Origin of the sequence: Bartonella sp. AA97HXZ (assembly GCF_042196985.1) — a bacterium.
Classification (GTDB): Bacteria; Pseudomonadota; Alphaproteobacteria; order Rhizobiales; family Rhizobiaceae; genus Bartonella.
In genome coordinates this window covers 173,015-288,357 of the sequence record NZ_JBHIRC010000001.1, presented here as the reverse complement: position 1 = coordinate 288,357, position 115,343 = coordinate 173,015, and the positions used below count along the sequence as shown (strand labels likewise).

Genomic DNA, 115,343 nt, shown 5'->3' with positions numbered 1-115,343 from the left:
TGAGGATTGAAAAGATTCATGACCTCGTGGTTCATGCTGTTCTCCTTCAAAGATTCTTAGAACCTGTTGTAATATCTCATTTATTTTATAACAAATCTTCTTTAAAATACATTTACTTTTAAAAACGACCTGTATAGCCTTAATAAGGTTATTGAGCCTCTTAAAGCAATAAGAGCGCAGCCTTTTTCTAGTGCGCTCCTTGAATTATTATTCTGCCGTATCAGACAATGCCCGCTGTGCAATAAGTTCACGCGCATCATCAAGCTCCACATTAAGAGCAAGTGAGCGCATTTCTTTTACCAACACATTAAAGCTTTCGGGTATACCTGCCTCAAATGTATCATCACCACGCACAATTGCCTCATAGACTTTTGTTCGACCAGCCACATCATCTGATTTTACTGTTAGCATCTCCTGCAAAGTGTATGCAGCACCATAAGCTTCAAGTGCCCAAACCTCCATTTCACCAAAACGCTGACCACCAAATTGTGCCTTACCTCCTAATGGCTGCTGCGTAACGAGTGAATAGGGACCAATAGAACGTGCATGAATCTTATCATCAACAAGGTGATGCAATTTCAACATGTAAATATATCCCACCGTTACTGGGCGATCAAAAGGCTCCCCAGTACGACCATCATAAAGCGTAACCTGCCCTGAACTATCTAAGCCTGCGTCTTCCAGCATCATGTTAATATCAGACTCATGTGCTCCATCAAAAACAGGCGTTGCAATTGAAACCCCTTTCTTCATCTGCAATGCCAATTTGTAAAGGCTTTCATTATCATACTGACGAACTGGTTCATTATGATTATCATCAGGCATAAGATTTTCAATACGCTGACGCAACGGCAATATATCCCCAGTCTCTTGATATAACTCTAACAAAGCACCAATCTTCTTGCCCATCCCCGCACATGCCCAACCAAGATGCGTTTCAAGAATTTGTCCAACATTCATACGACTAGGCACACCAAGCGGATTCAAGACGATATCAGCATGGGTCCCATCTTCAAGAAATGGCATATCTTCTACGGGAAGAATACGTGAAACAACACCCTTATTCCCGTGACGCCCCGCCATCTTGTCACCTGGTTGGATTTTGCGCTTCACAGCCACAAAAACTTTCACCATTTTCATGACACCAGGAGGCATTTCATCACCTCTTTGGACCTTTTCAACCTTATCCATAAAGCGACGTTGTAATGCTTCTTTTGATTCATCATATTGCTTGCGCAAAGCTTCAATTTCATTTTGAAGCTTTTCATCCTCAACAGCAAATTGCCACCACTGGGATCGTGGATAATGCCCCATTACTGTACTATCAAGCTTTTTACTACCCGAAAAGCCTTTCGGACCTTCTACAGCAACTTTACCTGTCAACATATCGGTGAGGCGCGCATAAACATTGCGATCAAGAATAGACTGTTCATCATCACGGTCTTTTGCTAAACGCTCAATTTCTTCACGCTCAATTGCCATCGCACGTTCATCTTTTTCCACACCATGGCGATTAAAAACGCGAACTTCAACAACAGTACCAAAAGTCCCAGGAGGCATACGCATAGAAGTATCACGAACATCGGATGCCTTTTCCCCAAAAATTGCACGCAGAAGCTTTTCTTCCGGCGTCATGGGACTTTCACCTTTCGGGGTAATCTTTCCAACTAAAATATCACCGGGTTGAACTTCAGCACCAATATAAATAATGCCAGCTTCATCAAGATTTCTTAACGCTTCTTCCGCAACATTAGGAATGTCGCGCGTAATTTCCTCAGGTCCAAGTTTTGTATCGCGTGCCGCAACTTCAAATTCCTCAATATGAATTGAAGTAAACACATCATCAGCAACAATGCGCTCGGATAACAAAATAGAATCTTCATAATTGTATCCATTCCAAGGCATAAAGGCTACGAGAACATTCCGCCCAAGAGCCAAATCACCAAGATCCGTGGATGGACCATCTGCAATGATATCACCTTTCTCTACCCTATCACCGACATGTACAAGAGGACGCTGATTAATACAAGTGGACTGATTAGAACGCTGAAATTTCTGTAAGCGGTAAATATCAACGCCTGATTTTGAAGGATCTAAATCTTCTGTTGCACGGATAACAATACGGGTAGCATCGACTTGATCAACAACACCACTACGCTTTGCACTCACAGCAGCTCCTGAATCGCGCGCAACAATAGATTCCATTCCCGTCCCAACAAATGGCGCTTCAGCGCGTACAAGAGGAACTGCTTGACGCTGCATGTTCGATCCCATAAGCGCACGATTCGCATCATCATTTTCCAAAAAAGGAATAAGCGCTGCTGCAACTGAAACCAACTGTTTTGGTGAAACATCCATCAAATCAACATGATCACGCGGCGCCATTAAAACTTCACCAGCATGACGGCAAACAACAAACTCTTCTATAAAACGACCTTCGTTATCTAATGAAGAATTAGCCTGAGCGACATAATGCTTTGCTTCTTCCATCGCTGAAAGATAAATAACTTCTTTTGTGACTTTTCCATCAATAATTTTTCGATATGGGCTTTCAATAAAGCCATATTTGTTAACTCGCGCAAATGTTGCTAAGGAGTTAATCAGACCAATGTTGGGGCCTTCTGGTGTTTCAATCGGACAAATACGACCATAATGCGTAGGATGTACGTCACGAACTTCAAAACCCGCACGTTCACGTGTCAAACCACCTGGACCAAGAGCAGAAAGACGGCGCTTATGGGTAATTTCTGACAATGGATTGGTTTGATCCATAAACTGCGACAATTGTGAAGACCCAAAAAATTCACGGACTGCTGCTGCCGCAGGCTTTGCATTAATCAAATCCTGTGGCATAACTGTATCAATTTCAACCGATGACATACGCTCTTTTATCGCACGCTCCATACGAAGAAGACCAATGCGATATTGATTTTCCATCAACTCCCCGACGGAACGAACGCGACGGTTGCCAAGATTATCAATATCATCAATTTCACCACGTCCATCACGCAATTCAACCAACATCTTAACAACAGCAAGAATATCCTCTTGGCGTAAAATGCGAACTGTGTCTGGACAATCAAGATCCATACGTAAATTCATCTTAACACGCCCGACAGCTGAAAGATCATAACGCTCTGGATCAAAAAACAATGAATGGAACATTGCTTCTGCTGTATCGATTGTTGGAGGTTCACCTGGACGCATCACCCGGTAAATATCAAATAACGCATCCTGCCGACTTTCATTTTTATCCACCTTCAAAGTATTGCGGATGTAAGCGCCAATATTCATGTGATCAATATCAAGAATATTGACTTGATCAGCACTAACATCGAGCAGAACTTTTAATACTTTTTCGTCAATTTCATCACCAGCTTCAAGGTAGATTTCACCTGTTTCGTAATTGACGATATCTTCGGCTAGATAACAACCTAATAAATCATCTTCACTAACTTTAACCGCTTTAAGTCCTTTTTCTACCAAAGACTTCGCAGTACGAACTGTTAATTTTTTACCAGCCTCCGCAACGACTTCACCACTATCTGCATTTATAAGGTCAGAAATGAGCTTCATTCCTTTAAAGCGATCCACAGAATAAGGAACTCGCCATCCTTCTCCATCACGCTCATAAGTCACTTTATCATAAAACGTCGATAAAATATCCGACGCATCCATACCTAATGCCATCAAAAGACTAGTAACAGGAATCTTGCGCCGTCGATCAATACGCGCATAAATGATGTCCTTAGCATCAAACTCAATATCAAGCCAAGAACCACGATACGGAATAACACGAGCAGCAAAAAGAAACTTTCCTGATGAATGGGACTTTCCTTTATCATGGTCAAAAAAGACACCAGGAGAACGATGCATCTGAGAAACAATAACACGCTCCGTACCATTAACAATAAAGGTACCATTCGTCGTCATTAAAGGCATATCGCCCATATAAACGCCTTGCTCTTTAATGTCTTTGATATCTTTGGAGCCAGTATCCTCATCAACATCAAAAACAATCAAACGCAATATGACCTTTAATGGGGCAGCATAAGTTAAATCACGTTGACGGCACTCTTCAACATCAAATTTTGGTAAATCAAATTCATAACCTACAAACTCAAGCATAGCTGTACCGGAAAAATCTGAAATAGGAAAAACCGATTTAAAAACAGCTTGCAAACCTTCATCTGGTCGCCCACCTTTCGGTTCCTCAACCATGAGAAATTGATCGTATGAGGCTTTTTGAACCTCAATAAGATTCGGCATTTCTGCTACTTCAGGAATCTTACCAAAAAATTTCCGTACGCGCTTACGACCATTGAATTGAGACATCATTGCGTGAGTCTGAGCCATCGTCGCTCCTTGATCTTTACTCTTCAAGGTAGACCAACCTTGAAAGCCTTATACCATTAACCTGCATATGCAGACCAGTTCACTTGACACTCAATAATGAGCATCATTAACTTTCCCCACCAACATAAGCCATTTATCTCTTTGACTCTATGATGAAGGGATAAGTAATCCAAACTTATCCCATTCCTGTTACGAAACCATTGGGAAAAGTTTTTTACTCATTATTTTCCCTCTTTGTATTAAGAGAAAGAAAATCGGCGAACATAAATGCCCGCCGATAAAATTAAATTTACTTAAGTTCCACCTTAGCACCGGCAGCTTCAAGTTGAGATTTAATTTTTTCTGCTTCTTCTTTAGAAGCAGCCTCTTTAATAGGCTTAGGTGCACCTTCAACCAGATCTTTAGCTTCTTTAAGACCAAGTCCAGTAAGAGCACGAACTTCCTTAATAACATTAATTTTTTGTGCGCCACCTTCAACAAGAATAACATCAAATTCTGTTTTTTCTTCAGCAGCTGGAGCAGCAGCACCAGTAACAGCAGCGACAGCTACAGGAGCAGCAGCCGAAACTCCCCACTTTTCTTCAAGTAACTTAGAAAGCTCAGCGGCTTCCAAAAGGGTTAGATTAGAAAGGTCTTCTACGATCTTCTCTAGATCAGCCATTTTTAAATTCCTTCAATTAAAAGATTTGAACCATTATTAAATCTTATTCAAAAAAACAGAAAAGCATTAAAGCTCTTCCATAAACGTGAATACAAACAGCCTTAAGCCGCCTTATCCTCCTGAGCATATGCTCCAATGACACGTGCAACCTGACCAGCAGGGGCATTAACAACCTGTGCAATACGGGTCGCAGGGGTAGAAATCATACCCACAAGTTTTGCACGCAACTCGTTTAATGAAGGCAATGAAGCCAATGACTTCACAGCATCTACAGTTAAACTTGTTGCACCCATTGAACCGCCAAGTATGACAAATTTGTCATTGCTTTTCGCAAAATCAACAGCAACTTTCGGTGCTGTGATTGGATCTTCTGAATAAGCAATAAGTGTTTGTCCAGTAAACAAACCCACTATCGATTCAGATTCCGTGCCCTGAAGAGCGATTTTAGCAAGACGGTTTTTGGCGACCTTAACGGCACCGCCAGCTTCACCCATTTTCGAACGCAGATCATTCATCTGTGAAACTGTCAGACCGGAATAATGTGCAACAACAACAGAACCAGACTTCCGAAAAGCCTCGTTAAGCCATGTAACAAATTCGCGTTTTTCCGCTCTATTCACTGTCTCTCTCCATTTAACAGATTTGCTTAAAACAAACCTGTTGGTTACCTTTGATAACATAAAATACTTCATGTCACCGATGAGGATCCTGTCCCCTTTTTTACGCACAGCGTTCAAAGGCAACCTTGGCTCAAACCCTTTAAGTCTTTTAACTCTCAGTTTTTACCCCAGTCTCATGCAGGTTTTTTTGATTAAGATACTTAAAAGCATCACCTACAATCTCGGACAGGATATTCCGGAATTTCTCCCGGTACAACCTAAGCCCTATAAAGCTTAGATAGCGAGCTGATCAAAATCAGCATTTTAAATACAATTTTGATATTCCCATACCCCAAAACAAAATTATAAATCAGCTTATACTAGCTCTGAACGAACCGTTGCTGGATCAACTTTAACACCAATTCCCATAGTCGACGAAACAGCAACGCGCTTAATATACTCACCTTTTGCACCTTGCGGTTTGGCTTTAATAACTGCACTTGCAAAGGCTTTTATATTTTCTACGATTTTTTCAACACCAAAAGAAGCCTTACCAATACCAGCATGCACAATACCAGCTTTTTCCACACGAAACTCAACAGCACCACCTTTAGAAGCTTTGACAGCACCGGCGACATCAAGTGTTACAGTACCAACTTTCGGATTCGGCATCAAACTCCGTGGACCAAGAATCTTACCAAGACGACCAACAAGAGGCATCATGTCTGGCGTTGCAATACAACGATCAAAATCTATAGTCCCTCTATTAACGCTTTCAAATAAATCTTCGGCACCCACAATATCAGCTCCTGCCGCCTTAGCTTCCTCAGCCTTATCCCCACGAGCAAAAACGGCAACACGAATATTTCTCCCTGTTCCATTAGGCAAATGAGCAACGCCTCGAACCATTTGATCAGCATGACGAGGATCAACACCCAAGTTCATTGAAATTTCGATTGTTTCATCAAACTTAGCAACGGCACGCTCCTTAACCATTGAAACGGCATCTTTTAAAGCGTAAAGTTCATTAAAATCAATATCTTTTCGGATATTTTTTATTCTTTTTGCTACTTTTGCCATAATATTAGCCCACCACTTCCAAGCCCATCGAGCGAGCAGAACCTTCAACCATACGCATTGCTGCCTCAATGTCATTCGCATTAAGATCTTTCATCTTTGATTCCGCAATCGAACGAATTTTATCGCGAGAAATGCTTCCTACAGACACTTTACCAGGCTCTTTTGAGCCAGATTTCAGATTTGCTTCCTTCTTTAAAAAGAATGATACAGGAGGCGTCTTGAGAGAAAAGGTGAAAGACTTATCTTGGTAATACGTAATAACAACTGGAATCGGTGCCCCCTTTTCCATTTCTTGTGTCGCTGCATTAAACGCCTTACAAAATTCCATGATATTAATACCACGCTGCCCAAGAGCTGGACCAATTGGTGGAGATGGAGTAGCAGTTCCTGCAGGGACCTGCAACTTAAGCTGACCTATACTTTTTTTTGCCATAACAATCTGCCTTTAATTTCACTGGTATACTGACAATTCATCTTGCCCGTCACCCGCTTGCAGTCACGTGGTTCGGATCATTAAGCCGACAAAAGCTATAAATCACCTCCCACTCCTTCCTTAAAGTAATTAAAACTACTCTAAGTTTAATCAGAGTTTTTCAACCTGACCAAATTCCAAATCAACAGGCGTAGGACGCCCAAAAATAAGCACCTCAACCTTAAGACGAGAGCGCTCTTCTTCAACCTCTTGAACAATTCCATTAAACGAAACAAAAGGACCATCAGCAACGCGAACTTGCTCTCCAACCTCAAACAATACAGAGGACTTTGGAGACTCAACCCTTTCCTGAACTTGTTTGAGAATTTGCTCAACCTCTCGATCAGAAATAGGAACAGGACGCGCATCCGACCCTAAAAAACCTGTCACTTTAGGCGTATTCTTAATAAGATGATAAACTTCATCTGTTAACTCAGCACGAACAAGAACATAACCAGGAAAAAATTTTCGCTCAGTATCAACTTTGCGTCCACGACGTACCTCTACAACACGCTCTGTTGGAACAAAAATCTTTTCAAAAAGATGATCAAGTCCCTTTTGCTTTGCCTCCTTATCAATAGCTTCCGCTACTTTCTTTTCAAAATTTGAATATGCCTGAACAATATACCAACGAGCTGCCACAGTCACATTTCCTTACATTCTCAACTAAAAAGATATTTCAGAAGATCAATAACCCGCCAAACACCAAAATGCATAACCTGATCCACAATAAAAAAGAAAGCTGAAGCCAATGCAGTTACCAACAAAACCATAATAGTAGAAATAACCGTCTCACGACGTGTAGGCCATTTCACTTTAATTGTTTCTGCATAAACCTGCTTCAAAAAGGTAATCGGATTGGTTTTAGATGCCATCGTCACACTATACTCTCTCTAGTCCTATTGTGTTTTATAGAACAAAATAAACAGGAAAAAAATGCAAAAGCCAACTTTCAGACTTATGCAATTTCCTTACTTTCTATTCAATACCGTTTCACACACAAAAAAACAAGCCCCATATCAAAAAAAGCGAAAAAGGTAGCAAAATCCACTCCCTTATATGTAAAATCCCTCTTTGGCAGGGGCAGCAGGACTTGAACCCGCGACCTGCGGTTTTGGAGACCGCCGCTCTACCAACTGAGCTATACCCCTAACTCTCAAAACTAAAACACTTTTAACACCCCTTTAACAAGCATTATTTATTCAATGATCTTAGAGACGATACCGGCACCAACAGTACGACCACCTTCACGAATAGCAAAACGAAGTTTCTCTTCCATCGCTATCGGAACGATCAACGAAACATCCATCGCAACATTGTCACCTGGCATAACCATTTCCGTTCCTTCTGGAAGCGTAACAATACCTGTAACGTCCGTCGTACGGAAGTAAAACTGAGGACGATAATTTGTAAAAAATGGCGTATGACGTCCACCTTCATCTTTTGTCAAAATGTAAGCTTCTGCTTTAAAACGTGTATGAGGCGTAACGGATCCTGGCTTCGCCAATACTTGACCACGCTCAATCCCTTCACGATCAACACCACGTAGAAGAGCTCCTATATTATCACCCGCTTGACCTTGATCTAAAAGCTTGCGGAACATTTCAACACCTGTAACCGTCGTCTTAGATGTTGGACGAATACCGATAATCTCGATTTCCTCTCCAACTTTAATAACACCACGCTCAACACGACCCGTAACAACGGTTCCACGACCCGAAATCGAAAATACATCTTCTATCGGCATCAAAAATGGTTGATCAACAGGACGTTCAGGGGTTGGAATATAATTATCAACTTCACTCATTAAAAGACGAACAGCATCTTCACCAATGCTTTTATCCTTATCTTCAAGAGCTGCCAACGCAGAACCCTTAACAATTGGTATATCATCACCTGGGAAATCATACTTGGATAAAAGTTCCCGAACCTCAAGCTCTACAAGCTCCAAAAGTTCTGCATCATCAACCTGATCAACTTTATTAAGAAAAACAACAATTGCTGGAACACCAACCTGACGCGCAAGCAAAATATGCTCACGTGTCTGAGGCATTGGACCATCAGCTGCTGAAACAACCAAAATAGCACCATCCATCTGTGCTGCCCCTGTGATCATGTTTTTCACATAATCAGCATGTCCTGGACAATCAACGTGCGCATAGTGACGATTTTCCGTTTCATACTCAACGTGTGCTGTAGAAATAGTAATTCCACGTGCGCGCTCCTCTGGCGCAGCGTCAATTTGGTCATAGGCTTTAAATTCACCAAAATATTTCGTAATCGCTGCTGTCAACGAGGTCTTCCCATGATCAACGTGACCAATCGTACCAATATTAACATGCGGTTTTGTTCGTTCAAACTTGCTCTTCGCCATTGCTATTAATCTCTTGTTTTATTCCCTATTTTTGTTAGCACCTAGGGTCAGTCCTGCAAAAACGAGTCTGACCAGACTGTAAACAGCCCAATCACCACAACTCTTAGACGGAAAACCCCACCAAATCTATAAATGGAATATCCTCCATCATACCTATTTGCCCAATCACCAACAACCACTTGGAGCGGGTAGCGGGAATCGAACCCGCATATTCAGCTTGGAAGGCTGCTGCTCTACCATTGAGCTATACCCGCATGACCCACGTACTAACTCTCCTTCGATGAATGGTGGAGGGGGTTGGATTCGAACCAACGTAGCATACGCAACGGATTTACAGTCCGCCCCCTTTAACCACTCGGGCACCCCTCCATTACACCGATAAAGTCGCGCAATGAGACATCACGACAACCACCTTGAATACCCATTCAATTCAATCTGATTGCGAAGTGGTTATGACGATTACTATTGTATCTGTCAACAGAATAAATACAATTCTGTACAAATTTCCTGCTCATAATTTTAAATCATAGATTTTTTCTCTCTATTTTTCTTATTAACACGTTATAAAGAAGCTATGAAAGAAAAAACATCACAAAATTCTCATTATGCTCGTTTGCGTCGCCGATATCGCGATACAAAAGGCTCTCCTTCTCGATCTTTTACACACCCAAAGAAGAAAGCTGCTTCTTTACAGCAAGAGATCATCCATCTTTATGGCATTCATTCTGTTCAGGCTGCTTTAGAAAACCCAAAAAGAATTTTAAAATGTCTTTACGTTACACAAAATGCCTTAAAACGATTAAATATATCCGAATCAGATTATCCTTGCTCTGTTATATTATGCACCCCCAAATATCTTGATTCGCTTGTTGGAAGTGAGGCTGTTCATCAAGGTATTGTTTTGGAAACTCTCCCCCTCAAACCATGCAAACTGTCGGAACTAACCAATACTGATCTGGTCATTGTCATGGATCAAATTACCGATCCACATAATGTTGGCGCTATTATGCGCTCTGCAGTTGCATTGAAAGCTAAAGCACTTATTACAACTTGCCGTCACTCTCCCCACGAAAGCGGTGTTCTTGCGAAAGCGGCATCTGGAGCTCTGGAGATGATTCATTATATTACCGTACGAAACCTTGCTGAAGCTCTTCAAGAACTTCATCAAACAGGTTTTACAAGCTTTGGTCTCGATTCAGAAGGTGACCAACCTCTAGAAACAGCATTAACAGGGAATAAAATTGCTCTTGTTTTAGGAGCAGAAGGTAAAGGTTTACGTAAAAAAACACGCGAAACCGTTTGCGCTTTAACACGCCTTGACATGCCTGGAAATATTAAATCATTAAATGTTTCAAATGCAGCAACAATAGCTCTTTATGTGGCACATCAATATCTTAGATTCTAGTTTTTAATTTTTTGTGAAACATCAAAAAAACCAACCAACAAAAAACCCGCAAAAAACCCGCCAATATGAGCTTCCCATGCTATTGAGATGCCATTTTCTTCAAACAAAATAGAAGAAATACCTATGATCAAATCAGTCGTCAGCCATACACTCATATAAACAAGAACCCCCTTAGAACACAGAGCTTTTTTGACAGATAATAAAGGTCCTAAAAGTTTTTCGTTCTGCGCATTGACAGCTAGATTACCACTAGGAAAACCGTAACGTGCAATAGCACCCATCATTCCAGATACGGCACCTGACGCCCCAATAAGTGATATGGTACTTTCTTGATGAAATGTAAAATAAGTCAAAACAGAAATAACTGCCGTTAACACCCAAAAAATTAAAAAACGTAAAACACCAAAATGCCTTGCTAAAGGAGAGCCGAAAACCAAAAGCCAAACCATATTAAGAGCAACATGTTTAAAACTACTATGCATAAATGAATAACTCACCATGGTATAACAAAATGCTACAGGATCCCTCTTAAACAATGCTGGTATAAATGAAAAAAGCTCAAGACTTTCAACATAAACATGATGAGAAAAAAAATACTGAGAAATGCAATAAAGACAAAAACAAAATGCTATCAAAACAACTATAATAAATGGAACATTCAATAAGGGTTCTTTAGGTTGTTTTGGCAATCGGGAAACATCATTATGTTGGTGACTAGAAACTTTCATTGTATAAAATCTCGTATTTTTTAGAAAATGGGTTATTCTTTTATACAAAATAAATATACCATTCCCAGTGATGCAGAATCTTTTCAACGCCTCTTCGAAGCCCCTTTTTAAATTTTCAATAGCTCTATATGAAAACACGTGTATTTTATACAAAAGATTTTAAAAAGCATGGATATCAAGAATATGATTTACAAACTTAGTGGTATCCTACTTACTTAAATGTGAAGTTACCATGCAATATACAAGAACTTACGAATAGACAAACTCACTTATGAGGTGGTGTATAATAAAAATATATAAACATTATTTTCTTACTAGAAATATATTGATTATTGCATTTTTTAACCAAGCTATACTTCGATTGATAAACTTTAAAGAATCTTAAATCTCAATTTTTCCATTAATATGGCCTGCATTGCTTCTATGCTTTGAACGAAAAACGACATCTCTATGAGAAAAATACCAATACAGTGTTCTCTAGATATAATAATTAGTGTTTCATGATGAATTACTTACTTGATAATCTGTTTCCCTCATACATGCAAAAGCGTCAGTTCATCTCTTTAACAAATATAAACAAGCCTTTCATTTCAACCTTTAACAGATATAATTCAAGAACTGTCTCTTATGAAACACTGAAAAAATATGTTGATTCTAATGATGCATCTTTGAATTTAAACAGTTCATGACGGAATTTTTTATTCCTTTTTTAGACAGTCGTATTGACACATCCGACACTTGTAACGCGCAAGAGAATAATTTGGATTATTCAATATAAAAAAAATTAAATGAGGTAATCATAGGAATTTGCTATTAAGTTGTAAAATGATAAAGGACCATTATAAATCAATGTATTATAAATAGATAACACACTAATTATTGAAGAGAACGATCTTGAGAATTCTGCTTGCAATCCTTTAACCACACATCATAAATAGGATGCTCAACAGCGTTCAAACCAGGACTATCTGCAAACATCCATCCTGTAAAAATACGCCGTATTTTTTTATCTAATGTTACTTCATTGACTTCAACAAAACCAGTTGTACGCGTGGGTTCATCTTTAGAGCTCGTATAACACGCACGTGGTGTTACCTGTAATGCGCCGTACTGATAAATTTTACCAAGAGTAACTTCAAAACGTGTGGTCCGTCCCGTGATTTTGTCAAGACCTGCAAAAACAGCAATTCCATTGCTAATACGCTCAGCCCGCACCCCATTATTTAAGGATAAAAACACTAAAATTTCCATAAAAAAAATATAAAAAAAATGCCTCGCCCCTAACAATAAAAAAAATCTCATCATATCAAAATCAATCGCACCTTAAAAAATAATTCTTTTCATAACATAGAGTCAAATAAGACAAAAATACACACGCACATTAAAACATGTTATTTTTTAGGTGACCACGCATCATAATCTTCATGCACACAAGAACGCTCTCCATTGGAGGTGATAGCTCCCTTTGGTCGATAGCCCTCACTTGTTCCTGTCATATTTGCAACATGAGGCTTTTCCCATTCATAAGGATGATAATCCTCTTGTGTTGGTGGACACTCACAGCGATGATGAATCCAGCCATGCCAACCTGGTGGAATAGTAGAGGCCTCAGAATAGTCTTTATAGATAACCCAACGGTGCGGATAACCATCCTTATGAAGTCCTCCTTCATAATATATATTTCCAAATTGATCTTCCCCTATCCGCTTACCTTTGCGCCATGTGAAAAAACGCGTACCAATGGTATTGCCATTCCACCATGTGAAGATTTGCTTAAAAAAACGAACCATCTGCTATTCCATTCATTTAGTGCGCTCATGAAATTAATCGTTGGAATAAAATTATTAACGATTGAAATTATCGAAAAAGTTACTAGTAAATTCAACTACAATTCCAATTGATAGGTTAACGTGCTATCCTTTAATTTCAAGAAGATATCATATGTATGGCTTCTTCTCCACCCCATAAAATTTAATCTATGCCAAGTTTCATCTTAACCAATTCATTAACAGCTTGGGGATTTGCCTTACCACCTGTTACTTTCATTACCTGTCCAACAAACCAACCAGCTAAAGCAGGTTTGTGCTTTGCTTGCGCAACTTTATCAGAATTATTGGCAACGATCTCATCAACAGCTCTTTCAATAGCCTTTGTATCCGTTACCTGCTTCATATTTCGTTCTTCTACAATTTGGCGTGCATCTCCCCCCTCATTCCAAATAATCTCAAAAAGATCTTTGGCAATTTTTCCAGAAATAACTCCTTCTTTTATAAGATCAATAATGCTTCCCAATTGATTTGGCGATACTGGTGACTCTTCAATCTCACGATTATCTTTATTTAAAGCCCCTAAAAGGTCGTTAATCACCCAATTGGCAACTATTTTTCCATCACGCCCACGTGCTACTTCTTCAAAATAATCAGCAATAGCCTTTTCTGTCACAAGAATGGAAGCATCATACACTGTCAATCCCATTTCCTTAACAAAACGTGCTTTTATAGCGTCAGGCAATTCTGGTAAGTCCGCTGCCAAAGCATCCACAAATGCTTGATCAAATTCTAATGGTAAAAGATCAGGATCAGGAAAATAACGATAGTCATGCGCTTCTTCCTTTGAGCGCATAGAGCGCGTTTCACCTTTAGCGGCATCAAAAAGCCGAGTCTCTTGATCTATGACGCCTCCATCTTCTAAAATTGCGATCTGACGACGCGCTTCATATTCAATTGCTTGACCAATAAAGCGAATAGAATTAACGTTTTTAATTTCACAGCGCGTTCCAAAACCTTCACCAGGACGACGAACAGATACATTGACATCTGCACGCATAGAACCTTCATCCATATTGCCATCGCAAGTGCCCAAATAACGAACAATCGTACGCAATTTTGTCATATAGGCTTTAGCTTCATCTGATGAGCGCATATCAGGCTTGGAAACAATTTCCATAAGAGCAACACCAGAACGATTAAGATCTACAAAAGACATCGTTGGATGTTGATCGTGCATCGATTTTCCAGCATCCTGTTCAAGGTGCAACCTCTCAATTCCCACTTCAATATCCTCAAATTGGCCATTTGAATCTGGACCAACAGATATAATAATCTTTCCCTCTCCTACAATGGGATAGCGAAATTGAGAAATCTGATACCCCTGCGGTAAATCTGGATAAAAATAGTTTTTGCGATCAAAAACAGATTTTAAATTAATATGCGCCTTTAATCCTAACCCCGTTCGAACCGCTTGACGAACACATTCTTGATTAAGAACAGGCAACATACCTGGCATGGCTGCATCAATAAGTGATACATGATTGTTCGGCTCTGCACCAAATTTGGTTGATGCTCCTGAAAAAAGTTTCGAATTTGATATGATTTGCGCATGAACTTCCATGCCAATGATGACTTCCCAATCACCTGTAACTCCAGAAATAAAACGCTTAGAATCAGGAGTACGCGTATCAATGATGCTCATTGCCAATCCACTACCAATATTTTAAAATTCACTCATGGCTTATCTAAAACCATTCTCTCAGTGCAATCCTAGGATATAAATCTTACAACACAAGCCCGATTTTATCGGGCTTGTGTTGTTTGCATAAATATTAAGCTTTTTTAGGAGCCTTTTTCTTAGCGGGTTTTTTCTCTGTAGACGTTTCTTTCACTGCAGACTTTTTCTTTGCCGGCTTTTCTTCAGGGACATCTAATTCGTCATATTCTTTCATCAACTCTTCAACCGTCACTTCTTTATCTGTGACTTTTATCTGTGCTAATAAATGATCAATGACCTTTTCTTCAAAAATCGGAGCACGTAGATTTTCAACAGCTTCCGGAGTCTTACGGAAAAAATCCATAATCTCTTTCTCTTGTCCTGGATATTGGCGAACCTGATCAAAAACTGCTGCTTTTAGCTCATCCTCACTAACTTTAACACCAACCTTCATTCCAATTTCAGAAAGCACCAAACCAAGACGAACACGACGCTGCGCAAGGACACGATATTCCTCACGTGCCTTTTCTTCTGTAATACCTTCATCTTCAAAACTGCGCCCAGCCTTTTTCAAATCATCATTAACCTGAGCCCATATATTGTTAAACTCAACCTCTAAAAGTTCTTCAGGAATCTCAAAATTATAATCAGCATCTAAAGCATCAAGAATTTGACGCTTAACTTTTTGACGTGTCACTGAACCATATTGGCTTTCAATCTGCCCACGAACGACCTCACGTAAGCGATCTAGAGACTCTAAACCAACTTTTTGCGCTGCTTCATCATCAATTTTTAATTCATCTGGTTTAAAGACAGCTTTGACAGTAATGTCAAACTCTGCTTCCCGTCCCGCCAAATGTGCCGCACTGTAATTATCAGGAAATTTAACAAAAATCGTTTTTACATCCCCAGCTTTCACACCAACCAATTGCTCTTCAAAACCAGGAATAAATTGTTTTGACCCAAGAATCAGTTGTGCATCACTATCTGCCCCACCTTCAAATGGAACGCCTTCAAGCTTACCTTGATAATCTATGGTAATGCGATCACCTTCTTCAGAATTCCCCTCTTTTAGAGAATAATTACGCGTAGAAGAAAGGACGCGATTGACTTGATCATCAATATCCTGTTCAGGAATAATTGCAATTTCACGGATAACCGTAATATGTTCAAAATCTTTAATGTCAATTTTTGGTAAAACTTCATACTTTAAACTAAAAGTAAAATCAGCTTTGCCATCTAGAATTTTTTCATCTTCATCTATATCAATTTTTGGCTGCATCGCTGCACGTTCATTGCGGTCCGCTAAAATAGAACGGGGTGCATCACTGAGTATCTCATTGAGAATCTCCGCCATAAAGGATTTACCATACATTTTTCGCAAATGCCCACTAGGCACTTTACCGGGACGAAAACCATTAAGCTTGATTTTTCCCTTGGTATCATCCAATCGTTCATTCAACTTTTCTTCTAAATCTTTCGCTGGAACCACGATCTTAATTTCGCGCTTCAGTCCTTCATTAAGCGTCTCGGTAACCTGCATTAAACACCTTCATTTTTCTAAGGAGAGGGATCAACCCACTCTAATAATCATTACATTCTAACACTTCGAGTGTTACATTTACCATGAAGCGGAATTTCAGACACGTAGAAATCCGTAGCACTTAAGGGATTGCTTTGGTGCGGATGGAGGGACTCGAACCCCCACGGTCTCCCGCCAGAACCTAAATCTGGTGCGTCTACCAATTTCGCCACATCCGCTCAAACTTACAAGCTAATAACCTTACACAAGCGGCGTTTCTATACCATTAATTACAGAAAAAAAGCAAACAAATATATTAAAAAAAACAAAATCTATGCTTTTCATACATAACTGCTTACGCTAAAAGTCAATTATGTTAAAGACATTTGATATCCCAATTCATATCATCGGTGGCGGTCTTGCGGGGTGTGAAGCAAGCTGGCAAATCGCTCAGTCAGGAATTTCTGTTGTTTTGCATGAAATGCGACCTGAAAAAAAATCAGATGCCCATAAAACCGATAAATTGGCAGAACTGGTTTGTTCAAATTCGTTTCGTTGCGATGATTCATTAACAAATGCCGTAGGGCTTTTACATGCTGAAATGCGATTAGCAAAATCGTTAATTATGAAAGCTGCTGATACCAACAAAGTTCCCGCAGGTAGTGCTCTTGCTGTTGACCGTGATGGATTTTCAAAAACCGTTACGACAGCACTTGAAAACCACCCTCTTATAACAATCAAACGTGAAGAAGTTCAAGAAATTCCTAAAGCTTGGAAACATGTTGTCATTGCAACAGGCCCCCTTACATCGCCTGCACTTGCTCAAAAATTACAAGCAATAACCGGTATAAAAGCTCTTTCTTTTTTTGATGCAATTGCACCTATTATCCATACCGACAGTATTGATATCAACATTTGTTGGTATCAGTCTCGCTATGATAAAATTGGTCCTGAGGGAACAGGAAAAGACTATCTTAATTGTCCCCTCAACAAAGAACAATATGAAACATTCGTTGAAACGTTAAAAAATGCTGAAAAAACAGAGTTTCGTGACTTTGAAAAAACGCCCTATTTTGATGGATGCCTCCCCATTGAAATTATGGCTGAGCGCGGACTTGAAACGTTAAGACATGGTCCTATGAAACCTATGGGCTTAACTAATGCCCATAACCCTACAGTTAAACCCTATGCTGTCGTTCAATTACGCCAAGATAATAAACTTGGAACGCTTTATAATATGGTCGGCTTTCAGACAAAATTGAAATATGGTGAACAAATTCGCATTTTTAGAATGATTCCCGGTCTTGAAAAAGCAGAGTTTGCGCGTCTTGGTGGTCTTCACCGCAATACCTACCTCAACTCGCCAATTATTCTTGATCAAACCCTTCGTTTAAAACAAAAAAAACAACTACGCTTTGCAGGGCAAATTACCGGATGTGAAGGTTATGTAGAATCAGCGGCAATAGGGCTTCTTGCTGGACGTTTTGCTGCTGCCGAATATCATCATATTTCCCCTTGCCTACCCCCACAAACTACAGCATTCGGAGCCCTTTTGAATCATATTACGGGGGGACACATCATAGATGAAAAAGCAGAAACACAGTCTTTTCAGCCAATGAATATCAATTTCGGACTTTTTCCCCCTATTGCTTCTATTAAACATTCAGGGAAACGTTTACCAAGTAAAGAAAAAAAATTAGTAAAAAAACAAGCCATAACAGCGAGAGCTCTCAATGATTGTACTCAGTGGTTAGCAAATAAAGAATCAAAGAGCTCCTGTTTATAAAAAACACACGATTCGCCTCTCTCCTACTGAATAGATCTTTATAACTCTCGTGAAAAAATCATTCTAAAGCCTTTTAAAGACTGTCTCCCCCAATCAATAAATACTACCCTACGTTTCATCATTTATTCAATTATGTAGATGCTGTAAAATAACTTTTGGCTATAAAAAAACTTTACCACTATCAATAATTTAATATGATTTAATGACTAAAAACAAAATAATTATATAAATATATTATGAATAATCAAAATAAATAAATGGAAATACACAAGTAATACTGTACTATCTTTATTAATAGTTTTTATATTACGTAATGTATATTATTTTATAAGAGTAATTTTTCTGTTTTTTAACTTCCTCCCTCAAAATTTGTGATGTTCTCTTATTTTAACTCTTGTATGATGAAGGAAAAATACTCGCTTGCATATCACAAGTGAAATAAAGATATGGAAAAAATATTTGTAGGATAGAGCTGGAGCTATCTCTCCCCTCTCAAATGCCAAGAAAAATCCCAATATTAAAAACCAAATCTGAATATCAAAAGATTTTTTTATTTCAGGATCTTATAATAAATCAATAAAATTATCCTCTTGGTGCGTCACAAGAAAGGTTGGCGTATAAGAGTAAAAGAATAAAACTATCCCTTATGCACTCGTCTCAGATATCTGGGGCTAGTCGCAACATTATAGGAACTGAGAAAATAGATAGCACGGTGGCACCAACATGCACTTTTATTAAGCGTAAATGGTGATATATAATAACTTTTATGGACTTTACAGAGTTTTCCGCCTCATGTTATTTACGGATCTTGTTTTGAAATAAATACCGTAACACTTCAGCGTAATAAAAGTTAATAATTACATTTTATAAGCCATACCCGCGCTCAATTAAAACAGTGCAATATTTCATTGAAAATGACTAAAAACAATATATTTCCAGCAATACATGAAAATAAAAATATCGCAAGGATCTCAAAGTTTTATGTGAAAAACAAGCATAACACATGTGTTAAAAAAACCCGCTTATAAATAAATCGGGTTTTTTTAATGTAGCTTAAATTATTTTTTATTAACTGCTTCTTTAAGGCTTTTTCCTGCAGAAAATTTGGGTACAGAACGTGCTGGAATATCGATTTCAGCACCAGTTGAAGGATTACGCCCCTTTGTTGCAGCACGATGAGAAACTTCAAAAGTGCCAAAACCTGGAAGACGAACATCTCCCCCTGAAGCCAAAGCTTCTGTTACAGAAGCCATAAAAGCATCAACAACAGCACCAGCTTGCGCTTTCGAAACACCTGCCTTTTCAGCAACGGAGCTAACGAATTCACTTTTATTCATAAAATATTTCCTTTCCCTATATTACCTGAACATGACTTAATCATGTTATTGGTCAGTTTATTGAAAAGTACAGCAAACAGAAGTCTTATTTTTATCCAAAACATTGTTTTTTTAGCAATAATCACAGTTATTCACGGAATTTTTCACTTTTTCCAACAAAAAACAGAATAATAACCTCAACAACATCTTCTACCACCTAAAAAATGCCGTTATAAATGAGATAAGTGAATCAGTGCGCAATCTGTATTCCTTCACTATCACTGCTCTCTGACCGGATTGGCACAGCCCCTGTAGAGGGTTCTTTCCATTCAATAGTGTCTGGAAAACGAACCAAAGCGTGTTTCAAAACTTCACTCACATGATTTACCGGAATAATTTCCATATTATTTTTGACATCATCAGGAATATCAACCAAATCTTTTGCATTTTCTTCAGGAATAAGTACTTTTTTTATCCCTCCTCGAAGAGCTGCTAAGAGTTTTTCTTTTAATCCACCAATGGGTAAAACGCGTCCACGTAAAGTAATTTCACCAGTCATTGCAATATCTTTATGCACAGCTACTCCTGTAAGGACCGAAACAATTGCTGTCACCATTGCAATCCCAGCCGATGGGCCATCTTTTGGTGTCGCACCCTCTGGAACATGAACATGGATATCGCGTTTTTCAAAAAGTGGAGGTTCAATACCAAAATCAACAGCACGAGAACGTACATAAGATGCTGCCGCTGAAATGGACTCTTTCATAATATCACGTAAATTTCCAGTTACAGTCATCTTCCCTTTGCCGGGCATCATAACTCCTTCAATAGTCAATAACTCTCCACCGACTTCTGTCCACGCAAGACCTGTTACAACACCAACTTGATTTTCTCCTTCAATCTGATTGTAATGATAACGTTTAACACCCAAGAAATCATGAATATTACTTTCTGTAACTTTTACAGATTTTTGATGTGTTTTGAGAATTTTTGTAACGGATTTGCGGGAAATTTTCATGAGTTCACGTTCAAGGTTACGAACGCCTGCCTCACGTGTATAAAACTGAATAATTGACCTTAGTGCTCCATCAGAAATACTGAGTTCTTTTTTAGATAAACAGTGATCTTTTAGTGCCTTTGGTAAAAGATGCTGTTTAACAATTTCCATTTTCTCACATTCAGTATAACCAGCGATACGAATAATTTCCATACGATCCATTAACGGACCTGGAATATTAAGCGTATTGGCAGTTGTGATAAACATGACATCAGAAAGATCATATTCAACTTCCAAATAGTGATCAATGAATGTACCATTTTGTTCAGGATCAAGAACTTCTAATAAAGCGGATGAAGGATCACCACGAAAATCTTGGCCCATTTTATCAATTTCATCAAGCAAGAAAAGCGGATTAGATTTTTTTGCTTTTTTCATAGACTGGATAATTTTCCCAGGCATCGAGCCAATATATGTTCGGCGATGTCCACGAATTTCTGCTTCATCTCGGACACCTCCCAATGAGATACGAACATACTCACGTCCCGTTGCCTTTGCAATAGAGCGCGCTAATGATGTTTTCCCTACACCTGGAGGACCTAACAAACAAATAATGGGACCTTTTATCTTTGACGCGCGACTTTGTACGGCCAAATATTCAATAATTCGCTCCTTAACTTTTTCAAGACCAAAATGTTCATTATTCATGACCTTTTCAGCAAAATCTAAATTGTTTTTAATCTTAGATTTTTTACCCCAAGGCATTGCTAATAACCAATCAAGATAGTTACGTACAACTGTCGCTTCTGCAGACATAGGAGACATATTCCGTAATTTTCTCAATTCTGCTCCAGCTTTTTCCTGTGCTTCCTTGGATAGTTTTGTATTCTTGATACGTTCTTCTAATTCAGAGAGTTCATCTCGGCTATCATCACCTGCTCCTAACTCTTTTTGAATAGCCTTCATCTGCTCATTGAGATAATATTCTCGTTGGTTTTTTTCCATTTGCCGTTTAACATGCGAACGAATACGTTTTTCAACCTGCAAAACAGAAATTTCTCCTTCCATGAAGGACAAAACACGTTCAAGACGGGCCCGCACAGGTAAGAGCTCTAATATTTCCTGTTTTTCTGCCAGTTTAATCATCAAATGAGAAGCAATCGTATCGGCAAGCTTAGAAGGATTATCAAGCTGGCCAATCGCATTCACAACTTCAGGAGAGATTTTTTTATTAAGCTTTACATAGTTTTCAAAATAAGTAATCACTGACCTTGAAAGAGCTTCAATCTCAACATCACTCTCTCTAGGTTCTTCTGTAACAGTTGCAAAAGCCTGATGATAACCTTCACTTAAAGCAAATTGACTAATTTTTGCACGTGCAGTTCCTTCAACCAAAACCTTTACAGTACCATCAGGAAGCTTTAAAAGTTGAAGAATATTAGCAAATGTACCAATATGATAAATATCCTCTGATTTTGGATCGTCATCAGAAGCATTTTTTTGTGTCACCAATAGTATTTGCTTATCAACCGCCATCGTTTCTTCAAGAGCACGAATTGATTTTTCGCGGCCCACAAAAAGTGGAACAATCATATGGGGGAAGACAACAATATCACGAAGAGGTAAAACAGCATAAACCCCATCTCTTACTTCATCTGTCTTTTCATCAATATATTGCATAACTCTCCTTTCTGGAGCCTATGAGCTATCTACAACAATTAGCCCACCTTTAGAAAATCTCAGCTCTTCACTGTACATGAAGTGGTAATTACTCATACATAAATCAAGCATTATAATGATATTATTAGAAACACCTATCAAATACCGTTCACTACCACCTTTTATATTGTGCATCGCACAATGTCATGCTGATACATTTTCTTTATCTTCTGCACGTTCTGAGTAAATATAAAGAGGACGCGCTTTACCATCAACGACATCACTCGAAATAACCACTTTTTGAACGCCTTCAAGAGCCGGTAGCTCAAACATCGTCTCAAGAAGGATCTTCTCCATAATAGAACGTAAACCACGAGCACCAGTTTTACGTTCAATTGCTTTCTTTGCAATAACACGTAAAGCATCTTCATGAAATGCTAACTCAACATTCTCCATTTCAAAAAGACGCTGATATTGCTTTACTAACGCATTTTTAGGTTGGGATAAAATTTGCATGAGGGCGTTAACATCTAAATCCTCTAAGGTAGCGACTATAGGAAGCCGCCCAATAAATTCTGGTATTAAACCAAATTTAATAAGATCTTCAGGCTCTAAATCACGAAAAATTTCACCGACACAACGCTCATCCGGAGCCTTAACAGTCGCAGAAAAACCAATAGAAGTTTTTTCACCACGCCCTGAAATAATCCGTTCTAAACCTGCAAAAGCTCCCCCACAAATGAATAAGATGTTTGTGGTGTCAACCTGAAGAAACTCTTGTTGCGGATGCTTACGTCCACCTTGAGGAGGAACAGAAGCAATCGTTCCTTCCATAATTTTTAATAATGCTTGCTGAACTCCTTCCCCCGAAACATCTCTTGTAATAGAAGGATTGTCTGCTTTACGAGAAATCTTATCAACCTCATCAATATAAACAATACCACGCTGCGCACGTTCAACATTATAATCTGCTGCTTGAAGAAGCTTCAAAATAATATTTTCAACATCTTCTCCCACATAACCCGCTTCAGTCAAAGTGGTCGCATCCGCCATCGTAAAAGGCACATCAATAATACGTGCTAATGTTTGTGCAAGATAAGTTTTACCACAACCCGTTGGACCAACAAGAAGAATATTTGATTTAGCCAACTCAATATCATTGCTTTTAGACTGATGCGCCAACCGTTTATAATGATTATGAACAGCAACAGAAAGAACACGCTTTGCATGTTGCTGACCAATAACATAGTCATCAAGAACTGTTATAATTTCCTGTGGCGTAGGAACACCATCACGCACCTTAACCCCAGAAGACTTATTTTCTTCCCGAATAATATCCATGCAAAGCTCTACACATTCATCACAGATAAATACAGTAGGCCCCGCAATGAGCTTACGCACCTCATGCTGACTCTTGCCGCAGAACGAGCAATAGAGAGTATTTTTTGATTCGTTCCCGCTATTGCTAATTTTGCTCATTTTTCTTTCCTTTCACCACAATATATGAACACTTTGCCTTTTCAAAGGAAGCCTTTCATCATGAAAACTAAAAGACATATAGAAAACCATGCATGTCTCAATACTTTTAGGTGTTTCTCTTATTTTGCGATATTTTTTATAAAACTCTTTGATTTAAAGTAGCTGTTTTTTCTATAAAAATTCTTAATCTTTTTCTTCTTTTTCAGTTTCTGCACGGTATTGTATAACATCATCAACTAAGCCAAACGCTTTGGCTTCTTCTGCTGTCATAAAATGATCGCGATCGAGAGTTCTCTCTATAACCTCATAATCTTGACTCGTATGTTGAACATAAATTTCATTTAAACGCCGTTTCATCTTTATAATATCTTGCGCATGTCGCTCAATATCTGAAGCTTGACCTTGAAAACCACCAGATGGTTGATGCACCATAATACGTGCGTTTGGCAATGTAAAACGATGACCTTTTGCTCCAGCCGTTAATAATAAAGACCCCATAGATGCCGCTTGCCCCATGCAAAGCGTAGAAACAGGAGGGCGAATAAACTGCATAGTATCATAAATAGCCATACCAGATGTTACGACACCACCTGGAGAATTAATATAAAGACTAATTTCTTTTTTAGGATTTTCCGCTTCCAAAAAAAGCAATTGTGCACAAACAAGCATTGCCATACCATCTTCAACAGGTCCATTAATAAAAATAATCCGTTCCTTTAAAAGACGGGAAAAAATATCATAGGCCCGTTCACCACGATTTGTTTGTTCAATAACCATAGGAACAAGGCTTAATGCTGTTTTCATTGGATCACTCATATTTTTACTTTCCGTTCATATAACAACCGCTCTTTACACATTCAATGTTTTTGTCCATATGTTAACATTACTCTCTTGTGCAAGCTACAATCAAGAGATTGTATAAGATAGATTAAAATCTCAATAGTTAAAATAGCAATAATAACTCTACCTAAACAAATGATGAACATCCGGAATGCGAGATACCGCCCAATGGTAAAAACTTCCTTCCTGAGGTCTTTTCGTAGTCTTTGTCTTTCTGTGAATATGAAAACCTATCAAGCGTGAATCTGTAAGCGGCTTTACGCCAAAAGCTGGTTCAAAAATACGTTCAGTTTTTCGCCCAGTCCAATAATAAAAAGTTTCCTTTTCCTTTGCTTCATGAAAAAAACCATATCGTTTTGCTAATCGTGAAATACCATCATTGCCAAATATTGTAACGCCAAGATTTCCCGGTAAAATCGGCATTTTTTTCCTCTTTAACCAGAACGGTCTCCAAACACGACGCTTAAACCCAAGCCAATGAGGAATAATTTCTGCACCTGCCCAATAATCCTCAAATATTTTTATAATAGGGTTATTGGGCGGAAAATAAAGTGCAGAAACGCCTACTCTTGTATTATTTTCTCTTGCCAACCAAACCTTATCCGCATCTGGATGAAATTGTTTAACAAGGTAAACATCTGTATCTAACCAAACACCTTGTTGATATTTCATCAGCATAACACGAAAAAAATCCGAGAACTGAACAATTGTACACCCTAGTTTATCATCAGAAAAATCGGGATCAAGGCGATAAATTGCTGAGTGTGGTAAAATTGATTCGGCTTCATACAGCTCAACACCAGCAGGGAGATTATCTATTTTTTTATCATAACTAAAAAGCTTAACGCGCTGTCCAGTTTTAACCATTGAAGACAAACAAAGCCTATCTACCAATCTTAATTGTCCACTATACCAAAAAGTACAAATATCCATAGATAATACATCAAAAATATTCTAAACTTACGCGAAAGAGTTGTTCAACATCACGAACCCTATCAGCAAGAGCAAAAATCACTATTCTATCACCAGACAAAATACGCGTATCTGCCGAAAGCTGTATTATTGTCTTATTGCGATAAATTGCACCAATTCTCAAACCATCTGATAAATTGAGCTCTGATAATGACTTACCAACCAATGAAGATGTTTGCATCACTTCAGCTTCAATAATTTCTGCTCGGCCATTAAAAACTGAATGAACAGAACGAATACGCCCACGGCGCATTTGTTGCAAAATTCTCGATATTGTAACGCTATGGGGATTAAGATATGCATCCACACCAACAGCACGACTAAATTCTTGATAGGCAACATTATTAATCAATACCATATTGGCTTTGCAGCCCAATCTTTTAGCAATAATAGCGCTTAAGAGATTAACCTGATCTTGATTGGTCAATGTAATCATTAAATCGGACTGATCAATTCCCGCATCTTGAAGAATCACTGGATCTAACACGTTACCGTATAAAACTGTTGTTTTTTCAAGCTGATCAGCAATTGTGAGGGCTCTTTCTCTATGCGCTTCTATAATCTTCAATTTTAATTTATGAAAACGCTTTTCAATAGCCTGTGCAACATAAAGGCCAATGTGACCACCCCCTGCAATAATCATGCGGTGGGCATCTTGTTCTTTATGACCAAAAAGCCCAACAGCACGACGCATCTGTTCACGAGAAACAACAAGATAGGTTATATCACCAACGCGTAGTTGCGTTTCTGAATGTGCAACCAATAATTCCGCGCCACGTTTAATAGCAGTAACCGTCGTATGAAGATCTGGAAAAAGCTCTGTTAATTGACGCAAAGGTGTATTAATAACGGGACAATCTTCCATGCATTCCAAAGCTAGTGCCACAATATCATCATTACAAAAATAAAGAACATCTATTGCACCAGGTAAAGCAATACGGCGCAAAACCATTTCCCCAACTTCAACTTCTGGTGAAATAACCACATCAATGGGAATATTCTCTCTGGAAAAAAGCGTCTTATAACGTGGTTCTAAATAAGATTGTGAGCGAATACGAGCAATTTTTGTGGGCACATTAAATAATGAATGTGCTACTTGGCAAGCTACCATATTAACTTCATCAAACAAAGTGACAGCAATCAACATATCAGCTTTGTCTGCATCTGCAGCCAAAAGAACTTCAGGCCGTGAACCGTGACCAACAAAACCTCTCACATCCAATGTATCGCGAATCTTTTCAATTAATCTCGTTTCAATATCAATAACAGTAACATCGTGATTTTCAGCAGCAAGACGCTCTGCTATCCCATAACCAACCTGTCCTGCTCCACAAATAATAATACGCATCGCTTTAAGAAACTCCAAGCGCTTTAAGTTTACGGTGCAAAGCTGAACGCTCCATGCCTATAAATTCAGCAGTACGTGATATATTTCCACCCAAACGCCCAATCTGCGCCACTAAATATCTTTTTTCAAATAATTCTCGAGCTTCACGTAACGGCAAATCCATTATACTTTCATCTGAATCCATTTGAAGACGTGGCAAAGAATCACTTACTTCACTGGGAAGAAAGTCCGCTGTTATAGGACCATCACCATCCCGCACAAGAATAAGAAGACGCTCAATATTATTACGTAATTGCCGCACATTACCCGGCCAAGCGTGCGTTTGCAAAATAGCAATCACATCATCACTGATTGCACGCGGTTTAATCCCAACCTGCTGTGATATTGTTTTTACAAAATGATGTACAAGTTCTGGAATATCTTCACGACGCGCTGAAAGGGGCGGAACAACAATAGGAACAACGGAAAGACGGTGAAAAAGATCCTCCCTAAAGCGCCCATCAGAAATGAGGTTTTCAAGATTTTGCGCTGTCGAAGAAATGATACGGACATCCACCTTAACACGTTTTGTGCCGCCAATTCTCTCAAATGTTTGCCCCGTTAAAACCCGAAGAATCTTCCCTTGAGTCTCACGCGGCATATCAGCAATTTCATCAAGATATAAGATACCGCCATGAGCTTCCTCTAAGGCACCAATTTTACGCTCTCTTCCCTCCATTTCGCTGCCAAACAGCTCTATTTCCATTCTTTCCGGAGTAATCGTTGCAGCATTTATTGTAACAAATGGCCCATTCGAACGCGTTGAGAGCGCATGAATAGCTCGTGCAACAGTCTCTTTTCCTGCCCCTGAAGGACCTGTTATCATGATGCGACTATTGGTTGGTGCTACTTTTTCTATGATTTGACGCAAATTTTTTATAACTGTCGATTTTCCGAGCAACTCTAATGTCTCGTTCGAACGCTTTCGCAATTCTAAAAGCTCACGTTTTAAATTTGAATTTTCAAGTGTTCTCTCTGCAACCAATACAAGTCTATCAGCTTTAAAAGGTTTTTCAATGAAATCATATGCCCCTCGCTTTATAGCGGAAACAGCCGTCTCAATATTACCATGACCAGAGATCATAACGACCGGAAGAGCCGGATATTGTGTTTTAATTTCATCAAGCAGTGCTAAACCATCGAGACGACTACCCTGTAGCCAAATATCCAAAAAAATGAGCTTTGGAATACGCTCACTAATTTGAGCCAATGCTTCATCAGAGTTACAAGCAACACGCGTTTCATAACCTTCATCATCTAAAATACCAGCAACAAGCTCACGAATATCTGCTTCATCATCAACAATCAAGATATCTGATACCATACTATTCCCCTATCTTATGATTTATGGCTTGTATAATATTACCCTGCTTACCCCCATCCGCTGGAAATATCAAACGGATCATCGCACCACGACCTTCATAAAAACTCTCCGGTGCATCATGAAGCTCCATGAAACCACCGTGATCTTCAATAACTTTGCGCACAATAGCTAACCCCAGCCCTGTTCCTTTTTCCCGCGTTGTTATATAGGGTTCTAATAACTTTTGTCTTTGCTCTTTAGGAAGTCCTTTCCCGTTATCAACAACATCCACAACCACCCATTCTTCCTGACGATAAGAACGGATAAGAATATGACCGTGAATATTTTCCTCTCGCATAACTGAATCTATGGATTCGCTCGCGTTTTTGATAACATTGCAAAAAGCCTGTACAATGAGACGGTTATCAAATGCACCCATAAGTGGTAGAGTTCCTAAATCTTGCTCAAAATGAATATCATGTCGCGTCACCTCTATCAAGAAACATGCTTCGCGCAACAATTCTCGTATATCTAAAATATGCATTTTGGGTTTGGGCATACGTGCAAAAGAGGAAAACTCATCAACCATACGCCCAATATCTCCAACCTGCCGAATAATTGTGTCAATACACCGCTCAAAGACCTCTCTATCTTGTGTAATAGCTTTGTTATAACGTTTACGAATGCGTTCAGCGGATAACTGAATAGGTGTAAGAGGATTTTTAATTTCGTGTGCAATACGCCGCGCAATATCCGCCCACGCCGCTGTACGTTGCGCTGCAACAAGGTCTGTAATATCATCAATTGTTAGAACCCAAGATTGCCCTTGTCCATCATCCTCCTCCATCGTAACTTGGACATTACAGACACGCTCTTTTCCTGCAACGTTTAAAGTGACCTGCTCACGATGGTTTTTACGATCCAATGAACGCACAAACTGAAAAACCTGCCAAATTTCAGCGCTTAAAGATAAAAGACTTTTTCCAACAACGCGCTCTGAGCGAATATCAAACATCGCTTCAATAGACCGATTGATAATGGTGATATCACCATTATCATCTATACCTGCTACTCCCGCTGTTACACCCGATAACACAGCTTCAGAAAAACGCCGTCTTTCATCAATTTGATCACGCACTGCAATCAATTCATTACGCCGACTTTTCAATTCACTGACCATGTAATTAAAAGTTTTGGATAATTGCCCAATATCTCCATCTTTTGCTCGTACTGGCACGAAAATTTCCATATTTCCAGAAGCAACATCATCGGCAGCACTAATGAGAAGACGAATAGGACGTACTAAGCGATCAGCAACAGCAATAGCAGCCCAAATGGCTGATAAGAATAAACTAAAAAAAAGACACAAATAAAGCATACCAAATGCAATCTGTGTCAGCAGGCGATTCTCATTTAAATCACGATAACGATCTGTATTAACTTCTGTCAAACGCAAAGCAGATAAAACACCTTTATCAACGTCACGCACCAAATATAAAAATGTGTTTGGAATATTGGTAAATTTTAAAATAATACCAAAATAATCATGAACGCCTGGTTGAAAAGAAAAAGGTCTCGCACTGGTTGCACGTTCAATAAGATGAGAAGGAGGAATTGGCAGTTTATCTTCATCACCAAGAGCACTCGATACAAAAATAGCTCCACTAGAACTTAACAAAAATGCACCACGCAAATTGCGTCCTAGAGCATGACGCGTCAATTGCATCCTATATTCAGCTGGATTACGTTCTAAGAGTTTTTTGTTATCAAGTGCAAATGCCATCGCGTAGGATAAATTTTTTAAATTTTGGAGCATTTCATCTGCATAAGCATTTGCTAAATCAATAGAAGAGCCCACAATTTGCCGCGTTGTTGTATCAAACCATCGATCAAGTCCCAAATTTAGTGCTGGACCCGATACAAGAGCTACAGCAACAGCTGGCATTGTCGCAACAAGTGCAAACAATGAAATAAGGCGCACATGAAGACGCGATCCTGCACGCCTTGAACGCCAAGCACGAATGATCGGTATCATCTCATAAAAAACGATGACAATAAGCCCTAAAACCCAAAAACTATTAATTCCTATAAGAATAAGGGTTACTGTTCTACTGGGAACAACAGGAGTTAATCCAATAAGAATAATAAATGAAACAGAAGCCGTAAGTAAAGCCAATACAATAATTGTAATCCCTAAAAAAATATATACCTTACTTAAACGATACAACTCATCGTTATAAGTATTTTTATCTATGTCTTGAAGATTCGTCACAGATGTTATATTCGTCATGAGCTTACATACCCTTATCCCATTATTCTCATATAACCTTTTGTAGCAAAAATTGACAATACTAATACTACATTTAAAATAGGAAAATATAGTCAACGAGAAAAAACTTCTACATTTTGCAAAATATCTTTAAAATAGACTGTGTTCGACGATACTTTACGAAGGAAATGAGATGCGATTAACAAAACAAACAAATTATGCTCTTCGAATGCTCATGTATTGTGCAGATAATCAGGGAACTCTCAGTCGTGTTCCAGAAATCGCTAAAGCATATGCCGTTTCAGAGCTTTTTTTATTTAAAATCCTTCAGCTGCTTGTTCAAGCAGGTTTTATACAAACAGTGCGTGGACGCAATGGTGGAGTTAGATTGGCTAAACCCGCAGCAGAGATTTCAGTCGCTGATGTTGTGAAAGTAACAGAAGACAACTTTTCCCTCGCAGAATGTTTCGATACTGCAGAACCAACTTGCCCCTTGTTTGATTTTTGTGGTTTAAATACCGCACTTCAAAAAGCATTAAATGCTTTTTTTGAGGTGTTATCCGTGATATCCCTTGCTGATCTACAACAACCATCCTTTCAAAATCATTTTAAAATTAATGACAAAAAAGCAAACTAAGATTATAATACAAGGAGATTAAGTATTTCTATTGCAGCAATAATATTAGCCGCTGGACGGGGTGAAAGAGCAGGATCTCCCCATAAAATTCCAAAACAATATCGGCTTCTAGGACAAAAGCCAATTATTTATCATACCGTGCATTGTTTTTTGCAGCATCCAGCTATCACAACAATTATTCTTGTTATTCATCCAGAAGATCGTCAAATCTGTGAACAAGCTATTGACGATTTTAAAGAGCGCCTTATTATCGTTGAAGGAGGCAATACACGTCAAATCTCTACCTTATATGGACTTCAGGCACTCAAAAAATTTGCCCCCCAATATGTGCATATTCATGATGGTGCACGCCCTTTTATCGAAAACAAGCTTCTTAATAACATTCACAACACTATCACGCCTCAAGAAGGTGTTCTTCCTGTTCTGCCCATCTCTGATACCCTTAAACGTATAAATAATCAGCATGTTTTAGAAACAATTCCCCGTACCCATCTTTATAGTGCACAAACTCCACAGTGTTTTCCCTTTGAACATATCTTAGCGGCCCATAAACAAGCAAAACAAGCTTGCAAACAAGAATTCACTGACGATTCTGCAATTGCCGAATGGTTTGGAATTCCTATGCGTACCATTCCTGGGGATCCTAACAACATAAAAATTACATGGCATGAAGATTTTAATACTGCACATTTATATCTCCAAAAGAAAATGCAAATATTTCCTGATATTCGTACCGGCAATGGTTATGATGTTCACTCTTTTGAGGATGGTGATTTTCTTATATTATGTGGTATAAAAATCCCTTTTCATAAAAAATTAAATGGACACTCCGATGCGGATGTTGCTCTTCATGCATTAACAGATGCCCTTCTTGCAACTCAAGGTGCTGGAGATATCGGTACACATTTTCCTCCCTCTGATCCTCAATGGAAAAATGTATCATCAGAAATTTTTCTCCGTCATGCTCTTGATATTATAAAACAAGCAGGTGGTCGTATCGCCAATGTTGATATCACAATTATCGCTGAAAATCCTAAAATTAGTCCATATCGTCATGCCATGACAGAAAATCTTATAACAATACTTGCAATAACACCTGATCGAATCTCTATCAAAGCAACAACAAATGAAAGGCTTGGATTTATTGGTCGTGGTGAGGGAATTGCTGCTCTTGCAACAGTGAGCGTCCTTTATTCAGGAGAAATTCCCCAATGACATATCTTTGTGAAAAACACGCACATGAAGTCCTTAATACCTTTCGCCAAAAAGGTTTGCTGTTAACAACTGTAGAGTCTTGTACAGGGGGACTCATTGCTGCATGCCTCACAAATATTGCTGGATCGTCAGATGTTCTCGATTGTGGATTTGTTGTTTATTCAAATGAATCTAAAATACGCCTTGTTGGCGTTTGTGCTGAACTTATAAGAACCTATGGTGCCGTTTCAAAAGAAGTTGCTCTTGCAATGGCTGAGGGTGGATTAAAACATTCACAAGCTGACATTGCAGTTTCTGTAACAGGAATTGCTGGTCCAGGAGGTGCAAGTCTTGATAAACCTGTAGGACTTGTGCATTGCGCAGTTGCTTACAAAAACCACTCTCCCCTGCACAAAGAAATGCACTTTGCTCATCTTAATCGCAATGCTATCCGCCACGCAACTGTTGAAAATGCTTTTAAAATGATTCTGGAATTGCTTCACTGAATTCCCCATACTAATTTCAAAATTCTTTATTCCCCATCGTGTCTATAATCGTCAACATCTTGAAAAAATTTTATTGTATCACAACTTGAAAATGAAAGATCTGAATAGCGTAAAGTTATCTCACTTCAGTCCTGTGTAGGTTGAATTAATCAAATTTATTCACTTGCACGCCACAAGAGAAAAAACTGTATAAATAAAATGATTAAAGAAAGAGACACTTGTACTTCTCTCAAGTGCTAAGAGCTGGCACAACATCTTGAGAGATAGCAAATAAATGATACAGGAGGAATTCTTCATAAGTGTACAGATGTAGATTTTATATACTTTTACGAGAATCTATACTATTTATTATGAGCACTATTATGAAATGGGTATGACGCAAGCAGGTTCTATTTGGGCGTTTTGTTTAATGAGTGTGCATCCATTAAAAAAGAGAGAAACAAAAGCATGAAGCTGTGCATCATCTTCATCATTTAAAATGATATTCCTTCAATATACTTTTGAAAGCTGAATTAAAAACAAATAGTAAAGATGGAAACCGGTTTTCACCTTCACGCTGTTTAAGCAATAGGTATTGTTAAAAAATAACAGAATAGACTATGTTACCGTAGAGCCATAAATCTGATGCGCACGCTTCTCAAAAGCCTCGGTAAATTTACGAAACGCAATATCAAACATTGAGCCCATCACTAATCCAAGCGTTTTACTTTTAAACTCATAATCAATAAAAAACTCTACATTACATGCATTGGTATTTTCAATATCATGAAAGGCCCAACGATTTTCAAGATATTTGAATGGACCATCAATATATTTAACTTCTATAAGACTTTTTTCCGGCTGAAGAAATACTTGAGTCGTAAAAGTTTCACGAATAATCTTATAGCCAACGGTCATATCCGCAAGAAGCAATATTTTTTTTCCATATTCTTTTCGAGAACGTATTATTAAAGACTCACACATTGGTAAAAATTCAGGATAACGCTCAATATCTGAAACCAGATCAAACATTTCACTGGCACTATGGGTGATCTGCCGATGTATTGTAAAAATCGGCATAATTATCTCTGTAAGGAAAATTTTTCATCACGCGCTTTTTGCAAAATGGCAAAATCATCTCCAGCATGATGAGATGAACGCGTTAGAGGATTGGAGGCCATATGTAAAAATCCTTTTACTTTACCAATCTTGGCAAAAGACTCAAATTCTTCAGGAGGCACAAAACGAACAACTGGATGATGTTTTCGTGTAGGCTGCAAATATTGTCCAATTGTCATAAAGTCAACATCAGCAGCGCGCAAATCATCCATCAATTGCAAAACTTCATTTCGCTCCTCCCCGAGGCCAACCATAATTCCCGATTTTGTAAAAATTGTTGGATCAAGTTCTTTAACACGTTGTAACAAACGAATTGAATGAAAATAACGTGCCCCTGGACGGACCTTCAAATATTTAGAAGGAACTGTTTCTAAGTTATGATTAAAAACATCAGGCTTAGCAGCAACAACAACTTCTAAAGCGCCATCCTTATGACGAAAATCAGGTGTAAGAACTTCAATTGTTGTTTTAGGAGTTTTTTGACGAATCGCATAAATAACTTTTGCAAAATGCTCAGCACCACCATCAGCAAGATCATCACGATCAACAGATGTAATGACAACATGTTTTAATTCCATCCTTGCAACAGCATCAGCGACACGTTCTGGCTCATTATCATCAACGGCAAGTGGAATACCTGTTGCAACGTTACAAAAAGCACAAGCACGCGTACATATTTCACCTAAAATCATAAAGCTAGCATGCCTCTGGCTCCAACATTCGCCAATATTAGGACAACCAGCTTCTTCACATACAGTCACTAGCTTATGCGTACGTACAATACCATGTGTTTCCTTATAAATTGGTGATGTTGGCGCTTTTACACGAATCCAATCTGGCTTTTTTTGAACGCTTGTATCAGGACGATGTGCCTTTTCAGGATGACGCAATCGTCTATTTGCAACTCTATCAACAACCGTAACCATTTAAGCCTTTGCCTTATAAATACGAAGTAACAATCAAAAATATAAAACTTTTCATACAATCCAGTCATCAAGCGTTTAAAACTTGACCATAAGCATCTAATACACTTTCTTTCATCATTTCCGATAAGGTCGGATGTGGAAAGACAGTATGCATTAATTCTTCTTCTGTTGTTTCAAGATTCATAGCAATAACAAAACCCTGTATCAATTCTGTTACCTCAGCCCCTACCATATGGGCCCCGAGAAGCTGTCCTGTTTTTTTATCAAAAATCGTTTTTACTAACCCCTGATCTTCACCCAAAGCAATCGCCTTACCATTCGCAGCAAAAGAATAACGACCAATACGTATATCATAACCTGCTTCTTTTGCTGCCGCTTCTGAAAGCCCTACAGAGGCAACCTGTGGTGTACAATATGTACACCCTGGAATTTTTCTTTTATCAAGTGGATGAGCTCTTTTCAAACCTGCAAGATGCTCAATACATATCACACCTTCTTCTTCTGCTTTATGGGCCAACATAGGAGGGCCTGCTACATCACCAATAGCATAAATACCTTCCACCCCCGTCCAACTCCATTCATCAGTTACAATGCAGCCGCGATCGGTTTTTATTCCCAAAGCTTCTAAACCAAGATTCTCAATATTACCTTGCACCCCAACAGCGGAAATCAACCGGTCAACAGTCATTGACTCTATTTTACCTTGAACATCAATATGTACACTTACAGAATCGGAAGATTTTTCAACCTTTGTTACTTTTGCTTGACGAAGAATACGTAAACCTTTTTTCTCTAACTGTTTACGAGCAAACGTTGAAATTTCAATATCTTCAGCAGGCATGATATGGGGCATCATTTCAACAACAGTTACTGTCGCCCCCATATCATGATAAAAAGAAGCAAATTCAATGCCAATAGCCCCAGACCCTATAACCAAAAGCGATTTTGGCATTGCTGGCGGTATCATAGCTTCAAAATAAGTCCAAATGAGTTTTCCATCTGGCTCAATACCAGGAAGGACACGAGGACGTGCGCCCGTTGCAATAATGATATGCTTTGCTTGATAAGTTCCCTCCCCTAACGTCCCTTTAGGGACTGGATTTTGCGGTTGCATAATCGGTTTGGAGGATGAAGAAACCATAATTTCCGCAGGAAGGCTTCCCTTTGCTTCTTTAGTAAGCTTTGCTTCACCCCAGATAATATCAATTTTGTTTTTTTTCATTAAAAAACCAACACCAGCATTTAAACGTGCTGAAACACCCCGTGAACGTGCCACAACATCTTTGATGTTTGCCTCAATTGAACCATTAATTTTTAATCCATAATTTGTCGCATGTTCAGCAAAATGTTTCATTTCCGCTGAACGTAGAAGGGCCTTTGTTGGAATACATCCCCAATTTAAACAGATCCCTCCCAAATGTTCACGTTCAACAATCGCAGTCTTAAAGCCACATTGTGCTGCACGAATTGCGGTTACATATCCGCCTGGACCTGATCCAATCACAATTACATCATAAAGATTTGCCACAGTAATTCCTCCATGGATATATAAAAAACGGATATGCATTTTTTGAACTTAAGACTGTAAAACAACATGAGAGAATTATCTTATGTCTTTGCTTTAAGCTTCACGTAAATGCTTTACCCAAACCAGAAATAGCAATAACATTGCTCTTTAAACTCTTTAAATTTGTTTCTATTCTCCTAACACGCTTTCTCACAATTTACGTGAAGAACTGTTAAACAGTTCAAACCAACATTGCTAATGGATTTTCAATCATCTTCTTAAAAGTCCGCGCGAGCTCTGCTGCTAAAGCACCATCGACAGCACGATGATCCGCAGAAAGCGTAACTGACATAACTGTCGCAACAACTAATGCACCATTTTTAACAACGGCGCGTTGCTCCCCTGCACCAATCGCAAAAATCGTCGCATGCGGTGGATTAAGAATAGCCGAAAAACTTTTTATACCATACATCCCCATATTTGATACAGCTGTTGTTCCACCCTGATATTCTTCCATTTTTAACTTGCCCTCGCGCGCACGCTTTGCAAAATCCTTCATCTCTTTGGAAATAAGTGATAACGGCTTTTTCTCTGCATGGCGAATAATTGGTGTAATTAATCCATTGGGAATAGAAACAGCAACCCCAACATCACAATGTTTATGATGAAGCATCCCGCCTTCAAGCCAAGAAACATTCGCATCAGGAACCGCTTTCAAAGAAAGTGCGACAGCTTTGATCACCATATCATTAACAGAAAGCTTATAAGTAGGCTGAGTTTCTTCCTGCCCCTTAACCATTGGAGCAGCAGCATTTAGTTGTGTACGCAGTGCTAATAGCGCATCAAGTTCACAATCTACCGTTACATAGAAATGTGGGACTCTCTGTTTTGATTCCACCAAACGTGTCGCGATTGTTTTACGCATATTATTATGGGGAGCGAAGCTATATTCATCCTCTTTGAAGAGTTTCAATATCTGTTTGTCCGAAGCACCTGTAGCTATTAGCTCCCCTATCGATGATGAATAAGACACTTTAGACATATCGCTGCTCACAGCTTTTTCTACATCGCGCTTAATAATACGCCCATGCGGACCACTTCCAGAAATAAGGGATAAATCAAGACCTGCCTGAGATGCTAATCGCCGCGCTAAGGGAGAGGCAAAAAGACGAGCTTCCTTTTTATCTTGCTGTATTAATTGCCCAGTTGATGATTCGTGAGACATTTTTATTCCCTTTGAGTCCGTCTGTTTCAGAGAATCTGTCTGTTTGATGCCCTCTGGTTTTTGTCTTGTAGAAGAAGAGATTTCTTCTGCAACTTTTGCAGCTTCAGCTAAATCTTCACCTTCTTCTGCTAAAACAACAATTAAAGCATTTACTTTAACGCCTTGTGTTCCAGCAGGAACAACAATTTTAGCAACCCTACCTTCATCAACGGCTTCGACTTCCATTGTCGCTTTATCCGTCTCAATTTCAGCAATAACATCACCAGAGGAAACCTTATCTCCCTCCTTAATATTCCATTTTGTTAAATTTCCCTCTTCCATCGTAGGGGAAAGCGCTGGCATTGTAATTTTAATGGGCATTATGCTTTCCTCCGTTATGCTCTGTATGTCACAGCCTTAACGGCCTCAATAATTTCAGCAGTATTAGGCAAAGCCAACTTCTCAAGATTAGCGGCATAAGGCATCGGAACATCTTTACCAGAAATCGTAGCAATTGGTGCATCAAGATAGTCAAAAGCCTGCTGCATAACACGCGTTGCTATTTCAGTTCCCACAGATGACTGAGGAAATCCCTCTTCAATTGTTACCAAACGACCTGTTTTTTTAACTGACGAAAGAATTGTTGGAAGATCCATCGGGCGAATGGTTCGTAAATCAATCAATTCAACATCAATACCAAGTTTTTCAATTTCTGGTAACGCTTGAACAGCATAATGCATCCCAATTCCACATGCAACAATCGTCACATCTTGTCCAGACTTATGAATACGTGCCTTACCAATAGGCAAAAGAAAATCATCCAGTTGAGGAACATCAAATTGATGCCCATACAAAATCTCATTTTCAAGGAAAATAACAGGATTATCATCACGAATAGCAGATTTCAGCAAACCTTTTGCATCTGCAGCACTATAAGGCATGACAACTTTCAAACCTGGTACATGACTATACCATGCAGCATAACATTGAGAATGTTGAGCACCAACACGGGCAGCCGCGCCATTGGGACCTCGGAAAACCATAGGAGCGGTCATTTGTCCACCAGACATATAACGTGTTTTGGCTGCTGAGTTAATAATTTGGTCCATCGCCTGCATCGCAAAATTAAAGGTCATAAACTCGACAATAGGACGTAACCCACCAAAAGCAGCCCCGACAGCCAGCCCAGCAAAGCCGTGTTCTGTAATTGGGGTATCAATAACTCGGCGTTCTCCGAATTCTTCCAACAAACCTTGACTAACCTTATAGGCACCTTGATATTGCGCGACTTCTTCCCCCATAAGAAAAACTGTTTCATCACGCCGCATTTCTTCAGCCAAAGCCTGATTAAGCGCTTCACGAACTGTCATTGTAACCATTTGTGTTCCCGCTGGAATATCAAAATTAAGAGATGTATCAAAAGTAGGAGCAGCCTGCGGAACTGACAAAGGCAGAGAAAGAGCAGATTCCTTAGTTTTTTGTGCTGTATCAGTAGGTTGCGAAATATCCTCAGCACGCTCACCTTCTTCTAACAAAATTGCAATAACAGTGTTAACCCTTACGCCTTCTGAACCTTCAGGCACAAAAATTTTACCAAGAGTACCTTCATCAACGGCCTCTACTTCCATTGTAGCCTTATCCGTTTCAATTTCAGCAATAACATCGCCAGAGCTAACCTTATCACCTTCTTTCTTGAGCCATTTAGACAGTTTACCTTCTTCCATAGTTGGTGAAAGCGTCGGCATCAAAATATCAATAGACATACTTGCTTCCCTCGCATCAAACTAAAATATCAGTATAGAGCTCAGAAGCATCTGGCTCTTGATCACTTTGTGCAAAATCTACCGCATCAGCAACAATTGCACGGACCTCTTTCTCAATAGATTTTAAATCGTCTTCGCTCGCCCAATTTTTTTTAAGAATCCGACTTTTTACTTGATCAATCGGATCGTGCTCCTCTTTTATTTTTTGGACTTCTTCCTTTGAACGATATTTTGCTGGATCAGACATGGAATGACCACGATAGCGATAGGTCTGCATATCAAGAATGATCGGTCCTTTACCTGAGCGTGCCCAAGAAATTGCTTCATCAGCAGCTCCTTTTACTGATCGAACATCCATACCGTCAACAACAATACCTGGAATTTCAAAAGAAAGACCACGTCGTGAAAAATCAGTTTCTGCAGATGCACGTGAAACTGACGTTCCCATAGCATACTGATTGTTTTCAATAATATAAACAACGGGAAGCTTCCAAAGTGAAGCCATATTAAAACTCTCGTAAACCTGCCCCTGATTTGCAGCACCATCACCAAAATAAACCAATGTCACATTATCTTTACCAAGGTACTGATTCGAAAATGCCAAACCTGAACCAATGGGAACCTGCGCACCAACAATACCATGTCCCCCATAAAAGTTCTTTTCTTTAGAGAACATATGCATCGAGCCACCTTTCCCTTTGGAAAAGCCACCTTGACGTCCCGTTAATTCTGCCATAACACCACGCGGACTCATCCCAACCGCTAACATATGACCATGATCACGGTAAGACGTAATAACCTGATCACCTTCTTTTGCCGCTTTCAATGTTCCTATAACAACGGCTTCCTGACCAATATAAAGGTGACAAAATCCCCCAATAAGCCCCATACCATAAAGTTGTCCTGCTTTTTCTTCAAAACGGCGAATTAAAAGCATTTCACGATAAGCATCAAGTTCTTCTTCTTTTGTAAAATCTGCTATTGGTGCTTTCTTTGTGGTGCTTGATAATGCAGTGCGCGCCACCGACGCAGAATTTTTTTTAAGTCGTTCTGCCATATTAAACTCCCTTTTATGATTATTTAGGAATAACCTTTACGAACAAAAGTTACAAGCCTTATCAATCCGGCTTAAACAATATCATTGCTGATTGTTGTTTAAATTAAGCGATTTTTCATTTACCTTTAGTATCAATTTCAAGGTATTAAGATTGTCAGTTCATTTGGCTTAGAAAAGTTCAAATTCTTTCGGACATACTCATCCAACATATCTTTTTCTATATGCCCGTTGCGTAAAAGAGAAATACGCTTTTCCATGAATATCCGCTCAGCTTCTATTTTATGAAGCTCCTTTTCTAATTCGCTAATATGCTGATTAACTTCACTGCGTGAATACAATCCATACTCACCATGATAAATGTGATAACTGAAATAGCTTAAGACTCCCACCGTCATAAGAGGTAGTACAAAGCGTACTTTGATTGATCGACGTTTCTGCTTTGTCCACATAAAATAGCACAGTCTTTACAGCAAAATTTCTTGATATTTTGCCCAACTATGCATGATTTTGATTAATACCTCATTACCAAATCTACACCAAAATAATTTGTTATTTCAATTTATCCCCCCCCTTAATACGATCAAAGTAAGTTGAATGCCTCACTTTTTATATTATAAATATTGGATATCCTCTAATTTGTAGCTTTTTTCCTAAAATTTCCTGTTAAAATAAGAATAAAATCAATCAATACCCAAGGTATAATTATAAAAATAATCCCTATAAGCCCTATCCCCATAAATAGTAGACCTATTGTACTTAGTATAGTTATAAGAAGCATTACAATGCCTGTTATAATTTTACCAACCATAAAACGATGAATCCCCAATGCACCAAAACACAAGCAAACGATCGCTAACAACATTTTTGATTGTTGTGGCTGCCCTGCTGACAAGATAGGGAAAACAGACTTAATAGTATCCCCTTCACAGACAAAATCAACCATATCACCAACCTTTGGTGGCTTTTTTCCTGACCAATTCCTACTCAAGAACTGATAACGCTTACCATCACCACCTGAAACGAAATAATTTCCTTGATCCTGACTAATAATTTTACCTTTCATCTTCACCACCTATAAAATTGTTATGCATAAAGAAGCTTTTCTTCTAATATGATAATATGTTGGATAAACCTCACTGCATGAATACGATCTGTACTCACAGTGATATACGACATTTAAAAAAGCCTAAAATCCCCCAACAACTTAAAATTCCCGCATTTATAAGTGGCAATACAAAGCACGCTGTTCGATTTGTACTTTTGTTTTTTATATGAAATAGTACATTCTTTTTCAATATTTTTATTTAAATACCCATAATTTTATTTAATATTTAACATTAAAGACATAGAATAAAATAACTTACATTATTAAATTAATATATTGATAAATATAAATAAAATTATTTATTTATATTAAAATTTTGTCGAGTTGCTATAACTTGGTAATTTTATTGCCATCTGCATCTCTAAAATATCCAGATAAAATAACTATAAAATCAATAAATGACCACAGTATATTGATAAGAATTCCTATACCTGTTACATTTATGAGAAGCATTACGATACCCGTTCCAATTTTACCAGCCATAAAGCGGTGAATACCCAACCATCCCAAAAAAAAACAAATAACTGCCAGACCTAATCTTGATTGCTCTGATTCTTTTTGACTCAAGAGAGGGAGAACAGATTTAACAACATTATCTTCATATACAAAATCAACAATATCCCCTATACTCGGTGGTTTTTTTCCTAACCAATTCCAATCCTCAAATTGATAACGCTTATCATCACCTCCCGAAACGAGATAAACTCCTTGATCTTGACCAATAATTTTACCCTTCATCCTTGCCCACCTATAAAGCTGCTCCTTATGTGTTATTCATAAAGAGATTATTTCTTTTTATAATATGTTGATTAACCTCACGACGTAAATAAAATTTGTAGCAGCCGTGATAAACATGAAATTAAAATAGTTTTGTCCCCCCAATGATCTAACGCTTTCTGCTGCTATAAGCAGCAATACAAAACAACCTTAGTTGATTTACGTCGTTGTTTTACCCACATAAAATAGCACAGTCTTTTTCAATACTTTTATTCAGCTGTGCATATTTCTCTTAATATCTCACATTAAAGAAATAGAATACAATAATCCTGCATTATGCAACTTAATATATTGATCGAAATAAAAAGTAAACTTTACTATTTTTTTTATTATAAGATTTTCACAAATCTGTAATCTGATTCCCATCTTTATCAGTAAATTTTCCAGCAACAATGAGTATAAAATCAACAATTGCCCAAATACCGGTAATTATCAATCCAAACAATGATAAAGATAAAACGAGCATTAAAGTACCCGTCCGAACTCTCCCAACCATAAAGCGATGAACACCAAAGATACCTGCAACCCAACAAAGCAGTGCGAACATTATCTTTGTGTTCTCTGTACCTGATCTCAACAATGGAAAAACAGAACTGACAACACCCCCTTCATAGACAAAATCAACCGCATCACCAATCCTTGGTGGTTTCTTTCCCAACCAATCCCAAGTCGCAAACTGATAACGCTTACCGTCATCACCCGAAACGAGATACATTCCTTGATCTTGAGTAATAATCACACCTCTCATCTTAATCCCTATAAATTTAAATACCTATAAAATTACTATGCATATGCCTTTGATAAGAAATCTCAATTTCATAATCTAAATGATCTTATATTTTCATATTTTTTGCTCACAACTATACACGATATAAATCACCAGCATAATGCGCTTGGGCTCCTAGCATTTCTTCAATACGAATAAGTTGATTGTATTTTGCTAATCTATCCGAACGTGCAAGAGAACCTGTTTTAATTTGTCCACAATTCGTTGCAACAGCAAGATCTGCAATGAAAGAATCCTCTGTCTCGCCTGAACGATGAGATATAATGGCACGATAACCTGCTTTATGTGCTACTTCTACAGCATCGAGTGTTTCACTCAATGTACCAATTTGATTAACTTTTATGAGAATAGAATTGCCTACCCCCATTTTGATACCATCACGCAAACGTGCTGAATTCGTTACAAACAAATCATCGCCAACAAGCTGACATTTTTCTCCAATTGTGTCAGTAAGTAGCTTCCAACCTTCCCAATCATCCTCTGCCATTCCATCTTCAATTGTAATAATAGGATAATTTTTCACAAGATGCGCTAAATAATCTACCTGCTCTTGGATGTCTCGGCATTTCCCCTCACCTTTATAAAAATACGAACCATTTTTATAAAATTCGGTTGAAGCACAGTCTAAACCAATGGCAATTTGTTCACCTGGTTTATAACCACATATCATGATAGATTCCATAATAAAATCAATTGCTTGATCAGCACTTTTAAATTGAGGAGCAAAACCACCTTCATCACCAACATTGGTATTATAACCCGCATCTTTTAAACGCTTTTTCAATGCATGGAAAATCTCAGCGCCATAACGGATAGCTTCTCTTACAGTAGGAGCTCCTATAGGGATAATCATAAACTCTTGAAAATCAATCAAATTATCAGCATGAACGCCACCATTAATAATATTCATCATGGGGGTTGGAAGAATATGCGCTTGTGTACCACCAATATAACGATACAAAGGTAAATTTAATGAATCCGCAGCTGCTTTTGCAACAGCTAATGAAACACCAAGAAGTGCATTGGCACCAAGACGGGCTTTGTTTGGCGTTCCATCCAAAGCAATCATTGCTTGATCAATAGCAATTTGATTTGTTGCATCCCGCCCACCAAGTTCTTCAAGAATTTCGCCATTAACTGCAGCAACCGCTTTTTCAACACCTTTCCCTTGATAGCGCAAACCACCATCACGAAGCTCTATAGCCTCGTGTGCTCCTGTTGAAGCTCCCGAAGGAACCAGAGCGCGACCAAAAGCTCCATTCTCCAAATGAACATCAACTTCTACCGTTGGATTACCACGGCTATCAAGAACTTCACGCCCAATGATATCGACAATTATAGTCATATGTGTTTCCTTATCCAATAAAAGTCTCGATTCATTTATAATGCCCTATTAATGAAATATTTTTTCTCTTCTCAGCTCAACTTTTTTGACAGATAATCAAATTCCATTAAAGTCTCAAGCAATCTTTGTAAATCATCAACTTTAACCATATTAGGTCCATCAGAAGGTGCATTATCTGGATCTTGATGTGTTTCTAAAAAAATACCAGCTACCCCAACAGAGACAGCTGCACGCGCTAAAATTTCAACAAATTGACGCTGCCCACCAGATGAAGCCCCCTGCCCCCCAGGTTCTTGAACAGAATGCGTTGCATCAAAAATAACAGGAGCACCAAATGAACGTAAAATAGGCAACGAACGCATATCAGAAATAAGTCGGTTGTAACCAAATGACGTGCCTCGCTCACAAAGCATAACATTCGGATTACCACTGCAAACAACCTTTTTTAAAACATTCTCCATGTCCCACGGCGCTAAAAACTGACCTTTTTTAATGTTAATAACACATTCTGTTTTGGCGGCTGCTACCAAAAGATCTGTTTGACGACATAAAAAAGCCGGTATTTGTAAAATATCAACTGTAGAAGAAACAATTGTACATTGCTCTTCTGTATGCACATCAGTTAATATGGGACAATTAAACTCTTTTTTTAAATCAGAAAAAATGGACATTGCTTTTTCAAGACCAATACCACGTGCCGCCCCCAAAGAGGTTCTGTTGGCTTTATCGTAACTTGATTTATAAACAAACCCGATACCAAGCTGATCGGTAATTGTTTTAATACGACCAGCCATTTCAAAAGCATGATCACGACTTTCCATCTGACACGGCCCTGCAATTAATGAAAGAGGCATTTCATTTGAAAAAATCATATTTCCAACTTTCACACGGGCATTTGGTTTAGTCATTTTATCCCTCAAAAGCAAAGTAACCCAATTTATGCATTAAACTAATCGACTTTGTTCTACAGCAGCTTCAATAAAAGAAGAAAAAAGCGGATGTGGATCAAAAGGACGGGATTTTAATTCTGGATGATATTGAACACCAATAAACCATGGATGATCTACATATTCTATCGTTTCTGGTAAAATACCATCAGGAGACATCCCAGAAAAAATCAAACCACACTGTTCTAACTTATCCTTATAATCAATATTGACCTCATAACGATGACGATGTCGCTCGACAATCTTGGTCACCCCATAAATTTGAGCAATATGACTCTCTTCTTTTAATTCAGCAGCAAAAGCACCAAGGCGCATCGAACCGCCGAGATCACCATTTCTTGTACGTTTTTCAAGGACGTCTCCTTTAAGCCATTCTGTCATTAAACCTACAATTGGATTGTCTGTTTCGCAAAACTCACTCGATGAAGCATTCTCAATCTGTGCAATATTGCGCGCAGCTTCTATACAAGCTAATTGCATCCCAAAACAAATCCCTAAAAATGGAACTTTACGCTCTCGCGCAAATTGAATTGCTCGAATCTTCCCTTCTGCCCCTCGTGCCCCAAAAGCACCTGGAACCAAAATTCCATGGGCTTTTTGTAAAGCTGAAACAGAATCTTCTTTTTCAAAAAGCTCCGAATCAATCCACTCAATATTAACCTTCACTCTATTCGCTAAACCACCATGCGCAATCGCTTCAATAAGAGATTTATAAGCATCCTTTAAGCCCGTATATTTTCCCACAACAGCAATCGTAACTTCTCCTTCAGGATGGTGAATACGATGCGTAATATCTTCCCAACGATCCATCTTGGGGGAAGGTGCCGAATCGATTCCAAAAGCGCAAAGAACTTCAGAGTCCAAACCCTCCTTATGGTATGCCATAGGAACATCATAAATTGTTGGCATATCTAATGCCTGAATGACTGCATTGGAGCGAACATTGCAAAAAAGTGATAATTTGCACCGTTCTGTTTCTGGAATAGATCGATCTGCACGTACAAGCAAAATATCAGGAGAAATACCAACTGCTTGCAATTCTTTGACAGAATGTTGTGTTGGTTTCGTTTTTAATTCACCTGCTGAAGGAATATAAGGCATTAATGTGAGATGGACATAAACGACATTTTGTCTCGGTAGCTCATTGCGAAGCTGACGAATCGCTTCTAGAAAAGGCATTGCTTCAATATCACCAACCGTTCCACCTATCTCACACAAAACAAAATCAAATTCTTCATTTCCCATCGTAATGAATCTCTTAATTTCATCCGTAACATGAGGAATAACTTGGACTGTTGCCCCCAAATAATCACCACGCCGCTCTCGTTCAATGATATTGCGATAAATACGCCCTGTTGTAATATTATCTTGGCTATTTGCAGAACGCCCAGTAAAACGCTCATAATGACCAAGATCAAGATCCGTTTCTGCACCATCATCAGTTACAAATACTTCACCATGTTGATAAGGTGACATCGTACCTGGATCAACATTTAAATAAGGATCAAGTTTGCGAAGACGTACGCGATAGCCACGAGCCTGTAATAACGCTGCTAACGCCGCCGCTGCGATGCCTTTTCCAAGGGAAGAAACCACACCACCAGTAATAAAAACATAACGTGCCATGGGCTTATGGTGATAAGCAATTTATAATGATTTTTCCAGCAAAAAATGCAAAAAGAAACAATTTTCCTTCTAAAATAAAAAAGGCGAAAAAATCACCTTTTTTAAAAAGTCTATGTTTTCTTAAAAAACTATTTTGTACTGTTATCGGGAACTGTATTTTCAAGAACCTGAGGAACTGGACTTTCTACTTCAGGATTTGTGGACTGTTTCTGTTCCTGCGAAGAATTCGAAGTGCCTCCTAGCTGTTCAAGAATAGAAGGGGAAGACTCACCATCTGATGATGGGACTGATTCTGAGTCTTTATTGGTAGAATTCTGCTCTGAATTAACCGGTATACGCTTTAAAATATCAGAACTAGAATTTGATATATTACTCACTACGGTAAGTCCAATAGATACAACAAAAAAACAACAGGCTAAAATAGCAGTCAAACGTGTTAAAGGGTTTCGAGATCCACGAGTTTTCATCAACCCTGAGCTATTACTCACACCTAACCCACCACCTTCTGAAGGTTGAATTAATATAATACCAACCAAAGTAATCACAATCAAAAAATGAATAACTATAAGTACTGTTTGCATAAACCCTGCTCTTTAAATAACTCTTTAATAGCTATTTACACATAAATAACGCACAATCCAAGGGGAAACTCAAATTTCTCTGCTATAGTTTACGACAAACATCGCAAATAGTTAAAAAATCAATCGCTTTTAAGCTTGCTCCACCTATCAAAGCACCATTAACATGAGCAATGCTTAAAAGCTCAAATGCATTGGATGGTTTTACGGATCCACCATAAAGCAAACGTATCTTATTGCCTTCATCACCAAAACGAGAGCGCACCCTATCACGAATGAAATGATGTACTTTTGCAATATCTTCTGGAGTCGCTGTATTGCCGGTGCCTATCGCCCAAACTGGTTCATAAGCGATAATGGTATTCTCTGCTGTTGCATCATCTGGGAGAGATTCTTCAAGCTGCTGCGTGAGAATATCCAGTACTTTATTATTATTACGCTCCTCCAATGTTTCACCAATACATACAAGAGCCACAAGACCTGCTCGCCACGCAGCTTGCACTTTGGCACAGACAATCGCATCATTTTCCTGGTACACTGTACGACGTTCTGAATGCCCAATAATAACATGACTTGCTCCCGCTTCTTTAAGCATAAAAGCTGAAATATCTCCAGTATAAGGACCATGATCATCAAAGTGACAATTTTGTCCTCCCAAAAGGAGATTTTCACCATTCAGCGTATTAGAAGCACGCGATAAAAGCGTTGCTGGAACACAAATAAGCGCCTCAAAAAGATGACCTAGATCAGAGCTAACGCCTGTAGCAATAGCACGCAACTCTCCAAGCGATTCACTCGTTCCATTCATTTTCCAATTTCCAGCAAGAAAAGGCCGAATATTTGGAGACATATTTTCACCTCAAGAGCTTTTACAATACATTGTTTATCTGTAGTTACCAAATTATAAAATGAAAGCAAGTCTTTAAAGCTTGCATCTTTCATCTCTTTATTGCAAATTCCATTACAGCTTTGATAATAACTCATATTAAAAATGGACTTGAACAATGCTTGACATCATAAGAAATGCTACAAATTCTTGGATTTTTAGAATTTTCCTTGCTATTTTACTCTTATGCTTCATTCTTTTATGGGGGGTACCGCAGTTACACAAAAAAAGTGAAAGAGATCTTATTACTTCTGGAAAGTCCACAGTAACTGTCGATGATTATCGTCTTGCACTCGCCGATCAAAGCGCACGTTTAGCATATGCTGCTCATCTTGGACGAATGTTTACAACAAATGAAATGCAGCAATACCAAATTCCTGCTTTTGTATTTAATCAATTACAACAAAATGTACTGCTTGATGAACAAGCACGTAAAATGAAAATAAGTCTTTCAAAAGATACAATAGCTCATACGATTGGTTCTGATAAGATGTTCCAGGTAAATGGCACTTTTGATAAAAACTTGTTTTATAACTATCTTCAGCATTTACGTATTAGTGAAAGTGCTTTTCTTAATTATTACACCAAACAAGAAAAGCGTAATCAGCTTATTGCTGCTTTACTTTCTGATATGAAGGCACCAAATCTCTTTTATAAAGCACTTGCTCTTTATCAAGGAGAAATGCGTATTGCTGATTATCTCGTTATTGATCTAAAAGAAAAGAAAACAATTGCTGATCCTGATTACGAAACATTACAAAAATGGTTTGAAACACATCAAAGTCAATTTCGTGCTCCAGAATACCGTACTGTCTCTTTGCTATCTATGGAACTTAATGATTTTGTAAAACCTAAAGATATCTCAACAGATGAGGCGAAAGCCTATTATACACAAAATGCTTCACGTTTTGTAACGCCTGAAAAGCGTACATTCGAAGAACTGCGATTCCCCTCACGCGAAGAAGCCGATAATGCAGCAAAAAAAATAGCTGACGGATTGAGTTTTGATGAACTGGTAAAAGCTGAAAAAAAGACTCTTAATGACATAAAAAAAGGTCCTCTCGCAGAAAATGAACTTCCTAATCATCTGACATCTGAAATTTTTGAACTTCAACAAGGCCAAGTCAGTCCTGTGATGAATGACTTACAGGGACCTGTTCTCATTCGCGTTACGCATATTGAACCTTCAAGCTCTCTTCCTTTTGAAAGTGTAGAAGAAAATATTCGCCAAACACTTGCCAAAAATCGTGCTACTGATGATATCCGTAACAATTATGCTGCCATTGAAAATGCTCGTTTTGAGGGAGCTTCTCTCAAAGAGTTAGCTGACCAATACAAGTTATCTTTGCGCACAATTACTATTGATAAAACGGGAAAAACGCTTGAAGGTGCAATACTCACGGATTTACCTCAAAAAGATATTTTACTGAATGCCATCTATCAATCAAACGAAGGAGTCGATCTTGATCCTCTCTCTTTTCAAAATGGTGGATATCTCTGGTACAAGGTCGATAAAATTATTCCTGCCCGCGATAAGACACTTGAAGAGGCTAAGCTAGATGTTCTTTCTCAATGGAAAAATGAGGAAATCCAACGTCTTCTTGATGAAAAAGCCCAAAATGCTCTCAAACAGCTCACGGAAGGAAAAAGTCTTGTTGCTCTTGCTCATACCCTTGGTGTTACAAAACAAACAACACCCGCCCTCCGGCGTCAAGACTCATCTGAAATCCTTGGCGTTGAAGGGATTAAAGCATTATTTGCTGCTCCCAAAGGTCATTATGGCATCATAAAAGGTCCGGTTGCAACAAACCGTATCATTTATCAAATAAAGACTGTAACCATGCCTAAAGATATCACGTCTCATACTCTTTCAACTGAGGTCCGCGCCAATATAGATATGATGATAAGAGAAGATCTCAAGCTAGAAATGCTACAAGTTGCCAATAAAGAACATCCTTTGGAAATTAATAGCACAAATTATAATCAGATCTTTAACGCTCTCCAATAAAAAGATTGTGCATAATTTTAAGAACTTATTGATAAAGTTTTCATCAGCTCTTCGTCTATAGTTGAAGAGGTAAGACGGATTTCTTGTCTGCATATCTTAGGATCAGCGTTTGTATAATGATTCATTTTCTCGCAAAACAGTGCATGTATGGATTTGCGAGAAAATAGTCAATGGAATGTAGAATCGTTTTTGCAATGCATTAAAAAACATTATCCATCCAAAGGTCGTAAAGGTTGCCGCCCATTAAGCTATAAATATCATCCCTATCGTCATTCATTCATAGCTCATTATATTGCTACTCTTAATATTCATTCATAGGGAGCGTATTGCTTCTTCCTTAAATGATTTCATTTACACATCCAACTTATAATAGATAAAAAAACTATTTTTAAAATTCATTATAAAAATGGAGAAATCTTTTTCTATTCAAGACTCTCATTCAATATGAGAAAAAACGTATTATCATTATAAATCAATATATTCATCAATCATAACAATCATCAATTATGATGTTATAATTTCTCAAAAATAAGAGTTTTTTATAGACTTATAGACTGCTAAGATAACTTCTCTCATAAAATAGAAATTTCATTTCATTTGCAAATGAGATACAATCAATACATTCAGAGTACTTAAAAGTTCTTCTTCAAACAAACCAATGTATTAAGATTTATCTCATGTTTTTCTTTCTCTGCATCTCACCCATCCAATACACTGAATAAAACATATTACTGATGAAGAAATACAGCGTATTTTCAAGATCATAAAATTTCTTATTCTTTTGCGTTCATAACAACCAAAACATCAACATTTTTTATAACAAAAAAATGGTTTGGAATCACAATAGCTCCTTTTATCTTCATATGAAAAAATCAGTCTACATGTTACGCATTCCAACGTAGTAATATTTTTTTACAATATCTTTGGAAAATTGCCGCTTATTGCTGCCCTTGTTATCAACCAATAGCGATACATCAATGGCAAAGTTGCACTCTCTTGAAAAATTGCTGCCCCCAGCTGTATAGCTTTTTGAAGAGAAGCTGGTACAATGACCAATGGAAGAAAAGCTGGCTTAAGAACTCTAGGTAAAGTACAAGAATACTCGTAAAATTGGGTATAATGATCGCGCGATAATGCTACCATAGCTTCAACAATACAACCCTTTTGTTGATCGCTGAGACGATGAGATTCCAAATCTTCCCTATTCACTCCTACAGCCTTTAATATATCAGTGGGTAAATAATATTGATATCGTGATTGCATGAATGATAAAAGACGCAATACACCGCTTAATCCTTGAGAAATCCCTCCATGTTCATAGATATCTGTAAACTCTTGTGCAGTTTCAGGATCTAATATCTGACAAGAAAGCTGTAAAATTATGCCTGCTGTCTCACCACAATAATGCTCTAGATCATGAAGTGTTTCTATTGGATTGTGATAAAGATCTAAAATTTGCGCATCACAATAACGTAAAAAAGCTGTCTTAGGTAAATTAAAAAGAGTGATTGCTTTTAATAAATCATTCAAAATCGGATTGTTTCCACTCGTTTGCATTTCACCATGAGCAATAGCATCATACCACCAACGTAACCGTATTTCTCCTATGAGTGGGTCATGTACACTTTCGCGGATACGAGAAACTTCAGCATTAAATACATAAAGAGCAGCCAATGCTTGGCGCTTTTTTTTAGGTGCAAATAAAACCGATATATAGCGATCACGATCTATGGTACGTAAAATATCAAGACAATAAGGAAGAGAGCCTATCATTCTATGAACCTATTAACGTCCCTTTTTTAGCAATTAAATTAATACCCTCTTTTTATTCATATTAAAAAATGAAGGATAAGCAAATACAGTTCAGAAAATAAGATTTTTAAATGTGTCTCTTAACTGTATTATGAATTAAAATTTCTTTTCTAATCCCTTTTCGTTTTAGAAAGAAAAAAATTAAATAAATAATTTTTCTGATAAAACTTATCTTATCGGACTTCAAGTTTTCATTTGCAATAAAAAAGCTAAAAACCAATCGTAACATGCATAGTAAAACTTGAACAACAAGCAACGCAAAACACTTTTTCAGTGGATAGATGACAATGTTATTTTATAAAAAATGCACTGATCACAAAAACTTCATCAATCATTGACCTCCTCCCCATCCTAAAAGACAAAGGTTCTTACCAACACCAATTTGTAAAAAATCCAATTGCTCTCGGTGCGTTTCTGTTACTATAAACGCATTGATTTATAATGATAATTTTGTGTTTTGTATATTAAATTAGAATCCCAAATATCGTAGATATGCTTTCATTTCAAACCAATTCCATGTTACATCAATAAAAATTATTCCCTTGCACGTCATAAGCGGAACTGGCTTGTAGGTAAAAACTGTATAAGAAAGAATTAAAATGCCTCTTATGAACTGTCTTAAGTCCCAAGAGGTGCTCACTCATGTGATTCATTAGGAACTATGAGCAAACTTTGTCCTGAATACTTGCTGCTGTATTTAAAAAACACTTAATGTGTTAAGTTATGTATATTCTATACCCTTATATCACCGCCTTAAACGACAGTATTTTACAGCGCAGAAAATAATCACACAAGTCTTTCATGCTAGACCAGAGCCTTTGTTTTATTAAACAATACTCTATTCTACCGCAAATAATAACGCCGCAACAGCGCGATCTTCAGCCAATAAAACATTAAATGTACGCACCGCTGCTCCCGTACTCATTGTATCTGATGAAATACGTTTTTCCCATAAAAGCACCCGTAACTCTTCAGGTAATCGTAATAATTCAATTCCAGTACCTATTAATAAAACTTCGATTTCAGAAGCTTCTTCTAAAATACGAGATATATCCCTTTGAGTGGGAACAGGCCCTGCCATCTCAATGCCATAAATACCTGATGGTACACAAATAATAGAACCTCTATGAGACATATCAGCAAAACGAAACCCACCATTTCCATAAGCATCAATAGGTGCGCGACTTGGAAAATGTGCTTCACGAATTTGAATTGCATCGAACATGAATATGCACCTTTTATTTTTGAATAATCCAATTGTCTTTGCTTCTTCTCATCATAAAAATTAAAGTAAGGCTAATATAAACATTGATATGTTAAACATAGCCTAGTATTGAAGTGAAAATTTTTATATAATGCCCTAATCTTCTCATACAACAAATATATGAAAATTTGCGAATAAACCGCGGTAAAATGCTATACCTGCTTAAATAAATCTATCTTTTAAAAAGTTTCCTCAGCTTATTTACTCACAAATTGCTTTTTATAAAAACAATGATCTTGTTTAAAAAACAGAAAAAAATTGCGTAACATTCTATAAATAAAACAACTATTTTAATAATCTAAAGAAAACAAAAACTCCATTTTCTGTAGCCACTATAAAAGCCCCTTTTCCAATGAAATTGTCTTGATCTTGCCAAGCTTTTTACAAAAATTCTTAAAAAATGTAATAAACTGCCATTACACCTTAAGATGCATTTTCCTTTGATACAGCTTTTTTCTCTTCAGAGATACTCATATCTTCTTTCGTTGTCGTTTTAGATTTAGACTTTTGTGGTGTTTTTGCTTTAGCATTAAGTTTTGATTTTTTTTCTGCAATCGGCTCACCTTTAACGCGCACATCAGCTAATGTTGAGCGAATAACACGAATATTTATACTCTCACCAATTTCAACCTCTAATTCACCACTCTCGTCGTGAACCTTCGTAACCTTGCCGATAATACCACCACCCGTTATAACTGTATCACCACGACGTACTGCATTAAGCATTTCTTGGCGTTTTTTCATTTGGGCACGCTGTGGACGAATGATAAAAAAATACATAATTGCAAAAATTAAAATGAATGGGACAGCGCTAGCAAATGAAATTCCACCGGAAACATCGCCTGCAACTTGAGCATAAGCGTTCGTCATAAACATTTTTATCTCCTATAGTTAAACCTCAGGTATTTCCCACTCTATTAAAATGAAATTCCGATACAGAAAAAATTCCTAAAGAATTTATCATAAAAAGCAATAACTACATAATCTAATCACAGCTTTACAAAAATACAATAAATCCTTAAGAGGCAGAATACCAAAATACAATGAGAAAAATCTTAAAAAATAGATTCACTTTCCCCTATTGTATATCCTACAATATAAATCTTTTCACTAACTCAATAAATTATACAAGATAATTTTTCTAATGAACAAACTTAATTTATATAGATAATTTATCGTTTTTGATATCAAATGACAGATCTAAATACAATAAAACGCTCTCATTTCAAACCTTCTGAATTAATCAAAACGATTTTCTTGCACGTCACACATATGAAATGAGCCTGTAGATAAAAACTTTTTAAGAAAGGCGTGGAAAATATCCTTTTTCATGCTTCTCTTAAATGCAAGAGCAATTGGAACACTCAAAGCTGACAAATAGTATGATACTATTGTCTTACACTTTCATAAATACAAAGATGGTAATATCTAACGACCCCAACGAACTACTTTCCTGAAACCAATGATTTTTTGCTGCAATGTTATTGATTTAAGAAAATCAATTGTTTTTCATGAATTTTCTATAAACTGTAAGACTATTCAAATGTAAAAGTCATCAATAAATTAGTTTTCTAAATATTTAAGGGGATCAACAGGTAATGAATTCTTACGCATCTCAAAATAGACACGTGGCGTTTTAACATTTCCTGAAACACCAGATTTAGCAATCTCATCACCGCGTCTTATCCTTTGTCCTTTGTTAACAACAAGCTTACTATTACATCCATAAATAGTGATAATATCATTTTCATGTCGAATCATCACAACATTACCAAGCTCTTTTAGTCCATCTCCCGCATAAATAACCACACCATTTTCTGCCGCCTTTACCGAAGACCCTTCAGGCACTGCAATATCTATTCCTCGATTCAGTACTGTTCCCTTTTTTTGACCGAACTGGCTTAATAAACGCCCTCGTACTGGCCAACGCATCTTAGAAATTCCTGTGGCTTGCGGAGTCGTCATATTATCTGTATTCGTAACAGTACTTGACAAACCAGTCTCATGTTTCAATTGCGTCATCTGTTTAGAAAAATTTTTCTCAGAACTTGATTTGTTCATCTTTGCAGAGGGTGGCGTTGTTACAGGAGCTTTATATATAGGAGAGGACTTCTTGTTTTTTATAGAGGACATCACTTGAGATTGGGATGCAGATTCTGTTGTTGACACTGCCCAATCGTTATTATTGTGTGCATTTGAAGCTGCTAATGTACGCCTGCTTGGAACAACCAGTACCTGACCAATATAAATGGAATTGCTGTTTATACCATTTGCTAATTTTAATGCCTCAACACTAACCCCTACTTGTCGTGCAATATTGAGCAGTGTATCTCCACTCTGGACAATATAAGAATTCCGCCGAAAAATAGGAGATTTATCCATTTGTGAACGAGAAAGTGTTCCAAGATTACGTGGAGGGGAGCCCATAACGCGACCATCAGAAGAAGTTATCCTATCTTGATGTGGAAAATTATAGGGGGAATTATCATCTCCCCACGAATCATCGCTTGATTCCACAGGTGGCAATTCAGTGCTTTGTATCATACCACTACCGTATGATAGCATTCGCGGGTCTGTATACATAGTGCTTGATATATTTGATTGAGATGATACCGTACGATGAGAGAACGTATTGGAAAAACGCTGTGTACCAGAACTACAACCAGCAACAATAGTTACCACCGCTAACAAAGTTATTCTCTGAAAATTATGCTGGAAAATATTATCCAAAGCTTTTAGACACATCGTTTTGCTCACTCATCAATAATCAACTCACTCCATTAAAGCTTTTTTAAATTACCGAAGAGTTAAAATGAGATGTTTTATTCATAAATATCTTTATATAAGATCAAAATGAACTTAACGTAGACAATTTGCAGAAACTTCTTAGCTTGTAAAAATTAAAGTATCTCCGCAATGCCTTTAATAAAAGGTTGGTAACGCACTTGGAACAGTTCTAAACACTCAAATCGACTACCAATTTTTGTATAGCGCGTCACCGTTTGTACCCCTTCGTCAGGTCCTATCGCCTGAATGAGAATTCCATTTTCAGCTAAAAGTTCTAAAAATTCCTTTGGTTCATCAAAACGTGATGGCCAAATAAGAATGCGATCAAATGATCCTAAGCCTGTCACGCTATGACTTCCATCAATCTGCCGTATAACAATATTTTCAATTCCTAAAGTTTGAAATTTTTGGCGTGCTAAATCAACAAGCGTTTTATAACGATCAATCGTTGTCACACGGTCACTCAGACATGCCATAAGAGCAGTACAAAAACCAGATCCTGTACCAATTTCTAAGACACGATGCCTTTTTTTCAACGATAATGCCGAAAGAATTAAGAGTTGTTCTTCCAAACGTTCCATATATTCACCACACTCAAGGGGAATAACTTTATTATCATAAGCACTATTGAACCAAGGAGCAGCAACAAACTGTTGACGCGGAATTTTCTCTAATGCCGAAAAAAATCGCACGTCATCAATGCCTTTGCTACGCATTTTCAGTACAAGAGCGGCTAACTCCTCACGAAATTGTAAAATACCCTTTTGCCCCATAGTATCATTCAATCTCCAATGGAGGTACACTTTTATCATACTGACAAACTGCTTCTTTTAAAATGGCAAAAACTTGCGTCTGTGTATCATCACCTCTTGGCAATAAACGCATATTGTCTCTCCTTTCGTAAAATTAAGCAGTAATACAGCGCATGCCTCCCATATAAGGTTGTAAAACATCTGGAATAATAATTGATCCATCAGCCTGTTGATAATTTTCAAGTACAGCAATAAGACAACGTCCAACAGCCGTACCAGAACCATTAAGGCTATGAACAAAATGCAATTTTTTATCGCCGTCTTTACGATAGCGCGCATTCATACGACGACCTTGAAAATCTCCACAAACTGAACAGCTAGAAATTTCACGATAACATTCTTGACCAGGAAGCCAAACCTCGATGTCATAGGTTTTACGCGCTGCAAACCCCATATCACCCGTAGAAAGAACCACTGTGCGAAAAGGCAAACCAAGCCGTTTTAATATATCTTCTGCACATTCCGTCATACGTTCCAATTCAATTAAAGACTGCTCTTCACTGGTAATCGAGACCATTTCAACTTTCCAAAATTGATGCTGACGCAACATACCGCGCGTATCACGACCGGCTGCTCCCGCCTCTGAACGAAAACAGGGAGATAAAGAAGAAAATCGCAGTGGTAAATCTGATATTTCAAAAATTTCATCGTTGACCAAATTGGTTAATGGTACTTCTGCTGTGGAAATAAGCCATCGACCATCTGTTGTACGAAAAAGGTCTTCAGCAAATTTCGGTAATTGTGCTGCTCCGTAAACAATCTCATCACGAACAAGAAGAGGTACTGAGACTTCTGTGTAACCATTCTCATTGACATGCACATCAAGCATAAATTGGCCTAATGCTCGTTCTAGCCGTGCTAACGCCCCTGAAAGTACTGTAAAACGTGTTCCAGACAAACGACTAGCTCGTTCAAAATTCATCTGTTTGAGATCTTGACCAAGATCAAAATGTTCCTTTGGTGTAAAATTAAATATTGGAGGTGTACCAAAATGTCGAATGACGACATTATCACTTTCATCTTTACCTTCTGGAACATCATCTAATGGAATATTTGGAAGTGCTGAAAGAATTTTCTCAAGACTCTCCGTCAGCTGTTTTTCTTCCACTGTTGCAGAGGAAAGAAAAGCTTTAATCTCTTCAACTTCAGCTCTAAGACGTTCAGCCATTTGCTGATCCGATACCGCTAAAGCCTGTCCTATTTCCTTTGAAACAGCATTGCGACGTTCCTGCGCCAATTGCACCTTAGCAATATGCGACCGACGTGCAAGATCAAGTTGTATTAACCTTTCAGCTTGTGGCTCAAGACCTCTACTTACGAGTGCTTTATCTAATTTCTCAGGATTGTCACGAATCCACTTAATATCAAGCATAAAAATTCCTCATTTATATTGTTTTTATTCATTCCTTATCGCATAAGATTATACACTTTTCTTAAGCGGATTTTCTTCTCTTTTCTATACTGTAAGCAATTAAAATTGAAATCTCGTAAAGTGCTATTGTTGGTAAAGCCACTGCAAACATCGTAAAAAAATCCGACGGCGTTATGATTGCCGCAATGATAAAAGAGAGCAAAATAGCCCATTTTCGTTTAGACACCAAATCATGAGACGTTAAAAATCCAATTTTTGTTAAAAGACTGATGACAAGAGGTAATTGAAAAATCAAACCAAAAATTAGGATAAATGATGTCATAAAGCCCAAATAATCAGAAATACGCACTATAAACTCTATTTTTAAATGAACATCTGGAAGAAATTGTTGAGAAAGGCTAAACCATAGTATTATTGGCGCTAATAGACCATAAACAAACGCTCCCCCAATACAAAATAAAATAGGCCCCCCAATGAGAAATGGTAAAAAAGCCATCCGCTCATTTTTATAAAGCCCTGGTGCAATAAAACTATAAAACTGAAAAGCCGTATAGGGAAAAGATAAAATAATTCCCCCAAAAGCAGAAAGCTTCATCTTCGTTAAAAAAGTTTCCCATACTTGCGTTGATTGCAAACGAATACCCTCAGGGTTACCCCCTGCTATTTTCATTGCCCACTGATATGGCCATAGTAAAAAATTTAAGATATAATCTTTAACAAGAAAACACATCACAAAAGCGATCATAAATGCAACCAAGGCAGAAATAATTCGCTGACGAAGTTCAATTAAATGTTCTAAAAGTGGAGCCATATTAGCATCAACTTCATTTTTTTTTACATTCATGACACATCTTCTTTTTCTTTATCTTTAGGAGAAACAAAAATGTTTTCAGAATGATGAGAAGCTATAGAAACTGTCATATCTTTCTTGATTACCTTTTGATCACATTCCAAAATTTCTTTATCTTTTTTTGATTTATGATGTGTTTCCTTAACATCCCAATTATCGTGGATATCCTCTAATATATTTTGAGTGGGATCAAAAGTTTCTGCCAACTTCTTGCTTGAATTGCTAATATCCGAACATACTTTTTGCAAATCATCGCGCTCGATTTGTTTTATTACATCATCAAACTGATGACGAAATTCATTTGCTGTTGAATACACATACGCTCTTATCTTTGCTACTGTCTTTAATATTTTAGGTAAATCTTTTGGTCCAACGACAATGATGAGAACAAGTAAGATTACGATAAACTCTGGTCCGTCAATCCCAAACATCTCTTAATTCGACTTTCTCATCAAAAAATATTGCACAATGATGATTGCGTTTTTGTTACTGTTTTTTAGCAACAGATGTTTTGCTTTTTTTAGAAACAGAAGAAACCTTTCTGCGCGCTGTTGCATGTTTTACCGATAACGGTTGAGATTGTTGAGATTCTACATCAATCATTTGGGAAGTAGGAGCCATTTCAACTTTATCCTCAATGCCGTCATCTTCTTCTTTCATATTTTTTTTGAAGGCTTTAATTCCTTTAGCAACATCGCCCATTAATTCAGAAATTTTACCGCGACCGAAAAGCACAAAGATAATCAATAAAATTATAATTAAATGCGTTGGTGAAAAAATATTACCCATTATTCTCTCTAACTTTATGCTTTTAAATTTGATTTCATTTATCCATGCTTCCTCTGAAGAATGTATCAAATATAATATCTTACTTATATATTTTCTTCTTAACTTAAAAGCAATTACACGCTTTTATTGCAAAAAGAACTTTTTATCCTCTCATCCTTTTTTAGCGTATTATAACACAAACCATTCAAAAATGATAAACCACTTCATACAAAGTTCAAAACACTTAAAAACTTTTCTAAAATAACTTCATCTGATCTCTTAGGTTACTCATCTTCCTGTAAATACTATAGCCAATGTCTTTCCTTTTAAACAATGCTTTACATATCATTACAAACATTTCCGCCAAATTATCCTTTACTGATAAAAATCATAACATGCTGTAAAACATTTTACGTATTCAATTAAAAAAATCAGAAAGAAAAATCTCTAAAAAACTTTCTTAACACATCATCAGTCTCTTCAAAAACGATCATCTTACGCACAACATTTATTCTTTGCGTTGGGGTGGAAATTTTATTATCCATTATTCCATATACAATACGAAATATGAGCCATCATAGCATTCAATTAAATATCTGGCGTGTAAATAAAACTATTAGCGGAAAGAGTAAAAATGTACTTTATGAACCAACTCAAGTGCCAAGAGGTATGGCAATACTGCTAAAAAATAAAAAAGGTACCAGCTTGTGCCTTTATTCAGTAAAATACCTCCATATAACCAGCTCTCTAAACCACTGTATGCTCTAACTATTACATGTCTCCGGATTCTGGGCATGCGTTCTCATAATATCATGTGTTTAACCTATCTCAGTATTGAAAACAGAATGGGCATGAATAGAAAATTACATTCAATCAAAAGCATGGTATCGAAGCATAATCCATATAAAAAGAATTTCTTATCCTAGCCTTTTTTATAAGATTACCTCATAAAGTCGCTCGATAATACAGTGTTAGAGATAGATAAACCTATTTACTTTAGTTTAAAATTCCTCATTTTGATTGAGATAGCTTGCAGAGCACATATCAATTTTCAAAAGTTTTATTTTAGCATCATACACAATAACCTAGCTATTTAGCGTGTATAATGTAAAGCTTTGGCTCCGCTTAAAGCAATGAAATTCATTCACACTTTTACAAAAATCTATCACTATAACACCAGCACTTTATTGCTCTATCCATAATTTTACGCTTGCTAAAAAACTTATAAATGTAACAATGTTTTTATCAACCATTTGAAATTCTTTAATCTTTAAACAAGCAAATTGATGAATGAATTTGAAAGATACCCTTCAATTTTTCAACAAACTTCACTAATATTCTCGTTAATTGAGTTTTTTTATAGTTTTCCTGAAAGAGTCCGCGGTCATAAAAAAATTCTCTTACAACATAAATATCTCTATTGAAATGTTTGGTCTCTTCTTGTCTATCTTTCATATAAAAAAATTAAAATTTTAACGATTAATCTCATAATATAAAAATAGCCTTGTGAATAAATGCTCTAATGACATTAATATTTTTTCTGTAGTGTATAATTTGGGAGTGAGGGTATTGTTTGATTTCTACAAGAGTATTTTTATGGATATCAATTCTATTATTCTATGCTAATAATCCGGTACAGTTATACATATGATAGAGTTTACTCCATGAATTATCGGCATATTTATCATGCTGGCAATTTTGCTGATGTTTTTAAACACATTATTGTCACTCGCATTGTAGAATATCTCAAACGCAAAGAAAAAGCTTTTCGCGTTATAGATACGCATGCTGGAATCGGTATTTATGACCTTTCTTCTTTAGAAGCACATAAAACAGGAGAGTGGCGCGAAGGTGTCCAACGACTTTTTTCAACTCCTATCCCAGAAGATTTAAGAACACTCCTTTGTCCATGGTGTGATATCATTGATGCCCTCAATAAAGGGGAAAAAGAAATTGTATTTTATCCTGGATCTCCTGTTCTTATTCGTCAATTATTACGGAAACAAGATCGCCTCACCGCAATAGAATTGCACAATGAAGATTATCATATTTTAGCAAAAAACTTTGCAGGAGATTATCAAACAAAAGTTCTGCATTTAGATGGTTGGCTTTCCTTAAATGCTCATGTACCACCAAAAGAAAAACGTGGTTTTATCCTTGTTGACCCTCCCTTTGAAAAAGCTGGAGAGTTTTCCCGCCTTATTGATGGATTAACGAAAGCCTATCGTCGCTTTTCTGGAGGAATCTACGCTTTATGGTATCCTGTTAAATATGACAAAGAAATTGAAAGTTTTCTTCAAGCGCTTTATCAAACCGGAATTCCTAAGATTCTACAGCTTGAAATGCGTATCCGAAAAAATTCAAGTCCACCGACAATGAATGGAAGTGGTATGATTATTATTAACCCTCCCTACCTTTTGGAAGAAGAAATGAAAAAACTCAGCCCCTTTCTTATCAACCGTCTTGGACAAGATGAAAATGCCAAAATAACGCATAAGTGGCTTCAAAAAGAACATCTATTATTTTAGATCTTTCTCTAATATTTTTCCTAAATCAAATATCATGTTGTAAAATACAAAGGCATTAAATGATAAAGTTCTTTGATTCTTTGGATAATATCAACATATTATAATGGTAAGCTAATAACGATCAGCGTGAATTATTTTTTTTAGAAAGCCTATCCTCTTAATCATCATGGATTTCTTATTTCAATCATTTTAATGGATAAATTGGGCAAATTCATAAAGCTGTCTTAGAATAACAACTCTCATATTTTTTATGAAAGATCGGCTCTCTAAAATCATACTCTTATGTTATAAGATATTATTTATAGAAAAAAATATAAAGACATAAATAATCATTATTTAACAAAAAAGAATATTTCATATATTAAACAAACAACATATTCGTAATAAACGGAATGGTCCTGAAAAATAATACAAATTGTCCGCAAAATGAACGGGAAAATCTTTCTTTTCTCTCTAATATTACATGGCATAATGCTAATCAAAGCAATGAGAAAAATCAATTCCAAGGTATCAAGTTCATACAAGAGTTTGTTAGACACCTTCCGCATAAGCCAGGGGTTTACCGGATGATTGGTGAAAATGGTGATATTCTTTATGTTGGCAAAGCCCGTAATCTCAAAAAACGTGTTTCAAGCTATACACGTGAACAAGGACACAATAATCGTATTACCCGCATGATTCGTGCAACATATCATATGGAATTTATTGTCACCCATACAGAAACAGAAGCACTCCTTTTAGAAGCCAATCTCATCAAAAGATTGCATCCACATTTTAATGTACTCCTACGTGATGATAAAAGTTTTCCTTATATTATGATTACAGATGATCATCAAGTGCCTGCACTTTACAAACATCGTGGTGCTCGAACACGAAAAGCTCACTATTTTGGTCCTTTTGCTTCTGCTGGTGCAGTGACACAAACAGTTCATATTTTACAACGCGCCTTTTTATTACGAACCTGTACTGATTCAGTTTTTGAAAACCGTACACGCCCCTGTTTGCTTTATCAAATTAAGCGATGTTCTGCACCTTGTACTCATGAAATTAGTGACAGTGATTATAAAGAACTGGTGAAAGGAGCAAAAGCGTTCCTTTCGGGAAAAGATCAATCTATTAAAAACGATATGGTTCAAGCTATGCATAAAGCCGCAGAAAATCTTGATTTTGAACAAGCAGCTTCCTATCGTGACCGCTTATCAGCCCTTTCTCACATACAAAGCCATCAAAGTATTAATCCTCAAACGATAAAAGAAGCGGATGTATTTGCAATTGCGCAAAAAGAAGGAATGACCTGTATTCAAGTGTTCTTTTTTCGCATGGGGCAAAATTGGGGAAACCGTGCCTATTTTCCTAAAGCAGATCCCTCTTTTTCCCGCACTGAAATTTTAGCGAGTTTTCTTGCCCAATTTTACGATGATAAACCACTTCCTAAAAGCATCCTTTTATCTGAAGAAATTGAAGAAAAGACACTTCTTACAGAGGCATTTAGTCTTAAAGCAAATCACAAAGTGTCCCTCTCTTTACCTAAACAAGGTGAACGAAAAACTCTTGTTAATCGTGCCTATCTCAATGCTCATGAAGCACTTGAACATAAGCTTTCTGAAACAGCCACCCATACAAAATTGCTTCAAGGTCTTGCTAAAACATTCCAACTACCTTTTCCTCCACGCCGGATAGAAGTCTATGACAATTCTCATATCATGGGAACAAATGCTGTAGGAGCTATGATTGTTGCTGGTCAAATGGGATTTATTAAAAATCAATATCGAAAATTCAACATTCGCTCAACAGATATCACGCCTGGCGATGATTTTGGCATGATGAAAGAAGTGATTAAACGAAGATTTTCACGCCTTATCAAAGAGTATGATCTGCCAAATAGAAGTCATGACATAAAAGATGATGATCTTTTTCCCATTTGGCCTGACCTTATCTTAATCGATGGTGGTGAAGGACAAATCAACAGCGTACATGCAATACTTGCTGAATTACAATTAAATGATCTCTTCACAGTTGTTGGAATCGCCAAAGGTGTTGACCGTCATGCGGGACGTGAACGATTTTTTATAAAAGGTATTCCCCCCTTTACACTTCCTCCACGTGATCCTATCCTCTATTTTTTGCAACGTCTGCGTGATGAAGCACACCGTTTTGCGATTGGAACTCATAGGATAAAACGAAAAAAAGCAACATTCAAAAACCCACTTGATGAAATCGAAAATATCGGTCCAACAAGAAAGCGTGCGTTACTTCATCATTTTGGAAGTGCCAAAGCTGTTGCTAGTGCCTCATTTGAAGATTTAAAAAAAGTTACGGGAATCTCTATGACAATTGCACAAAAAATTCATAACCATTTTCATGAAAAATAGGCTTGTTTCATAACCTTCACCTTGTTACGTTTAGGAAATATATTCTCTTTCACAAGAATTAAAAATGGCTCCATGAAAAATCATACTTTTTCTTTTCCAAATATTTTAACTTATGCACGAATTGTTGCAGTCCCAATGGTTGTTGCATGCTTTTTTTTAGAAGGGCGACTACAATCAAGTGATATCACTCGCTGGATTGCTGTTTCTATTTTTATCGTTGCATCCATTACTGACTTTCTTGACGGTTACCTTGCTCGTATTTGGGAACAAACATCCAATATTGGTCGCATGTTAGATCCAATCGCCGATAAACTTCTCGTCTCTGCTTGTTTGCTCTTGCTTGCCGCAGACAGTACCATCGCTGGGTGGACACTATGGGCAGCTATTATCATTCTTTGCAGAGAAATTCTTGTATCAGGATTACGTGAATATTTGGCGGAGTTAAAAGTTAGTGTTCCTGTCTCTCGTCTTGCAAAATGGAAAACTTTTGTACAGATGATCGCTATTGTATTTCTTTTAGCTGGACCAGCCGGTAATAAAATTTTCCCTTACACAGTAGAGTTTGGCATTACTATGCTGTGGATTTCTGCCCTCCTTACATTGTGGACAGGGTGGGATTATTTTCGTGCAGGTTTAAAACACGTTATCCTATGAATAGTATGGAATTTTATAATGATGATTTATCTTTTTGTACTTAAATAAGAGATGAGAATAGCATAAGATTGATTTATTTTAAATCTATTAATGATAGATCAATAAAATGCTTTTTTGCACATTACAAGTAAGGGTAGCGTGTAAATAAAAACTCTTCAGAAAAGAGTAAATAGCCTTTATATTTTCGTAAAAGCAGCTGCAATATTAAAAGCTAAAAAAACGATTAATGCTCCATATGCTTTCAAAAAAATCTATAATCTCATAAGCAAAAAACCGAAATATAGTGTTTCGGATTTTTGCTTCTTATATACGCTTTATTATTATAAACGCTTTATTAACCAACAATTTCTACCTCAGGAAACCAAAAGGCGATTTCTGTTTTTGCCGTTTCAGCACTATCGGATCCATGGACAGAATTTTCGCCAATCGATAAAGCATGAACCTTACGAATTGTCCCTTCTTCTGCATCACTAGGATTCGTAGCCCCCATTACTTCACGGTTTTTAGCTATTGCATTTTCACCTTCCAAAACTTGTACAACGGTTGGACCAGAAGACATGAATTCAACCAATTCACTAAAAAAAGGACGTTCTTTATGAACAGCATAAAATTTTTCAGCCTCACGTTTGCTCATCCAGACACGTTTAGACGCAATAACACGTAGCTCCGCATCCTCAAGCATTTTAGTAATTGCGCCAGTCAAATTACGACGGGTTGCGTCTGGTTTAATCATCGAAAAAGTACGCTCTAAAGCCATTTAACCACCTTTATTTCATTTATAATATTCTCTAGCCATTTCTATAGCGAGCAAGGAGCCCTTTGCCAAGTGACTCTGCAAAAATCTACACAAATTCTCAAAAACATAGAATAAATTATAAAGAAGACTTTAATAAAAACACCTGCAATTGCTCATCCCATCATAAAGATGCGCTACCGCTCCTTAGCAAATGTTGAACTTCTTTTATATTCCTCAACGCTTTCCATCAAAATTATCATTGAGATCAATTAAAAAATAACCATATCGTTAGAAACTATAGCGTACACCTAAAACACCCTGAAAGGACTGTTTTGTTTTACGCCCTTTAATATAATGTGCCTCACCATATAACTTTAACTTCTCACTCACTAAACTGCTTAAACCTATTCCTAATTTACCTGCATTCCCCGATAAGTCAGTGGTAAATGGATGGCGTTGATTAATTAACGTTTGATTGTCATCTTTATTCTCACGCAACCATGCTGCTGTAATATACGCAAGCGATGAGGAATCCATGTGTGAACCAAATTCATACCCTAAAGATAAGCCAACCTCACTGCGTAATGAAGTGAATGGACGCATGTCACCTGTCATATCATTCGATAACTTGATTTCTTTACCCTCAACTTGTAACCATGTAAATTGTCCATAAGGCTGTAACCAACTGTTCTTTGACGTCTTAAGTCGATAACCAGCTTCAAAGGAAGTTCCCAATGCCCTTTGAGTATATGTTCCTTCAATCTCTAAACCATTCGTTGAAACGGCTTTTAGAGTATTTTGATAATGATTGTATTTTAAAATACCATCGAGATACCATCCACTATGATCAAAATAAGTGACATAAGCACCAATACCATAAGTATTGATTCCACTGTTACCCCCCCGTGCATGCGCAACACGGGCGCGATCATAACTGCCAAAACCACCTATATAAAACTCTCCATTTTCCCACTCGCTTAAACCATTGATCCCCAAAACGATACCGGTCTGATCCAGTTTAAAATCTATATGCTCTGTAGCAACACTCTCTTTAGATTTAATCGCATAGGTCCATAAAGCCGTATTCTTTTTACTTTTATCTAGAATTCCTCTTCCCACACGTACGGTTTGCATTTCATTGTGAAAAACCATCGCTGGCGCCACAGACATAGACAATACCGCATCTGTAGAGGGAGTGGTCAAAAAGTGAGAAACTGAAAGTTTCTCACTCAATTGTGGAAAAGGTTGTTCTTTATGAACTGGACGTAAAATCATTTGATCGGCTAAAAATTGAGAAGAGGTTGAAACAGCAGTTTGTTGTTTTTCATCAGAAAAAGGATGAGGACCTGATGGAGGTAACGCTACAAGAGTCTGATTTTCTTGAGAGGGAGATACAGAAACACTAGAGACATTCTGTGCCCCTCTTAAATGACGTGGAGGTCGTGGTTTAGATGGCTGTTTTTTAGTAAGTGAACGAGGACCGGTATTTTTTCCTTCAGAAGAAGCCCCTTGATCAAACTGTGTACCCGTATCAGCAGACAATGCAAGAGGAAACTTCGCTTTCTTATTCACACACTCTACTTCAGAATTAGAACCTTCCGTATCTCCAAAAGCTCTACTTAAATACCAAATTGTAGCACTACCACTAGAATCAGCACATCTTCCTCTCTTCACTAAGCGATACTGATAGGTTCCACCATCAACAGCTGTAATGTCCTTGCCCAAAAGATCTGCCAGAGTAAAATTAGCTCCGCCATTGTGGCTTCTATCGGTAATTAACGGAAGCTCAGTAACCAAACTATTCCTTTGTGAGAGAGGACCTGTAATTTCACGTCCAGAATCTGCAATATTTATTTTGTGATTCCCTGAGCCCTCACCAATCAACAAATAATCACTCGCATCCCACGTAGCGCTAATATTGAATCGAAAATGTAAATCCCCTGAAAGTCTCTCAACATAAAGTGAAATATGACGTGGATCATACGGAATAGAAGAAAAAATAACAGTCCCACTCTGCCCCCCTAAATCTTTAATTTTAATCTGTGGTTTTTCTCCTATCTTCCGTTCACCAACCTCAAATATTATCTCATCCACGCTCTCTTCTATAGGAATTTTTTTCTTAGTTATATGATTTGTCCTATCGCCAGCGAATAAATAAAGTTCTCCGCCACCATTGATCCTTACTTCTCCAACGACTTCTTGTACACCAACATGGAACCACGATTTAGCAAAATCCGTAATTGTTAAAGTATCTACAAATCCCATAGGATATACAACTTGAATAGCTTGATCCTTCAAAGTAGTTTTCACAGACTCCCCTAGTGCTAAGACATGCTGTCTCCCATTCCCAGAAACTTCTGTAAACATTGCTCTCCCCCCTTCCTTTCTTTGCCTCGCATAAATATTTTGTTCTCCATCATTTCCCACTTTCGCATACCAAGCACCTCCCCCATCATACACATTCTGCTGTCCCACTGCTCCACCTCCACCCGTAACTGTGGAATTATATGCACTACTTCGTCTAACCACGCGTGTAAAATCAATATTTGGCTCTTCATGAATAAACTGCTGACCTCCCCAAATTTTGGCGCTCATTGCAATTCCTGCTCGTGTAACTATTTGCATCCCTCCTTTTTTAATAGTGGACCCCACGGAAGTTTTTCCATTCTCAACAAGCTCTACATCACCATATTCAATCGTAATATTATTTTTGAAAAAACTAGCAATCAGTTCTAAATTTCTTTCTTCCTCTTCTCTATTTCCCACATCTGTTGCTCTTGTTAGCACTCTATTCCTACTCTCAACTACACTTGCAGATTGCAAAAGACAACTACTGATCATCAATACTGAAAAACTTAATTTGTATTTATACCGCATTATCCACACTCCACTCTCAATTATTTAGAAAAATACCCCGCGGCTACATAGGTCGCTCGCTTTAGATTGTATCATAATGTGTTTTATTTATGTCTAAATACAATTTTTTAGTGTATTTTTTTGATTTAAACAACTTTAAGTTGTTTATCTATAAGCCACTAAAAAACTCTAACTTAAGGCAGAAAAATTGAATAAAATTCAAAATGTTCACTTAAGTTAAAGGAATAATTTGCATATCTGGAATTATAGATGAAAAAAATGCTCGTGCCCTTTAATGGAGCCCCTCTTCACGTAAAACAAAACGCTACTGGGTTGTACATTCACACACTTGTTTTAAAGAGACATCTCTCAATGCACTCAAGCCCATTTCGCGACGTCATCCATGAATGATATACCGGTAAAGCCATTGAACTCCCAATCTTTACGCTTATGAAGAAGCGAGCCGATATCATCATACACTTTTCCAGCCCTAAAATGTTGCAACGCTACACCCTTTGGTACTTGAGGCAGTTTAATAAGAGGTATTTTTAGTTCTTTCTTGTACAATTTTTATCCACGCAGGCTTGCCTGCTTGTGACGTGCAAGAAAATGGTTTTGATTGATTCAACATAAACAGATTTGGAATCAGAGAATTCTATGATTTTCGCGACTCTCATTCAACATGCATAGAAATGAATTATTATTATAAATTCAGTATGTTACCTTTAAAAGAGAGAGTATAAAGACATTCCTACTGTTTGAGAAAGTCCTTACACTCTCGAGAAGACATAGCCGAACGTTATCTGTTTAAGTTTGCAAAACAATTACATTTGTAAAGTTAATCAGCCATGCACACATATTTAGAAACTATAGCGTAATCCTAAAATACCTTGAAGAGCATTCTTAATCTTATGTCCTTTTAGATAATGTGCTTCCGCATAAAGTGTTAGTTTATCATTGACCGAACCGTTTAAACCAATTCCCAATTTACCCGCACTGCCTGATAAATCTGTAATAAATTTATACTGGTTATTAATTGTCGTATAATTATTATTTATATTCTCACGCAACCAAGCTGCCATAATGTAAGCTGTTAATGAAGTTTCTGAACTCACAAAAAATTCATGTCCTGCAGTCAATCCAACTTCACTGCGGAATGAAGTTAATGGGCTTAGATCACCTATCATTCCATGGGAAAGTTTTATTCTTTTACCTTCAACCTGCAAACCTGTTAGCTTGATATAAGGCTGCATCCAAGTATTCTGTGCCGGTTCAAAATAACAACCAATCTCAAATGATCCACCTATCGCCCACTGATTGTAATGACTTTGAATGGCTAAGCCATTCGTTGATATGGCTTTCAAATTATCTCGGTAATAATTATATTTCAAAACACCATCCATATACCATCCACGATGATCAAAATAAGTTGCGTAAGTTCCAATGCTATAAGAGCTCAGATCACTATCACCACCTCGTGCATGAGAAATACGTACTTGATCATAACTCCCGAAACCACCAACATACAACTCTCCATGCCTTAATTCACTCAACTGATCAGCACCAAAGACTAAACCTGTCTGCCCAAGCTTAAAGTGTGTATGGCCTGTCGCAACACGTTCTCTGCTCTTAATCCCATAAGTCCATAGTTCGATATCCTTCTTATTTCTGTCCCAAATTTTTCTACCATTCCGTATAATTTGCAACTCATTATTAAAAATAAGCCCAGGAACTACGGACAACGTTAACACTGCATCTGTAGAGGGGGTTGTTGATGTTTCTCCAGGAAAAAAAGGATTTGTCGGATCTGGTATAGAAGGTTCTGGTCCACTGAGGCGGTCTGCCGATAAAAACCAAACTTTTCCATTTTCATCCTTTCTTTCTTTCAAATCATACATATAAGTTCCACCATCAATGGCGTTAATTTTTTCACCCTTAAGATCTGTCAGCGTAAAATGCGCTCCACCACTTTGATCCGTAATTAAATCACGCTTATTTGAAAAAGGATCCGTGATTTCAACTCCAGAATCAGCAACACTTATTGTATGTTTCCCAGCGCCTTTCTCAACCAAGAGATAATCACCACGGTTATGGGCAATCGTAGTATTGAACGCGAAATGTAAATTTCCTGAAAGATTATTCACATGAAGCTGAGAATAATATGGATCAGAACCTGTAAACGAAAAAATAACACTTCCTTCACCACTTAATTTTTGTATCAAAGAACTTTTTCCATCAAACTCATCAGTAATAGAGTATAGTTTTGTATCTTTTCCATTTAAAATAATATCTTCTACTGTGGTGCGTTGTTGATCATTCCCAGCATAAAGATGGATCTGCCCAGAATGGTTTACCTGTGTCTTGCCTTCTAATGTTGCTCCAGCATGCACCCATGATTTTGTTTGATCATTCATTGTTAGATTTTTTACAGATCCATCAGTATATATTTCCTGAATAGCACTCTCATTTAAAGTGACTTCAATAGCCTGACCGCCTTTTAAGATACGTTGTTTACCACCACCAAAAACTTCTGTGTGAAATGCAAAACCACCATTTTTTGCACTTTGAGACTTTTGTCCAACTTCTTGGACACCCCCTTGCATAACTTTTGTATTCCAAACTTTTCCGCCATCATATACTTTTTGTTGGCCTAGTGTTTCATCTTGACCATAAATGATAGTATGAGAAGCACTACTGCCTTTAATCTCTCCTCCAATATCCCCCTCCCCGAAAACAAGCTGCTCACCGCCATAAATTTTAGTCCCCTCTACTTTCCCTCCATTTCCAACACTTTGGTGCCCGCCTTCTTTAACAACAGCATTTTTCGAAAAACCTTGTTTTCCCTTTAAAGCCTGAACATTTTCAATTCCACCATGTTCAATTTTACTATTCTCACTGAGTCCTCCTGCATACACATAAAGCTCTGCACCATTCCTTACAGTGTTATTAATGGATCGCCCTGGACTATCAATCTCACCATCATTTGAAATGTATGCTTTACCTTCATTATCAAGGATATAATTTTCTAACATTGCCCCATCTTTAATGGAAATAAGTTCAGGCTTTTTAAGAAATGCAGTATTTTGTTCTTGTGCATTATATCCAGCATTGTCACGATGACTGCTGTCAAGCTCCTGTTGACTCGCAAACACTCTAGCACCCTTATCCATGATAAAATCTCTAGGCTTTTTTAAAAAGTCTAATTCATTGCGCGTTCTTACCATAACATCATTAGAGGCTCCAAGTATGCATCTTGCTGATTTCATATCCTCATTGTATTGATCTTGAAATACTTTATCATTTTCATAACTTGAAGATTGACAAAAAAGTGCTGTTCTCTCCTCATTTGCAGCAGCAGCTTGCACAAAACAGCTGCTCAACATGAGTATCCAAAAATTTCGTTTCCATTTATATTGTAGAGCCATATCCTCCCCCCTTCACGCCTGCATAGACACTGAATGTAATTAGCTCTACAAAACATATTTTCAACCTTAGATTGCAACAATCCTTCTTAAAAATCCTCCTTATCTCATAAAAAACCGTTCTTTACAGTTTTTTAAATACTTTTTTGATCAAGAATATAAGGGCGTTTTTATAGTGCTTCTTTAGCATTTTCTCGGAGTTTTCTTATCAAAGATAAAAAGTAATGCATAATCAAGTATATAAGGGTATACAGTTTATCATGAACAACGAAGCTGCGTGCTCTGAAAAATTGTTCTCTGATGCTGCATTAAAAACTTTAAAAAACTAATCATACATTTAAAGATAACTAAAAAATAACCATATCGTTAGAAACTATAGCGTACACCTAAAACACCCTGAAGGGACTGTTTTGTTTTACGCCCTTTAATATAATGTGCCTCACCATATAACTTTAACTTCTCACTCACTAAACTGCTTAAACCTATTCCTAATTTACCTGCATTCCCCGATAAGTCAGTGGTAAATGGATGGCGTTGATTAATTAACGTTTGATTGTCATCTTTATTCTCACGCAACCATGCTGCTGTAATATACGCAAGCGATGAGGAATCCATGTGTGAACCAAATTCATACCCTAAAGATAAGCCAACCTCACTGCGTAATGAAGTGAATGGACGCATGTCACCTGTCATATCATTCGATAACTTGATTTCTTTACCCTCAACTTGTAACCATGTAAATTGTCCATAAGGCTGTAACCAACTGTTCTTTGACGTCTTAAGTCGATAACCAGCTTCAAAGGAAGTTCCCAATGCCCTTTGAGTATATGTTCCTTCAATCTCTAAACCATTCGTTGAAACGGCTTTTAGAGTATTTTGATAATGATTGTATTTTAAAATACCATCGAGATACCATCCACTATGATCAAAATAAGTGACATAAGCACCAATACCATAAGTATTGATTCCACTGTTACCCCCCCGTGCATGCGCAACACGGGCGCGATCATAACTGCCAAAACCACCTATATAAAACTCTCCATTTTCCCACTCGCTTAAACCATTGATCCCCAAAACGATACCGGTCTGATCCAGTTTAAAATCTATATGCTCTGTAGCAACACTCTCTTTAGATTTAATCGCATAGGTCCATAAAGCCGTATTCTTTTTACTTTTATCTAGAATTCCTCTTCCCACACGTACGGTTTGCATTTCATTGTGAAAAACCATCGCTGGCGCCACAGACATAGACAATACCGCATCTGTAGAGGGAGTGGTCAAAAAGTGAGAAACTGAAAGTTTCTCACTCAATTGTGGAAAAGGTTGTTCTTTATGAACTGGACGTAAAATCATTTGATCGGCTAAAAATTGAGAAGAGGTTGAAACAGCAGTTTGTTGTTTTTCATCAGAAAGAGGATGAAGACTTCCTGAACCTAAGACTTCAATAACGTGACTTCCAAGAGAGGAAACAGTTGGAGATACAAAAGCTGGAGATCTTTGATTCAAGTTTTGGCGGTTTTTTCTTCGACGTGGCAATTTAATAACACGCGCTTGTGGTGCTGCAATAGTTGAAAGAGAAGAAACTGATTGATTTTGATTTAAATGCCGCATAGATCTGCTTCTACTACGTGGTAAACTGTTGAGAAATGAAACATTATCAATAAATACTGCAGATAAATACCAAACTTTTTCACCCCCATCCTCATCAATTCTCTGTTTTAAACCATACGTATAGGTTCCGCCATCAATAGTTTTAACATTTGCACCAGAAAAGCTTCTCAGGGTAAAATGTGCGCCACCACTTTGATCAAAAATTAAATCAAGTCCTGCTGAAGAAGGATCAACAATTTCAATACCAGAATCTACGACACTTATTGTATGAAAACCACTCCCATTCTCAATAAAGAGGTAATCACCTTTTTCTTCTGCAAGGCTAACATTAAAGTTAAAATGTAGACTCCCTGCTAGATTATCAATGTAAAGCTGAGAGTAATATAAATCATCTTCAAAAGAGGTAAAAATGACTTTTCCTACACCGCTTAACTGCTGAATGCGTGTACTTTTGTCGTCAAACCCACGAGCAACGGAGTATAATTGAGCGTCTTCTCCATTTAATTCAATGTTTTCTACTATAGTTTGTTGACCATCGTCTCCAGCATCAAGATGGAGCCCACCAAAATCCTGAACTTTTATTTCTCCTCCTAATATTGCACCAGGAGAAATCCATGAATTAGCATTACCTTCAATCGTTAGATTCTTTACAATTCCACCTGCATAGACTTCTTGAACACCACCAGTGCGTAAAATGACTGTATTTGCTTCACCTCCTGCTAAAACACGCTGCACACCCTCTGAAAAGATTTCAGCATTTACAGCTAAACCGCCGGCTTTTTCTGCAAAGTTATCATCATTAGGAAACCACTTAGCAAGAGTTTGTACTCCTCCACTCATCACTTTTGTTTCCACAGCCATCCCATCATCATATACATTCTGCTGTCCCGGCGTATCACCTTGACCATAAAGTGTCGTGTTATAAGCACTGCTCCCCACAATTCCACCATTTACATAACCATTTCCGAAAACAAGCTGCTCCCCACCATAAATTTCAGCTCTCAATGCAGAGCCTCCCCCCTCCACTTTTTGTTTTCCACCCTCGTAAATAATCGTAGATTCTGAGACCCCCTGTTCCCCTACAATCTCAGTACCACCATTTTCAATGGTTGTATTTTTACTGAAACCACCAGCTTCAACATAAAGTCTTCCTGATCCCTGAATTGTATTATTAATAGACTTCTTAAGAACACCTTGCTCTCCATCATCAGAGACATAAACTACGTTACCATCACCGAGCAAAGAGCTTTGTAGAATTCCTCCTCCTTCCCCAATGCTGTAATGAATTACATCAGAGATACTAAAATCTTTTGCCGATGTCATATTTTCTTCTTTTTCAGGAAGGTTATCTATAGGCGACTCCACATGAGGTGAAGGAATTACAGGAGCAGAAGTTATTTGTGATATAGCCAAAGACCAAGTCTTTCCCCCATTATCATCTTTTGTCTTTAAGCCATACATGTAGGCTCCACCATCAATCGTACTCGTCTCTTCACCAGAAAAATCTGTCAGAGTAAAATGCGCATTTCCGCTTTGAACATGAATTAAATCAAGCTCCAAAACTAAATTCTGATCTTGTAGAGGAGAATTGGTAATTTCAACACCAGAATCGATAACACTTATGGTGTGATTACCTGATCCTTGTTTTATCAGAAGATAATCACCGCGCTGTTCTGCAAAATTAGTATGCAACCTAAAATGTAAACTCCCTGAAAGATCATTGATCTCAAGTTTAGAGTAATGTGGATTAAACACGGTAGAAGTAAAAATAACACGACCATTCCCACTCAGATTCTCAATCAAAGAACTTTCACCATCTATATTAGAGGCAATCGCGTACAATTTTGTATCTCTGCCATTTAAGACAATTTTTTCTACTTCAGTACGAGATTGCTCTGCACCGGCATAAAGATAAATCCGTCCAGAATCATGAATCATAGTGCTTCCTTCTAATGTTGAACCAAAATGTAACCACGATTGTGCTTGATCCTTAACGGTTAAATCTTTTACATAACCTCCTAAATCTATTGCCTGAAAAGCAGTCCCTTCTAAAAGAACGCCAATCGCGATTCCTCCCGCTAAAACATGTTGCTGTCCACCAGAAAAGACCTTCGTATCAAAGGCAAAACTGCTATACTCGTCTAGATCCTCTTCTCCATAAAGATTTTGTATCCCTCCTTCCATGATCTGTGTGTTAAAAACCTCTCCATCATCATACACATTCTGATATCCTCGCACTCCATTCTCACCAGAAACGATAGTGTCATAGGCGCTGCTCCTCACCATCGCACCTTTAATATCAGACTTTCCTGAAACAAATTGCTCACCTCCGTAAATTTTAGCCCCTTCAGCTTTTCCCCCCTCTTTAACCTTTTGTTGCCCACCTTTATGAACAATAGTATCCTGTGAAAGACCCTGTGTTTTAATAAGCTCAGTGCCACCTCTTTGAATTGTCGTATACAAGCTAAAACCACCGCTATAAACGGAAAGCTTTCCACCATCTTTAACTGTAATACTAATTGAAGTTTCTCCATTGCTATCAACTTCCTTGCTACTCGTGTCAAAGCTAGGATCTGCAATAGAAACAGTTGTTCCTTGATCAATTGTGAGTTCTGTAAGTAAATCACTTGATGAACCAGTATATGGTTTCAATACACTATCAAAAACTTGAGAAGTTGTCTCATCAATGGTGTGGTTTGCATCTAAGTACCAAATTTTACCAGTACCCTTATTGTTTCTATGTTGCAAACTGTACCGATAGGTTCCGGCATCAACAGTTCCGATTTTTTCACCAAAAGTGTTTGTCAGAGTAAAATGGGCATTTCCGCTGCGATCAGTAATTAATTTAAGCTTTTTGTAAGAAGAATTTGTAATTTCACGCCCAGAATCAGCCACACTTATTGTGTGAGAACCAGAGCCCCTTTTTTTAATCACAAGATAATCACTAAGCTGCTTGGCAAAATTGATATTAAAATCGAAATGTAAAGAACCTGAAAGATCATCAATATTAAGCTGAGAATAATGCTTATCAGCCCCAGAAGATGTAAAAATAACTCTGCCATTTCCTTTTAAATTCTTAACATTAATCTCAGGTTTTTTGCCGTTATCTTCAGACGCAATAATGTATAGTTTGGTATCTTCTCCATTTAAATTAAGATTTTCTACTTCCGTAACAGCTTCACCATTTCCAGCATAGAGATAGAGGTTGCCAAAATCATTAACATTTGTATTTTCACCTAATATCGCACCAGCAAAACCCCGTGACCTTGCTTGATGATTAATAGTTAGATTATCCGCATATCCAGAATCATATATATTCTGAATAGCTCTATCGTATAAAGTAACTTCACTCGCATTCCCTCCTGCAAAGATATTCTGCATACCATTTTTAAAAAGTTCAGTACTCAGTGCAAAAGCCCCCTCATTAATTGTAAAATCTTCATCTTCTATATCGGCTGTATCAGCATCTTCTGATAAACCGTTATGAAAATTCTCTTTACCATCAAGATTCTGGATACCTCCTTTCATAACCTTTGTGTCAACAGCCATCCCCCCACTATAAACACTTTGTATTCCTGGCATTCCATCTGCAGCATGAATTTCAGTGCCATAAGCACTACTTTCCTTATCTTTTCGCGACAAACTAGATCCAAGGCTTCCCTTACCAAAAATAATCTGCTCGCCACCATGGATTTGAGCCCCTTCTGCATTTGCACCACTCTCAACAATTTGTTTACCACCTTTTTTAACAGTAGCATATTCTGAAATGCTCAAGTTTTGGACAAACTCAATCCCACCATGCTCAATTGTCGTATCCCTGCTAACACTTGCTGCATCAATGTAGAGTTTTCCCCCTTCTCTAACCGTATTATTAATGGAATAAGCTGCATCTTTATAGTTAAAGCTATTTATTTCAGAACCTTCAGAGTCACGGTTAGTAATATAGATCGCAGCACCATCGCTTATTATTGAATTTGTGAGTACTTCAAAGAATAGGTTTTCTAATCTCTTCCTTTCCTCTTCTGAAAGATCACTTCCTTCTGCTGTCTGTTTATTCTCTATCTTTTTTGATCCCCCCTTTTTTTCTTTTAGTCCCCTCACTTCTGATAACAACTTTCTTGTCTCTTCTAGGTGTTCACTGATACTTACTGGTGTTAATAACTTTTCTCTTGGTGTAGCTACTCCATATGCACTCGCAATCTTGACAAAAAAACCACTGACCATTAACGCACAAAAATTTAATTTCAATTTGCGTTGCATTATTTACACTCCATAATTTTAAATTTAAATTCTCCCATTTAGAAAAAAGTGCATAGACCAAAACAACACAACGTAATTGCTCAACCTCATGTCTTTTAAGATAGCAAAGCATTCGATGGATTAAGCTTTGACAGATCAAATATACACCATGTGTTTTAAAATGCATGCACAACTAAAAGATTTAATTTTTTAGATACACTTTAAAAGTGTTATAATTGCATCCATGAAAAATATTTTTAATATTTTGAGACACTAAACACTGATCTACGAATAAGATTGATCCCTTAATAGATAAAAATGGCATTAAACTTTAAAGGACACAGCAATGTGAATGAGAGCTGCGTTTATAGCCATCTATTGCCATCTTCTACAGCATTTAAAGCAGTGTCTTTATCTTATTCAATTTGGATAATATATAGAGCACTTATTCATACTCATCAGCCCATAATCATTGTTCTAATATATAACGAAGTGTCATAATATTGACTCGACACTGATTTGAAATTTCTATAGTTATAGTCAGTTAACTCGTCATTTGATTTGTCATATACTGAAAGGGACATTCTATTCATGTCTATAAACTCAGAAATGAAAGCTACAAGCAACAGAAACTCCCCTCGTCGGATTTTATTTGCAAGCCTTATTGGCCCAACAATTGAATTCTTTGATTTTTATGTCTTTGGCACTGCCGCAGCTCTTATATTTCCTCATGTGTTTTTTCCAACACAAAATGATCAAATTGCCATTTTACAATCTTTCCTAATATTTGGAGCAGCCTTTTTTGCCCGCCCTTTTGGATCAGTTGTTTTTGGACATTTTGGAGATAAAATTGGAAGAAAAGCAACACTTATCGCTTCTCTTCTCACAATGGGTCTTTCAACAGTCATTATTGGTTTTCTTCCTACTTATGAAATAGCTGGGTGGTTTGCCCCTTTCCTCTTAACCTTGTGCCGTATTGGACAGGGAATTGGATTAGGAGGAGAATGGGGAGGAGCTGTTTTGCTCGCTACAGAAAATGCCCCTCCAGAAAAGCGCGGCTGGTATGCAATGTTCCCCCAATTAGGCGTTTCAATAGGTTTGTTTTTATCTATTGCTGTTTATTTGGGTCTGCTGCATTTCCTTGATCGTGAAGAACTTTTAGCCTGGGGATGGCGTATTCCTTTTATTGCTTCAGTTGTTTTTATGATTATAGGATTATGGGTCCGTCTTTCAATCAATGAAACTGTTCAATTCAAAAAAACTCTTGAAAGTAAAAAACATGTCAAAGTTCCTATCATAGATGTCTTTTTAAAATGTCCACGAATCCTATTTCTTGGAATATTTTCTGGTATGGCAACTTTTGTTTTGTTTTACTTGGTTACTACATATTTGCTAAGCTATTCAACAAACCATTTGCAATTGCCATTTCATCAAGCTCTTCAAATCGAAATTGTCGGTGCTATTTTTTGTGGGATTTTTACTGTCATCACGGGAAGACTCGCTGACCGTATTAGACGTAGAACTTTGATGATTTGGATTACAATCATCACAGGTATTTATTCTTTCGCAATTCCTTATTTCTTAAATTCTGGAGTTATAGGAGTCCTTGCAATGTCTGTTATCGGTTTGTCTCTCATGGGAATGATATACAGTCCTCTTGGTGCTGTTTTGGCTTCACCATACCCAACAGCAATTCGATATACCGGTTCTTCTATTACTTTCAATTTATCTGCTATTATAGGAGCATCTCTCGCGCCTTATATTGCAGAATATCTGGTGCAACATTTCGATACATCTTATATCGGTTATTATTTGCTTCTTGCTTCTTTTATTTCACTGATTTGCTTCGTCGGATTTACAGATGATGAAATATCCAACTAAAATATAATAATGAAGAATAAAATAAGGACTGGCGGCAAAAATGCTGCCAGTTTCGTTTTTAAAGACAGGGGTTGAGGTATTTTCCACCACAATATTCCTGCAAACAAAGCACTCAAAAAGAAAAATAAAAAATCTGCAATATTGCTTATATAAGAAACAGCAAACATTTCTGATAAGATATGCGTTGTCCCCAACCATGAAACGCAAAAGAAGGCCAACATCACAGCCCATAAAACAAGCAAAATTCGATCAATAATTATCATTATGGCGTTTCGTTTTTTTAATTATAGTCCATATATTTAACATGCCTAAAAGAAAAATCACAATAAAAACCCAACGCCCTCCCCCTGAGCCTTCCGTAATAAAAAGTGCAGGATTTACTATTCCCAGTAATCCTATAAAAATCAGAACAATAGATACAAGACGCATTAAACCTGTTTTTCCCAGCGACGATCTTCAGTCTGTTGCCAATACGTTAAATTATGATTTTCCATTTTATATTTTTTCCACTGTGCACGAACGAGATTCAACTGCTCTTCACTTCTACCATCAAATATCACGACAAGCCGTTGATAAGCATCAATATCCGAACAAACAGCTCCCTCTATGAGAAAACGAATCTTTGAATCATTCGGATTTTCTTGTCCTGTCGTAAGAAATACAGGCTGAACGTTTGGATATTGATCACACTCCGTTCCATGTCCAATAAATGATTCATCAGTATAAACCCATAAATGTATATCTATAGAATCGCGTTGTTCTTTACTCACACACTGTATTGTTACTTTACCAAAACGAGCCAATGCACGCTCCACAAGCGTCGGCAAAATATCCTTCAGCGTTGACTGCGTCAAATGATAGAATAAAATATCCAATCTCTTAAGCCTTCATCATTCTTTATAAAAAAGCTAACATCTTTTTAAAAAAACTTCTATATCCCTAATACAAAGGAAACGGTTCAAGATATAAACCCTCTTTTTTGATTGAGATGCATTATCTTTTTGCACGTGTCTTTAAAAGACAAAAATTTTTATCTTCAACGTTAATAAAAAAGTTTTTTAAGTTATTTTCTAGATTCTTCTAGATTCTTTGTAGACTATAGTTGAAAATAAAATATAATGTACGGAAAATTTAAAGAGGACCTCATAGGCAATTTTATATTATTTATTTGGTAAAAATATCCAATTCATGAAAGGATATTTTTTCAAACTTTATTACATTTTAACCGAAAGCAGTAAGAATATTTGCTATCGAATTAAAAACTGAGGATTTTCCCCAATTTATGCGTATTATTGAGTTCTACATCCTGAAACGTGTCCTTGTTTTGTTTAGTTCTGTCATGATTGCAGCAGTGGGCGTTAGTTGGACTATACAAATTCTTGCACGGATAAACTTTCTCACAACAAGTAAACAAACACTCCTCACAGTCTTACAATTTTCACTCTCATTGGTTCCTTCTGTTATTTTTGTTGTCATTCCGTTTGCATTAGTCATCGCAATTACAACCATCCTCTCAGCAATGCATCAAGACTCAGAACTTGCTGTCATCAATGCCTCTGGTTTTCCTAAAAGTACTGTTTGGAAACCTATCCTTCTTCTTGCTATTGTTGCATCCTGTATCTCCTTTTCTATAGCTAATTTTGTTGTTCCTCAAGCGCGTCTTCATATGCGACAAATGCTAGCAAGCGCTCATTTTGATCTTATTAATCTATTCATTAGTGAAGGGAGCTTCCAAAAACTCGCCAATAACCTTTACATAGAAATTGGCGAACGAAATCCAAATGGAACACTTGAACGCCTTTTCATTGCCGACCAGCGTGATCCTAAGACTGATCTTTTTTATTATGCAACAGACGCATCCATTGTGAGCAATAAAAACGGCAGTTTTCTGGTTCTCAATAACGGTGAAATAGAAAGAGTCAATCATCAAAATAACAGTGTTTCAATCGTGCAATTTAGCTCATATACTTTTAGCCTAGGAGAGTTTATCCCCAGTGATAAAACACCTACTCTTTATCCAAAAGATCGGTCTCTTTCTTATTTACAAAACCCTGACCCAAAAGATCCCTACTATCAACGAAAACCACTCCAATATAAAGCTGAATTTCACCGCAGATTAACACAATGGCTCTACCCTATTGTTTTTTCACTTATTGCATTAGCAGCGGCAGGGGATGTACGCTCCCATCGACAAGCTCGTCATTCCGCAAATCTCTCGGCAATTGCCCTTTCTTTTCTGGTGTATTGGATAGGATATTTTTTCGCAGAAAAGGCAAAAAGCGATCTTGCATACGTTCCTCTCCTTTATATTATACCTATAGGAACAAGTGCATTTGTCTTTTTTATGCTTTTAACGAATCATAAAATTGGGCTTCCCACAAAAGTTAATGAGATACTTCAAATCGCTTTTCAAAAAATAATGAACAAATTTGAACATCGAAAATCTCAAGATTCCTCGGATGAAATATCATGATTGGGTGGATACTTGGACGATATTTTTTTATACGGTATCTTAAAATAACTTGTTATTTCTGGGGAAGCATTTTTGTTCTTGCTCTTTTAATCGATTTCACAGAGAATTCTGGTAGGCTATCTTCCCTTCCGCATTATACAGCAAAAGATGCATTTTTCCTCTCTGCTTTACGCATCCCTTTTATCATGCAACAACTTATCCCTTTCATTGCACTCTTTTCTGCAATGGCAACGCTTATCTCGCTCAACAAAAAACTTGAACTTGTAGTAACTCGTTCAATCGGTGTTTCTGCATGGCAATTTCTTATGCCAGCTTGTTTTGGAGCTTTTCTTTTGGGATTATTTTCAATTCTTCTCATTAATCCACTTGCTGCATGGGGATTTTCTCAAGCAGAAAAAAAGATGACTGAATGGCGCAATCACAATGTACTAACACCTCTTCACAATACAAGTATCCACTGGTTAACACAACGTACAAATTTAGGCAGAACAACCATTGGTGCCAAATCTATCACCGATCAAGGACTTTCTCTTCTCGATGCAACCTTTGTACAATACAATGACAATGCAACCGTTAAAAATTGGATTAACGCCCCAAAAGCAACCTTGACTAATGGATTTTGGCTATTAACAAATGGAACAATCTATAAAATAGGGCATCCTCCTGAAAAATTTACCGTGTTGCAAATAAAAACCAATCTAAAACCTGAATTTTTAACGGAACGTTTAGTGAATCCCGCAACTATTCCATTTTACCAATTGCCAAAAAAAATTATGATTGCACGTTCATTTGGCTATTCTGCTCATAATTTTGATATGTATTTCCAATCTTTGATTGCATTACCGGCATTGCTTGTGGCAATGACCCTCATTGCAGCAACTGTATCTTTAAATTTTACACGTTTTGGGCAATCTAGAATGTTGATTCTTGGTGGCGTAATAGCTGGGTTTATGCTTTATGTTATTTCCGTACTTGTTCAAGCTTTCGGTAATGCTGGATATATTCCACCAATTATTGCAGCTTGGACACCCGTTGTTATTGCGTTATTCTTAGGAATCTCTTTTTTACTTCATAAAGAGGATGGCTAAGTGAAAGCATTAACACTTAAAAAAACTATTTTAACAAAATTAAGTGCTCTCGCTTTTAAAAGTGTTGTGGGGGTTATTTTAGGAAGTGCTTTGTCTTATTGTGCGCACGCTCAAAGCCTTCAATCTCCTTCTCAAAGTCGCATTCAAAATCTGGAACCTCCTCTTTTGCTCTCTGCGGATGAACTCATCTACAATCGTGATGAAAACACTGTTTCTGCACACGGTAATGTCCAAATCAAATATGATGGCAATAAAGTTGTCGCTCAAAAAATTATTTACAATCAAAAAACAGGACGGCTTATAGCACAAGGGAACGTTGAAATTACTCAAAAGGATGGTAATAAAATTTATTCCAACCAAATTGATATGACCAAAGATCTTGGCGAGGGTTTTGTAAACGCCCTACGTATTGATACAGCCAACAATGTTCACTTTTCAGCCCAAAATGCTACACGCAAACACAATCACATAACAGTCTTTGAAAATGCAACCTATACAGCCTGTGAACCTTGCTCTTATAAACCAGATAGAGACGTCCTATGGAAAATTAAAGCAAGAAAGATCATATGGAATAATAGCGTCAAAAAAATTCGGTTTGAAAATAGCAGTTTTGAAGTTTTTGGTGTACCGATTATAAAATTTCCAAATTTTGAGATCTATGATCCAACTGTCAGGCGTGCTAGCGGTCTGCTTACTCCTCATTTTTTTTATACTGATTATCTCGGTATGGGGATAAAGAATTCTTATTTCTGGAATCTCGCCCCCCATTATGATTTTACCCTTTCTTCTACGGTTTATACCCAACAAGGGCTTTTAACCGAAGGGGAATGGCGTCAGCGTTTAAAAACGGGCCGTTATAACATTCGCTTTGCTCATATATATCAAATGAAACCGCATAGATTTGATAATGATACGATTGATTCCCAACATAAAAACCGTTATATGCTGGCGACAAAGGGGGATTTTCGTATTAATTCACACTGGACTTATGGATGGGATATTCTTGCACAATCAGATCGGCATTTTAGTCGTGCCTATAAACTTGAAAACTATAACAATCCTACACAACTTTCTCAGATCTATCTGAATGGTCTTGCAGGAAAAAATTATTTTGATATGCGTTTTTATCATTTTAAAGTTCAAGATTCAATATTGAATGATCCTCATTATGAACGTCACTCTCGGCAAGCGTGGGTCTTACCACGCATCGATTATTTTTTCACACCAGATGAACCCATTTATAATGGAGAGCTTACCTTCCATAGTAATATGCAATCAGTTTATCGTCGCCATGCTGACTTCAGTTCACCCGACCAGAACGGAAACCCTCTCAACACAGTAAAACTTTCTGGTATGGCTGGAAATAGTTTGCGTTTAACAAACGAGCTTCAGTGGAAAAAGCGCTTCAACACGCACAACGGACTCATCTTAACCCCTCTTCTCTCTCTACGAGCTGATATCATTACAACCAATGCAAGCGAAAATCACACAGATTCTATAGAAAACAATGCCTTATCCGCAATTCATGGTTCAGCAATTCGTGGCATGGCAACAGCAGGATTGGAACTACGCTATCCCTTCCTCATTACAGCTGATCATTCTACACATATTATAGAACCAACTGCACAAATTTTTATACGCAATAATGAACAATATATTGGACAAATTCCTAATGAAGATGCTCAAAGCTTTGTCTTTGATGCAACCACTCTCTTTCAACGAGACAAATTTTCTGGTTATGATCGTGTAGAAGGTGGTACAAGAGCCAATATAGGTATACGATATTCTGGAAGCCTTAATGATAATTGGTCTCTTTATGGTCTCATTGGACAATCCTTCCATCTAGCAGGAAAGAATTCTTTTGCAGACAAGGACTTTATCAATGTCGGTACTCATTCTAGCTTAGAGGCAAAACGTTCAGACTATGTTGCAATGTTTGGTACAACCCATAAAAGTGGTTTTTCCTTAGAAACGCGTGGACGCTTTGACAAAAAAACAGGAAAAATCCGCCGTAGTGAAATCGAAGCATCACAAAAATGGCAAAATTTTTGGGCGGCTCTACAATATGCCTATATCGCAAAGCAACCAGACTATGAATATTCTCAAGAGCGCCAAGAAATTTCTTTTCAAACAGGACTTAAATTAGCAGATTATTGGTCCATTAATAGCAACGCCGGTTATGATTTAGTATCTGGTACATTTATAAAGCGAGGAATTAGCTTGAGTTATATGGATGAATGTTTCGGGTTAACATTCGGTTATCAACAGGTAACGAATCCAGGCAGGAAAGCACCCTTGCAAAACTTTAATTTCTCTCTTTCATTGCGTACGATTGCAGATATCGGAAAAAAGATAGATTAATTTATAAAGGGAATGTATCAGTCATTTAACTTATCATTGTTTTTATGAAAGAAAGCGTGTATTTTAAGTTGTTGATGAGAATTAATAAACAATGCGAAAGCCTATTTACATGAATAAATTGAAAAAGCGTTTTCTTGCTTTATTTTATATTGCATCTTTGAGCGTAAGTAGCCTGCTAATAAATGGATTTTTGATTCCGACAGTCTTTGCGCAGACTTCTATTGTTGTTACAGTTAATGGCAACCCGATCACAAATTATGATATACAAAGACGCCTTGCTTTTCTCAGGCTACAACAAAAGCAAGGCAATTTGGTGGCACAGGCTAAAAAAGAGCTTATTGATGAAAAGCTAAAAAATATTGAAATAAAACGTCGTAATATTGAAGTAAGCAATGATGAAGTTGATAGAGCTTTTGAGAATTTTGCGACACAAAATAATATGACGATTGATCAGCTCAACCAGATTCTGATCCAAACTGAGATCACAGTGCAACACTTTAAAGATTACATCCGTGGACAAATAGGATGGGGGCGTCTTGTTAGCGCACGCTATCAAGCTGAAACAGGTATGATTAGCGAACAAGAAGCTGTACGCAGAATATTAAAAAATGGTGGTGTAAAACCTTCAACCAACGAATATACATTACAGCGAATTGTTTTTGTCATTCCTGCACATCGTCGTTCAGAGATCTTTGAAAGACGTCAAAGAGAAGCAAGTAATTTTCGCGCACATTTCCGTGGATGTGCCAATGCTCACAATCAAGCAAGAGGTATTTTAGACGTTACTATCCGCCACTTAGGAAAGTTTCTGGAGCCACAACTTCCTAATGCATGGGAACAAGCTATTCTTGAAACGCCTGCTGGAAAAATGACAAAATTACAAGAAACATCTGATGGAATCGAAGCAATTGCTGTCTGCAAAATAAAAAGAGTTTCTGATGATTATGTCGCTCGACTGATATTTTCTCTTCAAGATAGTAAAAAAAGAAGCCCGCAAAAACTTGAAGAATTAAGCGACAAATATTTAGGAGAACTGCGCCGAGTGGCACGCATTCAAAATTCATAATGGCTGCTCTTATTGTTAGCGGTGGTGATCCTGCCGGAATTGGTCCTGAAATAGTACTAAAAGCGTGGAATTTGCGTGTTACGCGCCAAATTCCACCTTTTGTACTTCTTGCTGATCCAGATGTTATTCGTTCGCGCGCTCGTTTTTTACAGATTGATGTTGAGGTGCAATCTGTTTTAATCAATAATCCTGCAAAAAATTTTCAAAAAGCTCTTCCTATCATACCGTTAAAAAACAAACAAAGTGATCAATTAGGTATACCTTCATCGAAAAATACAGCTGGAATTATTGAAGCAATTAAACGCTGTGTTCAATTGATTCAAAATGGCCATGCATGTGCACTTATCACTTGTCCTATTGCAAAAAAGAGTCTTTATGATGCCGGTTTTCGATTTCCAGGTCATACAGAATTTTTAGCCGATTTAGCCCATAAAGCTTTTCATAAATGTTATCATCCAGTTATGATGTTAGCAGGACCTCGATTAAAAACAGTACCAATAACTGTTCATATTCCATTTAAAAATGTTCCTTCACAGCTTACCCGTGATTTAATTATTCAAACGGTACTTATTACTGAATATGACTTAAAAACAAGGTTTAAAATAACGTCACCCCGACTAGCTGTTGCTGGTCTTAATCCTCATGCTGGAGAAGGAGGTGCAATGGGAAAAGAAGATATTGAAATTATCACTCCTGCTATTGAATATCTTAAAAAGAAAGGACTCAATATTGCAGGCCCGCTGCCTGCCGACACAATGTTCCATGAATGCGCAAGAAAAGCATATGACGTTGCCATTTGTATGTATCATGATCAAGCCCTTATCCCTGTTAAGACATTAGACTTTGATAGCACTGTTAATGTCACGTTAGGTCTACCTTTTATTCGCACGTCTCCAGATCACGGAACTGCTTTTGACATTGCTGATAAAGGAATAGCCTCTCCCGAAAGCTTTATTGCTGCTCTTAAACTTGCAAATCAACTTGCAAAAAATAGTTTAAACCCATGCCAATAGATAATCTCCCTCCTCTGCGTGAGGTCATTAATATATATGGATTACAAGCGCATAAATCTTTGGGGCAGAATTTTCTTTTTGATCTTAATTTAACATCTAAAATTGCTCATCAAGCAGGCAATATAGAAGGAAAACCTGTTCTAGAAATTGGTCCTGGTCCTGGAGGTCTCACACGTGCCTTGCTAGCAAAGGGTGCCATTGTAACAGCAATAGAACGCGATGAGCGCTGCATACCGGCTCTCTTAGAAATAGAAAAACACTATCCTAAAAAATTAAAAGTTATTTGTAATGATGCACTGAAGCAAGACTTCTCAAAACTCTTTGAAACAAGCCCTGTAAAACCGCGCATTATTGCAAATCTTCCCTATAATATTGGGACACAACTCTTATTAAATTGGCTTTTAACTGAACCATGGCCTCCTTTTTATGAATCAATGACATTGATGTTTCAACGTGAAGTTGCCAAACGGATTACAGCTAAACCTCAATCTACTCATTATGGACGTCTTAGTGTCCTAACTGGCTGGCGTACCACTGCTAAAATTGCTTTTGATGTCCCCCCTCAAGCCTTCATACCAATACCTAAAGTAACGTCTTCTGTTGTTCATATTATTCCGCGAACACAACCTCTTGCCTGCTCTGCACAAAAACTAAGCCTCGTCACAAAAACCGCCTTTGGACAAAGACGAAAAATGCTTCGTCAAAATCTCAAAATACTTGGAGGTGAAGAGCTATTAGAAAAAGCTGGAATTGATGGAACGCGCCGTGCTGAAACGCTCTCGATTTCTGAATTTGTAACTTTAGCGCATCTAGTGCTCTAAAAAATGCACTTTGTGTTATAAAACCTTTTTTAATCACAACATTTATCGATTTTTTCAGCAATAAGCCCATCAACAAAAGAGCCAAGATAAGAACAACGCTCACGTTTTACGGTTTCAGCTAAATAAATTGATTTAATAAAAGATAAAGACTGATCTAAATCTTCGTTAATCACAACATAATCATAAGAAAGCCAATGCTTTAACTCCGTTCGTGCATTTTCCAATCGCAAATTGATGATATCTTGACTATCTTCTGCTCGACGATGTAAACGCGAAACAAGCTCTTTCATTGATGGTGGAAGAATAAAAACAGATACAGTGTCTCCTAGCATCTTTTTTTGCAGCTGCTCGGTACCTTGATAATCGATATCAAATAACATATCTTGGCCAGCATTCAATGCGTTTTCAACAGTTTCACGTAAAGTGCCATAATAATTTCCGTGAACTTCTGCCCACTCAATAAATTCATCCCTATCACGCTTATATTCAAACTCTTCCTTTGAAATAAAGTAATAATGCAGCCCATCTACTTCACTAGGACGCCTTTTCCTTGTAGTCATACTTACGGAAAGCTCTAATTGTCCCTCTTTTAGAAGTAATCGAGAAATTGTTGATTTACCAGCACCTGAAGGCGAAGAGAGAATAAATAAAAAACCGCGGCGTTGATTTATTTTTATAGCACTCAATTTACTTTCAAAGACTGTCATTACATCACTCTACTTTGTTCATAAATGTTTCTCCAAAATTTGAATTATACATTATCTCAACCTCTCCCTTAATCAATGTGTTTTCTTAGCAATTCTCAATGTTATTTTGCTCTTTTTTGAGATAAGGTATTAGCAGTATATTCACTTTTTTCTTAAATATTTTTATCCATACGCCAACCCACTTGTGACAGACAAGAAAATGATTTTTTATCATTCTCATAAAAAATTTAAATAGAAAAATTTTACTATATTTGGGATTCTCATTTACGATGCAAAAAGATGTGTTATCACTATAAATTCAATGTTTTGCCTTTAATTCTCGCCACTTGCGAACATTCATATTATGTTCCTCTAAAGTTCGAGAAAAAACATGCCCTCCTGAACCATCAGCAACAAAATAAAGTGCATCACTGCTTGGTGGATGTGCCACCGCTTTTAAAGAATCTCGACCTGGATTTGCAATAGCCGTTGGGGGCAAACCATTAATTTTATAAGTATTATATGGTGTTTCCTTCTCAAGATCTGAACGATAAATTGCACGACCAGATGGTTTTCCTTTTCCTCCGAAGAGACCATAAATTACTGTTGGATCCGATTGAAGACGCATATGCTTTGTAAGGCGGTTATAAAATACCGCAGCAACCATTGGTCTTTCTGCTGCAATTCCCGTTTCTTTCTCAACAATTGAGGCTAATATAACAAATTCATTAATTGATTTAATGGGTAAATCAGGTGAACGCGTAGCCCATATAGCATGAATTAATTTTGTCTGTCCTTCACGCAACCTGTTTACAATCTCTTTACGCGTTGTTCCCCGAATAAAACGAACAGTATCCGTCATTAAATAACCTTCTGGAGGCAAAATTTTTGGAAGGTCTCCAATCAAAATTTCATTCGCAGCTAATCGATCGAAAACTTGCTGAACCGTTAAACCTTCAGGTACTGTAAATGTATACTCTATAGATTTTCCTTTCACAAGAATATCCATAATATCCTGCATCGAAGCATGAGCTGGAATTAAATATTCACCAGCCTTCAGATGCGTTGTTTTTTGGTGATAACCAACCCCATAAACAAAAATATCTGATGATCGAATGAAACCACGTTTTTCTAGCAATGAAGCAATTTCACGAATTCCGGTACCAGGATGGATAAGAACAATTTGTTCTTCCTCAATTTTTCCCTTTTCTTCAAAAATACTTTTTCCAATATAAAGAGGAATACTTATGGCAAAAAGAATAATCACAATCAGCATAAGAAAAAAATGACCGAGAATGACCAACGGATTACGGACGATAGATGATTTCTTTCGTTTTTTATGTATTAACATGTCATAACTATCTGCTAAATGATTCGAAGAGGAATCACTTACGTCCTTTAATGATTTCCATTTTTCACATCGGACATAACCCCTCAATAGCGATTAAGGATAATATTATAATTTCTCATTCACCTTATAATAAAGTAGAAAACTCAAAAGCAAAAATTAAATAAAAATACTTATTATCCCCTAAAACGTCGCATCACCAACGATGCATTTGTCCCACCAAATCCAAAAGAATTAGAAAGAATCGTATCAATCTTTCGTTCACGCGGTTTGTGTGGTACAAGATCGATTTTTGTTTCAATCGATGGATTGTCAAGATTAAGTGTCGCTGGGGCTATATTATCCCGTATAGCTAAAATAGAAAAAATAGCCTCAGCAGCACCGGCAGCACCAAGTAAATGCCCGATAGATGATTTCGTTGATGACATAGAAACGTGTGGTGCATAACTCCCTAAAACACGCTCAACAGCTGCTAGCTCTATGGAATCAGCCATCGTAGATGTACCATGAGCATTAATATAATCAAGTTCACTCACATTCACTTGTGCACGCTTAAGAGCAGCTATCATACTACGCTGAGCCCCTTCACCACTTTCTGAAGGCGCTGTAATGTGGTAAGCGTCACCAGATAAACCATAGCCAATAACCTCAGCATAAATACGCGCTCCTCGTTTTTTGGCATGTTCCAGCTCTTCTAAAACAACAACAGCTGCTCCTTCCCCCATCACAAAACCATCACGATCAATATCATAAGGACGTGACGCCCGTTCAGGATCATCATTGCGACAAGTAGAAAGAGCTCTACAAGCTGCAAAACCTGCAAGAGATATCCGATTTATCGGAGATTCAGTCCCCCCTGCCACCATGACATCTGCATCACCAAACATAATCAAACGTGCCGCATCACCAATTGCATGCGCCCCTGTTGAACAAGCCGTTACAACAGAATGATTAGGCCCCCGTAAACCATATTGAATAGACACATAACCAGAAGCAAGATTAATCAAACGACCTGGAATAAAAAAAGGAGAAACACGACGTGGGCCCTTATCACGAAGCGTATAACCAGCTTCAACAATACCCTCAACTCCCCCAATTCCCGAACCAATTAACACGCCTGTACAAATCTGATCTTCATCACTCTTAGGAAACCATTCGGCATCTGCAAGCGCTTGGTTAGCAGCAGCCATTGCATAAACAATAAATGCATCAACTTTACGTTGCTCTTTAGGTTCCATATACAAATCAGCATTATAAGTCCCCTCTGTTCCATCCCCTAAGGGGATACGCGCAGCAATCTGGCATGGCAAATCTGACACATCAAACTCTGTGATACGTCGGACACCACTTCTTCCTTCAAGAAGTCGTTTCCAACTATATTCAATATTACCAGCTAATGGAGATACCAATCCTAAACCAGTAACAACAACACGTCTCATAACTTCTAACCTTGAACTAAACTTCACCTCTCAAAGCTCTCTTTTCAAAAGAGCTCCGAAGAATATAGGCAAAAGCAATTCATGCCTTTGCCCTTTAGTAATCACGCAGAAGCTTTATCAATGAACTTGACTGCATCGCCAACTGTGAAAATCGTTTCAGCAGCTTCATCTGGAATTTCTACCCCAAACTCTTCTTCAAAAGCCATAACGAGTTCAACCGTATCAAGGCTATCAGCCCCTAGATCATCGATAAAGCTTGCATTTTCTACAACTTTATCAGCATTAACCCCAAGATGTTCCACGATAATTTTCTTAACGCGCTCTACTGTATCACTCATGTTGAAATCCTCGAATTTATATTTTCCTATAATTTGGTTAACTATATCGGTTCATCTAATCAAGCAATAGATGCATTACTTTAAAAGATTTTAGTAATGATTTAAAACATCCTGTGGATATCCCCTACAAAATGAACCAATCTGACATTCCGACATCAATTGATCAACGACCATATTAAAGAAATAGATGCATCTATCCATTTCAATCGTTACTATCTAAAATAATACAACTCATAAATCAATGTGGAATAAAATAAATACTCAAATCATTGCCATTCCACCATTGATATGGAGTGTTTGACCTGTCATATAGGCTGCTTCATCGCTTGCTAAATAAACAGCAGCAGCGGCTATTTCTTGCCCACTTCCCATACGCTTCACCGGAATCGCAGCCATAATGGCTTCTTTTTGCTTTTCATTAAGCTTGTCTGTCATTGCGGATTTAATAAATCCTGGAGCAATACAATTGACCGTGATGTTTCGCGAAGCAATTTCTTGTGCCAATGCTTTAGAAAAACCTATCAAGCCTGCTTTTGCAGCACAATAATTCGTTTGTCCAGGGTTTCCCACAACACCAACAACAGATGTAATGTTAATAATCCTTCCATAACGGCGGCGCATCATAGAATGTATTAATTCACGCGTCAAAAGAGAAGCAGCTGTTAGGTTAACTTCTAAAACATCATCCCAGTCTTTATCTTGCATACGCACAAAAAGACCATCCCTAGTGATTCCCGCATTGTTAACCAAAATATCGACGCCATCCATTTCTCTTTCTGCAACTTCAGCCAATTGTTTAATCGATTGGCGTTCAGAAAGATTAGCGGGAAATACAAAAACATTCTGCCCTAATTCTGCCGCCACTTCTCTAAGCTTTTCTTCGCGTGTTCCATGAAGTCCAACAATGGCTCCTTGTGCATGAAAGCAGCGTGCAATTGCCTCACCAATTCCTCCCGAAGCCCCCGTTACAAGAGCTTTACGTCCTGTTAATCTAAACATTTTTTAACTCCTTATAGATTAAACGCCGAGCATACCTAGCGCTGATTCTATTTCATCAACTGTTCCAATGGTTACCCCCTTTATATCTTTGTTAATACGACGCGTTAAACCTGTTAATACTTTTCCAGAACCAACTTCAAAAAGCGTATCAACTCCATTAGCAGCGATCCATTCTATTGTTTCACGCCATCGCACCCTCCCAGTCACTTGTTGGACAAGAAGAGTAGTAATACGCTCTGGATTGCTCTCAGGTGCAACAGAAACATTGGCAATCAAAGGAACAATAGGGGACATTTTGTTAACAGTCAAAAGTGCTTTCTTCATGGCATCAGCAGCAGGTTGCATTAAAGATGAATGAAAAGGTGCAGAAACAGGAAGAAGAAGTGCACGTTTTGCACCTTTTTTTGATGCAATCTCTACCGCTGCCTCAACTGCTTTTGCTTTACCGGAAATAACAATTTGCCCACCACCATTATCATTAGCAATCTGACATAGTCCTTCTCCAGAAACAGTTTCACAAATTTCTTCCACAATGTGCTCTTCTAAACCAATTAATGCAGCCATAGAACCTTCACCAACCGCGACAGCAGCCTGCATAGCATTGCCACGAATACGCAAAAGTCTTGCCGTATCTGTGAGAGTAAATGTACCAGCAGCACAAAGAGCCGAATATTCGCCTAAAGAATGACCAGCAACAAACCTTACCTTTTCTTCTATACGAAGCCCTAATTGTTTCATCACACGAATGACAGCCATAGATACAGCCATTAATGCCGGTTGTGCATTTGCTGTTAACGTTAAAACATCTGCAGGTCCTTCAAAAATGATCTTTGATAATTTCTCACCCAAAGCATCATCAACTTCCTCGAAAACCATCCGTGCGACAATAAATTGCTCTGCAAGCGCTTTCCCCATACCAACAAGTTGACTCCCCTGCCCTGGAAAAATAAAAGCTGCACCCATTTATCAACTCCTAAAACTGTACAATTAAATTATTTTCTTTTGACCTTATTCATCCGCACAAATCAAGATAAAGCCCTTTATTTAAAACGAATACCACACTTAAAATTATATTTTAAAGGCGGAATTTGATATAAAAACTTAGGGAAATAGGGTGCTATAAACTGAATAACACCGAAACTTATGAGACTTCCTAAAAGTGCACCTGCTAAAATATCAAAGGGATAATGTACACCCACAAAGATGCGCGCCCAACAGATTAAGCATAAAAACACTACGGCAAATTTAAAAGTAACTTTGTATCGGTAAAAATAAAAGTTAGCTGCATAAGATGCAATGGTCAAGGCATGATTACTAGGAAAAGAAGCTGTTGCACGATGTTGAATAAGCGGTGTCGTCAGCCCTACCACGAATGGGCGAGGATGAAAATAAAAAAGAGAAATGAGATAACCTATGAAAAGAGATGCACAAATACTCATGCAAATGCTTAGCACAACACACCGCTCCCTCTCCCCACCACAAAACCACAACGCACAAAGATGGAGAGGAATAATATAAATTAAAAACTTTGCACAAAAAATACTAAACAAAACTACAATCGACCAAGCTTGATGATTGCCGACAAACATTTCAAAGAGTGTAACATCAATCTGGTTTAAAAAGTCCATTTTTCCCTCCTTTGCCTTTATATTACAGTATTATCTTTTTGTAGAAGAAGGAAATATATTAAGATTTAACAAATCAATTTTTTTATGTGCATAAACTTGCTATTTTAAAAGATAACCTGTAGATATGAAATATTCGTTGCCGGCACTTTAGCTGGAGGTTGAACGGAGGGCTGTAAAATATCAGTAGGAAATACAATGTTTCCGGCCTCCCGTATCTCCGCTCTGAGATGTCTCGAATTGTAAACGCGTCCTTTCTTCTTTGGATTTCCAAAAAAGACAAGTCGCAGAGGCTTTGCGCTAAAACCGGTGAAATTTAATTGAAGAAAGGCAAAACAATGGCTCTTTATGAACATATGTTCCTTGCCCGACAAGACATTGCACCGCAGCAAGTTGATGAACTTTTGAGTCTCTACAAAGGTGTCATTGAAGCGCATGGTGGAAAAGTTGGGCGTATAGAAAATTGGGGACTTCGTCCTCTTGCTTACCGTATTCGTAAAAACCGTAAAGCTTATTATGTCTTAGTCAATATTGATGCACCAGCTTCAGCAATTGCTGAAGTGGAGCGTCAGATGCGCATCAATGAGGATATTTTGCGTTATATGACCATTCGCGTAGAAAAACACGAAAAAGAAAAATCTGCTATGCTCTCACACCTTGATCGCAATAGTCACATTGGACATGATGAAGAGCGTCCTCGTTTTCCACGTCGTCAACGTGAAAATACTATAGAAGGGGTAGAATGATGACTGATACTAATCAAAACTCTGCACGTCGCCCCTTTCATCGTCGTCGTAAAACATGTCCTTTTTCAGCGACCAATGCTCCCAAAATTGATTATAAAGACATCAAGTTGTTACAACGTTATATTTCCGAACGTGGGAAAATTGTTCCTTCACGGATTACTGCTGTTAGTCAGAAAAAACAGCGTGAATTAGCTAATGCTATCAAACGTGCTCGCTTTTTAGGCTTACTTCCGTACGTTATAAAGTAAGCAATCAATACACTATGCAACTGGAGAGTTTCTCCAGTTGCATTTCTTATATGGTTAAAAAATAGCTTGTTGTATCCTATGTTAAGCTATTAAATGTCAAAGTTGGGGTATTGACACGCCTCTAACTGCAGAAAGCAGGACAGCAATAAATGAAAAAAAATCGTACTTATGAGATATTAACCGGTATTTTGGCAGGATTATTTGCTGTCGTGATAGGACTGGCAATCATCAGTGTTGCAAATATCGCGCCCTTTTTTTCTCTTCTTCTTGGCTGCTTTCTTTCATTGCCAATTTTTATTGTTGCGTTCGGTCAAGGAACATTAGCCAGTCTCATCGCCCTCATAAGTGCCACTGTTGTTCTTATCATAACCACTAATACCTATATTGCTCTTGGCTTTATGTTCTTATTTTTCCTTCCTGCTGTCTATGCTTCTTGGCTTCTTGGGCTTGCACGACCAGCGCAAAAAGAAAACGAACTGATATGGTATCCATTGTCATCGGTTATTTTTCATTTAACTAATTTTATCGCTCTTATAGCAACTTTCATTGGGCTCTATGTTCAAACACGTCCTTCCACACCCATCGTTGCAAAAAAAATCACCGAAAACATAGCACAAACTCTGCAACAAACACAGTCAATAAAAGAAGCCGATATACGCGCTTTTAATGAGCTTTTAATGACGCATACAGCAACTTTTACTGCTTTTTCTTTGACTATTTATAGTTTGGTTTTTCTCATTGGTAACCTTTACTTTTCCATGATAGCAGCACAACATATGAAATGGCTGAAAAGACCCCGTGATGATTGGAGCCAAACTCTCCGCCTTCCAATTTCTGGAATTATTATTTTTATTATTGTTTGCATAGCATCGATGGTTGAGCTGAGCGCTTCTCTTAACTTGAGTACCCGTGTCTTTAGTACTGCATACATTGTCATCATATTAATTAGCGGTCTAGCATATCTTCACAATATTACAAAAGGGGTAAACGGTCGGATTATTATACTTTCTCTTGTTTATATTGCTATTTTAACAGTCGTTTTTACTCCACCTATTGTTTTCATGATGCTTTTGATGGGAATTTGGGCTGCTATTCAATACAATTTTCAATCACGCAAAAAACTCCACTAAATTTATTTGTTCGAAAGGAAAAACTATGGATATTATTTTACTTGAGCGCATTCCTCGTCTTGGTCAGATGGGTGATATTGTCTCAGTTAAAGATGGTTATGCGCGTAATTTTCTCTTGCCTCAAGGTAAAGCTTTACGCGCAAATGAAGCTAATAAAAAACATTTTGAGATACAACGTGCACAACTTGAAGCACGTAATCTTGAACGCAAAAGCGAAGCGCAAAAAATTGCTGAAAAACTTGATAGACAATCATTCATTGTTGTTCGTTCTGCTGGTGAAACAGGACAACTTTATGGTTCTGTGTCAACACGTGATATTGCTGAAATGATAACAGATGAAGGCTTTTCTATTGGGAGAAATCAAATCGAACTTAATCATCCAATAAAAATGATCGGTCTTCACACTATCACTCTTAGTTTACATCCAGAGGTTCAGATTTCTGTGATTATTAATGTTGCGCGTTCTACCAGTGAAGCACAACGTCAAGCAGAAGGTGAAACTCTCACTTCGGCTAAAGAAATATATAATATTCAAGAAGAATTATTAGAAGAAAGTCAGGAAGAATTATTGGCAGAAGAAATTAATGACAACGATATAAACAGTTCTCATCAAGAAGCTTAATTTCTATTTTTTCTTTCTGTTTTATATTTTTTATTCCATTTTAAATATCGATCATAAAATACTCACACTTTAAAAGTGAGTATTTTATGGCTATCGTACATAAAGAACCTAATTTTTATGAAAGAATTAGAAATATACTATTTAAAGGCATTACATGCCGAGAATGGTAGTATCACTAAGAGGAAATGTCTTTTGTTTTCCAGCATATAAAGCAAAAATAATTTAAAGTTCTACCCTTAAGACTAAAGTTTGTATGAGCGTTAATTTGATTATATCCTCACATGATCTGAAATAATTTCAGTTATAAAAAATAATTCTACTTACACAGATATTGGAATTTTAAGGTTAAGTAACTTAAAAATACTTAAATTTAGAGTAGCAAAACTTCCACTTTAAAATCACATATTATAAAATAAAATAGATAGACGTTATATAAATAATACACAAATGATAAATGAGGAACGAAAAGAGAGTGTTAAAAAATTATATAATTTTAACTTAAAATGAAGGTTTGTAGCTCTATTCTTTTAATTATACGATTTTCAATTTATCGCCTAAAGTAGCTAGACTTAGAATTTTAGTGGAAAAATATTATGGAAGAAACTAACGTTGTTAATGTCAGCTCTTCAAAGAAAGAGGATTCTCCTTCTTTTCGGCAACTTCCGCATAATATTGAAGCTGAACAGGCATTGCTTGGTGCCATCTTTATCAACAATGATTCTCTTGACCGCGTTTCAGATTTTCTAAAACCAGAACATTTTTTTGAACCATTGCATCAAAAAATTTATCATGTTTTATCTCACCTTATTAAAACAGGAAAACGTGTAGATCCAGTTACAATCAAGCCCTATATCCAAATGGAAGAAAAAATTGGAGATATTACTGTATACCAATATGTTGTTCGCTTAGCCACAGAGGCAGTCACTATTATTAACGCTGAAGATTATGGACGCGTCATTTACGATCTTTTTATCCGACGGTCTTTGATTAACCTTGGAACTCAAGTTGTCAATACAGCCTTTGATGCTCCTGTAGAACTCACGCCTACCCAACAAATTGAAACTGTTGAAAATCAGTTATTTGAGCTAGCAGAAAAAGGGAAATATGGAGGTGGATTTGAAAATTTTAATGAGGCTATTAAAAAAGCTATCGATATGGCAAGTGCTGCGAAAAAGCGCTCTTCACAATTATCAGGGATAGCCACCCATATTAAAACACTTGATGAAAAAATGGGAGGATTACAAGCATCTGACTTAATTATCCTTGCGGGGCGCCCTGGAATGGGGAAAACCTCACTGGCTACCAATATTGCCTTTAATATTGCTAATGCTTATAATCGTAATGCCAATATCCAAGAAAATGAAGGCGGCATTGTGGGATTCTTCTCACTTGAAATGTCATCCGAACAGCTTGCAACCCGTATTATTTCTGAACAAACAGAAGTCTCTTCTTCTGATATTCGGCGTGGCAATATTTCAGATGAACAATTTTCAAAAATTATTCGTGCGGTGAACCAACTACAAAAGGCACCACTTTATATTGATCAAACTGGGGGAATATCAATTACGCAATTAGCTGCTCGTGCGCGGCGTCTCAAGCGGCAACATGGTTTAGATATCTTGTTTATTGACTATATCCAACTCATGACAAGCAGTTCAAAGCGCTCATCAGAAAATCGTGTTCAAGAGATCACAGAAATTACCACAGGATTAAAAGCATTAGCAAAAGAATTGAATATTCCTATTATCGCTCTCTCTCAACTTTCACGTCAAGTAGAAAATAGAACAGATAAACGTCCACAGCTCTCAGATTTACGTGAATCTGGTTCAATTGAGCAAGATGCCGATATCGTTCTGTTTGTCTATCGCGAAGAATATTATCTCAAAAATGAAGAACCAAAACTAGGTAGCTTGGAACATACGAAATGGCAAGAAATAATGGATAAAGCTTTTGGAAAAGCTGACGTTATTATTGCAAAACAGCGCCATGGGCCGACAGGAATCGTGCCCCTTGCCTTTCAATCTGATTTCACACGCTTTAGTGATCTGGCCGATAGCAATTACCTTCCAGAGCAAATTGGTTAAATCGACATGGCGCGTAATCGTATTCAATTTATCTGTCAAAATTGCGGAACCATCCATTCCCGTTGGGCAGGAAAATGTAGCGCTTGTGGGGAATGGAATTCCCTTATCGAAGAAACTATAAATAGCGGCATAGGAAGTGGTCCTAAGCAGAATGCTCGTAAAGGACGCATTGTCACACTCACATCTCTTTCTGGAAATATTGAAGATGCTCCACGTATTCATTCTGGTATTGCTGAACTTGATCGTGTTACCGGTGGGGGCTTTGTCCGTGGATCGGCACTCCTTGTTGGAGGTGATCCGGGTATTGGTAAATCAACATTGCTGACACAAACAGCCGCTGCTTTATCACGTAAAGGATATAATGTCATCTATGTTTCAGGTGAAGAGGCTATTGCGCAAATTTGTCTGCGCGCACAAAGGCTTGAAGCTAACAATACAGAAGTGAAACTTGCTGCTGAAACCAATGTTGAAGATATTCTGGCAACCTTAAGCGAACATAAAAACCTTGATATGGTGATTATCGATTCGATTCAAACCCTATGGTCAGATACAGCAGATTCAGCACCTGGCACTGTCACACAAGTACGTATCGGTGCTCAGGCAATGATCCGCTTTGCCAAGAAAACAGGAACCGCCGTTGTTCTTGTTGGGCATGTTACAAAAGATGGACAAATTGCTGGTCCTCGAGTCGTTGAACATATGGTTGATGGCGTTCTCTATTTTGAGGGTGAAGGAGGACATCATTATCGCATTCTTAGAACTGTAAAAAATCGCTTCGGACCAACAGATGAGATTGGTGTCTTTGAAATGTCTGATAAAGGATTACGCGAAGTGATAAATCCATCTGAATTATTTTTAGGGGAACGTAATGAAAAAGCACCAGGCGCTGCTGTTTTTGCAGGAATGGAAGGGACACGCCCGATACTCGTAGAAATTCAAGCGCTTGTTGCTCCTTCTTCCCTTGGGACACCAAGACGTGCGGTTGTCGGATGGGATGGAAATCGCCTTTCTATGATTCTTGCCGTTTTAGAAGCCCATTGTGGTATTCGTTTTGGACAGCATGATGTCTATCTGAACGTAGCAGGTGGATATCGCATATCAGAACCCGCTGCTGATTTAGCTGTAGCCGCTGCTTTGGTATCTTCTCTTGCCAATATCGCATTGCCAACGGATTATGTATATTTTGGTGAAGTCAGTCTTTCAGGAGCTACCCGCGCTGTTGCACATTCAGCACAGCGCATCAATGAAGCAAAAAAACTCGGCTTTCAAGGAGCCTTTCACCCCACAACAACAACCGAAATGATGAAGTCGCTCAACTTTCAACAAAAAACTTTCTCCGACCTTCCCGAACTCGTTGCTACTCTTACCGTAAGTAAAAAATGATCTGCACCACAGATATGATAATATAGAAAAATCTCTATAAAATACAAAAGATCCTTGCTATAAGAACAAAAAATGGCATAACAAAAAATATATTTGCACACAGACTTAAAAGAACACAACTTTATGTATAAGGAACAAACAAATGATCATAACAATCCTTGATGGAATTGTCGTAGTAATCATCCTGTTGTCCGCTTTTCTTGCTATGCTTCGAGGATTTTCACGTGAAGTGTTATCGTTGATTTCTTGGACAGTTGCAGCTGTTACGACACTGTTTTTATTCAAACCTGTCTTACCTTTCTTTGAACAATATCTCTCTAATAAAATGATTGCATTGATCACAACATTGGTCACAATTTTTATTATTGTTCTCATTATTACTTCAATTATTACAATGAAGATCTCTGATTTTATTATTGATAGTCGAATTGGTATCCTTGACCGTGCTATTGGTTTTATTTTTGGAGCACTTCGTGGTTTACTTATCATGGTCATCGGTATGTTGCTGCTTAATGCACTGATTAAACCCGAGCTTCAAGCGAATTGGTTAAAAAATGCAAAAACAAGGCCTATTTTAGATTCATTGGGACAAAAAGTTTGGGAAATACTCCCCAAAGATATTGGATCTGTTCTCGAAAAGACGGAAAATTTGTTTAAAGACAGCAATAAACATACGTATGAGTAACACTCTCATGAAAAGATAATTTTCAAAAAATAGAGAATAGTTTTTCATGAGGAAAGAGAACTAAATGATGTAAAATGTGATATTAATGATTCCTCCATATCACAACTGAAAGAATATGATGATAAAAAGCGATGTTTTCTGTCAAGAATTTTCATTAGATGATGATACCCTTCATGAAGAATGTGGAGTTTTTGGTATTCTTGGGCATGAAGATGCCGCAACATTAACAGCTCTTGGACTCCACGCACTTCAGCATCGTGGGCAAGAAGCAGCTGGGATTGTTTCTTACCATAATAAAATATTTCATCAAGAAAAGCATTTAGGTCTTGTTGGAGATCACTATACAAACCCTGCAACACTTGCGCGCTTACCAGGAAATCGTGCTATTGGACATACCCGTTATTCAACAACTGGAGAAGTGGCATTACGCAATGTTCAACCCCTTTTTGCTGAATTGAAAGTTGGAGGTATTGCTATTGCGCATAATGGTAATCTTACCAATGGTCTCACATTACGCCGTGAACTCATCGCTTCTGGTGCTATCTGTCAATCAACGTCGGATTCAGAAGTTTTTCTCCATCTTATTGCCCGCTCACGTTATGAGTCGTCCTCTGATCGTTTTGTTGATGCGATTCGGCAAGTAGAAGGTGGGTATGCTATGTTAGCGCTCACACGTACAAAACTTATTGCGGCACGCGATCCAACAGGAATTAGACCTCTCGTGATGGGGGAACTTGATGGTAAGCCTATCTTTTGTTCTGAAACTTGTGCTCTTGATATTATTGGAGCAAAATATGTCCGTGATGTTAAAAATGGAGAAATCATCATATGTGAAATACAAAAAAATGGGGAAATTACAAAAAAAATTATAAAACCAGAAAATACAAAACCAGAAAAACTTTGCTTGTTTGAATATGTTTATTTTGCCCGCCCAGACTCAATCGTTGGAGGACGTAGTGTTTATACAACACGCAAAAATATGGGAATCCGTTTAGCACAGGAAGCCCCTTGTGAGGGTGATGTTGTGGTTCCTGTTCCTGATGGAGGAACGCCTGCCGCAATTGGCTATGCACAAGAAATTGGAATTCCCTTCGAGCTTGGTATTATTCGTAATCACTATGTTGGCCGCACTTTTATCGAACCAACACAACAAATTCGCGCTTTTGGCGTCAAGTTAAAACATTCGGCAAACCGTCCTGTGATTGAAGGAAAACGTGTTATTCTGGTTGATGACTCCATTGTGCGTGGAACAACATCCCTTAAAATTGTACGAATGCTTCGCGATGCAGGAGCAAAAGAAGTTCATATGCGCATTTCTAGCCCTATGATTTTTTATCCTGACTTTTATGGTATTGATACACCTAAAGCTGAAAACCTTTTAGCAAATCAATATCCAGATTTAAAATCTATGTGTGATTTTATTGGAGCGGATTCATTAGAATTTCTTTCAACGGATGGATTATATCTTGCTGTAGCAGGGGAAAAACGGAATAATGCCGATCCACAATTTACTGACCATTATTTTACTGGATATTATCCTACGCATCTGGTTGATCAAGAAAATCTCTCCAAAATTCATCAATCATCTGTTCTTAAAACAAGAGATTAATGATGACAAAACGTGACTTTAGTCTCCATGGGCGTGTTGCACTTGTTACTGGCGCATCAAGAGGGATTGGCTATTATTTGGCACTCGAGCTTGCTGCACGCGGTGCTCATATTATTGCTCTTGCACGAACAGTCAGTGGACTTACTGAATTAGATAATCAAATCCGAGAAAAAGGAGCTCATGCAACCCTTGTTCCCCTTGACTTGCATCATATGGAAAACATCGATACCCTTGCTATCTCAATTGCCAAACGCTGGAAAAAACTTGATATTATCGTTGCAAACGCAGGAATTCTTGGAACACTCTCACCAATAGCGCATATAGAAAACACGGTATTTGAAGATGTTTTTCAAATAAATCTTTTCAGCCAATGGCGCTTAATGAAAGCCGTTGAGCCTTTATTACGTGAATCTGATGCTGGACGAGCCATCCTGTTATCCTCAAGCGTTGCGCATGCTGCGCGCCCTTTCTGGGGAGCTTATGCAGCCTCTAAAGCGGCTTTAGAGGTGATTGCCCGCTGTTGGGCAGAAGAACTCAAACAAACCCCTATTAAGATTAATTGTGTCAACCCTGGTGCCACACGCACTGCCATGCGCGCTGAAGCTATGCCCGGTGAAGATCCACAAACTCTTCCTTCACCACAAGAGGTTGCAAAAAAGATAGTCCATTTGTTATCACCTGATTTAAAGGAAACTGGAAAACTTTTTAATGTCCATAAAAATCGGTTTGTAGATTATCATGTACCTGATTGATCATCATATGAGAAGTAAATCGTTTGACTCTCTCTTTTCCCTGTGCTTTTCGACAGAAGAATGAAGCACTTTATAATTCTTGGATAGCTTTAGCATCAGCCTTTTTCTCTTCTAAAGTAGCACGTTTATTATAAGCGATAAAACTACAAGGGAGAAAAATCATATAGCTAACAGCTGTAATCAATAAAGTTTCCCATGTGTAAGTCGCAAGAAAACCGACATAAATAACAATGACCAACATGCACGGTATAACGATATCGCGCCTTAAATTTTGATCAATTGTTTTTGCATTCCATACCGGTAAACGACTAATCAAAAGAAAAGCAATAATTACAGTATAAAGACTAAAAAATAATGCCCACCCCCAATTGGGGACCAAACCAAGAGTGCCTAAATAGGTAGGCAATAAAAGTAATAATGCTCCTGCTGGTGCTGGAACACCAACAAAATAACTTCTCTGCCACTTAGGTATATTGGGGTTATCTAACATCACATTAAAACGTGCTAATCGCAAACAACAAGCAACACAATAAACAAGGGCAGCAACCCACCCAATATGATTCGCTTGATTCAAGATAAATGAATAAACAATGAGTGCAGGGGTAACACCAAAATTTATAACATCAGCAAGAGAATCCATCTGTGCCCCAAAAGATGAACTACCATCTATTAAACGGGCAATGCGACCATCAGCACCATCTAAAACTGCAGCCAAAAGCACCATTAAAATAGCAGCTTCATAGCGATGTTCAAAAGCCAAACGAATGCTGCTCATCCCTGCACAAATTGCTAAAATAGTAATAATATTAGGAATAACATACCGCATTGATGTAGGTGAACGCCGCCGATTTGCAACATCATCATGCTGCCCCTCAGGGTTGAATGAAGAAAATGGCGAAAAATTTTTCATTGTGAGTCCTAATCGTATCTGAAGCCCGTTGTGGCACTCTTATCATCAAAAGAACCCAAAACTGTTTCTCCAGCAATTGCTGTCTGTCCAACTGCAACACGCAATTTCATTTCAGTTGGTATATAAACATCAAGGCGAGAACCAAAACGAATCAATCCAAATCGCTCACCAGTCATAACGGCATCGTTTTCTTTTGACCAGCAAACAATCCGGCGTGCAACCATTCCCGCTATTTGTACGACACCAATTTTACCATGTTTGCTATCAATTACCACCCCATTACGCTCATTAAACTGACTAGCTTTATCAAAGTCAGCATTGGTAAATCGACCTGGATGATAAACGATAGACTCTACTGTACCACTGATAGGAATACGATTAATATGGCATGAAAAAACATCCATAAAAATGGAAATACGGATCATTTCATCTTTCCCTAATCCTAATTCTTCAGGTGGAACACATGATTCCACAAATGAAATACGCCCATCTGCAGGCGACATAACCCAATTTGAATTCAAAGGGATCACACGATCTGGATCACGGAAAAAGTATACACACCACACCGTGAGAACGAGACCAAACCAAAACAACGGACTCCATATCCAACCAAGAATGAGCGAAATAACAAAAAACGCTACAATAAAAGGATAACCTTCTTTATGAACCGGTACAAAGCTATTATGGAAAGATTGCAGAATACTCATATAATTTCCTATTCATCGTAAACTTAAACAAGCAACAAAGCTTTTTGTTCCTCTTGTGTCTTTTTATGTATTTAATCAATCACTCCATATAAAGATATAGATTACATTTTGCTCTATTTATTTTTTACGATTAACAACACTCGTCTCATCTTCTTCACGCATTTTACGTAATTTTTCTTCCGCTTGCGATGCTTCAAGCTGCTTATTCCACATTGAAGCATAAAGACCTTTCTTGCGTAAAAGCTCTGTATGCGTCCCATTTTCAATAATACGACCACTTTTAAGAACTAAAATTTCATCCGCATTGATAACAGTAGAAAGACGGTGCGCAATAATCAATGTTGTACGTCCACGGCTTACAATATCCAATGCTTGTTGAATTTCCTGTTCCGTCGCCGTATCAAGAGCCGCCGTTGCTTCATCTAGAATAAGAAGTGGAGGAGCTTTTAAAAGTGTCCGTGCAATAGCCACGCGTTGTTTTTCACCACCTGATAATTTGAGACCTCGCTCTCCTACCATAGACTGAAAACCTTCCGGTAAAATTTCAATAAATTTTGATATTTGTGCCATTTCAGCAGCTTTGCGCATCTCTTCATCTGTAGCACTTGGACGCCCATAGCAAATATTATAGGCAATTGTATCATTAAATAACACCGTATCTTGTGGGACCATGCCAATCGCTTCACGCAAACTCTTTTGTGTTACGTCACGAATATCCTGCCCATCAATTGTGATAGATCCTGCATCAACATCATAAAACCGAAAAAGCAACCGAGAAATAGTAGATTTACCGGCACCCGATGGACCGACAATAGCGACTGTTTTTCCTCCAGGAACTTCAAAATCAATATCTCTGAGAATCTGACGTCTCGAATCATAGGAAAACTTTACCTGATGAAAACAAATGGTCCCATCGCTTATCTCTAACGGTTTAGCATCCGATTTATCAACGATCTCTTTCTGAACATCTAAAAGATCAAACATTGCTTCAATATCCGTTAAACCTTGTCGAATATCACGATACATTGAACCAATAAAATTTAGTGGAATGGAAAGTTGCATTAAAAGCGCATTAATAAAAACAAAATCTCCTAAAGTTTGTGTCTTATAAAAAACTTCATAAGCTGACATCAGCATCATGATCGTCATTCCAATACCAAAGATAAGAGTCTGACCAAAATTAAGCCAGCTTAAAGATGTCCAAATCTTTGTTGCGGCTTTTTCATAACCTACCATAGAAGCATCAAATCGATCGGCTTCTAGAGTTTCATTACCGAAATATTTGACCGTTTCAAAATTCAAAAGAGAATCAACAGCGCGAGTATTCGCCTCAGTATCCGCTGTATTCATTTTTTGCCGAATACGAATACGCCAATCACTCGCCTTAATGGTAAACAAAATATATAATCCAACCGTTACAACAACAATGAGAAGATAATGCCACCCATAACTTATATAAAATACCAGTGCCGTTAATATAAATTCTAAAACTGTTGGTACTGTACTAAGAATTGAAAATCTTACGATCGCTTCGATTCCTTTTGTTCCACGCTCAATCACACGAGAAAGCCCACCTGTTCGGCGTTCCAAATGAAATCGCAAGGATAACTCATGCATATGTACAAAGGTTTTATAAGCTAATTGACGAACAGCGTATTGACCAACAGTGGCAAACAGGGAATCGCGTAATTGATTTAATCCAGCCTGCATAATACGCGCGACATTGTATGCCAAAACAAGCATGATGGGAATAATCCAACTGGATGGGAACCATTCAGGTAGCTGAAAGCTTGAATCAAGCACATTCGTAGAATATTTAAATAAATACGGTACAGATATGAGAACGAGCTTAGCCAAAACAAGATAAAATATTGCCCATAGCACACGCATTTTTAGATCACGCCGCCCTACCGGCCACATATAGGGCCATAAATTGTAAAGTGTGTGCAGAGTCTTCCCTGTATCTGATGATACAGTTTTTGTCATTTCATTGCGTTTCATAAAGTCCTTACTTCTCTATCATCCGCACAAACAGGCAAAATACCCTCTGTGGTTATTTATAGATTCATCTCTTCATTACGGCTTTCAATAAGCTATACCTACCCGTTTTTTGAAGTTAGACTGTTTTTGAAAAAGGAACAAGAAATAATCCACTATACAATTTATTATTTTGATCTGTATTTTCATACCACTCTGCTGCAAATAAATTTTCAACTTTTACATGTTTTTTTTTCAATTCTGCCTGAAGCCATTTTTTTGTTTTACCAATCTCTTTAAGTCCATCATCAATAACTTCACCATTTTCTATTAAAATCGTCGATTTCTTTCCCTCTTCCTTTTTAATGACAGTGCAATCACCATTGGTTTCCAAACGAACAAAAGCAGCTTCATGTAAGTGACACCCTTTAAGACGTAACATCGTAATGAGATCATTAATATTGATCCCTAAGTTCTTAATCTTATCCATTTGGAAAACTCCATCTAAAACTAATGTGACATTCCGCCCTGCAATAAGACGACGAAAAAAAACTGAATAGCGTGCAAAAAAATTAAAAGATGTAATCAAGGTTTGCCAGATGAATAAAACAAGCAATAATTGAAGGCTACTAATATTCTGATTATAAATAACGCCTCCAATAATACCTCCCATGACAAAATTACTGACCAAATCAACTGGTGTCATCTGACTAAGACTACCCCGCCCCGTCGTTCTTAAAATAAATAAGAAGGCAACAAGACCTACAGCTAGTTTAAGCGCGATATATCCATAATGATATAAAAATTCCATCATATTCTCCTTTTTTATGGAGCTGCTGGAATAGAGACATTAGTGCGCTTTAGTGTCACTTTATTTCCCACACAGTTATGCGCTCACCACTCTGCGGATCCTTACTGTCTTTTAAAAGAACCCCCTCGGCTGCAAGCTCATCACGAATTGTATCCGCAGCTTCCCACTCTTTATTATGGATAAGTCTTAGTCTTTCGGCAATGCGCTGATCAATAAATTTTGTATCAAGGAAAGTTTTTCTCATAAATAATGGGCAATCTATTTCTTTAATCCATTCTTGTCTTAACAGTCCTAATAAATTCATCCCATTCAGAAGAGCCAAAGCATTTCCTTCTTTATAAAATTTTCGCAAAAGAGTCAGTGCTTTTGGAGTATTAAGATCATCACTAAGTGCATCTATCAAAGTATCATCAATTGCTTCATTGTTTTTCATCTCACTCTTTTTGCTGCGAAGCCATTCATACCAACGATACAGTTCGCTGCTCGATTGTATTAAACGCTGTGCTGTCCAATTTAATGGTTCACGATAATGCGTTTGCAACATCGAAAAACGCGCAGACAAACCAGCCCAATTTTGCTTCATTTCATCGGTTAAAATACCATTAAACTCCCCCAAATTATTCTCTAAAACAGAACGAATAGTTATGAAATTGCCAAAGCTTTTCGACATCTTTTTGCCTTCAACTTGTAAAAAACCATTATGCATCCAAAAATTAGCCATTCGCTCCGTCCCAAAAGCTGAACAACTTTGTGCAATCTCATTTTCATGATGAGGAAAAATTAAATCAATTCCACCACCATGGATATCAAAAACATTGGCGGTCGGATCATCACAGGTTAAACCACCGCCATAGGGCGCTAATAACTTTGCCATTGACATCGCAGAACATTCAATATGCCAACCTGGACGACCTAAAACAGGAATTCCGCCCGGTGATTTCCAACCTGGTTCTCCTTCCACAGAAGGCTTCCACAAAACAAAATCCATCTCTTCCCTTTTATAAGCAGCAACATCGATACGCGCCCCCGCCCTCATTTCATCTAAAGAACGATTTGCAAATGCCCCATAATGGGGAGGATTTTTTATGCTACTTACAGAAAATAATATATGATTTTCGGCTTCATAAGCGTGCCCCTTTTCAAGCAACCTCTCAATTAAAGAGCGCATCTCCTCTAAATGCTCAGTGGCGCGTGGCTGACTGGTTGGCAACAGACAACCAAGTGCTATGGTATCTTGTTGAAACTGAGAATATGTACGTTCTGTTAAGTGACGAATAGCCTCATTCAATGATACGTTTGGATATTCGCTAGCTGCTCGTGCATTAATTTTATCATCGACATCTGTGATATTACGTGCATATAGAACATGCTCATTGCCATAAACATGACGCAATAAGCGAAATAAAATATCAAAAACAATAACAGGACGTGCATTTCCTATATGCGCATAATCATAAATTGTCGGTCCACAAACATAAAGACGTACTCTTGTCGCATCTATTGGTGTAAATTTTTCTTTTTTACGTGTTAGCGTATTATAAAATCGCAACTCTTTCATTTATTGACTCCATGGACGATATTATGCACCGATCCTTTTAGATGTATCTTATCTCAAATCATTGTATTACGCGGTTTAAGCTAAAAACTTGTATCTTTTATAGTAAATTCTTCTTACCATTTTCCCATTGTATTTACGGCTGTATTCATCGTTTATCATAAAAACAATCTATTTTATTTGATTGGACAAAAGCGTTCTATCATTAGAGATGCTTTCTCTCCTTAAAAAAAATGAGCTTAGAAAAAAATCTATAGGCAATACAATATAAATCTATGTGAAAAATAGATAGCTTGCAGGCAGAAAATCTTAAATTTTTAACCACACAAAGCTTCGTCAGTATTTTCAATATTCCACAATGGTTTCCTTACTGCCTCTTACGCCCTATATTTTATAATCAATAATTGAGAATGATGTAGCAATTAACTTTATTTTTTTACACCGTTCTCATGACAAAATTATTTTATCTTTACAGAGTTTTATTCAAAGAAAGCAATAAAAATAATGCGTAATAGATTGATGAACATCATTATTTTAATATTTCTTGTCATTTCAATGCCAGCCTTTGCACAACAATCTCCACCTTATGAAAAAAATTTACTCCGACTAGCAGAAATTTTGGGATCATTGCATTCTCTCCAAAATCTTTGCGAGCCTCCAACAAACCAATGGTATGACTATATGAATGCACTGATTGAAGCAGAACACCCCATTCCACAAAGACGTGCTTATTTTTATGAAGCGTTTAATGAAGCGTATCGTGCTTTCTCAGAAAATTATCATCATTGTACACAAGCAGCCATTGAAGCCAATCAAAGATACATTGAGGAAGGAAGAATTTTATCTGAAAACCTCCTCATGCATTATAAATAATTAATCTATACAAAAAGTATCTCTCTCAATTTTAGCGGTATCAATGATACTCCTTTCACAAATGCGGGGAGCAATAAACCAGCTCTGAAAATAGAGAGACGTTTAAAGAATAATGTCTCGATACGCTTTTATTCGTATGAGCGTCTTTTTCCCCATACAAAATCGCTCTTTGGCTTCCTCCCCACACCTCAAAGGACGAAGATTTTTAACTAAATTTGCTCTGTAAACAATCTAGGTTCTTGTTGAACAAGGTTCCTCTTGGCTTCTAACGCATGTAATTTGCTGCATAGTTTCTACAAACAAGCCTAAGAATATTCACCACGCATTAAAAAAACACTTATGTATCAAAGAGGCTGACATACCCTATATCACCACTCTAAAGGATGGTATTTTACGGCATACTTATAATTTTAATCTGTTTACACCAAAGTTTCCATAAATTTAACAGGCTCTCCTTGTGAAGGTGTGACAATTTCACCTTCCCACATAACGCGCATACCACGGATAATAGTCCCAACAGGCCAACCTTTAACTTTTTGACCATCATAAGGTGTCCAACCGGCGCGAGAACCAATTAAGCTATTCGTAATAATTTCCTCTCGCTTAAGATCAACAATGGTTAAATCAGCATCAAACCCAACAGCAATGCGCCCTTTACAACTTATACCAAAAATACGACTAGGGCCATGTGAAGTGAGATCAACAAAACGTTCAAGAGATATTTTTCCTGCATTCACATGTGTCAACATAATTGCTGCTGTTGTTTGCACGCCTGTCATACCTGAAGGTGAAGAGGGATAAGGTTGAAGTTTTTCTTCAAGAGTATGAGGCGCATGATCTGAACCTAAGACATCAATAATTCCTTGTTGAACACCGTACCAAAGAGCGTCACGGTGGCGCGGCTCACGAATAGGCGGATTCATCTGAATTAATGTACCAAACTTCTTATAATCATCAGCCGTGAGCGTCAAATGATGTTGTGTCACTTCAATTGTTGCAACATCCTTATGTTTTTTTAGAAAATCAATTTCTTCTTCTGTCGAAAGATGTAACACATGAATCCGAGCCTTCGTCTCATGAGCAATTTTTACCAAACGCTGCGTACATTTTAATGCCGCAACTTCATCACGCCAAATCGGATGTGACGATGCATCCCCTTCAATACGCAATATTTTACGCTCTTTGAGCCTCGCCTCATCTTCAGAATGAAAAGCCGCACGACGGCGTGTATTCTTCAAAATAAGGCGTACACTTTCATCATCATCAACCAAAAGATCACCGGTAGAGGACCCCATAAAGACTTTAATTCCAGCCGCACCAGGAAGTCTTTCTAATTCAGATAGTTCATGAGCATTTTCACGCGTTCCTCCAACCCAAAATGCAAAATCACAATGCATTCGATGAAATGCGCGTTTAACCTTATCGCTTAATGTTTCTTCTGATGTTGTCAATGGATTGGTGTTAGGCATTTCAAAAACTGCCGTAACACCCCCTAACACAGCAGAATACGAGCCACTTTCCAAATCCTCTTTATATTCATTTCCTGGCTCACGAAAATGCACTTGGCTATCAATAATTCCTGGTAAAATATGAAGCCCCGTACAATCAATGACCTCACTAGCCGATGCACATGTAAGGTCGCCTATTTCAGCAATACGACCATTTGTAATACCAATATCACGCTTGCTTCTTCCATCATGATTCACAAGTGTTGCACCTTTAAAAATTATATCAAATGTTTTAAACATAACCACGCTCCTTACATATTGCTCACTTATCGATTATGTAACTTTGAGCAGAAAGGCAAGAACCATGATTAAAAAACAAAATGCCATTTGCTTAAAAAACCGCGGGCTTATTCAAATTACAGGCGAAGAAGCAACAGATTTTCTACAATCCCTGATCACGACAGATGTAAAAAAAATCAGTCCACAGGAACTTTTCCCTGGAGCCCTTTTATCCCCACAAGGAAAGGTTCTTGCTGATTTTCTTATCGGAAAAAAAGAAGATGGTTACCTGATTGATATCAGGATGCCTTTAGCTGATACGCTCCATAAGCGTCTGTTGCTCTATAAGCTGCGCAAAAAAGTAGAAATTACACAACCATTTCAAGAGCTTGTTACAGTTTTTTTGAATAATGAATCAGATGCTTTAAATTTTGATTCAAGTTTTGTTGATAAACGCTTCCCACAACAAGAAAAAATAATACGAATCTATGGCAAAAAACCTTTTTTGACTTCAGAATATCATGACACATGGAATCAATTGCGTATCCGTTATGCAATTGCGGAAAGTGATCAAGACTATGAAATTGGCAAAGTCTTTCCTCATGATATTAATTACGATCAAATCAATGGACTTGCATTCAATAAAGGATGTTATATTGGACAAGAAATTGTTTCACGAATGCACCACCGCCGTGCAGTACGTCGCCGTATTTTTATTGTAAAAGGCCAGTGTAAATTAACCCCTCAATCTAACATTGAAGCAGGAACAAAAGTGCTTGGCTACTTGGGAACATGTATAGGAAATGAGGCTCTTGCTTTAATGCGTATTGACCACGTCAAAGATGCTATGGATTATAACATCCCCTTTACTGTAAAAAACATTCCTGTCACTATAAGCATTGCTGAAAATATGAATTTTACCTTTCCTGAAAATACTATAGAAAATACTCATGGCTAAAGCTGAATTATTAAAAAATGGAGAAGCCCGCGCTTGGCAAAGAATGCTCTCTGGAAGGCGACTTGATCTTCTCAACCCTTCTCCTTTTGATGTTGAAATTGAAGATATTGCCCATGGACTTTCTCGCGTGGCACGTTGGAACGGTCAAACACGAGGAGAGCATGCCTATTCTGTTGCACAACATTCACTTTTGGTTGAACAAATATTTCAAAAACTTTTTCCACAATCGGAAAGCAACGAATGTCTTTATGCCCTTCTTCATGATGCTCCAGAATATGTCATCGGCGATATGATTTCCCCTTTTAAAGCTGTCATAGGAAAACAATATGAACGCGTTGAAAAGCGCATCCAAGATGCTATCCACATGCGCTTTTCTCTTCCCGTTGATCTTTCTCAAAAACTTTTAAAAAAAATTAAACAAGCCGACCGTATTGCTGCCTATTATGAAGCGATTACGCTTGCTGGATTTAATACAGAAGAAGCCTTTCGCTATTTTGGCTCTCCCAATAATATTCTACCCGATGATCTTAATTTATCCCCCTATTCTACACAACACATTGAAAACGCATTTTTAACGCGCTTTAATGACTTGGATGCCCAAAGATTATAGACTCTTCGCATTGTTGTTTCCTTGTCATTACAGAATCATAACACTGACTTATAATAATAATTCATTGTTTTTTCATTTTGAATGAGAGCTCCT

Annotated in this window: 94 protein-coding genes, 4 tRNA genes and 1 pseudogene (1 of these 99 cut by a window edge); 28 read left to right on the top strand and 71 right to left on the bottom strand. The window is 37.6% G+C overall.

All coding sequences use genetic code 11. The features are described from left to right. The 12 genes from rpoC to ACFINE_RS01165 form a co-directional block, all read right to left on the bottom strand. Positions 1–35 carry the 5' portion of a DNA-directed RNA polymerase subunit beta' gene (gene rpoC / locus ACFINE_RS01220; protein WP_375613463.1) on the bottom strand. 4,177 nt of this gene lie to the left of the window's left edge, so 35 of the gene's 4,212 nt are visible here — the first part of the coding sequence; the start codon lies at positions 33–35; its stop codon lies beyond the left edge, outside the window. Between the two features lie 172 nt (positions 36–207). Beyond that, the gene (rpoB, locus tag ACFINE_RS01215) at positions 208–4,356 is read right to left on the bottom strand and encodes a DNA-directed RNA polymerase subunit beta (protein ID WP_375620779.1); all 4,149 of its coding nucleotides are present in this window, start codon (positions 4,354–4,356) and stop codon (positions 208–210) included. Between the two features lie 289 nt (positions 4,357–4,645). Further along, positions 4,646–5,017, bottom strand: coding sequence for a 50S ribosomal protein L7/L12 (gene rplL, locus ACFINE_RS01210; protein WP_375620778.1), 372 nt, complete (start codon positions 5,015–5,017; stop codon positions 4,646–4,648). Between the two features lie 101 nt (positions 5,018–5,118). Further along, positions 5,119–5,637: a 50S ribosomal protein L10 gene (rplJ, locus tag ACFINE_RS01205; protein WP_012755027.1), complete on the bottom strand. Its 519-nt coding sequence runs from the start codon at positions 5,635–5,637 to the stop codon at positions 5,119–5,121. 354 nt (positions 5,638–5,991) lie between these two features. Next, positions 5,992–6,696: a 50S ribosomal protein L1 gene (rplA, locus tag ACFINE_RS01200; protein ID WP_375613460.1), complete on the bottom strand. Its 705-nt coding sequence runs from the start codon at positions 6,694–6,696 to the stop codon at positions 5,992–5,994. Between the two features lie 4 nt (positions 6,697–6,700). Beyond that, positions 6,701–7,129 (bottom strand): 50S ribosomal protein L11, encoded by a 429-nt coding sequence (gene rplK, locus ACFINE_RS01195; protein ID WP_375620777.1) that lies wholly within the window; start codon positions 7,127–7,129, stop codon positions 6,701–6,703. 150 nt (positions 7,130–7,279) lie between these two features. Further along, positions 7,280–7,810 (bottom strand): transcription termination/antitermination protein NusG, encoded by a 531-nt coding sequence (gene nusG / locus ACFINE_RS01190; protein ID WP_273790740.1) that lies wholly within the window; start codon positions 7,808–7,810, stop codon positions 7,280–7,282. Positions 7,811–7,830: 20 nt separating this feature from the next. Next, the gene (secE, locus tag ACFINE_RS01185; RefSeq protein ID WP_273790652.1) at positions 7,831–8,043 is read right to left on the bottom strand and encodes a preprotein translocase subunit SecE; all 213 of its coding nucleotides are present in this window, start codon (positions 8,041–8,043) and stop codon (positions 7,831–7,833) included. A 200-nt stretch (positions 8,044–8,243) separates the two neighbouring features. Next, positions 8,244–8,319: transfer RNA gene (locus tag ACFINE_RS01180), tRNA-Trp, on the bottom strand. 47 nt (positions 8,320–8,366) lie between these two features. Continuing rightward, a complete protein-coding gene (gene tuf, locus ACFINE_RS01175; RefSeq protein ID WP_012755022.1) occupies positions 8,367–9,542 on the bottom strand; it encodes an elongation factor Tu in 1,176 nt (391 codons plus the stop codon). A 180-nt stretch (positions 9,543–9,722) separates the two neighbouring features. Next, a tRNA-Gly gene (locus ACFINE_RS01170) sits at positions 9,723–9,796 on the bottom strand. Positions 9,797–9,827: 31 nt separating this feature from the next. Further along, positions 9,828–9,911: transfer RNA gene (locus tag ACFINE_RS01165), tRNA-Tyr, on the bottom strand. 205 nt (positions 9,912–10,116) lie between these two features. Here ACFINE_RS01165 and ACFINE_RS01160 point away from each other — a divergent pair. Beyond that, positions 10,117–10,947, top strand: coding sequence for a TrmH family RNA methyltransferase (locus ACFINE_RS01160; RefSeq protein WP_375620776.1), 831 nt, complete (start codon positions 10,117–10,119; stop codon positions 10,945–10,947). Here the strand turns inward: ACFINE_RS01160 and ACFINE_RS01155 are convergent. The 6 genes from ACFINE_RS01155 to ACFINE_RS01130 all read right to left on the bottom strand — a co-directional run bounded on the left by ACFINE_RS01155 (position 10,944) and on the right by ACFINE_RS01130 (position 16,922). Next, positions 10,944–11,675 carry a rhomboid family intramembrane serine protease gene (locus ACFINE_RS01155; protein WP_375620775.1) on the bottom strand — a complete coding sequence of 244 codons (732 nt, stop codon included), beginning with the start codon at positions 11,673–11,675 and terminating at the stop codon, positions 10,944–10,946. The two genes, ACFINE_RS01160 and ACFINE_RS01155, sit on opposite strands and share 4 nt — an antisense overlap. A gap of 876 nt (positions 11,676–12,551) precedes the next feature. Continuing rightward, the gene (locus ACFINE_RS01150) at positions 12,552–12,977 is read right to left on the bottom strand and encodes a DUF2155 domain-containing protein (RefSeq protein ID WP_375620815.1); all 426 of its coding nucleotides are present in this window, start codon (positions 12,975–12,977) and stop codon (positions 12,552–12,554) included. A gap of 89 nt (positions 12,978–13,066) precedes the next feature. Next, positions 13,067–13,465 (bottom strand): NADH:ubiquinone oxidoreductase subunit NDUFA12, encoded by a 399-nt coding sequence (locus tag ACFINE_RS01145; RefSeq protein WP_375620774.1) that lies wholly within the window; start codon positions 13,463–13,465, stop codon positions 13,067–13,069. Positions 13,466–13,646: 181 nt separating this feature from the next. After that, positions 13,647–15,146 (bottom strand): Asp-tRNA(Asn)/Glu-tRNA(Gln) amidotransferase subunit GatB, encoded by a 1,500-nt coding sequence (gene gatB / locus ACFINE_RS01140; RefSeq protein ID WP_375620773.1) that lies wholly within the window; start codon positions 15,144–15,146, stop codon positions 13,647–13,649. Positions 15,147–15,276: 130 nt separating this feature from the next. After that, positions 15,277–16,704: a trigger factor gene (tig, locus tag ACFINE_RS01135; RefSeq protein WP_375620772.1), complete on the bottom strand. Its 1,428-nt coding sequence runs from the start codon at positions 16,702–16,704 to the stop codon at positions 15,277–15,279. 135 nt (positions 16,705–16,839) lie between these two features. Next, positions 16,840–16,922: transfer RNA gene (locus tag ACFINE_RS01130), tRNA-Leu, on the bottom strand. Between the two features lie 134 nt (positions 16,923–17,056). Between ACFINE_RS01130 and trmFO the strand changes: the two genes are divergently transcribed. Beyond that, positions 17,057–18,469 (top strand): methylenetetrahydrofolate--tRNA-(uracil(54)-C(5))-methyltransferase (FADH(2)-oxidizing) TrmFO, encoded by a 1,413-nt coding sequence (trmFO, locus tag ACFINE_RS01125; protein WP_375620771.1) that lies wholly within the window; start codon positions 17,057–17,059, stop codon positions 18,467–18,469. 1,058 nt (positions 18,470–19,527) lie between these two features. Here trmFO and ACFINE_RS01120 read toward each other — a convergent pair. The 8 genes from ACFINE_RS01120 to ACFINE_RS01085 form a co-directional block, all read right to left on the bottom strand. Beyond that, on the bottom strand, positions 19,528–19,806 hold the full coding sequence (locus tag ACFINE_RS01120; protein WP_375611283.1) for an HU family DNA-binding protein: 279 nt from the start codon (positions 19,804–19,806) through the stop codon (positions 19,528–19,530). Between the two features lie 229 nt (positions 19,807–20,035). Beyond that, positions 20,036–22,462 carry an endopeptidase La gene (gene lon, locus ACFINE_RS01115; RefSeq protein WP_375612894.1) on the bottom strand — a complete coding sequence of 809 codons (2,427 nt, stop codon included), beginning with the start codon at positions 22,460–22,462 and terminating at the stop codon, positions 20,036–20,038. A 183-nt stretch (positions 22,463–22,645) separates the two neighbouring features. Further along, the gene (gene clpX, locus ACFINE_RS01110; RefSeq protein ID WP_273723371.1) at positions 22,646–23,920 is read right to left on the bottom strand and encodes an ATP-dependent Clp protease ATP-binding subunit ClpX; all 1,275 of its coding nucleotides are present in this window, start codon (positions 23,918–23,920) and stop codon (positions 22,646–22,648) included. 183 nt (positions 23,921–24,103) lie between these two features. Beyond that, positions 24,104–24,736 (bottom strand): ATP-dependent Clp endopeptidase proteolytic subunit ClpP, encoded by a 633-nt coding sequence (gene clpP, locus ACFINE_RS01105; RefSeq protein ID WP_375611281.1) that lies wholly within the window; start codon positions 24,734–24,736, stop codon positions 24,104–24,106. A gap of 147 nt (positions 24,737–24,883) precedes the next feature. Next, complete coding sequence (locus ACFINE_RS01100) at positions 24,884–25,693, bottom strand: hypothetical protein (RefSeq protein ID WP_375620770.1); 810 nt, start codon at positions 25,691–25,693, stop codon at positions 24,884–24,886. 10 nt (positions 25,694–25,703) lie between these two features. Continuing rightward, entirely contained in the window at positions 25,704–27,080 is a 1,377-nt protein-coding gene (gene trkA, locus ACFINE_RS01095) for a Trk system potassium transporter TrkA (protein WP_375611279.1), read from the bottom strand. A gap of 4 nt (positions 27,081–27,084) precedes the next feature. After that, the gene (locus ACFINE_RS01090; protein ID WP_375611278.1) at positions 27,085–28,443 is read right to left on the bottom strand and encodes a sigma-54-dependent transcriptional regulator; all 1,359 of its coding nucleotides are present in this window, start codon (positions 28,441–28,443) and stop codon (positions 27,085–27,087) included. A gap of 1 nt (position 28,444) precedes the next feature. Continuing rightward, a complete protein-coding gene (locus ACFINE_RS01085) occupies positions 28,445–30,712 on the bottom strand; it encodes an ATP-binding protein (protein WP_375611277.1) in 2,268 nt (755 codons plus the stop codon). A gap of 172 nt (positions 30,713–30,884) precedes the next feature. On the opposite strand from ACFINE_RS01085, the gene rirA reads away from it, so the two are divergent. From rirA to ACFINE_RS01070, 3 genes are read left to right on the top strand one after another with little or no spacing between them, the layout of a single operon-like run. Then, on the top strand, positions 30,885–31,328 hold the full coding sequence (gene rirA / locus ACFINE_RS01080) for an iron-responsive transcriptional regulator RirA (protein ID WP_375611276.1): 444 nt from the start codon (positions 30,885–30,887) through the stop codon (positions 31,326–31,328). 24 nt (positions 31,329–31,352) lie between these two features. Then, positions 31,353–32,543 carry a bifunctional 2-C-methyl-D-erythritol 4-phosphate cytidylyltransferase/2-C-methyl-D-erythritol 2,4-cyclodiphosphate synthase gene (locus ACFINE_RS01075; RefSeq protein WP_375620814.1) on the top strand — a complete coding sequence of 397 codons (1,191 nt, stop codon included), beginning with the start codon at positions 31,353–31,355 and terminating at the stop codon, positions 32,541–32,543. Then, complete coding sequence (locus tag ACFINE_RS01070; protein WP_375620769.1) at positions 32,540–33,028, top strand: CinA family protein; 489 nt, start codon at positions 32,540–32,542, stop codon at positions 33,026–33,028. The genes ACFINE_RS01075 and ACFINE_RS01070 overlap by 4 nt, the downstream gene beginning before the upstream one ends. Positions 33,029–33,625: 597 nt before the next feature. On the opposite strand, the gene ACFINE_RS01065 is transcribed toward ACFINE_RS01070, so the two are convergent. The 15 genes from ACFINE_RS01065 to tpiA all read right to left on the bottom strand — a co-directional run bounded on the left by ACFINE_RS01065 (position 33,626) and on the right by tpiA (position 48,598). Further along, on the bottom strand, positions 33,626–34,087 hold the full coding sequence (locus tag ACFINE_RS01065) for a type II toxin-antitoxin system RatA family toxin (protein ID WP_273791149.1): 462 nt from the start codon (positions 34,085–34,087) through the stop codon (positions 33,626–33,628). A 2-nt stretch (positions 34,088–34,089) separates the two neighbouring features. Beyond that, positions 34,090–35,052 (bottom strand): lipoyl synthase, encoded by a 963-nt coding sequence (gene lipA / locus ACFINE_RS01060; protein ID WP_375611273.1) that lies wholly within the window; start codon positions 35,050–35,052, stop codon positions 34,090–34,092. A 67-nt stretch (positions 35,053–35,119) separates the two neighbouring features. After that, entirely contained in the window at positions 35,120–36,580 is a 1,461-nt protein-coding gene (gene lpdA / locus ACFINE_RS01055) for a dihydrolipoyl dehydrogenase (protein ID WP_375620768.1), read from the bottom strand. A 220-nt stretch (positions 36,581–36,800) separates the two neighbouring features. Further along, positions 36,801–38,144 carry a pyruvate dehydrogenase complex dihydrolipoamide acetyltransferase gene (locus tag ACFINE_RS01050; protein WP_375612899.1) on the bottom strand — a complete coding sequence of 448 codons (1,344 nt, stop codon included), beginning with the start codon at positions 38,142–38,144 and terminating at the stop codon, positions 36,801–36,803. A gap of 14 nt (positions 38,145–38,158) precedes the next feature. After that, positions 38,159–39,526, bottom strand: a complete 1,368-nt coding sequence (locus tag ACFINE_RS01045; protein ID WP_375620767.1) for a pyruvate dehydrogenase complex E1 component subunit beta — start codon at positions 39,524–39,526, stop codon at positions 38,159–38,161. A 16-nt stretch (positions 39,527–39,542) separates the two neighbouring features. Further along, positions 39,543–40,583 carry a pyruvate dehydrogenase (acetyl-transferring) E1 component subunit alpha gene (gene pdhA, locus ACFINE_RS01040; RefSeq protein WP_375620766.1) on the bottom strand — a complete coding sequence of 347 codons (1,041 nt, stop codon included), beginning with the start codon at positions 40,581–40,583 and terminating at the stop codon, positions 39,543–39,545. A gap of 137 nt (positions 40,584–40,720) precedes the next feature. Next, entirely contained in the window at positions 40,721–41,032 is a 312-nt protein-coding gene (locus ACFINE_RS01035; protein WP_012754998.1) for a septum formation initiator family protein, read from the bottom strand. A 182-nt stretch (positions 41,033–41,214) separates the two neighbouring features. Then, complete coding sequence (locus ACFINE_RS01030) at positions 41,215–41,646, bottom strand: hypothetical protein (RefSeq protein WP_375620765.1); 432 nt, start codon at positions 41,644–41,646, stop codon at positions 41,215–41,217. A gap of 369 nt (positions 41,647–42,015) precedes the next feature. Then, a complete protein-coding gene (locus ACFINE_RS01025) occupies positions 42,016–42,426 on the bottom strand; it encodes a TM2 domain-containing protein (RefSeq protein WP_375620764.1) in 411 nt (136 codons plus the stop codon). 379 nt (positions 42,427–42,805) lie between these two features. Then, positions 42,806–43,213, bottom strand: coding sequence for an NINE protein (locus ACFINE_RS01020; RefSeq protein ID WP_375620763.1), 408 nt, complete (start codon positions 43,211–43,213; stop codon positions 42,806–42,808). Between the two features lie 112 nt (positions 43,214–43,325). Then, on the bottom strand, positions 43,326–44,597 hold the full coding sequence (gene eno / locus ACFINE_RS01015) for a phosphopyruvate hydratase (protein WP_375620762.1): 1,272 nt from the start codon (positions 44,595–44,597) through the stop codon (positions 43,326–43,328). A gap of 71 nt (positions 44,598–44,668) precedes the next feature. After that, positions 44,669–45,505 (bottom strand): 3-deoxy-8-phosphooctulonate synthase, encoded by an 837-nt coding sequence (kdsA, locus tag ACFINE_RS01010; protein ID WP_375620760.1) that lies wholly within the window; start codon positions 45,503–45,505, stop codon positions 44,669–44,671. Positions 45,506–45,541: 36 nt separating this feature from the next. Next, positions 45,542–47,170: a CTP synthase gene (locus ACFINE_RS01005; RefSeq protein WP_375611264.1), complete on the bottom strand. Its 1,629-nt coding sequence runs from the start codon at positions 47,168–47,170 to the stop codon at positions 45,542–45,544. A 128-nt stretch (positions 47,171–47,298) separates the two neighbouring features. After that, entirely contained in the window at positions 47,299–47,751 is a 453-nt protein-coding gene (secG, locus tag ACFINE_RS01000; protein ID WP_375620759.1) for a preprotein translocase subunit SecG, read from the bottom strand. Between the two features lie 82 nt (positions 47,752–47,833). After that, positions 47,834–48,598 carry a triose-phosphate isomerase gene (gene tpiA, locus ACFINE_RS00995; protein WP_375620758.1) on the bottom strand — a complete coding sequence of 255 codons (765 nt, stop codon included), beginning with the start codon at positions 48,596–48,598 and terminating at the stop codon, positions 47,834–47,836. Between the two features lie 154 nt (positions 48,599–48,752). On the opposite strand from tpiA, the gene ACFINE_RS00990 reads away from it, so the two are divergent. Continuing rightward, positions 48,753–50,642, top strand: coding sequence for a peptidyl-prolyl cis-trans isomerase (locus tag ACFINE_RS00990; RefSeq protein ID WP_375620757.1), 1,890 nt, complete (start codon positions 48,753–48,755; stop codon positions 50,640–50,642). A gap of 912 nt (positions 50,643–51,554) precedes the next feature. Here ACFINE_RS00990 and ACFINE_RS00985 read toward each other — a convergent pair. The 9 genes from ACFINE_RS00985 to tatA all read right to left on the bottom strand — a co-directional run bounded on the left by ACFINE_RS00985 (position 51,555) and on the right by tatA (position 60,328). Further along, positions 51,555–52,415: a phytoene/squalene synthase family protein gene (locus tag ACFINE_RS00985; RefSeq protein ID WP_375611260.1), complete on the bottom strand. Its 861-nt coding sequence runs from the start codon at positions 52,413–52,415 to the stop codon at positions 51,555–51,557. 877 nt (positions 52,416–53,292) lie between these two features. Further along, entirely contained in the window at positions 53,293–53,679 is a 387-nt protein-coding gene (locus ACFINE_RS00980; RefSeq protein WP_375611259.1) for an Mth938-like domain-containing protein, read from the bottom strand. A gap of 462 nt (positions 53,680–54,141) precedes the next feature. Then, positions 54,142–54,594 (bottom strand): preprotein translocase subunit YajC, encoded by a 453-nt coding sequence (gene yajC, locus ACFINE_RS00975; protein WP_375620756.1) that lies wholly within the window; start codon positions 54,592–54,594, stop codon positions 54,142–54,144. Between the two features lie 687 nt (positions 54,595–55,281). Further along, complete coding sequence (locus ACFINE_RS00970) at positions 55,282–56,463, bottom strand: peptidoglycan DD-metalloendopeptidase family protein (RefSeq protein WP_375620755.1); 1,182 nt, start codon at positions 56,461–56,463, stop codon at positions 55,282–55,284. 155 nt (positions 56,464–56,618) lie between these two features. Then, positions 56,619–57,278 (bottom strand): protein-L-isoaspartate(D-aspartate) O-methyltransferase, encoded by a 660-nt coding sequence (locus tag ACFINE_RS00965; protein ID WP_273791164.1) that lies wholly within the window; start codon positions 57,276–57,278, stop codon positions 56,619–56,621. A 133-nt stretch (positions 57,279–57,411) separates the two neighbouring features. Next, positions 57,412–58,689, bottom strand: a complete 1,278-nt coding sequence (gene serS / locus ACFINE_RS00960; RefSeq protein ID WP_375620754.1) for a serine--tRNA ligase — start codon at positions 58,687–58,689, stop codon at positions 57,412–57,414. A 61-nt stretch (positions 58,690–58,750) separates the two neighbouring features. Continuing rightward, entirely contained in the window at positions 58,751–59,533 is a 783-nt protein-coding gene (tatC, locus tag ACFINE_RS00955) for a twin-arginine translocase subunit TatC (protein ID WP_375620753.1), read from the bottom strand. Then, complete coding sequence (locus tag ACFINE_RS00950; protein ID WP_375620752.1) at positions 59,530–59,970, bottom strand: twin-arginine translocase subunit TatB; 441 nt, start codon at positions 59,968–59,970, stop codon at positions 59,530–59,532. The genes tatC and ACFINE_RS00950 overlap by 4 nt, the downstream gene beginning before the upstream one ends. 55 nt (positions 59,971–60,025) lie before the next feature. Further along, positions 60,026–60,328: a twin-arginine translocase TatA/TatE family subunit gene (gene tatA / locus ACFINE_RS00945; RefSeq protein WP_375611300.1), complete on the bottom strand. Its 303-nt coding sequence runs from the start codon at positions 60,326–60,328 to the stop codon at positions 60,026–60,028. Positions 60,329–61,971: 1,643 nt separating this feature from the next. On the opposite strand from tatA, the gene ACFINE_RS00940 reads away from it, so the two are divergent. The 3 genes from ACFINE_RS00940 to pgsA all read left to right on the top strand — a co-directional run bounded on the left by ACFINE_RS00940 (position 61,972) and on the right by pgsA (position 65,861). Next, on the top strand, positions 61,972–62,835 hold the full coding sequence (locus ACFINE_RS00940; RefSeq protein WP_375620751.1) for a 23S rRNA (adenine(2030)-N(6))-methyltransferase RlmJ: 864 nt from the start codon (positions 61,972–61,974) through the stop codon (positions 62,833–62,835). A gap of 392 nt (positions 62,836–63,227) precedes the next feature. Further along, on the top strand, positions 63,228–65,207 hold the full coding sequence (gene uvrC, locus ACFINE_RS00935; protein ID WP_375620750.1) for an excinuclease ABC subunit UvrC: 1,980 nt from the start codon (positions 63,228–63,230) through the stop codon (positions 65,205–65,207). A 72-nt stretch (positions 65,208–65,279) separates the two neighbouring features. Further along, positions 65,280–65,861, top strand: coding sequence for a CDP-diacylglycerol--glycerol-3-phosphate 3-phosphatidyltransferase (pgsA, locus tag ACFINE_RS00930; protein ID WP_273723320.1), 582 nt, complete (start codon positions 65,280–65,282; stop codon positions 65,859–65,861). A 334-nt stretch (positions 65,862–66,195) separates the two neighbouring features. Here pgsA and ndk read toward each other — a convergent pair whose 3' ends face one another. From ndk to bafA (ACFINE_RS00905), 5 genes are all read right to left on the bottom strand, one after another. Beyond that, positions 66,196–66,618: a nucleoside-diphosphate kinase gene (gene ndk, locus ACFINE_RS00925; RefSeq protein ID WP_375612918.1), complete on the bottom strand. Its 423-nt coding sequence runs from the start codon at positions 66,616–66,618 to the stop codon at positions 66,196–66,198. Positions 66,619–66,885: 267 nt separating this feature from the next. Beyond that, positions 66,886–69,474 (bottom strand): BafA family autotransporter, encoded by a 2,589-nt coding sequence (gene bafA / locus ACFINE_RS00920; protein WP_375620749.1) that lies wholly within the window; start codon positions 69,472–69,474, stop codon positions 66,886–66,888. A gap of 357 nt (positions 69,475–69,831) precedes the next feature. Then, the gene (locus ACFINE_RS00915; protein WP_375620748.1) at positions 69,832–70,020 is read right to left on the bottom strand and encodes a hypothetical protein; all 189 of its coding nucleotides are present in this window, start codon (positions 70,018–70,020) and stop codon (positions 69,832–69,834) included. A gap of 293 nt (positions 70,021–70,313) precedes the next feature. After that, positions 70,314–72,878, bottom strand: coding sequence for a BafA family autotransporter (bafA, locus tag ACFINE_RS00910; RefSeq protein WP_375620747.1), 2,565 nt, complete (start codon positions 72,876–72,878; stop codon positions 70,314–70,316). A 363-nt stretch (positions 72,879–73,241) separates the two neighbouring features. Continuing rightward, entirely contained in the window at positions 73,242–78,746 is a 5,505-nt protein-coding gene (bafA, locus tag ACFINE_RS00905) for a BafA family autotransporter (RefSeq protein WP_375620746.1), read from the bottom strand. Positions 78,747–79,316: 570 nt separating this feature from the next. Between bafA (ACFINE_RS00905) and ACFINE_RS00900 the strand changes: the two genes are divergently transcribed. Further along, the gene (locus tag ACFINE_RS00900) at positions 79,317–80,606 is read left to right on the top strand and encodes an MFS transporter (protein ID WP_375620745.1); all 1,290 of its coding nucleotides are present in this window, start codon (positions 79,317–79,319) and stop codon (positions 80,604–80,606) included. Here ACFINE_RS00900 and ACFINE_RS00895 read toward each other — a convergent pair. Genes ACFINE_RS00895 through ACFINE_RS00885 form a run of 3 tightly spaced genes read right to left on the bottom strand, consistent with a single transcriptional unit; the run spans position 80,603 to position 81,481 of the window. Then, positions 80,603–80,869 (bottom strand): hypothetical protein, encoded by a 267-nt coding sequence (locus ACFINE_RS00895; RefSeq protein WP_375620744.1) that lies wholly within the window; start codon positions 80,867–80,869, stop codon positions 80,603–80,605. The two genes, ACFINE_RS00900 and ACFINE_RS00895, sit on opposite strands and share 4 nt — an antisense overlap. Next, positions 80,856–81,035: a hypothetical protein gene (locus tag ACFINE_RS00890; RefSeq protein WP_375611245.1), complete on the bottom strand. Its 180-nt coding sequence runs from the start codon at positions 81,033–81,035 to the stop codon at positions 80,856–80,858. The genes ACFINE_RS00895 and ACFINE_RS00890 overlap by 14 nt, the downstream gene beginning before the upstream one ends. Beyond that, a complete protein-coding gene (locus ACFINE_RS00885; RefSeq protein ID WP_375620743.1) occupies positions 81,035–81,481 on the bottom strand; it encodes a DNA polymerase III subunit chi in 447 nt (148 codons plus the stop codon). Before ACFINE_RS00885 ends, ACFINE_RS00890 begins: the two co-directional genes overlap by 1 nt. A 407-nt stretch (positions 81,482–81,888) precedes the next feature. On the opposite strand from ACFINE_RS00885, the gene lptF reads away from it, so the two are divergent. The 6 genes from lptF to rsmA all read left to right on the top strand — a co-directional run bounded on the left by lptF (position 81,889) and on the right by rsmA (position 89,428). After that, on the top strand, positions 81,889–83,079 hold the full coding sequence (gene lptF / locus ACFINE_RS00880) for an LPS export ABC transporter permease LptF (protein WP_375620742.1): 1,191 nt from the start codon (positions 81,889–81,891) through the stop codon (positions 83,077–83,079). After that, complete coding sequence (lptG, locus tag ACFINE_RS00875; RefSeq protein ID WP_375620741.1) at positions 83,076–84,167, top strand: LPS export ABC transporter permease LptG; 1,092 nt, start codon at positions 83,076–83,078, stop codon at positions 84,165–84,167. Before lptF ends, lptG begins: the two co-directional genes overlap by 4 nt. Then, complete coding sequence (locus ACFINE_RS00870) at positions 84,168–86,528, top strand: LPS-assembly protein LptD (protein ID WP_375620740.1); 2,361 nt, start codon at positions 84,168–84,170, stop codon at positions 86,526–86,528. It begins immediately after the preceding gene. A gap of 109 nt (positions 86,529–86,637) precedes the next feature. Beyond that, positions 86,638–87,594, top strand: coding sequence for a SurA N-terminal domain-containing protein (locus ACFINE_RS00865; RefSeq protein ID WP_375620739.1), 957 nt, complete (start codon positions 86,638–86,640; stop codon positions 87,592–87,594). Continuing rightward, positions 87,594–88,607 carry a 4-hydroxythreonine-4-phosphate dehydrogenase PdxA gene (gene pdxA / locus ACFINE_RS00860; RefSeq protein ID WP_375620738.1) on the top strand — a complete coding sequence of 338 codons (1,014 nt, stop codon included), beginning with the start codon at positions 87,594–87,596 and terminating at the stop codon, positions 88,605–88,607. Before ACFINE_RS00865 ends, pdxA begins: the two co-directional genes overlap by 1 nt. Further along, on the top strand, positions 88,598–89,428 hold the full coding sequence (gene rsmA / locus ACFINE_RS00855) for a 16S rRNA (adenine(1518)-N(6)/adenine(1519)-N(6))-dimethyltransferase RsmA (RefSeq protein WP_375620737.1): 831 nt from the start codon (positions 88,598–88,600) through the stop codon (positions 89,426–89,428). The genes pdxA and rsmA overlap by 10 nt, the downstream gene beginning before the upstream one ends. Positions 89,429–89,457: 29 nt before the next feature. On the opposite strand, the gene gmk is transcribed toward rsmA, so the two are convergent. The 7 genes and pseudogenes from gmk to ACFINE_RS00820 form a co-directional block, all read right to left on the bottom strand. After that, entirely contained in the window at positions 89,458–90,135 is a 678-nt protein-coding gene (gene gmk / locus ACFINE_RS00850; protein WP_375620736.1) for a guanylate kinase, read from the bottom strand. Positions 90,136–90,433: 298 nt separating this feature from the next. After that, positions 90,434–91,542: pseudogene (gene mltG, locus ACFINE_RS00845) on the bottom strand (endolytic transglycosylase MltG). A 96-nt stretch (positions 91,543–91,638) separates the two neighbouring features. After that, positions 91,639–92,901: a beta-ketoacyl-ACP synthase II gene (gene fabF, locus ACFINE_RS00840; protein WP_375620735.1), complete on the bottom strand. Its 1,263-nt coding sequence runs from the start codon at positions 92,899–92,901 to the stop codon at positions 91,639–91,641. A gap of 101 nt (positions 92,902–93,002) precedes the next feature. Next, entirely contained in the window at positions 93,003–93,239 is a 237-nt protein-coding gene (locus ACFINE_RS00835) for an acyl carrier protein (RefSeq protein WP_004860281.1), read from the bottom strand. 261 nt (positions 93,240–93,500) lie between these two features. Next, positions 93,501–94,238 carry a 3-oxoacyl-[acyl-carrier-protein] reductase gene (fabG, locus tag ACFINE_RS00830; protein WP_375620734.1) on the bottom strand — a complete coding sequence of 246 codons (738 nt, stop codon included), beginning with the start codon at positions 94,236–94,238 and terminating at the stop codon, positions 93,501–93,503. 18 nt (positions 94,239–94,256) lie between these two features. Further along, entirely contained in the window at positions 94,257–95,201 is a 945-nt protein-coding gene (gene fabD / locus ACFINE_RS00825) for an ACP S-malonyltransferase (RefSeq protein WP_375620733.1), read from the bottom strand. A gap of 77 nt (positions 95,202–95,278) precedes the next feature. Then, positions 95,279–95,866, bottom strand: a complete 588-nt coding sequence (locus ACFINE_RS00820) for an undecaprenyl-diphosphatase (protein WP_375620732.1) — start codon at positions 95,864–95,866, stop codon at positions 95,279–95,281. 335 nt (positions 95,867–96,201) lie between these two features. Between ACFINE_RS00820 and rpsF the strand changes: the two genes are divergently transcribed. From rpsF to ACFINE_RS00775, 9 genes are all read left to right on the top strand, one after another. Further along, positions 96,202–96,609 (top strand): 30S ribosomal protein S6, encoded by a 408-nt coding sequence (rpsF, locus tag ACFINE_RS00815; RefSeq protein ID WP_375612935.1) that lies wholly within the window; start codon positions 96,202–96,204, stop codon positions 96,607–96,609. Next, entirely contained in the window at positions 96,609–96,857 is a 249-nt protein-coding gene (rpsR, locus tag ACFINE_RS00810; RefSeq protein WP_375620813.1) for a 30S ribosomal protein S18, read from the top strand. The genes rpsF and rpsR overlap by 1 nt, the downstream gene beginning before the upstream one ends. A 149-nt stretch (positions 96,858–97,006) precedes the next feature. Next, entirely contained in the window at positions 97,007–97,987 is a 981-nt protein-coding gene (locus tag ACFINE_RS00805; RefSeq protein WP_375620731.1) for a hypothetical protein, read from the top strand. A gap of 25 nt (positions 97,988–98,012) precedes the next feature. Continuing rightward, complete coding sequence (gene rplI, locus ACFINE_RS00800) at positions 98,013–98,609, top strand: 50S ribosomal protein L9 (protein WP_375620730.1); 597 nt, start codon at positions 98,013–98,015, stop codon at positions 98,607–98,609. A gap of 593 nt (positions 98,610–99,202) precedes the next feature. After that, positions 99,203–100,693, top strand: coding sequence for a replicative DNA helicase (locus ACFINE_RS00795; protein ID WP_273791081.1), 1,491 nt, complete (start codon positions 99,203–99,205; stop codon positions 100,691–100,693). Between the two features lie 6 nt (positions 100,694–100,699). Then, positions 100,700–102,076, top strand: a complete 1,377-nt coding sequence (gene radA / locus ACFINE_RS00790) for a DNA repair protein RadA (protein ID WP_375611228.1) — start codon at positions 100,700–100,702, stop codon at positions 102,074–102,076. A gap of 142 nt (positions 102,077–102,218) precedes the next feature. Then, positions 102,219–102,761, top strand: coding sequence for a CvpA family protein (locus tag ACFINE_RS00785; protein ID WP_375620729.1), 543 nt, complete (start codon positions 102,219–102,221; stop codon positions 102,759–102,761). 115 nt (positions 102,762–102,876) lie between these two features. Beyond that, entirely contained in the window at positions 102,877–104,370 is a 1,494-nt protein-coding gene (gene purF / locus ACFINE_RS00780; protein ID WP_375610159.1) for an amidophosphoribosyltransferase, read from the top strand. 2 nt (positions 104,371–104,372) lie between these two features. Beyond that, positions 104,373–105,122, top strand: a complete 750-nt coding sequence (locus ACFINE_RS00775) for an SDR family NAD(P)-dependent oxidoreductase (RefSeq protein ID WP_375620812.1) — start codon at positions 104,373–104,375, stop codon at positions 105,120–105,122. A gap of 70 nt (positions 105,123–105,192) precedes the next feature. Here the strand turns inward: ACFINE_RS00775 and pssA are convergent, their stop codons facing one another. The 5 genes from pssA to cysS form a co-directional block, all read right to left on the bottom strand. Continuing rightward, positions 105,193–106,032: a CDP-diacylglycerol--serine O-phosphatidyltransferase gene (gene pssA, locus ACFINE_RS00770; protein WP_375611225.1), complete on the bottom strand. Its 840-nt coding sequence runs from the start codon at positions 106,030–106,032 to the stop codon at positions 105,193–105,195. 8 nt (positions 106,033–106,040) lie between these two features. Further along, positions 106,041–106,739 carry a phosphatidylserine decarboxylase gene (locus ACFINE_RS00765; protein ID WP_375611224.1) on the bottom strand — a complete coding sequence of 233 codons (699 nt, stop codon included), beginning with the start codon at positions 106,737–106,739 and terminating at the stop codon, positions 106,041–106,043. A 117-nt stretch (positions 106,740–106,856) separates the two neighbouring features. Further along, positions 106,857–108,740 (bottom strand): ABCB family ABC transporter ATP-binding protein/permease, encoded by a 1,884-nt coding sequence (locus ACFINE_RS00760; protein ID WP_375620728.1) that lies wholly within the window; start codon positions 108,738–108,740, stop codon positions 106,857–106,859. A gap of 115 nt (positions 108,741–108,855) precedes the next feature. Further along, positions 108,856–109,527, bottom strand: coding sequence for a DUF421 domain-containing protein (locus ACFINE_RS00755; protein ID WP_375620811.1), 672 nt, complete (start codon positions 109,525–109,527; stop codon positions 108,856–108,858). A 55-nt stretch (positions 109,528–109,582) separates the two neighbouring features. Further along, entirely contained in the window at positions 109,583–111,085 is a 1,503-nt protein-coding gene (cysS, locus tag ACFINE_RS00750) for a cysteine--tRNA ligase (RefSeq protein ID WP_375620727.1), read from the bottom strand. A 501-nt stretch (positions 111,086–111,586) separates the two neighbouring features. Between cysS and ACFINE_RS00745 the strand changes: the two genes are divergently transcribed. Then, entirely contained in the window at positions 111,587–111,955 is a 369-nt protein-coding gene (locus ACFINE_RS00745) for a TIGR02301 family protein (RefSeq protein WP_375620726.1), read from the top strand. Between the two features lie 419 nt (positions 111,956–112,374). Here the strand turns inward: ACFINE_RS00745 and ACFINE_RS00740 are convergent, their stop codons facing one another. Continuing rightward, the gene (locus tag ACFINE_RS00740) at positions 112,375–113,703 is read right to left on the bottom strand and encodes a dihydroorotase (RefSeq protein WP_375620725.1); all 1,329 of its coding nucleotides are present in this window, start codon (positions 113,701–113,703) and stop codon (positions 112,375–112,377) included. 64 nt (positions 113,704–113,767) lie between these two features. Between ACFINE_RS00740 and ACFINE_RS00735 the strand changes: the two genes are divergently transcribed. Beyond that, positions 113,768–114,640, top strand: coding sequence for a YgfZ/GcvT domain-containing protein (locus tag ACFINE_RS00735; protein WP_375620724.1), 873 nt, complete (start codon positions 113,768–113,770; stop codon positions 114,638–114,640). After that, positions 114,633–115,250 carry a YfbR-like 5'-deoxynucleotidase gene (locus ACFINE_RS00730; RefSeq protein ID WP_375620723.1) on the top strand — a complete coding sequence of 206 codons (618 nt, stop codon included), beginning with the start codon at positions 114,633–114,635 and terminating at the stop codon, positions 115,248–115,250. Before ACFINE_RS00735 ends, ACFINE_RS00730 begins: the two co-directional genes overlap by 8 nt. Positions 115,251–115,343 lie beyond the last annotated feature (93 nt).

Excerpts from the sequence above, each read along its gene's own strand:
- ACFINE_RS01155 (WP_375620775.1), bottom strand. The coding sequence starts at position 11,675 with ATGAAAGTTTCTAGTCACCAACATAATGATGTTTCCCGATTGCCAAAA.
- ACFINE_RS00895 (WP_375620744.1), bottom strand. The coding sequence starts at position 80,869 with ATGATAATTATTGATCGAATTTTGCTTGTTTTATGGGCTGTGATGTTG.
- bafA (WP_375620747.1), bottom strand. The coding sequence starts at position 72,878 with ATGGCTCTACAATATAAATGGAAACGAAATTTTTGGATACTCATGTTG.
- pgsA (WP_273723320.1), top strand. The coding sequence starts at position 65,280 with ATGAAAAATCATACTTTTTCTTTTCCAAATATTTTAACTTATGCACGA.
- ACFINE_RS00775 (WP_375620812.1), top strand. The coding sequence starts at position 104,373 with ATGACAAAACGTGACTTTAGTCTCCATGGGCGTGTTGCACTTGTTACT.
- rplK (WP_375620777.1), bottom strand. The coding sequence starts at position 7,129 with ATGGCAAAAAAAAGTATAGGTCAGCTTAAGTTGCAGGTCCCTGCAGGA.
- pssA (WP_375611225.1), bottom strand. The coding sequence starts at position 106,032 with ATGAAAAATTTTTCGCCATTTTCTTCATTCAACCCTGAGGGGCAGCAT.
- bafA (WP_375620749.1), bottom strand. The coding sequence starts at position 69,474 with ATGCGGTATAAATACAAATTAAGTTTTTCAGTATTGATGATCAGTAGT.
- ACFINE_RS00755 (WP_375620811.1), bottom strand. The coding sequence starts at position 109,527 with ATGGAATTTTTATATCATTATGGATATATCGCGCTTAAACTAGCTGTA.
- fabD (WP_375620733.1), bottom strand. The coding sequence starts at position 95,201 with ATGGGTGCAGCTTTTATTTTTCCAGGGCAGGGGAGTCAACTTGTTGGT.
- lptG (WP_375620741.1), top strand. The coding sequence starts at position 83,076 with ATGATTGGGTGGATACTTGGACGATATTTTTTTATACGGTATCTTAAA.
- fabG (WP_375620734.1), bottom strand. The coding sequence starts at position 94,238 with ATGTTTAGATTAACAGGACGTAAAGCTCTTGTAACGGGGGCTTCGGGA.
- ndk (WP_375612918.1), bottom strand. The coding sequence starts at position 66,618 with ATGGCTTTAGAGCGTACTTTTTCGATGATTAAACCAGACGCAACCCGT.
- ACFINE_RS00730 (WP_375620723.1), top strand. The coding sequence starts at position 114,633 with ATGGCTAAAGCTGAATTATTAAAAAATGGAGAAGCCCGCGCTTGGCAA.
- rplA (WP_375613460.1), bottom strand. The coding sequence starts at position 6,696 with ATGGCAAAAGTAGCAAAAAGAATAAAAAATATCCGAAAAGATATTGAT.
- ACFINE_RS00740 (WP_375620725.1), bottom strand. The coding sequence starts at position 113,703 with ATGTTTAAAACATTTGATATAATTTTTAAAGGTGCAACACTTGTGAAT.
- lptF (WP_375620742.1), top strand. The coding sequence starts at position 81,889 with ATGCGTATTATTGAGTTCTACATCCTGAAACGTGTCCTTGTTTTGTTT.
- ACFINE_RS00805 (WP_375620731.1), top strand. The coding sequence starts at position 97,007 with ATGAAAAAAAATCGTACTTATGAGATATTAACCGGTATTTTGGCAGGA.
- clpP (WP_375611281.1), bottom strand. The coding sequence starts at position 24,736 with ATGAGTGATCCAATGAAAACAGCATTAAGCCTTGTTCCTATGGTTATT.
- ACFINE_RS01120 (WP_375611283.1), bottom strand. The coding sequence starts at position 19,806 with ATGAATAAAAGTGAATTCGTTAGCTCCGTTGCTGAAAAGGCAGGTGTT.
- ACFINE_RS00785 (WP_375620729.1), top strand. The coding sequence starts at position 102,219 with ATGATCATAACAATCCTTGATGGAATTGTCGTAGTAATCATCCTGTTG.
- gatB (WP_375620773.1), bottom strand. The coding sequence starts at position 15,146 with ATGAGCATCATTGATACGCGTACTCCTGATTCTAAGCGTTTTATTTCT.
- ACFINE_RS00980 (WP_375611259.1), bottom strand. The coding sequence starts at position 53,679 with ATGTTCGATGCAATTCAAATTCGTGAAGCACATTTTCCAAGTCGCGCA.
- ACFINE_RS01150 (WP_375620815.1), bottom strand. The coding sequence starts at position 12,977 with ATGAGATTTTTTTTATTGTTAGGGGCGAGGCATTTTTTTTATATTTTT.
- ACFINE_RS00735 (WP_375620724.1), top strand. The coding sequence starts at position 113,768 with ATGATTAAAAAACAAAATGCCATTTGCTTAAAAAACCGCGGGCTTATT.
- ACFINE_RS00965 (WP_273791164.1), bottom strand. The coding sequence starts at position 57,278 with ATGGGGCAAAAGGGTATTTTACAATTTCGTGAGGAGTTAGCCGCTCTT.
- secE (WP_273790652.1), bottom strand. The coding sequence starts at position 8,043 with ATGGCATCTAAAACCAATCCGATTACCTTTTTGAAGCAGGTTTATGCA.
- rpoB (WP_375620779.1), bottom strand. The coding sequence starts at position 4,356 with ATGGCTCAGACTCACGCAATGATGTCTCAATTCAATGGTCGTAAGCGC.
- ACFINE_RS00900 (WP_375620745.1), top strand. The coding sequence starts at position 79,317 with ATGTCTATAAACTCAGAAATGAAAGCTACAAGCAACAGAAACTCCCCT.
- pdhA (WP_375620766.1), bottom strand. The coding sequence starts at position 40,583 with ATGGCAGAACGACTTAAAAAAAATTCTGCGTCGGTGGCGCGCACTGCA.
- ACFINE_RS01035 (WP_012754998.1), bottom strand. The coding sequence starts at position 41,032 with ATGTGGACAAAGCAGAAACGTCGATCAATCAAAGTACGCTTTGTACTA.
- radA (WP_375611228.1), top strand. The coding sequence starts at position 100,700 with ATGGCGCGTAATCGTATTCAATTTATCTGTCAAAATTGCGGAACCATC.
- gmk (WP_375620736.1), bottom strand. The coding sequence starts at position 90,135 with ATGACAGTCTTTGAAAGTAAATTGAGTGCTATAAAAATAAATCAACGC.
- serS (WP_375620754.1), bottom strand. The coding sequence starts at position 58,689 with ATGCTTGATATTAAGTGGATTCGTGACAATCCTGAGAAATTAGATAAA.
- ACFINE_RS00795 (WP_273791081.1), top strand. The coding sequence starts at position 99,203 with ATGGAAGAAACTAACGTTGTTAATGTCAGCTCTTCAAAGAAAGAGGAT.
- tuf (WP_012755022.1), bottom strand. The coding sequence starts at position 9,542 with ATGGCGAAGAGCAAGTTTGAACGAACAAAACCGCATGTTAATATTGGT.
- ACFINE_RS01030 (WP_375620765.1), bottom strand. The coding sequence starts at position 41,646 with ATGAAAGGTAAAATTATTAGTCAGGATCAAGGAAATTATTTCGTTTCA.
- trmFO (WP_375620771.1), top strand. The coding sequence starts at position 17,057 with ATGTTAAAGACATTTGATATCCCAATTCATATCATCGGTGGCGGTCTT.
- ACFINE_RS01070 (WP_375620769.1), top strand. The coding sequence starts at position 32,540 with ATGACATATCTTTGTGAAAAACACGCACATGAAGTCCTTAATACCTTT.
- eno (WP_375620762.1), bottom strand. The coding sequence starts at position 44,597 with ATGACTATAATTGTCGATATCATTGGGCGTGAAGTTCTTGATAGCCGT.
- ACFINE_RS01160 (WP_375620776.1), top strand. The coding sequence starts at position 10,117 with ATGAAAGAAAAAACATCACAAAATTCTCATTATGCTCGTTTGCGTCGC.
- ACFINE_RS01020 (WP_375620763.1), bottom strand. The coding sequence starts at position 43,213 with ATGAGAGGTGTGATTATTACTCAAGATCAAGGAATGTATCTCGTTTCG.
- ACFINE_RS00760 (WP_375620728.1), bottom strand. The coding sequence starts at position 108,740 with ATGAAACGCAATGAAATGACAAAAACTGTATCATCAGATACAGGGAAG.
- pdxA (WP_375620738.1), top strand. The coding sequence starts at position 87,594 with ATGGCTGCTCTTATTGTTAGCGGTGGTGATCCTGCCGGAATTGGTCCT.
- tatA (WP_375611300.1), bottom strand. The coding sequence starts at position 60,328 with ATGGGTAATATTTTTTCACCAACGCATTTAATTATAATTTTATTGATT.
- purF (WP_375610159.1), top strand. The coding sequence starts at position 102,877 with ATGATGATAAAAAGCGATGTTTTCTGTCAAGAATTTTCATTAGATGAT.
- cysS (WP_375620727.1), bottom strand. The coding sequence starts at position 111,085 with ATGAAAGAGTTGCGATTTTATAATACGCTAACACGTAAAAAAGAAAAA.
- rplL (WP_375620778.1), bottom strand. The coding sequence starts at position 5,017 with ATGGCTGATCTAGAGAAGATCGTAGAAGACCTTTCTAATCTAACCCTT.
- lipA (WP_375611273.1), bottom strand. The coding sequence starts at position 35,052 with ATGGTTACGGTTGTTGATAGAGTTGCAAATAGACGATTGCGTCATCCT.
- clpX (WP_273723371.1), bottom strand. The coding sequence starts at position 23,920 with ATGAGCAAAATTAGCAATAGCGGGAACGAATCAAAAAATACTCTCTAT.
- ACFINE_RS01050 (WP_375612899.1), bottom strand. The coding sequence starts at position 38,144 with ATGCCCATTAAAATTACAATGCCAGCGCTTTCCCCTACGATGGAAGAG.
- ACFINE_RS00820 (WP_375620732.1), bottom strand. The coding sequence starts at position 95,866 with ATGGACTTTTTAAACCAGATTGATGTTACACTCTTTGAAATGTTTGTC.
- ACFINE_RS00940 (WP_375620751.1), top strand. The coding sequence starts at position 61,972 with ATGAATTATCGGCATATTTATCATGCTGGCAATTTTGCTGATGTTTTT.
- rsmA (WP_375620737.1), top strand. The coding sequence starts at position 88,598 with ATGCCAATAGATAATCTCCCTCCTCTGCGTGAGGTCATTAATATATAT.
- ACFINE_RS01025 (WP_375620764.1), bottom strand. The coding sequence starts at position 42,426 with ATGAAGGGTAAAATTATTGGTCAAGATCAAGGAGTTTATCTCGTTTCG.
- ACFINE_RS00990 (WP_375620757.1), top strand. The coding sequence starts at position 48,753 with ATGCTTGACATCATAAGAAATGCTACAAATTCTTGGATTTTTAGAATT.
- ACFINE_RS00835 (WP_004860281.1), bottom strand. The coding sequence starts at position 93,239 with ATGAGTGATACAGTAGAGCGCGTTAAGAAAATTATCGTGGAACATCTT.
- bafA (WP_375620746.1), bottom strand. The coding sequence starts at position 78,746 with ATGCAACGCAAATTGAAATTAAATTTTTGTGCGTTAATGGTCAGTGGT.
- ACFINE_RS00985 (WP_375611260.1), bottom strand. The coding sequence starts at position 52,415 with ATGATAGGCTCTCTTCCTTATTGTCTTGATATTTTACGTACCATAGAT.
- ACFINE_RS00765 (WP_375611224.1), bottom strand. The coding sequence starts at position 106,739 with ATGAGTATTCTGCAATCTTTCCATAATAGCTTTGTACCGGTTCATAAA.
- rpsR (WP_375620813.1), top strand. The coding sequence starts at position 96,609 with ATGACTGATACTAATCAAAACTCTGCACGTCGCCCCTTTCATCGTCGT.
- trkA (WP_375611279.1), bottom strand. The coding sequence starts at position 27,080 with ATGCGTATTATTATTTGTGGAGCAGGACAGGTTGGTTATGGGATAGCA.
- uvrC (WP_375620750.1), top strand. The coding sequence starts at position 63,228 with ATGGTCCTGAAAAATAATACAAATTGTCCGCAAAATGAACGGGAAAAT.
- tig (WP_375620772.1), bottom strand. The coding sequence starts at position 16,704 with ATGCAGGTTACCGAGACGCTTAATGAAGGACTGAAGCGCGAAATTAAG.
- ACFINE_RS01100 (WP_375620770.1), bottom strand. The coding sequence starts at position 25,693 with ATGGATATTTGTACTTTTTGGTATAGTGGACAATTAAGATTGGTAGAT.
- ACFINE_RS00890 (WP_375611245.1), bottom strand. The coding sequence starts at position 81,035 with ATGCGTCTTGTATCTATTGTTCTGATTTTTATAGGATTACTGGGAATA.
- ACFINE_RS01065 (WP_273791149.1), bottom strand. The coding sequence starts at position 34,087 with ATGCCGATTTTTACAATACATCGGCAGATCACCCATAGTGCCAGTGAA.
- ACFINE_RS01085 (WP_375611277.1), bottom strand. The coding sequence starts at position 30,712 with ATGACGAATATAACATCTGTGACGAATCTTCAAGACATAGATAAAAAT.
- secG (WP_375620759.1), bottom strand. The coding sequence starts at position 47,751 with ATGCAAACAGTACTTATAGTTATTCATTTTTTGATTGTGATTACTTTG.
- ACFINE_RS00950 (WP_375620752.1), bottom strand. The coding sequence starts at position 59,970 with ATGTTTGGGATTGACGGACCAGAGTTTATCGTAATCTTACTTGTTCTC.
- kdsA (WP_375620760.1), bottom strand. The coding sequence starts at position 45,505 with ATGACTAAACCAAATGCCCGTGTGAAAGTTGGAAATATGATTTTTTCA.
- ACFINE_RS00745 (WP_375620726.1), top strand. The coding sequence starts at position 111,587 with ATGCGTAATAGATTGATGAACATCATTATTTTAATATTTCTTGTCATT.
- ACFINE_RS01045 (WP_375620767.1), bottom strand. The coding sequence starts at position 39,526 with ATGTCTATTGATATTTTGATGCCGACGCTTTCACCAACTATGGAAGAA.
- rpsF (WP_375612935.1), top strand. The coding sequence starts at position 96,202 with ATGGCTCTTTATGAACATATGTTCCTTGCCCGACAAGACATTGCACCG.
- ACFINE_RS01005 (WP_375611264.1), bottom strand. The coding sequence starts at position 47,170 with ATGGCACGTTATGTTTTTATTACTGGTGGTGTGGTTTCTTCCCTTGGA.
- ACFINE_RS00970 (WP_375620755.1), bottom strand. The coding sequence starts at position 56,463 with ATGTGTCTAAAAGCTTTGGATAATATTTTCCAGCATAATTTTCAGAGA.
- lon (WP_375612894.1), bottom strand. The coding sequence starts at position 22,462 with ATGCAATATATTGATGAAAAGACAGATGAAGTAAGAGATGGGGTTTAT.
- ACFINE_RS01145 (WP_375620774.1), bottom strand. The coding sequence starts at position 13,465 with ATGGTTCGTTTTTTTAAGCAAATCTTCACATGGTGGAATGGCAATACC.
- fabF (WP_375620735.1), bottom strand. The coding sequence starts at position 92,901 with ATGAGACGTGTTGTTGTTACTGGTTTAGGATTGGTATCTCCATTAGCT.
- tpiA (WP_375620758.1), bottom strand. The coding sequence starts at position 48,598 with ATGTCTCCAAATATTCGGCCTTTTCTTGCTGGAAATTGGAAAATGAAT.
- rplI (WP_375620730.1), top strand. The coding sequence starts at position 98,013 with ATGGATATTATTTTACTTGAGCGCATTCCTCGTCTTGGTCAGATGGGT.
- tatC (WP_375620753.1), bottom strand. The coding sequence starts at position 59,533 with ATGAATGTAAAAAAAAATGAAGTTGATGCTAATATGGCTCCACTTTTA.
- yajC (WP_375620756.1), bottom strand. The coding sequence starts at position 54,594 with ATGTTTATGACGAACGCTTATGCTCAAGTTGCAGGCGATGTTTCCGGT.
- rirA (WP_375611276.1), top strand. The coding sequence starts at position 30,885 with ATGCGATTAACAAAACAAACAAATTATGCTCTTCGAATGCTCATGTAT.
- ACFINE_RS00865 (WP_375620739.1), top strand. The coding sequence starts at position 86,638 with ATGAATAAATTGAAAAAGCGTTTTCTTGCTTTATTTTATATTGCATCT.
- ACFINE_RS01090 (WP_375611278.1), bottom strand. The coding sequence starts at position 28,443 with ATGGTATCAGATATCTTGATTGTTGATGATGAAGCAGATATTCGTGAG.